Raw genomic sequence first — 115,343 nt, forward strand, 5'->3', positions numbered from 1 at the left:
CTCTACATCTAATATGCAAACTGATGTAGTTGTCAAAAAGGGAGATAAGGAAAGTCAGTTTATGACGTTCATAGAGCAAAAGATGGCAGTTCAATTAAGGTATAGATATCGATAAATATCACCGCTATCCAGAAGATCTGGATATATTTATTGATTTAGGGATTAATTGCTATCGTTTCCAAACCTCTTGGAGTAGGGTTAATCTTTTAGGAGATGGTAATTTTATGCCATTCAGTTATTATCAAAGTTCAACAATGTAGTTTATGTGTGCAAGCAGGTATGCTGTACCATGTAATTATCAAAAGAGGATGATTAGGCCTATAGATACAGTGCATTTTGCAACGACCAAAAAGAATTAAGACACGATTATTGGTCATTAAACCATATGTTTAATCAGGTGAATTATGAAAATCAGTTACTTATTAACTAAGTGCAGACTTAATTTATTATAAATTAGGAGATGAATATTATGTTATCAAATTCCAGTCAAACTATAGAAAAAGAACAAACTATCAGAGATTACTTTAACTCTTGGATTAAAAAAGATTTTTCTAATCTTGATAGTTGGTTTAGCCAAGATGTTTATTACCGTGAATGCTATGGTGCTACTTATGAAGGACTAGATGAGTTAAAAGCCTATATCAATTCAAAGTCTAAAGAGCAGACAGTTTTAAAATGGGATATTTATAAAATTGAACAAACTGATACTGGTAAATTTGTTGTTACTTGGTATTTTGATGCTTTAGAAAAAGAGGAATATTGTTTCGATGGAGTGTCACTAATAGAGTTTACTGGGAATAAGATAAAGAAAGTTGTGGAATATTCAACTAAACATGAAACCTTTCGTCCTTTTAAAGATAAACTCTAAATCAAAGTCATTCCCATTGAATGTGGCAAATAATAGATGAATACTTTTATTAAATAATAATTAAAAAGATGTATTTTATTAGTAAAAAAATATGGTATATACCATTTTAATCACTTGACTAATATCGATTAGAGAATATTGAACTATATTGGTGTAGACCAAAGTCATAAAACTTACAGCCACAATAATTTCCGCCTGTAAAATGGTAAACGTTTCCATTTGCTATGGTATAATGCAAGTGTAGTGAAATATTAGTAGGAGGAATTATTATGAATGCTATAATTAACTGGCTAAACAAGCATCTCGTTCCTGTTGCGGCTAAGATCGGATCTCTTCGGTGGCTTGTTGCACTGCGTGATGCCTTTATCTCCATTATGCCTATTATGCTGGCTGGTTCAGTAGCTAGTGTATTAAATGCCATCTTTAGGGATGTTCCCACTAACCTAGGATGGATGGGCGTTGTTAACTCAATGCAATGGCTCATTAGTATTAATGGACTGGTTTGGACAGGTTCAACAGCGATTCTAGGATTGCTGTTTGCCTTCACGTTTGGCTATCAAATGTGTATCCAATATAAAGTTGAACCAATCGCAGGTGGCCTGCTTACATTAGGTACCTTTATCATGAGCTTGCCTCAGAGTTTTTCAGCTGACTTGAAAAATGTTCTTACTAAGGGAGATATAAAAACATTAACTGATGCTCAAATGGCTGTTAATGGCAAGAATATTAGTGCTTGGGGATGGTTTAATTTTAGCAAGTACTTTGGTGCTTACGGCTTCTTTACCATTATGATTATGGGTGCCATTTCTGTTGCAATATATATTGCTTTAGTAAAGAAACATATTACTATTAAAATGCCTGACAGTGTTCCGCCAGCTGTCTCTAATGCCTTTACAGGTATTATTCCTGCGACTGCTGGTTTGCTCGTTGTTGGTATTATTGACTATCTATTCACTCTTAAAAACACAACAGTTATTGACTTAATTGCCAAAACAATTCAAGAGCCTCTAATGAAGATGGGTCAAGGATATGGCTCGTTGTTACTGATTGTATTCTTAGTCCAACTGTTTTGGTTCTTTGGTATCCATGGTACCAATGTATTGGCACCAGTTACAGAAAGTATTTGGACTACTGCACTGATTGCCAATACTAATGCACATAAGGTGCAAAAAGCATTACCGTATATGTGGACTAGAAGTGACTTTGACCTTTATGTTTGGATCGGTGGTGCAGGTTCAACTCTGTTACTCATTTTAGCTGTTCTTGCTTTTTCAAAGCGTGAAGATGAACGTGCTGTTGCTAAGATTTCTCTCGTACCTGGAATCTTCAACATTAATGAACCTATGATGTTTGGTATGCCAATTGTTTTGAATCCAATTTACATTATTCCATTTATTCTTGCTCCATTAGTTATGGTATCAATTGCATATGGTGCTCTAAGTCTTGGCTTGGTAAACCGAGTTGCCGTACAGACAACTTGGGCAATGCCGCCATTCCTTAATTCAATAATGGCAACGATTGACTGGCGTCCAGTTATTTTACAAATTGTTAATATGGTCGTAGGTTTCTTGATTTATGCACCATTTGTTATTGCTTCTAATAACATTGATCCTAAAAAAGTTAATAAAGTTTAAGGAGCAATAGTTTATGAAACAATTAGGTATTTCACTTTATCCCGAGCAAAGTACATTTGAACAGGATAAAAAATATATGGATTTAGCCCATCATTATGGCTATAGCAGAATATTTACATCACTTTTGCAATTAAAAAGTGCAAGTGGAGAAGATATACTTGCAAAGTTAAAGAAAGATGTAGCTTATGCTAATGAACTAGGCTTTAAAACGGTAGTAGATATTAACCCTGTTTTATTTAAAGAACTAAAAATTGATTACAATGATCTTGTTTTTTTCCATAACTTAGGTGTCTGGGGCTTGCGTCTAGATGAAGGCTTCAGTGGCATGGAAGAGGCTTCAATGACTCATAATCAATATGGATTAAAAATTGAACTTAATATGAGCAGGGGAACCAATTACCTAGATAGTATCATGGCTTATAATCCGGAGAATGATAATCTAATTGGTTGTCATAACTTTTATCCGCAAGAATATACGGGATTAAGTGAAAAAATTTTTAATGAATATTCACAAAAGTATCGTGATTATGGATTGCATACAGCTGCGTTTATTTCATCAAAAAATGCTAAATTTGGTCCGTGGCCTGTTCATGAAGGCTTACCTACACTTGAAAGTGATCGTAAGCGGGGCATTTTTAGTCAGGTTACTCACTTACGTTTGAGTAAAATGATTGATGACATTATTATTGGCAACGCTTTTGCCAGTGAAGATGAGTTAGCTGCTGCAGCAAATGCTTTTAACAGTTCATTTCCTACTTTAGAAATCGATTTTGAAGATGATATTTTACCAATTGAGCAAACGATTTGCTTAAAAGAGCCTCATTTGTATCGCGGTGATGCTTCTGCATTTCTGTTACGCGACACGCAGCCTCGTGTTGTTTATGCTAAGGAGGATATTCCAGCTCATAATAATGACAAATCATCTTTTGCAAGAGGAGATATAGTTGTTGTTAATGATAAATATCCGAGGTATAAAGGAGAGCTTCAAATTGTTTTAACACCATTTGTTAATGATGGCAGACGTAATCTTGTAGGACACTTACATCCCGATGACTTAGACTTGTTAAAATCTATTGAACCTTGGAGTACGTTTATATTGCAAAAAAGTTGATTACATTGACTTGATTATTAAAAATCGTGGACAATAGTTCACGATTTTTTTAGTTACTCATAATCTCCGTATATATAAAATAGTATAATAATGTCTGTAAGTGATTTCACATTTAAAGGGGGGGAAAAATGTATGTTAGGTTTTTCAATTTATCTCAACCGTGATTTAACGGCTGATGATTATAATTATTTACTTGCAATGCGGAATGCGGGATTAACAACTATTTTTACTTCACTGCATATTCCTGAAGATGATCCTAAAATAATAGTGAGAAGATTAACAGAATTGACTAAATGGTGTAAAAATTTAGAAACTGATATCATTGCTGATGTTTCTGAGAGTGGTATGGCAAGGTTAGGGCTTTCACTTGAAAATGAAGAACAGGTTGAAAGCTTAGGCCTGACTGGACTTAGAATAGACGATGGCGTGTCAGCAACTATTATTGCTAAACTATCGCAGAAAAGGCCTATTGCTCTGAACGCTAGTACTATAAATGAGGATGACATCACAGATTTACGAGAACACGGCGCTAACTTCGAAAACTTACAAGCTTGGCATAATTTTTATCCTCGTCCTGAAACCGGTCTGGATTCGAATTGGTTAAAAGAGAAAAATGATTGGTTACATCACATGAATCTTGAAACGATGGCATTTGTCGCTGGTGATGCTGATTTACGTGGTCCAATTCATGCTGGATTACCTACTTTGGAAAAGCAAAGAGGAGAGAATCCTTTAGCAGCAATGTTGGAATTAAAACATTTGGGTTGTGATCATGTTTTTATCGGTGATGCTTGTTTGTCAGCGCAAATGATTGACAGTTTTAAAAATTATACAAAAAAGAAGATTATAACCCTTCATGTTAAGGAAAAAATACCCAAGCTGTTTCAATATGAATGGCATAATAGACCAGACGTAGCGCGTGATGTTGTTAGGCTTAATGAAGGACGCAGCCGTCAGCTTTTTGATGTCGCACCTCAGGAAAATCCTAAATCTCGAACTAAAGGAACAATTACTTGTGACAATACGAAATATTTACGTTATCAAGGTGAATTGCAAATAGCTAAACGTGATCTGCCTTCCGATAGCAAAGTTAATATTTTGGGACATGTGGCTGCATATGATTTACCCCTTTTGGATCAAATAGAGTCGGGACAAAAAATTATTTTTGAACCTGTCACGAATAAATTGGAATAACTTTTTATATCATATAAATATAGAAATAATGACAAATCTATAATTGCTTATTTTAAAAATGGTATAATCCGATTAACTATGTATTTTAGCAAAATTACATCATAGATTGCAAATTGGTCTAATAAATAATATACTTATTTTGTCTTTAAAAAAGGAGGAAAAAATGAGTACAGATAAATATTCCGAAATAGGCCAAGAAATCTATGATCATATTGGTGGTATTGCAAACGTTAAATCTTTATACCATTGTATGACCAGAGTAAGAATTACGGTCAGGGATAAATCTAAAGTGGATTTAGCTGGTTTAAAACAAGTTAAAGACATTTTGGGAGTAGTTGATGGCGAAACGCTGGAAGTAGTTTTAGGTCCTGGTGTAAATGCTAAAGTTGCTCAAAGCATGGTTAATGCAGCTGGGGTAAATGAAAATGATTCTTTTCCAGATGTAACAGCTAAGGAAAGTTCTTATCAAAAAGACAAGAGCGAAGTTATGGAGAAAGCTGAAGAAGTTCACGTAGCCCATAAAGCCAGCTTAAAGCAAACTTGGTGGCGTATTGTCTTGCAACATATTTCGGCTATCTTTATACCTTTAATTCCAGCATTTGTTGGTGCCGGCTTAATTTCCGGTGTATCAGGTATTTTAAGAAATATGTTGACAGCCAAAATGCTGCCGGCAAGCTGGAACCTGGGCATCACCGTTTTAGGTGTGATTGCAAATGGATTATTTTTCTACTTAAATATTTATGTTGGTATTAATGCTGCTAAGGAATTTAATGCCACACCTGGACTTGGTGGGATCATCGGTGGAGTGGTGCTGTTGCCTGGTGTAGTGGCTCCTATGGTAATACCAAATATTTTTAATGGTCAGCCATTAGCTGCTGGACAGGGTGGTATTATTGGAGTTTTACTTGCAGTATGGCTTCTGTCATATGTTGAAAAATTCTTCCACAAATATATGGCTGATTCAGTTGATATTATTTTTACTCCATTTTTAACTTTATTAATAATGGGATTAATTACTATTTTTATCATTATGCCTTTTGCTGGTTGGGTTTCAAACCTACTCGTTGGCGGAATTAACTGGGTCTTAAAGGTTGGTGGACCTGTTGCCGGCTTTATTTTAGGTGCAGTGTTCCTACCAATGGTTATGTTTGGCCTGCATCAAATTTTAACGCCGATTCATGTGCAAATGATTCAAAAGATGGGTTATACGCCGCTTTTGCCTATTTTAGCAATGGCTGGTGCCGGACAAGTAGGTACTGCAATTGCTTTATGGGTTAAATGTCGTAAGAACAAAGAATTAACTAAACTAATTAAGGGGGCTTTGCCCGTCGGAATTTTAGGAGTGGGCGAACCACTAATTTACGGTGTTTCTCTTCCTTTAGGTCGTCCCTTCATTACTGCATGTTTAGGTGGTGGTATTGGTGGTGCCGTTTTAGGAGCCTTCGGCAATGTTGGCTCAATTGCTATTGGTACATCTGGTATTGCCTTAATTCCGTTAATTGCCCACAATAAAGCATTAAATTATTGTATTGGTCTATTAGCAGCTTATATTGGCGGTTTTATTCTAACTTATTTCTTTGGTGTACCTAAGAGCGCTGTAGTTGCTAAAAATGAGGATGGCTCTTTTGTTAACCCCGAGAATAATGAAACAAGTCACGAAAGTGTTGAAGTTGATTTAGCCAGTCCTGTGAATGGTGAATTGGAAGAATTATCTGCAGTAAAAGATGATGTTTTTGCTCGAAAAATGCTGGGAGACGGCTTTGCTGTGATACCTGATAATGACGGTAAAATTGTTGCTCCAGTTGATGGACGTATTTTAACAATTATGGATACGAAACACGCAGTTACAATGGAATCAGATCAAGGTCCATTGGAATTAGTCTTGCATTTTGGAATTGACACTGTTGAATTAAAGGGTGCTCCATTTGAAATAAAAGTAAACAGTGGACAGTATGTTAAACACGGCGACATTATTGCTCAAATGGATGTTCCTGCTATCAAAGCTGCGGGCAAGCCAACAGACGTGATGGTAATGATTAACAATATGGAAGATGTCACAAGTATTTCTCCTATTGCTACAGGAAAGGTTACTGCAAATCAGATTGTTGCAACTGTAAAAACGAATTAATTAACGGATAGAATATGGAAATTAAAAACTTAGAAACTGAAGCGCGAAATCCAGCAACAACACACATTGATACGATGTCTACATTGGATATGGTCAAAACGATCAATGCTGAAGATAAAAAAGTAGCTCTTGCTGTAGCTGGAGAGAGCGATCAAATTGCTAAAGCAATTGATCAGGCTTCCACAAGATATTCTGCTGGAGGACGCTTAATATATATTGGCGCTGGAACTAGTGGACGATTAGGCGTGCTTGATGCAGCTGAACTAGTTCCGACATACGGTATTAAGCCGGAAAGAGCAATTGGCTTGATTGCAGGTGGCAAAAAAGCTATGTTTGCTGCTGTAGAGGGTGCAGAAGATTCCATCACAGTGGGAGAAACTGACCTGAAAAATCTTAAATTAACGGCAAATGATATTGTTATTGGCTTAGCTGCCAGTGGCCGAACTCCTTATGTTATTGGTGGGTTAAAATATGCCGCTAAAGTCCAAGCTCTAACTATAGCCGTAGCTTGTGTGCCAAATTCAGTGATAGGTCAAATCGCTGAAATTGCAATTAATGCTGTGGTTGGTCCTGAAGTGATAACCGGCTCAACCCGTATGAAAGCCGGTACTGCTCAAAAAATGATTTTAAATATGATCTCAACCGGTGTAATGATAAGACAAGGCAAAGTTTATCAAAATGTGATGATTGATGTGCAACCAACCAATGATAAGCTAGTTGATCGTGCTTGCCGTATTATTAGTGAAACGGCAGAAATTCCGACTGCTAAAGCTCTAAGCTTTTTAAAAAAAGCAGACAATGATGTTGCTCTTGCAATAGTGATGGCTAAAACGGGTAAAAGTAAAATAGTAGCGAAACAATTGTTAGCTAAATATCATGGCATTGTAAGTGACGTTTTAAATAGTTTGAATTAAAAATTTTAGTTAAGTGTTCCTTAATAGCTAAAGCTATAATTATAAGGAACACTTTTTTAATTCCAGATAATATAGAAAAGAAAATTTCTATTATTAACTAACAATAAGGAGAGAAAGTTTTCAAATAAAAAGAACTAATTTCGCTTGAAAATTGGAAATTAGTTCTCAATAGAATTTAGTTTTTTAATTGAATAAGAAATTTGATTAAAGCTCTGTTGCTAACTGTTTTCTTCCTTTAATAAGCTTCTTTCGTAAATTTTCATGAATGGGTAATACATTAAGCCATCAATTACAATCAATAATATTACTAATATTGGAGCCCGCCAATCCATAGTTGATAAAAATGCTCCAATTGGCGCCGGCATTTGCCATGAAAATAGTGCAAATGTCTTCTTTACCAATCCAAATGACATTGAAAGGTAACTGAGGATAGCGTTAACCGTGGAAGTAAAAATAAAGGGAATGAAAAAGATTGGGTTTAGCATTAACGGAGTACCAAATATCATAGGCTCAGAAATTCCAAATAGTGCTGGAATTAAACCAACTCTACCCACTGTTTTTAGTTGCTTAGATTTCGAAAATGACATTATAATCGCTAAAGCTAATACTGAACCGCAGCCACCGATAATAACAAAGTAAACCCAAAAAGGAGTAGTGAAAATTCTTGGTAGTGCTTTGCCTGCTAACTTAGCGCTAGCATTGATAGAGAGATTACCATCACGAATTGGTCCCAGAATACCAGCGAGAGCAGCATCGTGAATACCGAAAAACCAAAAGAGCTGTACTAAAATAGTTAAAAAGATTGTTGCTGGCAAGCTGTCTGCAACCTTAAAACTTGGTGATAAGAAGCTGTAAATGGCTTTAACTGCTGTAGTATGGTTTGCTTGACAAATTATAAAAATAATTGCGTCTACTGCTAAAATAACTAGTGCTGGAACAAATGAAGCAAAACTTTCTGATAAAGCTGATGGCACTCCTTTAGGCATCTTAATACGACCAAAATCGTGCTTACGCATTGCGTGGTACGCTTCCGTTGTTAGAATAGCAATCAAAATGGCAATGATAATTCCACGGCCATCCCAATAACTAATGTCTGCAAAATTTCCAGTGAAGCCGAGTTTTTTAGGATCAAAAACTAACATAAAAAATCCTGCTAAAGAAAACATAATAGGCGATAGAGGATTTTCTTTATAATGCTGGCATAAAAAGTAGGTAATACCGACGCAAATAAAAACTGACATTGCGCTCATCGAAACGGAACTTAACCAAGAAAGAGTTAAAGCATTCTTTTGAGCAAAGTGAGCCCAAGCTATTAATAAGCCATTACTATGTTTGGTAACAGGTGGCGCAGCACCGATTATGACAAAAATTGAACCAAACAATGTGATTGGCAGAAGTGTCATAAAAGTGTCTCTAATTGCTGCAAGATGACGTTGATTGGCCATTTTATTAGCAAATGGTGTAATGTGTTTATCCATCCAAGAAGTAATTTTTGTAGTTTCCATGTTCAATCTCCTACTTTAGTATTCCCTACGTTCAATCAATTTACCATTTGAATTAATAATTTTTTTGTACCAAAAGTAGGAAGCTTTTGGCTTACGCTTTAATGTTGAAAAATCGACGGCCACTAAGCCATAACGTTTTTCGACCCCGTTCATCCATGAATACAGATCAAATGGGGACCAGGTAAAGTAACCTCTGACATCAGCTCCTTTGTCTTGTGCATTCATCAAAGCATTTATATGATCATTCATAAAGGAAATGCGGTAGTCATCCTTGACTTCACTTACATTAATATTTTCATGAAAGCCAACACCATTTTCTGTCACATAGATAGGCAAATGATATTTTTGGTATGCACGAATTAAGCCATCCTCTAACCCTTTGGGATATATTTCAGTATCCCATTCAGTGTATTCACTATTTGGATCCATTACCTGTTCAAACCAGTTTTTTATTCTCATTTGAGTTGAACCTTTTTTACCGGAATTGTTAAATACCATTTTCGTTTCGCCGGAAGTATATGGTTTTACTAATGTACGGGCGTAATAATTTAAACCTAAAAAATCAACTGTATTTTCCGCTATTGTTTTTAGAAGGTCAGGTTTCATGAAAGAAATATCATTAGTCTCACTAAGTTTAGCTATCAAATCAATGGGAAAACTACCTAGTGCAGCGGTATCTAAAACCCAGTTGTTAGCATAATTATCAGCATTCCGCATGGCGATTTTGGTTTCTATTGTATCGTCTATGCCATCAATTGGTGAATAACTATGAACAATGCCTATTTGTCCCTGAAAATTTCCCTGACGAAATTTTTGAATAGCTAATGCACTGGCATACATCACGTTAAAACCGCAAGTGATCGTGTGTTGTAGATCATGTTCAGCCGGCGGATAGTTGCCAATCAAATAGCCATTGACAGTAAACCATTTTGGTTCGTTAAAAGTTGTCCAGAGCTTAACTTTATCGCCAAAAGCTTTAAAACAAACTTCAGCGTAGTGGGCAAAAGCACGGCTGGTGTCGAGATTGAGCCAGCCACCAACCTCTTGCCAGTACTGTGGCAGATCCCAGTGATAAAGTGTCACAAAAGGCGTTATGCCATTTTTAAGGCAACAATTAATTAGTTTATTGTAAAACTCAATTCCTTTCGGATTAATATCCCCGGCACGATTTTTGATAATGCGGGGCCAAGACAAAGAAAAACGGTATGCACTTTGACCACCATCTTTCATCATTTTGATATCCTCTTCAAAATGATGATAATGATCGCTAGCTACATCACCGTTTTCTAAATTATTTTCATGTAAATAATGATCCCACATGGATTCAGCCTTATCATCAATATTCCAGGCACCCTCACACTGATAGGATGCTGTAGCGCCGCCCCAAAGGAAATTACTATTCATATTTGCCTCCCTTTCAAAAGTAAAACACAAAAAAATCTTTTTCTAGTGCATAGAAAAAGACCGGAAGAACGTAAAAGTTCTCTTCACCTTTTATCTATAGTACGCAATTTACGGTTAACGTGTAGAAACTGCCGACCTCATTTCGACATTATATAGATATTTGTTTATGTTTTGAATTTTAGCAAAGTAAAAGTTTTTCTTCAATGACTTTTTGATCAAGCAAAAGTATCCAAAATGGCTAAATAAGCAATAAAACAATATTCATATAGCTAAAACAACTGGTGAAAATATTTTTTGCAAGAGTAAAAACTGAATACGTGAAGTACTTAAACTTGACAGTCATTTTTTTAAATAGTATTAACTTTCATTTTGGTATTCACTGGAGTTTAGCTAAAAACTTATATAATTTACTTCATAAACTAAGATTCAGGGCTTGAATGTCGTTCGTTAAAGTTGAATAATAATATCAGAAGTAACTTTTTCAGACAACTTTTGGTAAAATAATAAGTTGTTAACAATTTTAATACGGAGGAAATTATGTCTTATAAAGACAATATGATGTTGTTTGCCCTCAATTCCAATGTTCCGCTGGCGGAAAAAATTGCACAGCGGGTGGGAGTGCCACTGAGTAAGTCCAGTGTGCAACGCTTTAGCGATGGTGAAATTCAAATTAACATTGATGAATCTGTTCGGGGTAAGGATGTATATTTGATTCAGTCAACCAGTGTACCGGTTAATGATAACCTAATGGAATTGTTGATCATGATTGACGCTGTGCGCCGTGCAAGTGCACAAACAATTAATATTGTGATTCCTTACTATGGTTATGCTCGGCAAGATCGTAAGACTAGACCACGTGAACCAATTACTGCTAAGTTAGTAGCTGACATGTTGCAAGAAGCTGGAGCAACCAGAGTCTTGTCACTGGATTTGCATGCACCACAAATTCAAGGATTTTTCGATATTCCTGTTGATAATTTAATGGGTGCACCATTACTTGCTGATTACTTTTTGAGAAACAAACTACAAGAAGATGCTGTTGTCGTTTCGCCTGATCATGGTGGAGTAACCCGTGCTCGCAAACTGGCTGAGTTTTTGAAGACACCTATTGCGATTGTAGATAAGCGTCGTCCTCGCGCAAATGTTTCTGAAGTAATGAATATCATTGGCAATGTCAAGGGTAAACGTGCAATCATTATTGATGACATGATTGATACAGCAGGCACTATTACACTAGCTGCTCAAGCTTTAATAGATGCTGGAGCTACTGAAGTTTATGCCAGTGCTACTCACGCAGTTTTATCAGGTCCAGCTATCCAAAGATTGAATGATTCTCCGATTAAAAATTTGGTATTGACAGATTCTATTAATCAGCCAGTAGAAAAGAAGTTGGAAAAAACTCTTCTGGTTTCAGTAGGTCCGCTTATTGGGGATGCAATCAAATGCATTCAAAAACATGAACCACTCAGTCCTTTATTTAACACTAGATACGAAAAAGATAAACATTAATAAATTATAAAATTTACTAAGATCTGCTTAACTTAAGCAGATCTTTTAGTTTGGCAGAATTACCACTTAGTCTGCTTTATTGACCCCTTAGTGAAATTCTATTGCATTTAAAATAAAATTAAAGTTTAATAAAAACATACAAAAGATGAAAGGATAAAAGAGCAATGAAACTTAAAAATCTTTTTAAAACCAATATTTTTCGGGGTATTTTCATTCTAATTATTTTCTTATGTTATGCCATTTGTGGAACATTGGCAACATACCTTTTTAAATATGCAATCAATGATTTAACAAAAGGCAACTGGGACAGATTTGTATTTTGGTTAGTCATTGATTTTATTGTATCAATCTTTACTGTTTTGACCTTACCATTAGGAACATTTTTGTTTAATAAGCAAGTTCAAGAATGCTTACATAATATTCGTTCCCAAATAATGCGGCGGTATTACAATTCTGGCGGTTATAAGGTATCAGAAATACAAAATGAGTTAGGCAATAATCTCAAGATTTTAACAGACGATTATGCTACGCCTTGGATTCAAATTTGGACCAACTTGTTAAGTCTTATCTTCGCAATTGGTACATTGATAACTCTTCACTGGTCATTAATTTTATTTGTTGCTGTAGCGGCAATTATTGTGTTGACTCTACCTAAAATTATGACAAAAAAGTTATCTAATTCCACAGCCGCAGCAGCCAAGAAAAACGCGCAGTTTTTAAATACAATTGAAAATTGGTTTTCTGGTTTAAGTGAATTGCGCAGATACAGTGCAAGCGGCCGACTAGATAGAGCACTTGGTCAAGATAGTCGGAAACTGGCAGAAGCCAATGTTTATAGAAAAAAAGTACAAGGAATCTCGATTAGTATTAACGGCTTAGGTAATGCTATTGGTCAAATTGGGTCAAGTTTATTCAGTGGACTACTATTTTTTAATCATATAATCACTTTGGGTGATTGGTTTATAACAGGTAGCTTTGCTTCGACCATTTTTAATGGTCTCTGGGAAGTTATTAACGCAATGACGCAAATGAGATCAACCAAAAAGTTACGTCAGGAAATTGCTGATTTAACAAAATCAATACCTGAAAAGAAGCCTGGAACGGTTGTTTATGGTGTTGAATGTCACAATTTGAAAGTGCAATATCAAAATGGAGAAAGTATATCTTATCCTGATTTTACTATTAATAAAGGCGATAAGGTCTTACTTTCAGGAGATTCAGGCACAGGTAAGTCAACTCTATTCAAAGTCCTGCTGGGACAACTTAAGCCCAAAACTGGTGAGGTCTACTTTACTGCTCAAGATGGGACTAAAATATCGCCTCAGCAAGCTCGACTAGGTTACATAGCACAAGATGCAACGCTCTTTCCTGATACTATTGCAAATAATATTACGATGTTTAACAGTAAATTGGTTAGCAAACTAAAAGAAGCTGTCCAAAAAGTTCAGTTGGTACCAGATTTAGCAAAGTTTCCAAATCAAATTAATACAACGGTTGATTTAGATCAAGGCAATTTATCAGGTGGACAAAGACAAAAAGTAGTTTTAGCCAGGGCTGAAATTCATGATGAACCATTTTTGTTACTTGATGAAGCAACTAGTGCAGTTGATAGTAAGTCTACCAGTGAAATTATTGGCAATTTGCTCGATACCGATAAAACACTTTTAATGATTGCACATAACTTCAGTCCGGAACTAAAAGACAAGTTTGATTATCAAATCAATTTAAAATCAAATAAAAAATCAGGTAATCAAAATGACAATTAAAGAATTTTATAGGATAAATCCTTTACGCTTTATTGTTTTACTTTTAATCAATATTGGTTTCTATTGTCTTTTAATAATTACTACTTTAATCAGCATGCTTTTAACAACGGCAATTCAGATGGGAAACTTTAAAAACTTTTTAATTGCTATTTTATATTCCTTTCTATGCGTAATATCAGATTATTTAATGCAAGGGCTGTCAAACTACCTTTTGTCGCGACAAGAAGAACAATATAACATTGCAATCAGAGCAAAAACTGTTAGTCATTTTTATGCAGATCAAAAAGACCATGCAGTAGCACAAGTTCAAAACCGGTTAACCAATGATATAGTTCAAAGTCAGCAAAATTATATTACTCCTTTTTTTAGCTTAATTGGAGGAGTAGTCATTATAGTTTCTACCATTATATTATTGGTTTCATTACATTGGAGTTTGCTTGTTACCATATCAATAATGGTACTAATCTCCTTAATTTTGCCAAAGCTGTTGGAGAAGCCCTTACAAAATTCAATGATTCAAGTTTCTAAGACCAACCAAAAATATCTAGATTGCCTGGAGAAATGGCTTAATGGACTTGCAGAAATACAACGCTATTTTAGTGGTGCAAAATTATTTAAAGTAACGAGTAAAGCTGCTAAAAATTTAGAAGATGCTAATGTTAAACAGAATGGTGTTATGCAACTACTAACCGTAATAAATGGTCTAGTATCGGCTATTTTCTCTTTGATTTTATTTTCATTAGTTGGTTATTTGTTTCAACAAAAACTAGTTGTGTTTGGTGCCATTACCGGAGTAGGCAACTGCCAATCATATTTGAGACAGGGAATTCAGTTTATAGTAACCTCTTATGGGAAAATGAAGGGGTCCGAAACTCTAAATAAAGAAATTGCTAAAACAGCGACACCAGTAGAAAAGGTGCAAACTACAAAAAAGGTAAGACCAGTTGCGATTAGCACTCACAATCTGAATTTACAATTTCCCAATGGTGAAAGGTTGCAGTTTCCTGATATTAATATTGAACAAGGTGAAAAAATATTGTTGACTGGAGATTCAGGAGCTGGCAAATCAACATTGTTTAAACTTATTTTAGAACAAATCAAGCCAAGTTCTGGACAAATCATATTTAAAGATAAAGATGGTTCAAGGATTAATCCAGATATGAGTAAAATTGGCTATATTCCGCAAGACCCTGTGCTTTTTCCGGTAACCATTGCTGATAACATGACTATGTTTTCCGATAAATTAAAAAGTGCACTGCCACAATTAGTTGAAAAAGTTCAACTTGCTGGCGATATTGCCAAGTTTGATGATGGTTTAGAACAAAAAATCGATTTAAACAAATTGAATATTTCTGGTGGTCAAAGACAAAAGATTGTTCTAGTACGAGCTTTAGTCCATCAAAGTGAAATTTTTTTGATTGATGAAGGAACCAGTGCTATTGACCAGCAAGCGACAATGCAAATTTTGCGGGAAATCACATCGAGTTCTGCTACAGTAATCTTTATTGCACACAGCTTTAATGATCAGATGAAAGAAATGTTTGACAGAGAAATTCACTTAACGAAAACATAAAGCAATAAAAAGGAGGTAAGATATTATGACAATTAAGGACTTTTATAAGCAAAACCCTTTACGCTTCATGATACTAATTTTGATTACCGTTTTAGAGTGGACTTTACCAATTGTAACTACACAATTAATTATGCTTTTAACCACAGCAATTCAGCAACAGAAATTCCAACAATTTTTAATTATAAATGTCATTTCATTTATGCCTTTCTTATTTCAATATTTAATACAAGGACTGCATGCGTTCTTTCTATCAAAACAACAAGAGGAATTTAATTTTCATATCAGAAAAAGATCTGTATCTCACTTTTATGCGGATCAAAAAGAGCATTCTGTTGCCCAGATTCAAAATCGATTAACAAATGACCTGAATCAGAGCCAAGAAAATTATTTTGCACCATTTTTTGATCTAATTGGTGGTGTTATTAATTTAGTATCTGTAATTGTTCTGCTTATTTCATTACACTGGAGTTTACTTCTCACAATTATTTTGATGGTGGCTATTTCATTATTGTTACCAAAATTATTAGAAAAGCCACTACAAAATTCAATGACCAAGATTTCAAAAAGTAATAATCAATATCTCGATTGCTTAGGAAAGTGGCTTAATGGCCTTGAAGAACTACAACGTTATTTTGCCGGAGGAAAACTATTTAAAGTAACTAATGATGCAGCTAAAGAGCTAGAAGATGCTTATGTCAAGCAAAATGGGATTACGCAATTACTAAGTATAATTAATGGATTGGTATCAGTTTCTTTTTCATTAATTTTATTCTTACTAACGGGTTATTTGTTCCAAGCTAAAATAGTAGCATTTGGTGCAATCACTGGAGTAGGCAATTGTAATCTCTACTTAAGGCAAAGTATTCAAATCATAGTTAGTCGTTATGGACAAATAAAGGCCTCCAAAACTTTAAATCAGGAGATTGCCCAAACGGCTGCGCCAGTTAAAAAAGAGCAAGCTGAAGAAGTAGCAACTCCAGCATCACTTAGTACCCATGATCTTAGTTTGCAATTTCCTAATGGTGAAAGCCTAATTTTTCCAGACATTAATATTAAGTCAGGTGAAAAAGTGCTTCTGACTGGTGATTCTGGAGCTGGAAAATCAACTTTGTTTAAACTCATTCTCGGACAAATCAAACCAACTTCAGGGCAGATTGTTTTTAAAGACAAGGATGGTGCTGTGGTTAACCCAGATATGAGTAAAATTGGCTATATTCCCCAAGATCCTGTGCTTTTTCCGGTGAGCGTTGCTGACAACATGACGATGTTTGTAGACAAATTAAAGAGCGCTTTACCGTCACTGGTTGAAAAAGTACAATTAGCAGGTGATATTGCCAAATTTGATGAAGGATTAAATCAAAAAATCGATTTGAACAAGTTAAATATCTCAGGAGGACAAAGACAAAAAATTGTTCTGGTGCGGGCTTTAGTTCATCAAAGTGAAATAATTTTGATTGATGAAGGAACTAGTGCAATCGATCAGCAAGCTACTATGCAAATCTTGCATGAAGTGACGTCTACTACTGCTACCGTTATTTTTATCGCTCACAGTTTTAATGAACAAATGAAACAGCTATTCGACAGAGAAATTCATTTGGTCAAAAAAGTTAAAGATTGAAAAGAATTATACTTTTAACTTAAATCATAACAAAAGTAGTAAAAGCAGCTGAATCAGCGATTCAGCTGTTTATTTATTTTTTGGTTTTCTCAAGTATCGCAAAGTACCATTTTTAACATAACGCTGAAATTTTTTATATAACGGATCAAAAATCTGGGGCTCATCACTATTTGACATCATGATTTTAGGGAAGAAAAAGCGTTCGTCGCCTTGCAATGTGCCATTCAATGAACGTACAAGAGGACTCAAATGTGATAATTCGATTAATTGCCCATCGTCTTGCATAATTTCAATTTGACTGTTAGCATTTTTACCAGTCGGTTTATAAGCATCATAAGGTTCATCAAAAGCTGAATTGGTATCGGTGTAATAATTTGGATCAAAACCAGCCTGTTTGATTAAATCCTTTAATTTTGGCAACAGATTTTTGGTTTCTGGATTGATACATACACTTGCTAGAGGTTTTCTGAAGAGATAGCGCCTTGTTAAATCGGATAGAATCGGGTCGCTGGCTTTTGTCCACATTGAAAAATTAGTTTCCATTACGCCATCATCTAGCTCCAAGTAATCATCAAGCGTCCAGTCATTAGCCAGAAATTTTGCTAAACTAGGAGTAACTGGCAAATTCCCTTGTTTATAAATGATTTTGGCTCTTTCAAGCAAATGCTGTAAAATAACTTCCATCGAACGACCGACTCTGTGGAAATAAACCTGTTGATACATTTGATAACGAGAAACAATATAATCTTCAACAGCATGCATTCCCGCCATTGTAAAGCAAATTCCCTCACTATATGGGCGAATTTCTTGCAAAATTCTAGATAAATCGAACTTTCCATAAGTAACTCCAGTGAAGTAAGCATCGCGTTGCAAGTAGTCCATTCTATCGGCATCTGCTTGACTAGAAATCATTTTGACTACTTGTGGGTTAGGGTAAGTTTTAGCAATAACGCTGGCTACAAGACCTGGAAAATTTGGTGAAACTGTCCGCAGGACTTGATTAATTTCTGTATTTGAGTCAGTGATAATCTTTTGACCAATTTTTTCGTGGTTTGTATCAAAAAGATGTTCGAAAGTATGTGAATACGGTCCATGTCCAATATCATGGAGAAGTGCAGCACATTCGACTAATAATCTGTTATTATCGTCCCATAGACCATCACCAGGCCTGTGTGATGGATATTTTTTTGCAAAAATATTGCAAATTCTGCGAGTTAATTCATAAACGCCCAGATTATGTTCAAAACGTGTGTGTGTTGCACCAGGGAAAACATATGCAATGGGACCAAGTTGCTTAATTCTGCGCATTCTTTGAAATTCCTGGGTTTTCAGGATATCAAGTATAACTTTGTCTTCAATGTGGATGTACTCGTGAACTGGATCTCTTAAAACTACTTCTTTTTTAAGTTTACTGTTATGAAAATTTGGCATATGAAACCTTCTAAGATAGCTGAATTAATTTGATATTACTTACTTAATTATAGCAAACTTAAGAGTTTTAGTTTAATATCATTGTTCTTTTGCTTTTTTTTATTAAAATTAAATAATAAGTTTTGCCAGTTTTGGTAAATGTGCTCATAATTATAATGGCATAAATAACAATAAAGAGATAGGTGATTAAATGAACTATATAGGCAAAAAACTAAAAAGTTTACGCCAAGAGTTAGGATTGACGCAAACAGAAATGGCAGCTGACGTCATTTCTGTTTCATTTTATTCTAAAGTAGAACGAGGCCTAAATGATATCGGGACAAATGACTTTCTAAAAATTTTGCAAAAACATGATGTTGATCCGAAAGATTTTTTCAATGACTATGAAAATAAAAAAGAAAGTAAGAAAAAGTTGATTATTCTGATAAACAAATTCATGAAAGTAGCTTACACAGAAAATAATTATGAAATGACAAAAATTATTAAAGATTTTGAAAAAATTAACCCACAAACTCCGTTTGTTAAATTTTCGATTATGCTTGCTAAGCTAATTGTCAAAACTCAGGATAAATCAGGTTTAAAAAAATTAACTAGTGACCAAAAAAATAGTATTAGAAATTTAATTTTTAAAGAAAGCTATAGTGATGAAGAATATTATAGAATTATACTTATTGCCAACTTAATGCAGGTATACAGCGTAGATGAAGCTACTTTTTTTGTTAAAAATATTATAAGACGTTATCAAAATATAAATAAACTAGATAAAAAAATTGAAGTTGCTTTAAGTGTTTTACTTATTAATTATGTAGATTGGTGCTTTAAGAAAAATAAATTTGATTTATGTAAAGAGCCTCTAAATTATATAAAACAGATGCCTAACAATATAGAACTGGCCTTTTCTAAAATTTTGGGACTTTATTTTGCAGAGTTAATTGGTGGAAATAAGGAAAAAGGTGAAAATATCAAAGAAGTTTTATATGAATCTGGCTATAAATCAATAGTCAAAAGAATGTAAAAAATATTTCAAATATGAAAACTTAAATACTTGCAGATGCATATGTTATAAAATAGATTTAAAAATAAATTAGTGAGAAATTTGAAGGGAGGGAAGATCATGAATCTTTTAAGAGGATTAATTATAATAATGCCGGATCCGTAACGGATAAAAATAAATAATTTTGAAAGCTAATTTTGCTACAGTTTGGGTGAGATTAGCTTTTTTGTGTACACTATTTTGTGAAATAAAATTAAGTACGATTAATAACTTTTCTTAATTATTTAGTTACCTTATTCACAATATCTGAATTTAGAATTATAATTAAGTTGTCTATATCAGAGGTTTTTATATGGAGGCTTAATAATGAATAATGAACACAGTTTTAAATGGGATGCTGTTTATGATGTAATAGTTTTAGGATTTGGTGGTGTTGGTGCTACAGCAGCCAGGTTTGCGGCAGACAGTGGTGCTAAAGTTTTATAGTTTTATTGGTAGATAGTGCGCCAGAAGGTCATGAGGGTGGTAATACACGCTATGCTGGTCAAATGGTAGGAGCTGGTACGGATTATGAAGCTTTAAAAAAGTACCATGAAAATTTGGCGGCACCTTTGAAGCCAGACAAAGAAACATTCAACAATTTAATTGAAGGAATGGCTAATATGAGTGAATATTTTGAAAAATATTTGGGTGTTAAACCAGTTAGCATGAAGAAATTGCTGGCTGGCACTCCTTCAACCAAATATGTGACCGAATATCCTGAATTGCCTTATGATGATTACTTAGTTCATAATGGCACAAGTGATGCTGCTTTGTGGAAACTTTTACGCCAAAAAGTACTAGATCGTTCAGAAAAAATTACTGTTTGGTACAGTAGTCCAGCTAAACATTTGATCCAAGATGGTGGCTCAAAAATTGTTTTAGGCGCTCAAATTGAACGAAATCATGTCTTACGCAACATTAAAGCAAATAACGGTGTAGTTTTAACTGTTGGTGGTTTTGAAAATAATAAGGAAATGATTCAGACATTTTTGCAGTCTTCTTATTTGTCACTGATTGGTTCTCTGTACAATAAGGGTGATGGCATTAAAATGCTGGAAGAAGTAAATGCTCAATTGTGGAATATGCGGTCTTTGAATCACTTGGTCAATTTCATGGCCTTTCACCAAGGGAAAAAGAAGGCATTCGTTCGACATATGCTTTAAATGTCTTTTGGTCAGAAATAGCAAAAGGTAGTGCAATCGTTGTTGGTGAAGATGGTAGTCGTTACTTCAATGAAGCAGAACTAAATGGACATGGTCATATTTATAATCATGGTGATTGGGTAGTGCCGTTGAATCAAAACCATCCTTATATGATTTTTGACCAGGAAAAATATGAAGAACTTCTAAATGAACCGGATAATGGTCTTAAAGTGCCTCATTTCTTGGATAATATTTTTAAGGCTGATTCAATTGCTAATTTAGCTTCTGCAATTGGTAAAGATCCAGAGGTTTTGTCTCAGACAATTTCAGAGTTCAATTTTATGGCGCAACAAGGAAAAGACTATGCTTATCACCGCGACCCTGCAACTTTGCGTGCATTTAGTCAAAATGGGCCATTTTATGCAATTGCTCTGAGACAAAATATGCTTAATACTCAGGGTGGCGGCCGCCGTGACGGTCATGCTCAAGTACTAGATCCTAATGGAACACCAATTCCACATTTATTTGAAGCAGGTGAATTAGGCTCTCCATTTGTTAATAAATATACTACCGGTGGAAATATTGCAGATTGTTTAATTTCCGGTAAAATTGCCGGCGAAAATGCCGCTGCTATAAAACAGGATATATCTAGAATCGGTACAACGGATCTAAATAGTGCACCAATTAATGATAATTTTGTTGCCTCAAGCGATGAAGGCGATCAAAAATTTAAAGTTGGCCCTAATCAATATTTAGGATACAGTAATCAAGGTATTGGAGATGGCGTGGTTGTCAGAACTACATTGAATAAAGCCGGTAAGATTGTGGATGTTGAAATCCTGAAGCAAACCGAAAGTGATGACTACGGCTCAAAAGCTGTTAAAGAATTATCTCAAAAAATGGTTGAGAAAAACACATACGATGTTGACGCCGTTTCTGGAGCGTCAGAAACCAGCAGAGCGATAAAAGAAGCTGTCAAAGATTCTTTAAATAAGGCAGAGAGAAAGTAATAGATTTTTCAAACGCACCTGTAAAATGCATTATTTGCAGGTGTGTTTGTTATATTAAAAGCTATAACTGTTTAAGATAATATACATTTTTGAAAGACGAAGTAGTTTCGTCTTTTTTGTTTGCTAAAAATCTCTCACTTTTGTTACCTCGCCAGCATTAAAATTTTTCAAACCCTCTTCAGTTTCTAAAACTAAATTTGCTTGTTGCGTTAAGTCTGTCACTTTTCCCTGTATTCTTTGTTTGCCTAAAGTCAGGACAACATCATGATTCATTAATGCAAGCTTCTTTTTGTATTCAGGCAAAAAATTGATTTGATCAAAATGAGGAATAAATTCTAATAAATTTTCTGTAATTTGAGCGATAAATTGACAAATTTGCTTTTCACTGGGCATTTTTGTTAGTAAGTTGCCAGCGGTCTTTAATTCATTATTCAAACGCTCTTGATAAAGATTACAGCCAATGCCAATAACAGCAACTTGGGGCTGTGGTAATTCAACCAAGATTCCAGCTATTTTTTTACTCTTAAAAAGCAGATCATTCACCCATTTGAATTGAGTATCTAGATGAAATACCTCTTTAATAGCTAAATGCAGCTGCCATGCAATACCTGTAGTTAATAATCCTTGATTCTGCCAGTTCAACTGCGGAACCTTAATTACTAGTGATAGATAAATGCCACCTTTTTGTGAAATAAAGTGCCGACTTTGTTTACCATAGCCAGATGTTTGCTCGTCACTTCCGTATAGCACGGGACCTGAATAACCCATAGCTGCTAATTTTTGTTTTGCATACAAGTTTGTGGAATTGATGCTTTCCCACCAATTGATTTTCAGTGGGAATTTTGTCAACAATATTTTGAGATTTGGCTCTCTTTTTAAACTATTCATTAATAATCTATCCTTATACCAAATTAAATTTGTAAAATACTTTGATATTCAAACTATTTATTTTAAGAGTTTTAAAAAAATACTTGCCTTGATAACGCAAATAAACTAATATTGCAAAAAGGAGTTTGACATTTAGTAAATAATACCATATCATACTCTAATAATTTATTTTGAATATAAAAGTATTTAAAGGAGATGCTGTTTGTTGATATAAAGCGAAATTATTTGAATTAAAAAGTTTAATTATGGCTTTATATATGTTAAAAAATATGTTTATCCTTATGGATTATATAGTTGAGTAAGAGGTGATGCTATTGGAGACAAGTTTAAAACGCATCAATAATCTTTTGTCCACAGTTTATTCAGATATTATGAAAGTTGAAGAACGCGAATTACGTAAAAGTGAATTTAAAGACATTTCACTAAGAGAGTTGCACGCAATCGATGCGATTACCATGTATGAACACAAGACCAGTTCCCAAGTAGCAAGTGAATTGATGGTAACAGCAGGTTCGCTGTCAACAATGGTTAATAACTTGGTTCGTAAGGGCTATGTTGTGCGAATAAACGGTGAAGATGACAGGAGGATAATTCGGCTGGGTTTAACTAGTCGTGGTCGCTTGATTTATCGGGCCCACGATTCATTTCACCGTCATATGGTAAAAAAGTTTATTGCAGGCTTTGATAATGGACAGGTGGCAATTATTGAACGTGCACTATTGAACCTGCGTGCTTTTCTTGAGTTTCCGGCAAGAATTGATAATAAAAGGAGCATTAACTGATGAGTTTAAGAATTAGTCAAACTGCTCATTATGTTCCCCCTAAGGTAGTTACCAATGATGACTTAGCGGAGATAATGACTACTTCAGATGAATGGATATCTTCAAGAACCGGAATCCAAGAACGTCATGTAGTTCAAGATGAACAGACTTCTGATTTGGCTTTAACTGTTGCTCAACTGCTGTTGCAAAGAGCTAATCTCAAACCTGAACAACTAGATTTTATTATTGTGGCAACTATGTCGCCTGATTATCTGACACCTTCAACTGCAGCAATTGTGCAGGGGAAACTGCACGCTGGCAAAGCATTAGCATTTGATATTAATGCAGCGTGTTCTGGGTTTATCTATGCTTTGGCAATTGCGGATAAATTGCTAGCTGGGTCATATCAACGAGGATTAGTTATCGGAGCAGAAGTTTTGTCCAAGTTGATAGATTGGCAAGAGCGCTCAACTGCTGTTCTCTTTGGGGATGGCAGTGGGGGAGTGCTAGTTGAAAAAAGTTCTCAAGCAGAAGGAATAATTGCTGAAGATTTGGCAGCTTTTGGGGAACAAAGAGCAAAATTGACTGCTGGATACCAACCCTTGTGCTCACCCTATAGTTCAGATAGCAACTCTGTACATAAGAAGTACTTCGAAATGGATGGTAGAGCTGTCTATAACTTTGCTACTCATGAAGTACCTAATTCCATTAGGCGAGTTTTAGTTAAAGCAAACTGGGAAAAGGAAGAAGTGCAGTGGTTTTTGCTCCATCAGGCAAATGGACGCATTATTTCCGCAATAGCAAAGCATCTAAATATTCCGGAAGAAAAATTTTTGGAAAATATTGCAAAATATGGCAATACTTCTGCTGCCAGTGTACCAATACTGTTGGATGAAGCAGTTAATTCTGGCATCATTAAACGCAATCAAAAATTAATATTAAGTGGCTTTGGTGGTGGCCTGACGGTTGCCAGTATTGCCTTAAGTTTTTAAAAACGATAAAGATAATTTATTAAGAAAGAGAAATCAAATGACTGAAGAAGAAATTTTTAACAAAGTAAAAGAAATTATTGTTGCACAAACTGGAGAAGACGAAAGTGCTGTCACAGCTCAATCCAATATAAAAAACGATTTAAATGCTGACAGTCTGGACGTGTTTGAAGTGATTAATGAATTAGAAGATGAATTTGATATCAAGATTGAAAGTGAAGAAGGTATTGAAACAGTTCAGGATTTAGTTGATTTTGTTAAAAAGCAACTAGCAGCGAAAGAAGGTTAACAAATGGAATTAAGTCCATTTATGAAAGAACTGGGCCTTAAATACCCAATTTTTCAAGGAGGTATGGCCTGGGTAGCAGATGGCAAGCTGGCAGCTGCTGTTTCAAATGCTGGTGGCTTAGGGATCATTGGGTCAGGCAATGCACCCGGAAATGTAGTGGCTGACGAGATTGAATCAGCTAAATCTCTAACAAAAAAGCCTTTTGGTGTAAATGTGATGCTGCTTTCACCTTATGCAGATGAAGTTGTCAAGGTTATTTTGGCAAATAAAGACAGTGTTGCAGTTGTGACTACTGGAGCGGGTAATCCGGCAAAATACATAGAAAAGTTAAAAGATGCTGGTATTAAAGTAATCCCAGTTGTTGGTTCTGTTGCTTTGGCCAGAATGATGGAACGTGTAGGTGTTGACGCTGTTGTGGCCGAAGGGATGGAATCAGGGGGTCATATCGGAAAATTAACAACGATGGCTCTTGTACCACAAGTTGTAGATGCAGTTAAAATTCCCGTAATTGCAGCTGGAGGAATAGGCGACGGCCGCGGTATGGCTGCTGCATTCATGTTGGGTGCTGAGGGCGTGCAAATGGGCACTCGTTTTTTAGTAGCAACTGAATCAAAGATACATCCCAATTATAAAAAAGCTGTTTTACGTGCCAAAGATGCCAGTACTTTAGTCACTGGTGAATATGCGGGCCATCCTTCACGGGTTTTAAAAAATAAGATGGCTAAAACATATATTGGACTTGAAAAAGAAGAGGCATTAAAGCCACATCCTGATTACGACAAGTTGGAAGAACTGGGAACTGGTAGTCTGCGAAGAGCAGTAATTGAAGGTGATGCGGAAACCGGTTCATTTATGGCCGGAGAAATTGCAGGTATGGTAAAAAAGGAACAACCTGCTGCTGAAATTCTGGCTGAGGTTTATAGTCAAGCAGACAAATTGCTGAATGGAGAAAGATAAGCAAATGATTTGTTTACTATTTAGTGGTCAAGGTGCTCAAAAAACTGGTATGACATATGATTTATATCAAACCGAACCGCACTACCGTAAAATCATTGCTAAAGCAAGTGATATATTGCATGTTGATTTAGCAGAATTGCTGTTTGATTCCGATAAAGCACATGAGCTGGCCGAAACGCGTTATTCCCAACCTGCTATTTTGACAATAAGTTATAGCTTGTACCAAATTCTTAGCGAAAATGCAGATTTTAAAAAATTAGGTATCGGACTCAGCCTGGGTGAATATAGCGGTCTTGCTTGTGCCAATTACTTAGAATTTGAATCAGCACTTCACCTGATAAAAAAGCGTGGTGAACTTATGCAACAAGCAAGCAGTCAAAATCCAGGAATTATGGTGGCTGTCATGAAGAGTTCTTTAGCAAATGTAGAACTAGCTATAAAAGATGCCCAAAAAATAGGTCTGATTGGGATAGCAAATGTTAATACTCCTAATCAAATTGTTGTTGGTGGTGAAAAAGATGCAGTTCAAAATTTGCGTGAACAACTTGAAAAAGATGGTGCGCGTGTAGTTCCACTAAAAGTAAGCGGTGCTTTTCACACACCATTAATGAAATCAGTTCAGGAGGACTTGAAAACTGAATTGAACAAAGTTGATTGGCATAATGGCACTTTTCCAATTTATAGCACTACGACCCAAAAAGAGTTTGCACCTGACAATCTTGTTCCGACTTTAACGAAGCAGCTGGTTTCTACTACCTATTTTGCAAAGACTTTGGCTCAGCATAGTCAAGATATAACTGCGGTTATTGAATTAGGACCAGGTAAAACTTTGCTTTCTTTTGCACGAAAAATTCTTAAAGGAGTTCCAACCTATCAAACAGATAGTGTGGCAAATATGCAAGAAACAATTTCTGCTTTAAAGGAGTTTAATTCATGAAGTTAAAAGATAGTGTTGTCTTGGTCACTGGCAGTTCACGCGGCATTGGCCTGGCAATTGCTCAAGCTTTTGCCAAACAGGGAGCAAAAATAGTTTTAAATGCCCGCCAACCAATTAGTTCAGAAGTGATAGGCCAGTTTGAAAAAGATCATGTTGAAGTAATGGATATTAGCGCAGATGTAACTAAAGAAGAAGATGTTAAAGAAATGATTGCCAAAATCATCAATCATTTTGAACATCTAGATGTTGTGGTCAATAATGCAGGTATTATCAAAGACGGACTGCTCAATCGCATGTCTAAAACAGACTTTCAAAGTGTAGTTAACACCAATTTGATTGGCACCTTTAATGTCATCAAACAGTCATTGAGACCGATGTATAAGCAGAGAAACGGCTGTTTTATTAACTTATCAAGTGTAGTTGGTTTGACAGGTAACATTGGTCAGGCTAATTATGCCGCTAGTAAAGCAGGAATTATTGGCTTAACTAAATCTGTTGCAAAAGAAGCAGCATTACGCAATTTGCGCTGTAATGCCATTGCCCCAGGGATGATTGACACACAAATGACCAGAAATCTCAGTGAAAAGATCCAGCAACAAATAGTTAAGGAAATTCCGCTGAAACGTTTAGGACAAATTGAAGAAATAGCACAAACTGCTGTTTTTTTAGCCCAAAATGACTATATTACTGGTCAGACAATAACGGTAGACGGCGGATTGACAATGCAGTAAGGAGTAAGTAATGACAAGAGTAGTAGTTACAGGTTTGGGTGCCTTAACACCTATTGGTAATGACGTTGCCAGTTTTGAAGCTGGACTCAATAGTCAAAAAGTTGGTTTTGAGCCAATTACTTATTTTGATGCTGATTCAAGTGGGGTCACTCTGGCTGGGCAACTGGACAATTTTGACCCATTGCTTTTTTTAACTAAAAAAGATACTAAACGCATGGATGCATTCACACTATACGCTATGTATTCAACGGCACAAGCCATGGAACAAGCAGGAATTGATGAAAAAAATACCAATAGTGAACGTTTTGGCGTAATTTGGGGCACAGGAATTGGCGGACTAACTACCATCCAGGAACAAGTCATTAAATGGCACGAAAAAGGCCTGGATCGGGTTTCGCCAATGTTTATTCCAACTTCAATTGCTAACATGGCAGCAGGCAATATTTCTATTCGCTATCATGCTCAAGGAATCAGTACCACAATTGTGACTGCCTGTGCTTCCAGTACAAATGCAATTGGTGAAGCTTTCAGACAGATAAAAGATGGCTATGCTGATGTCATGATTGCCGGTGGCTCAGAAGCTGCAATCAATGAAAGTGGAATAGCCGGTTTTGCTGCAATTTCAACATTGTCGACGTCAAGGGATCCTGAAAAAGCAAGTATTCCCTTTGATCAAAATCGTAACGGCTTTGTGATGGGAGAAGGTGCAGGCTCTCTTGTTTTAGAATCGCTAGAACATGCTCAAAGTCGTGGCGCACAAATTTTAGGTGAAATTGTTGGTTATGGGACTAGTTCAGATGCATACCATATCACGTCTCCTGATCCTAGTGGCAGCCAGGCTGCAAGAGCTATGGAACTGGCGCTTGGTGAAGCGCAGGTCACTCCTGAGCAAGTGGGCTATATCAATGCTCATGGGACAAGTACCAAAGCAAATGATTGGGCTGAGTCTAAAGCAATTAATCAGGTTTTTGGTCTAAATAGCAATGTGCTAGTTTCAAGTACTAAAAGCATGACGGGTCATTTACTAGGAGCAGCAGGAGCTGTTGAAGCCATTGCCACAATTTTGGCACTTAATTCAGAATTATTGCCGATAAATGTAGGAGTAACCCAGCAAGACCCCGAGTGCAAAGTTAATTTGGTCAATAAACAAAATTATAAGCAAAAAATAGATTATGCCATTAGCAATTCATTTGGCTTTGGCGGACATAATGCAGTGATTGCACTAAAAAGGTGGGATGATTAAATGACTTTTGAAGAAATTCAAAAATTAATCGCAGAAATTAATCAAAGTGATATAACCAAACTGGATTTAGACTTTAACGGTGGTCATATTAAGATTGATAAAAGTCAAGCTACACCAGTAGAAATTAGGGAAGAAAGGCCTGTAGGCCAATCGTCTGCTAAAACACTGCAGGAAACTAATCATCAAGAACTTAGCAATTTAGATACACCTAAGCAGAAAACTTTAAAAATTAAGGCACCACTTGTTGGCATAGTTTATTTACAAGCAAGTCCAGAAAAACCTCAATATAAAAAGCCGGGTGATCATGTAAATAAAGGTGATGTGGTTTGCGTTATTGAAGCAATGAAAATGATGACTGAAATTAAAAGCGACTTTACAGGAACTATCTATAAAATTTTAGTTACAAATGAACAAGTGGTTGAATATGATCAACCACTAATAACGGTTATTCCAGAGTGAAGGTAGCAAATATGAATGAACCAAAAAAGTTACACACTTTAGATAGTGTGCAGATTCAGGCTATTTTGCCTCACCGATTTCCAATGCTGTTAATTGATCAGGTATTGGATTATGAACCCGGAAAATATGCTGTTGCTCAAAAAAACACCACAATTAATGAAAGCTATTTTCAGGGACATTTTCCGGGTAATCCAGTAATGCCGGGTGTTTTGATAACTGAGGCTTTGGCGCAAACTGGTGCAGTTGCGTTGTTGACGATGCCAGACTTTAAAGGGAAAACTGTCTATTTTGGTGGCATCATGAATGCTCGTTTTAGAACAATGGTTAAGCCAGGAGATACTTTGAATTTAGAAGTTAAGTTGGATAAGCTGCGTGGAAATGCCGGGATTGGTGAGGCTAAAGCAACTGTTAAAGATAAAGTTGCATGTACTGCTCAGTTGATTTTTGCAATTCAGTAAAGTGTGACATTATGTTTAAAAAAATTTTGATAGCTAATCGTGGAGAAATAGCTATAAGGATAATTAGGGCCTTACGTGAAATGGGAATTAAGTCAGTTGCTGTTTATTCAACGGCCGATAAACATGCCCAACATGTTAAAGAAGCTGATGAGGCAATATGTATTGGTTCTCCCCAACCGGCCGATTCGTATTTAAATATGCAAAATATTGTCAGTGCGGCTGTGTTAACTGGAGCAGATGCAATTCATCCAGGATACGGTTTTTTATCGGAGAGTCCTGAATTTGCTCAAATGTGTGAAGAATGCCATTTAGTTTTTATTGGTCCCAAGTCAAAAACCATTTCTTTAATGGGAAATAAAGCTAATGCCCGGGAAATGATGCGCAAGAATAATATACCTGTTATTCCTGGAAGTGATGGGATTGTTAAAAATGCTGCGGCTGCAATAAAAATTGCAAATAAAGTGGGCTACCCCGTAATGCTCAAAGCCGTTGCCGGTGGTGGCGGAAAAGGAATAAGACGTGTGACTCAAGCTGCTGACTTAACTGAAGCATTTAACCAGGCACAAGAAGAAGCCAGAATCTCTTTTGGAGACGATAGAATGTATCTGGAAAAAATTATTTCCCCGGCAAAACACGTTGAAGTACAGATTATGGCTGACAAATCCGGACATGTGGTGGCACTTCCGGAAAGAGACTGTTCAATGCAACGCAATCAGCAAAAAGTGATTGAAGAAACGCCTTGTTCACAAATCAGTGCAAAAGAAAGAGACTATTTGCAACAGATAACTGTTAAAGCAATAAAGGCAATAAATTATGAAAATGTCGGTACTATCGAATTTTTAATGGATCCTGACCATCATTTCTATTTTATGGAGATGAATACCAGGATTCAGGTTGAACATTCAATTACTGAAGAAGTTGCTCATGTTGATCTTGTTAAAGAACAGGTTAATATTGCTGCGGGAAGAGATTTGAGCATATCTCAAGAAGATGTGCATGTCCATGGCGTTGCAATTGAAGCCCGCATTAATGCAGAGGATCCTAGTAAAAATTTTTGCCCCCAAGCTGGTAAGATCGCAAAAATGGTATTGCCTAGTGGACTAGGTATTAGGATTGAAAGTGGAGTTAACAGTGGTGATACCGTTTCACCATTTTACGATTCGATGATTGTCAAAATTATTGCACATGCAGCTAACAGGCAAATGGCAATTAAACGTTTGATTGATGCACTAACGGAATTTGAGATTAAAGGTTTAGTTACTAACCGCGATTTTTTGATTGCTTTGCTTAATGATGATAAATTTCAGACCGGTACATATTTAACAACGTATATAGATCAAGAATTTTTACCCGATTATCTTTGGCAACTAAGACATAATGAAAAGGAAGCGCAGGTTAATGGAAATTAGATTTGCAAGTCATCCCCACAGTGCATTAAAAAAGTATCAGGAAAATGTTCCTAAAGGCATTTTTAGAATTTGTCCTAAATGTGGCAATAAATTTTATTTTCATCGGGCTGGTAAATATCAGCTGTGCCCTAATTGTGGCTACGGTTTTCGAGTAACTGCCAGAGCACGTTTAAAGATGCTAACAAAGGACTTTACGGAATGGGATGCAGATTTAGCGACTACTGATCCACTCAATTTTCCTGATTATCAAGCCACAATTAAAAAAATGCAGTCCAAAACTAAACTTAAGGATGCGGTTTTAACCGGCCAAGCAAATATTGCCGGTTACGAAACTGCTTTAGGAATTATTGATCCAGTGTTTATAATGGGCAGTCTAGGAACAGCAACTGGTGAGCGAATAACACGCTTGTTTGAAAAAGCAACCACAAAGAAATTACCCGTTGTTTTGTTTACTGCCTCAGGTGGTGCCAGAATGCAAGAGGGAATTCATTCACTAATGCAAATGGCTAAAATCTCACAGGCAATTAATGACCATCGCGCAGCACATTTACTTTATGTCAGCGTAATTATGGATCCAACAACCGGTGGTGTCACTGCCAGTTTTGCTTCCCAGGCAGACATTATTCTAGCTGAGCCTAAAGCATTATTAGGTTTTGCAGGACGCAGAGTTATTGAACAGACTATTAATAAAAAACTGCCACCAGATTTTCAGACAGTTGAGAATGCTTACCAAAACGGCTTTATTGATAGTATTGTACCCCGAGATGAACAAGTAGCAAAACTAGGTCAGATACTTAAAATTTTTGCCGCAGAAAAATGGGAGGCTCAAGTTCATGGCGAATGATGAAATTTTAGCCATTATGGATGGAGCAAGAAGTGACTATAAAAGTAACATGCATCGTCTGGTAATTCAATTGTTTCCAGATTTTTTTGAAATGCACGGAGACCGCACAAGTAGTGATGATGCAGCAATAATCGCGGGTTTTGCAACTATAAATGATATGAGTATCTGTGTCATTGCAACTAATAAGGGACAAGAATTAAAAGAGCGCATGGCAACTAATTTTGGCAGTCCCTTACCCCAAGGTTATCGCAAAGCACTGCGGGTAATGAAAACAGCTGCCAAAATGAATATTCCAATTGTCACGCTTATCAATACGCCTGGTGCATATCCAGGAGCAGAAGCTGAAAAGAACGGCCAAGGGCAGATTATTGCTGCTAATATTAGTGAAATGCTGCAATTAAAAGTACCAATTCTGACTATTATTATTGGTGAAGCTGGGTCAGGTGGAGCCTTGGCACTTGCTTGCAGTGATGAAGTTTGGATGCTGGAACATAGTATGTATACAGTTTTGTCACCGGAAGGTTTTGCTTCAATTATGTGGAAGGATGCTAAACTTGCCTCAAAGGCTGCAGAAATAATGCACATTGAACCGGAATGGTTAAAGAAACAGGGCATAGTAGAACGGGTTTTGCCTGAACAAGTTCTGGAAAATCAAGCTCAAGGATTAAAAGAATTAATTGAGCAAAGGCTAAAAAAATTTCAAACTGAAAATTTGGCAGATTTATTAGATAAAAGACATGCCAGATACCGCAAGTTCTAAAAGAATTAATCCTAATTAATAAAAAATATATTGCTTTAAATGTTTAATTAGTTTTTAATTAAAATAGAATTTTAGCAGAGCTAGCCCGAAACGAGAAAAATTATGTTAGAGAAAAAACCATACTTATTATCACGCTTAGTTAGTGGCATGGGTAATTCGCTTTATGGCATGGTTTTTATTTGGTGGATCCAAATTCAAACTAAAAGTTCAACTGTGGTTGGCATTACTAATGCTATTTTCACAATAACTGCTGCTCTTTCTATTTTTTACGGTCCTTTTATTGACAGTCACTCTTTCAAGAAAACCAGCATCTATTCTATGGTGATTCAAGTAATCTTACTGTTTATGCTTACAGCTGTGATTATTTATTTTAGCCAAAGTTATATTTTAGCCATTATTATTGCTGGATTACTATCAATTTGTGATGAGTTTTTTAACCCGGCTGATCGCGCTATTTTAAAAGAATCTATTCTAGATGAAACAGAAATGACCAGTATTGTTTCCAAGATTAATATCGTGGATCAACTGGTAAATGTTGGTGGTACTGCACTTTCTGGGGCATTACTGGCTTTTATGGCAAGCGGAGACATTATTTTAGCTTGTGCCTGCTTGAGTTTACTAGGGCTGTTATTGTTAATTGCAGCTCTGAGAAAAATACCTGTTCATAATGCAGTTAAAGAAAAAGAAAGTCAGACTGAAGGCTTAACTAAATATTGGCAAAAAATTTTCAGCGGCTACAGTTACATTAAGAAAAACGTCTTTTTATTGCACTATCTTTGGTCTGGCTTGCTTTATTCGTTTGCACAACCTGCAATGATTTTAATTTTACCCCGTATAGCCGCAAAAGCGGGACAGCCGGCACTTTATAGCACTTTCTACATATGCATACTGGCGGGAATAATACTGGGAGCCTTAATAGCCGGCAAAATGAAAGCAAAAATTATAACAGTTGGCTGGGCTTGGACTATTAGCGCCATACCGCTTATTTTGATGTTGTTTTCTTTAAAAAACATGGTACTTTTTGGTATTTTGCTTTTTCTTTTTGGTCCTGCTACCAGTATTCATAACGTTCTTGCAGAATCTGTCATTCAGACTTCCACAGCAAATAATTATTTAGGGCGGGTTTTAACCACAATCAGAACTTTTGCCAATATTGGTGGACCCGTTTCGTCAGTTGTTTCTGGCATAATTCTTGATCATGTTGGTGAAAAATTTATTATTGTTCTTTGTGCGAGCTTAATTATAATAGGTGGTATAAATATTTTGCTGATAGTACCCAAAAAAACTATTTAAAGTAATTGTTGGCATTAAAAAATAATTTGTTTTATAATATTTTTTGCTAAAATTAAGAAGGACATTACGACATATTTGCTAATCTGGAAGGTTGGCTTTTTTATTTCAAAGAATCAAATATATGACTAAAGTAAAAATTGATTTTACTAGCAAAATAATCCAAGGTAAAGATAGTGAAACTTTCAAGAAAACAGCTGATGGCGAATTAGTTGAGTCTGCCGGCAATACCAGAGTTTCATATTTGGAAGATGGCAAAGTTCCCGTTAAGATATTAATTAGAGAAGGTAATGTGATTATTAGGCGGGGAACTGACAGAAATAACTACTCACAACTCCATTTTGTCGTTGGTGAGCGGGAAGATTGTCGCTATGTTGCTCAAGGTTATCAAATGGATCTCCAAAGTACAACTGAATTTATTAAATTTTTCCCTAAAAATAATGGTTCAAGCGAACTTCAGATTGAATATAACCTTTATAGTGGTCTATACTTAGTAGGTAATTATACCGTCACATTGATTTTTACTTGAACGCCTAGTAAAATAAGAAAGACTGTTTAAGAGAGAGGAATACATTGTGGGATTAAACGACTTTAAAGACAAAAATCGCAATGAATTATCAATGATTGAAGTTGCTCGCGCAATTTTAGAAGATAACAATAAAAGAATGGCTTTTGCTGATATTGTTAACGCAGTGCAAAAGTACTTAGGCGTGAGTGATGAAGAAATAAGGGACCGTTTGCCCCAATTCTATACTGACATGAATACCGATGGTGAATTCATTTCGATGGGTGAAAATGTGTGGGCTCTTCGTTCTTGGTTTCCATATGAATCAGTTGATGAAGAAGTTAATCACCCAGAAGATGAGGATGAAGAAGATACTCGGACGCACCATAAGAAAGTTAATGCCTTTTTAGCGAGTGCTACAGGTAGCGATGATATCATTGATTATGATAATGATGATCCAGAAGACGAAGACTTGGATGCCACTGCTGATGATGAGCCGGATGATTTTGACGATGACGATGAATATGTCAACACCGATGACGACGATGATGAAGACTTGCCAGATGGCATTGAAGGTCAGTTGTCTGAATTGAACGATGATGAAGATGATGATGATGATGAATAATTTTCTTGACTTTGTCTCATAAAATAGATAGTATTTTATTTGGGCACGTTATGTGCGTTTAAGCTCCCGTATGGGAGCTTTTTTATTTTTGATTATTCTTATTTTTTGCAAAGGAGTTTGAGCTAATGACAAAATATATCTTCGTTACTGGCGGTGTTGTTTCTTCACTTGGTAAAGGAATTACTGCCTCTAGCTTAGGTCGATTATTAAAAAACCGCGGTTTAAAGGTGACAATGCAAAAATTTGATCCATACATTAACATCGACCCCGGAACAATGAATCCTTATCAACATGGTGAAGTATTTGTCACTGATGATGGTACTGAAGCAGATCTTGACTTGGGTCACTACGAGAGAATTGTGGACGTACGCACAAGCAAATATTCCAATGTTACTACCGGTAAAATTTACAAAGAAGTGCTTGAAAAAGAACGGCGCGGGGACTATCATGGTGCAACTGTTCAAGTCATTCCCCACATCACAGATATGATTAAGCAAAAAATCATGCGTGCAGGTCTGACAACTGATTCTGATGTTGTCATTTCAGAAATTGGTGGTACTGTTGGTGATATCGAATCAACTCCTTTTATGGAAGCTATCAGACAGATGCGACGTGAAGTTGGTGAAGAAAATGTCATGTACATTCACTGTACTTTAGTACCTTACTTGCATGCAGCCCAAGAAATGAAAACAAAGCCGACACAACATTCAGTCGCTGAACTGCGTAGTATTGGAATTCAACCTAATATGTTGGTTTTGCGTGCAGAAATGCCAATTGATCAAGAGCACAAAGATAAAATTTCTAACTTTACTGATGTGCCGGTTGACCGCATTATTGAGTCAATTAATGCTCCTTCACTTTTTGATTTGCCTTTGGCTTTCCAAAAACAAGAAATGGATCAAAAAGTTTGTGATTTCTTGCATCTCAAGAGTCCTAAGGATAAAGCAGATATGTCCGAATGGCAAAGACTTGCCGAACGTGTTAAGAACTTGCAGCATACTACAAAAATTACTCTCGTTGGTAAATACGTTGAACTGGAAGATGCCTACATTTCCGTTACAGATGCCTTAAAACACGCTGGTTACGCCTACAATACAAACGTCGTGATTAATAAGGTACAGGCAGAAGATGTGACTGAAGATAATATTGCTGACTATATGAAAGGGTCAGATGGTTTAATCGTTCCGGGTGGCTTTGGTTCTCGTGGTTTTGAGGGTATGATTACTGCTATTAAATATGCTCGTGAAAATGATATTCCATTTTTAGGCGTTTGTCTGGGGATGCAGATGGCAACAGTCGAATTTGCTCGTGATGTATTGGGTTACAAGGATGCTAATACTACTGAAGCAGATCCTAAGACCAAGCACAACGTTATTGACATTATGGCTGATAAACGTGATGAAGAAAATATTGGCGGAACGTTGCGTTTGGGCCTTTATCCTGCAACTTTGAAGAAGGGGACAAAGACTGCTGCTGCTTATGACAATCAAGATGTTATCCAAGAGCGTCACCGTCATCGTTATGAATTTAATAATGAATATCGTGAAGCTTTTGAAAAAGCCGGTATGACATTTGCCGGTGTTTCACCAGATAATCATTTAGTTGAAATTATTGAATTGACTAAAAATAAATTCTTTATTGCTGCTCAATATCATCCCGAATTTTTGAGCAGGCCACAAAGACCTGAGGGACTTTATAAAGCATTTATTGGTGCTGCAAGTGGTCTTCCTGAAGAAAAGCTTTAATTGGCATATTTAGATAATACAAAAACTAGTTTTTTGGGCTGGGGAAGGCGAAGGTCTTCTCTTGTTTTTTCTGTTAAATTCCTATAACATTATTATGACTAAACGAAATAGAAAAGGATTTTTTCGCCAATGAAGCAAATGATAATTCATGGTGGAAAGCCCCTGCAGGGTGATGTCTGGATTGGTGGTGCCAAAAACTCGACTGTTGCATTGATTCCAGCATCAATTTTGTCGCGTACACCTGTAACTTTGGAAGGCGTTCCAAGGATTGCAGATGTTGACAACTTAATGGATCTGCTAAGTGAAATGAGTGTCGCAAGTGATTTTCAAAATACGACATTGCGTATCAATCCAGAACACATTAAGATGAGCCCATTGCCAAGTGGTAAAATCAAGAGTTTGCGCGCATCTTATTATTTTATGGGTGCTCTTCTTGGTCGTTTTGGTAAGGCTGTTGTGGGCTTCCCTGGTGGAGATGATATTGGTCCCCGCCCCATTGATCAGCATATTAAAGGATTTGAAGCCCTAGGTGCATGTGTAAAAAATGAGAATGATCAAATAAAAATTACTTCACCTGCAGATGGTCTGCATGGTGCTAAAATTCATTTGGCAATGCCTTCAGTAGGTGCCACAATGAATATAATTATGGCATCTGTAACTGCTAAAGGACAAACTATTATTGATAATGCTGCTAAAGAACCTGAAATAATTGATTTAGCTACATTTTTAAATAATATGGGTGCGGTTATCAGAGGTGCCGGAACTGATTCTATTAGGATTGAGGGTGTTGAGCGTCTTGAAGCTAAAACTCCCCATACTATTATTCCTGATCGAATTGAAGCAGGCACTTATATTTCTCTTGCTGGTTGTATTGGCAACGGTATCTGCATTCATAATATTATTGAAGAACATCTTGATTCTTACTTAGCTAAAGTAGAAGAAATGGGTGTGGTAATTGATGCAACAGAGGATTCGCTTTATGTTTATCCTGCTGGGGATTTAAAAATGACCCAAATTCGTACTTCTTCTTATCCCGGATTTGCGACAGATTTGCAACAGCCGGTAACACCGCTTTTGCTTTCTGCTAAGTCTGGTGAAGGTGTCATCATTGACCAAATTTACCCAAAAAGAATTGGACACATTAAACAATTACGCAAAATGGGCGCGGATATTAAGGTTGAAGACAATATTATTTTGGTTCATCCTACTGCTAAGCTTCATGGTACTACGGTTTCAGCTGGCGAAATTCGTGCAGGAGCCTGTTTAATGATAGCCGGTTTAATGGCCGATGGTACAACTGTTATCAACAATGCTGGCAATATTTTACGGGGCTATGATCGCGTCCAAGAAAAATTACGTCTGCTCGGAGCCAATGTGAAAATTCAGGATGTGCCGAGTAAATAATTTAATAGTAACTGAATAATAGTTGAGTGGGCTAATCATAATGATTAGCCTGTTTGTTTATATTTTTAAATTATAAAAAATACTTTATTGTTTTTTTTGTAATAAAAACGTAATATAATTACATCATTATTAATAATAGATGAAATAATGAGGTATAAAAATGAAAAAGGACTTTCATAAATTTTTTAAAACTATCATAGCTGCTGCTTTGCTAAGCGTTCCTGTCGGAGCAGTTTTTTCTGTCAACAATGTTGAAGCAAAAACTGTTACAAGCGCAGAAACGGTCTTTCACTATTCTCAAAAGACTTTGTCCAAAAAGTTTGCTCAGGCCGGTTATGTTTTTAAACTAACTGATGCCACAAAGGGAGCCTTATATAAGTCTACTGGTAAACCCTATAGTACCAAAGTCATTAAAAAGATCGTCAAGAACAATACACTTTTTAAAGTTAAAAAAGTTTGGTCAATTCATAATGGCATGTTTGTTGATTTAGTTTCAAAAGATGGTAAATATAAGGGTTCTACTACATATCTAACTGGTATATATAACAAAAATACAGAAGATGAAAAGCTGCAACCTTTGGTGCAAGCAGAGCTTGATGTTACGACGGCTAGAGATAATAATAAGCCAACTGCAGAACTATTAGCTAAAGCTGAAACGTTGGCCAATGAATTGACAGGATACGAAAAGAAAATCGCACTGACATCTATCAAAGAACTAAAAGAATTCGTTAAGTATGGGACTATGGGAGAAATACCAGTGCTATTAATTGGAAAGTATCCTGATTAATTAAAGGAATAGATCAAGTATAAGATTATGTGGTAATATTGCTACTACTGATTGAAAATTGTTCAAAAACTTAATATAGATAAGATAAATAATATAGATTAAGTAAAATATAAAGCCTGAAGTATGATTGCTTCGGGCTTTTTTAATAAGTAATTATTTTATATGGCTTGCAAGAAGGTGCACCTTTTATTTGAGAAAAAATTTTTTAGATTCTGATTGAGAGTTATAATAAAAAAGTAATTAAAATGAAAGGTCAATTAAGGAGATATAAATGATACTAGGATCAATTGAGGCCGGTGGTACAAAATTTGTATGTGCGGTCGGCAATGAGAATTATCAAATTAAGGATCAAACAACTTTTCCCACTACGACACCAGAGGAAACCTTACAAAAAACGGTAGATTACTTTAAGCAGTTTAAAGTTGATGCAATTGGAATTGCGTCTTTTGGACCAATTGAGGTGCGAAAAACGGCACCTAATTATGGCTTTATAACTGATACTCCTAAAAAGGGTTGGAGTAATACTGACTTTGTCGGATTTTTGACAAAAACAATTAAAGTGCCAATATTTTTTACTACTGATGTTAATGGTTCAGCTTGTGGCGAATACGTGATGTCACAGTTATCAAATGAAGATGTTGACTCTCTTGTTTACTACACAATCGGCACCGGAGTAGGTGGCGGAGCTATTATTAACGGTAAATTGGCAGGTTCTTTAGGTCATCCCGAAATGGGACACGTTAAAGTTAAGCGCCATCCAGATGATTTAGATTTTGCTGGTGTTTGTCCTTTTCACAAAGATTGCCTGGAAGGTTTAGTTTCAGGTCCCACCTTTGAAGCACGCCTAAATAAATCGGGTAAAGATGTGCCGCTTTCTGATCCTGTTTGGGATATTATGAGCTACTATGTAGCACAGGCTGCCTTGCAAGTTACTTTGATTTTACGTCCAGATAAAATCGTCTTTGGCGGTGGCGTTACCAGTGAAGAGTTTCTAGAAAAAGTGCGACGTGATTTTGCGAAATTACTAAACGATTATGTCCACGTACCTCCATTAGAGCAATATATTACTATGCCAGAAATTGTGAATAATGGTTCTGCTACTGTTGGTGACTTTGCTTTGGCAAAAAGATTATTAAGAGAATAACTCTAAAAAAGTTCTTAAACACAATATTGATATGATACCCAAATTTGTCCTAAATTTAGAGACTATATCATATGTTAAGAACTTTTTTGTTTTATGTGATTATCAATTCTAACAAACAGTACTTTCAAATTTTACTTTGTAGGCAGGATATCTTGATTCCTCGTATTCAAATGGAATACCTTTTTTGGTATAGCCTATGCTGGTAAACTTTAAAATTGGTTCACTTTTGTCTATCTTTAAATAAAGATAGTCTGGCGATTCCTCTCTAACGACTTCAATTGTACGTTTAGCTTTATTTAATTTAAGTCCATTGTCTTTTAAAGTTGTAAATAAAGATTTTTTACTAAAATCCTGATTTATTAAGTTGCCATCAAATTTAAGAGGTATATAGGACCTAGCAACGCACATTGGTGTTTCTTTTATATAACGTATTCTTGACAGAACAAAAATAGGATCGCCTTTTTCAAGATTTAGCTTTTTAGCAATATTTTCATCCGCATATTCTACCGATTGTTGTAAAACTTTCGAAGACGTTGGTTTTTGTTGGTGTTCGGCATCTTCAAAAAAGCCAATAAATGTGCTTAGCTCATGGTCTACATATTTATCTTGGCCAGATACAGTTTGATTAATTATATAGCCTCGACCGTAGTCTTTAGTTATCAGACCATCTTGTTCTAATGAAGTTAAGGCTTTTCTGATTGTTGGCCGGCTTACTTCGTATTTTTCTGATAAACTTCTTTCAGAAGGAATTAAACCGGTTTTGTCTGCCACTTTAATGTATTGATTGAAAATCTTTTCTTTTATTTGTTTATATATCATTAATAACCACACCCAATATGAGTATAAATTTTGGAACCTGATTCCAGCTTTGTAACTTGTAGAATTATATAACAAGCATAGCTATTGACAAAACAGTTAATCTAAATAAACTAACAAATTTCATTTAATTTTAGCAAAATTTCTTATATATTTAAGTGTATACTTCAATAGTAGTTCCTAGCAAGATAACTAGCTCTATCCTATTTTAATACTCTTTTTCAAAGGTAAACTAATATAGTAAATATTAATTCTATCATATATAAGACTCATTTAGTGATTTTCAGTTGAACAAAGAAAAAATGTGTAAAACAGCAAATAAGAGACCGTAAAATAGTTTGTGTAAGGATGAATAATTCCTTAAATTAATTTCTTAAAACATTAGAAAAAGGAGTTCCTTTCTCGTATGATTGGTTTGAACAAAAAAACACATACAGAAAGAAGAACTCCTTCATGAATGATTTTACCAAAAATATGGCACAAGCTCTATTCAATCAAGACAAAATAAACGATTTATTGCGCAAAGAACTCCAGCAAGCAGTTAATGACCTATTAGAGGCTGAACTGACTGCGTTTTTAGGCTATGATCCTTATGCCAGAGCTGGCTGGAATACAGGCAATTCACGCAATGGTGCTTACTTTCGCAAGGTTGATACGCAATTTGGCGAGATTGAAATTCAGGTGCCTAGGGACCGCAACGGCATGTTTCATCAGCACACGCTCCCTGACTACAAGCAGCACTCCGATGTCTTGGAAAGCATGATTATCAAGCTATATTCCAAAGGCGTAACCACCAGAGAAATAGCCGACTTGATTGAAAAGATGTATGGCAGTCATTACAGCCCAGCTCAGGTATCTAACATCTCCAAGCAGATGATTCCAAAAGTCGAGGCCTATCATCAGCGCAAACTCAGTGACAAGTTCTTCTGCGTTTATTTGGACGCTACCTACATTCCTTTGCGTCGCATAACCTTTGATCGTGAAGCAGTTTATATTGCCATTGGCATCAAGCCTAATGGCCACAAGGAAGTCATCGATTACCGCATTGCTCCCAGCGAAAACGTCGAGAATTGGACGGAAATGCTTCAAGATGTGAAGTCTCGCGGTCTAGAACAGGTTGAGCTCTTTCTTTCAGATGGCGTTGTGGGCATGAAGACAGTGCTGGAGCAGACTTATCCGAAAGCTCATTTTCAACGCTGTCTAGTTCATGTCATGCGCAATATTTGCGCTAAAGTACGCGTAGATGATCGCGAAACGATCATGAATGAATTCAAGCAAATTCATCAACAGCCAAATAAAAAAGCTGCGATCAAAGTCTTGCACGCCTTCTATGACAAGTGGAACAGAGCGTACAACCATGTCATCAGAAATCTCAAAGATATTGAACCTGATCTGCTGGTCTTTTACAGCTATCCTAAGCAGATCAGGGCTTCAATTTACTCTACCAATATGATCGAATCCTTTAACAACGTTATCAAGCGTAAAGCTAAGCCTAAAGCAGAGTTTCCAACTGAACAGTCGCTTGATACTTTTATTGGCATTCAGGCAATGAGCTACAACGAACGCTATTTCAATCGAATCCACAAAGGCTTTGGTCAGGTTCAGGATACCTTAGAATCCTACTTTGATTAAATAAAAGATTAAAAAATCAATCTACGAGAAAAATCTATTTACACAAAAAATTTGACAGTTTCGCAAATAATGCGTTTTGCACATTTTTTAATTAATAACAATTCTTTACTTTAGGATATTCAGATAAACTCCTGCAATAGCAAGGACGAAAATTCCTAATATTAACCAGATTACCTTAACCTTTTTCTTTAACAGGTAATACATTAAAAAGGTTAAGCCAAGAGGCAGTAGTCCGGGAAAGATATCATTAAGAATGCTTTGAACATTAATTGTGCCACCAGCAGTTTTAAAGATTGCAGAAATCTTAAAGTTAACTAATGAAGATGTCATAGAACCAATGGACATTAAACCAACAATGGAAGCGGCCAACGTAAATTTTTCAAGATAATTTCCTTCATAAGCTTTTTCCATTGCCTTGGCACCCATGCTATAACCTAACCTTATTCCACCATAGCGACCAATAAAATGTAAAGTAGTATAGATTAAAAAGTAGAGAATTGGTCCTAAAATATTACCTTGAGTAGCAAGAGAAAGACCAATTCCTGCAGCAATTACTCTAAATGTTCCCCAATATAAAGTATCTCCGATCCCTGCTACAGGGCCCATCAATGCCGCTTTTAAGGAAGAAATTGCCTCAACGTTAAAATCCGGGTCAACAGAGTTTTCTTCTTCCAAAGCTAATGACATTCCCATAATAAATGTAGCTATGTGGGGAGTCGTATTAAAAAGAGCTGTATTTCGTAATGCAGACTCGTAGAGCTTATCATCATTGCCGGCATAAATCTTTTTAAGAGCTGGCAAAATCGAAAAAGTATAGCCCATTCCCTGCATGTCTGTATAAGATTCTGATCCTTGCAATGCAAAAGAGCGCCAGAATACTCGATTTAAATCCTTTACTGTTAATTTCTTTTTAGCCATAAAAAATCACCTCTATTTACTGTTGATTATTCTTTGCTGCTTTATTTTTTTGAGTTATTAAAAGTGCAATGAGTAAAGCAAGTACTGAAACTCCAATTACCGGCATCTTTAAATATGAACTAAGAATGAAGCCAATAAAGAAGTATGGAGCAACCTTCTTATCCATCATCATTTGTATTAACATTGCAAATCCAACTGCTGGAAGCAGACCAGCCGCGACTGAAAAAGAAGTCATTATCTTTGTTGGTAATAAAGCTATTAAAGATTGAGCAGCTTTTGTTCCCAGTTGAAGTACTAAGAAAGTCAAGATTCCAGAAGGAAGTCTGAGAATTAATGGGAAAAAATGCCATCTTTGCATACTCTTAAAATTATGTCTTTTAATTGCGTCTCTGCCTTTTTTGATAGTGTAAGAGTTAAGTGTGAAGGCCAGCATGTTAAGTCCTTGAGCAACTATGGCAAATGGCATTGCTAACGTTACTGCAACATTAGTACTTGCACCACTTTGGATTGCTAGTGCCGTTGCGATAGCACTGGCTACTCCAACATCGGGAGGTAAGGCTGCACCAATAGTAACTATACCAATAAACATTGCTTCTAAAGCTGCACCAATGACAATGCCTTTTTGTAAATCGCCTAATATAAGACCGACAACAGGCCCAATAATAATAGGACGATTCATCATTGATGCCCCGAGATATCTTTCATCAAGTTGTGAAATATAAGCAACAAGAGCTATAAGTAAGTTCTTTAATATCATTTAAATTCATCCCTTTCAAAATAATTGGAATTAAATTAATAAAAATCTTTCTTGGAAGTTGGTGTGCCCTGAATGTAAATCTTAAAGCCATCTTTTTTTATTTCTTCTAATGCTAATTTTTCTTCTTGAGTTACATAAATAGATCCAGAAATTTTTTCTTTATTATCACCACTTTTTAGATTACCTAAGTTGATATCAAAATTTTCTTTTCCTTTTAGTTCTTTGACTATTTTGCTGGCATCGATCGGATTGCCAACTACTACCATAACTTTACTTTCTTTTACCTCTTGGTATGTTTTAGCAAAATCTTTAGGATCAATTATTTTAGCTTCGACCCCCGATGGTTTGGCCAAAAGCAAAGCCATTTTTTGTAATTGATCATTAGCTGCTGTCTTGTCTACTGCTATGATTATGTCAGCGTTAGCTGCCTTAGACCAAGCCATTGCAACTTGTCCGTGGATAAGACGGTCATCAATTCTGAATAGTGAAATCATGTTTTACTCCCTTCAATTTGTAATCGCTTACGCATTATATATTACCTTTGGTAAATAATAATGTCAACAAAATATTGACACATTGTAATATAAATGCTAATCTTTACTCGTAAAAGTTAACCAAAGGTAATTTTTAGGAGGAATAAAATGTTTAACTTTGATAAAAACAGATTTTTGAAGACTCAAACAGGGGCAGTGAACCAGAAGGATAATATCAATACTGTTATTGATGAATTGCTACCTGAAATTGATAATATCTTCTTCATCGGTTCAGGTGGTGTAGGAATTTTGTTTGACTCTACCATCGAATTTGCAAGGACTAGAAGTGCTTTCCCATTTCAGCGGGTCTTAGCAGCTGAATTCATTGCATCTCCCAATAAAACTTTTTCAAGCAAATCATTAGTTGTTATACCCTCATTATCGGGAACAACTAAAGAAACATTGGAACTAGTTGATTTTTGCAATAAGAAACATGTTAAAACTTTGGCACTTGTAGGCAGTCCAAACACACCACTTGAAAAAGAGGCAACCTACACTGTCTATAATGATGTTTTAGATGATACAAGTTCTGAAAGTTATTATTTACAGGGCCTGATGATAGTTCTGCGCGTAATGTTAAAAAAGGGTGAAATAACAACTGAAAAATATGATTCTTATTTCCAAGATTTTGCCAAATTGCCTGGAGAATTATTAAAAGTAAAACAACAGGCAGAACCTATGGCGAAAGAATTTGCTCAGAAATTTCAAGATACTCCGTACCATATTATTACAGGTGCAGGTGACTCATTTACTGAAGCATATTATTACGGTATGTGTATTTTAGAAGAAATGCAGTGGATAAAAACCAGACCCGTACAAGCTGCAGACTTTTTCCATGGAACATTAGAATTAGTTGAAAAGGGAGTTAGTGTCATTGTCTTTGAAGGAGAAGATTTTTCAAGACCAATTGTAGATCGTGTTCGTCATTTCTTACCTGAAGTTACAGATACCATTACTGTGATTGATACGAAAGACTATCAGATGGATATTTCAGATGAAACGAGAAAGATTATCTCTCCAATCGTATTAGCTACAATTTTGGAAAGAGTTAGTGCATATCTTTCAGATCAAAGAAAGCATCCTCTGACTGTTCGTAGGTATTACAAGAGAATCCCTTATTAATTTGATTAAAACCTCAGTTTTTAGTTAGTCAATTAATAAAGATCTAGTGAGGAGCCGATGGTAAAAATGAAAATTTTATGCATGAGTCATGGGACAATGGCACAAGGCGTTGTTCAGTCGGCCAAGATGATAGTTGGTGATGTAAAATTTCTCGATTACATCAATGCGTATGTAGATGGCAATGATGATATTGAAAAGAAGATTGTAGATTACTTAAATCAAAATCGTGGGCAAACTATTATCGTATGTACCGATATCTTTGGTGGCAGCGTTAATAATAATTGGATGAAGTATTTGAATAAAGAGGGCAATCTGTATTTAATTGCTGGTTTATCTTTGCCTTTAATTATTGAATTAGTTTTAAAAATAGAACAAAAGTCTCAAGATAATATCAATAAAATTATAAAAAGATCAATCAAAAGCGCAAAAGACAGCGTTAAATTTTGTAATGAACTTAATTTGGATATTAAACGGGATGAATTTTAAAAAAGGAAGTAGAAAACAATGATTATTGGAACAAGGGTAGACCATAGACTTGTTCACGGGCAAGTTGCATTTTCTTGGATTTCTGCTATTGGCGCTAATTGTATTTTGGTTGCGAACGATGCAGCTGCAAATAATGATATGCAAATGACTGCATTAAAATTAGCAGCACCCCAAGGTGTAAAAGTCGTAGTTAAAACTATTGCTGATTCTGTTAAGCAAATAAATTCAGGTGTTACTGATAAATACCGTCTTTTCATCGTTTTAAAAACGGTTAGTGATGCTTACCAATTGTTAAACGGTTGCCCACGAATAAAGGAACTTAATGTTGGTGGAACTAGTAAAACTACTGGTTCTGTCCAAATAACTTCTTCAGTCTTTTTAAATGATAAAGATATATCTGATCTCAAACAATTAGCACAAAAAAACATAGAAATATTTGCCCAAATGGTACCAACAGATAAAAAAATAGATTTGATTAAACGGTTATAAATACTAAAAAGGAGGTTTAAAAAATGAACACATTGACTCAATCAATCTTGCTGGCCTTAATTACAGCTCTTGCTCCAGCTGACTGGTTAACTGGAACTAGTAACTTATCTAGACCACTTGTTACTGGAGCACTAACTGGATTAGTACTGGGCGATTTAAAGACTGGGATCATAATGGGTGCAACTATTGAACTGGCATTCATGGGTGCAATTACTATTGGCGCTTCTAGGCCACCAGATGTTCCTGCTGGAGGAGTTTTGGGTACAGCCTTTGCAATATCAACAGGCAAAGGAGCTGGTTTTGCCATTACTTTGGCCTTTCCGGTTGCTGCACTGTATTTGATTATTGACAATTTATTAACGATTGTAATTTTACCTATATTCTTAAAGAAGGGCGATAAATATGCTGAACAAGGTGATAGTAGACATCTGAGCAGAATGAACATGTATGGTTTTATCACAGTCAAATGTATACCGAGAGCGATTTTTGTCGGGCTTGCTTTTTACTTAGGTGGCCCAGTAATGACAAAATTGCTCAATATGATCCCTGATTTTGTTCAAAATGGTATAAATGTTGCAGCTGGAATAATGCCAGCATTAGGTTTTGCTTTATTGTTGGAAATGATTTTAAAGAAAAATGTGGCGATTTACTTTGTACTTGGTTTTGCATTGTACAGTTATTTAAAAATACCAATTTTGGGAATTTCCATCTTTGCGTTCTGCCTAATGTACATTGTGCTGCATCTTGAAAATAAAATTGATGCTAATAAGTTAAATAATAATCCAGGAGGGGATGATGATAATGAGTTTTGATTCTGCTACAAAAGCCATTACTAGAAAAGATTTAAAAGGAATATTTTGGCGTTCTCTCACATTAGAAGCTTCTTGGAATTTTGAAAGACAACAAAATATGGGCTATAGCTATGCCATGAATAAGGTTCTAGACAAGTTATATCCAGAAAAAAAGCAACGAAGTGAGGCCCTTCAAAGGCATATGGCTTTTTTCAATTGCTCACCACCACTTTCTACGTTGGTAATGGGAATTACTACAGCAATGGAAGAAGAAAATGCCAAAAACCCGGATAATTTTGATCCGGAATCAATAAATAATGTTAAAGCTGCTTTGATGGGGCCTCTTTCAGGAATCGGAGATTCATTCTTTTGGGGCACTTTAAGAATTTTAGCCACTGGCTTAGGAACTTCTTTTGCATTAAAAGGTAGTATCTTAGGTCCAATATTATTTTTGTTAGTCTACAACGTCCCCGCACTTTTAGTACGCTGGATTGGTTTAATCAAAGGATATGACTTGGGAGCTTCAATGCTAAAGAGTGCCGAGTCCTCTGGTTTGCTTGAAAAATTTGCATATGGCGCATCAATTCTTGGTTTAATGGTTATTGGCGGAATGTCGGCAAGTATGGTAACAATCACCGTTGCAGGTAAGCTTGGTCAGGGAAATGATGCCCAAACATGGAACGCTATGATTAACGGTGTTTTACCGAATATGTTGCCTCTTGCGTGTGTGCTGTTTATTTATTGGTTATTAAAGAAAAAGGTATCAACAATTACTATATTGGTCGGAATTTTTGTATTCGGCATTTTAATGGCTTATTTAGGAATTTTAAAGGCATAGAAGAAAGGAAAACTGTAATGTTAAAGTTTGACGCTGAAAAGTTTGTAACTGAAGGAAAAAAAGCATATAGCTTACGGGCTGACATTGAGCAAATTGCTCTGAAAGTGCAAAAAGAAGGAATTAGTAATATATTTTTCACTGCCTCTGGTGGTTCAAATGCTGTGATGCAGCCATTTAACTATTGGATGGAAAGTAAGTCATCAATTCCCAGCTATTTGCTGACAGCTGCGGACTTTTTAGCTGTAGGAAGTAAGAAACTAAACAAAAATAGTATAGTTATTCTACTTTCTAAATCAGGTGATACTAAGGAAACTGTTGCTTTGGCTGAAAAGATGGAACAATTGGGTGTACGAACTATTTCAATTGTTAACAAAGATAATACGCCACTGGCAAAGCACTCAACATATGCCGCTAATACTTTTGGCTATCATCCTCAAGAATTAGCTTTTTATTTCTTGATTGGCAAAATTATGCAAGTAAATAATGAATTTAATGACTATGAACAATTTGCTGATGAACTTAAGTCATTACCAGAAGATATGAATGTTGTTGCCCAAGAGGTTGACAATAAAGCAAAAGAATTTGCAGAAAAATATCAAAATGCCAACTACCAAATATGGGTTGGCTCTGGCGACCTGTGGGGAACGACATATAGTTATTCAATGTGTGTATTAGAAGAATCGCAATGGCTTAGAACCAAATCAGTTAGTTCACCTGAATTTTTTCATGGTACATTTGAATTGGTTGATAAAGATGTTCCAGTGGTGCTGCTTGAATCAGAAGGAGCGACGAGGCCGCTAGACGAGCGAGTGGCTAACTTTGCTACTAAATATACAGACCAATTTACCAAGTTTGATATGAAAGAATTTACTTTACCCCATATTTCAGCGAAATTTAGACCAATAGTTGAACCTTCAGTAATGTGGGCCGCTTTACGCAGAGTGAGTTTACATTTGGAAGATATTAGAAATCATCCTCTAACTAAGCGTCGCTATTATCGAGTGGTAGATTATTAGATAGTGAGCTGCTTAAGATGTCAAAGAAATACGTTGTTGGTTTAGGCGATAATGTAGTAGATTACTATCAAAACCAAAATGTAAAATATCCTGGGGGCAATGCAGTTAACTTTTCTGTTTTTGCACCAAAGCAACTTGTTGATTCATACTATGTTGGTAGTCTGGCAAAAGATGATGATGGTGAATTAATCTTAAATAGTTTAAAAGATGAAAACGTAAATACATCATTTTGCAATCGAATTAATGCCCAAACCGAAAAGACTTTTGTAAACATTGTGGATGGGGATCGTCAATTTATTGACAGTATAAGAGGTACCAGGCTATTGCCTTCACTAGATGAACCTGGTTTATTAAAAATGTTGGATTCGGCACTTGTAGTTTATAGTGCTTGCCATGCAAATTCTGAAAATGTTATTGCTAAACTTCACCAAAGAGGAATTATAATTGCCTATGATTTTTCCGAAATGGCCAAATATCATACTGCTGAATATTTAGATCAAGTAGCTAGAAATGTTGATATTGCGCAATTTTCTTTATCGGAAGCAAAAGCTGATGATATGGAAAGAATATTAAAGCAATGCATTAAACTTAATACAGCTTTGGTCTTATTTACAAATGGCGGTAAGCCTCCCTTGCTATTTGACTGTAATCACAGGAAAAAGTATGTTGGTCAAGTCCAGTATGATCCTACGCCCATTGATACTATGGGTGCAGGAGATACATTTTTTGCCAACTTAGTTGTCTATTTGCTCACTAAAACTAAAAAATTAAAAAACCTCTCAGATGAAGATATAAATGAGAGTCTAACTAAAGCTGCTTTAGCTGCTACTAAAACGATTAGACAAAAGGGATCATTTGGGCATGGTACTAAAATAACTAAATAAATCTGTAAATTTTGTTCTGTTATATTTTTAATGAAGTAAACATCAACTAATTAAAAAAATATTGTTATTAGATAACCCTCTAGATTAAATCTGTTCAATCTAGAGGGTTTTTATTGCTTAAAATTAAATAGTTATTAACAAAACATTGTAAAAATATTTAAAATATGTATAATATGTTTTAAAAGGTATTATTCATAGACAGGAGGATATTGTTTTGATTGTAGCAATGCATATGGATGATCGGCTTGTTCATGGCCAGGTTGTCATGACTTGGATTCCAAGAGTACAAGCAAATGTAGTTTTAGTAGCGAATGACGCGGTTTTTAACGATAAAATTCGTCGGAGTACTATGAAATTGGCTGTGCCAACGAGTACCAAAATCGGTTTTAGAACAATTGATGGCGCTATTGAATTTTTAAATAATCCGCAAAATAGTTCTTATCGTGTGATGGTTTTAACTAATAATCCGTTCGATGCTGAAAAAATTTGTGAGCATGTGAATGGGGTTGAAAAGATTACTATTGGTGGAATAAGAAAAAATGCACCAATGATCCGCGACAATTTGAATTTAACGTTAGAGGATATCGATTCATTTAAGAGAATTATGGCTAAGGGAATAAAGGTCGGTATGCAACCTACGCCTAACCATAAATTTGAAGATTTGTCAGATACTTTTAAAAGTATTACTGATAAACATTAGTTATGTTTGAAAAGAAAGAGGGAAGACTATGATTCAGTCATTCTTGGTTGCGTTAATTGCAGGAATTGGACATATTGATGAAAGACTTTTCGGTATGACCATGATGGAAAGACCACTTGTAATTTGTACGCTGGTGGGGCTAGTTTATGGAGATGTTAAAACAGGGTTAATTTTGGGAGCTCAAATTGAACTTCTTTCAATGGGTGTTGTAGGAATTGGAGCCAATGCCGCACCACCTGATGTTATTTTGGGTGGTGCACTTAGTACTGCACTAGTATTGCAATCGCATACTGAGCCTAAACTTGCACTTGCTTTGGTAATGCCAATTGCTGCTTTCGCAATGGCAACAAAATACATCACCTATGTGCCTTTAAATCAAATTTTAAGTCAAAAGTCATTAGAAGCTGCTGGCAGAGGCGATACTAAAACGATGGAAAGAAATCAATGGCTGGGATTATTTAACTATTTTATTTTCCCATTCTTGATCGCTTTGGTAGCTATGCTTTTAGGTGCACCAGTATTTAAATCTCTGGTGAAATTTATTCCAGATTGGCTTACCGGTGGTTTTGCCTTAGCAGCAGGTATTTTACCAGCATTAGGTTTTGCATTGCTTATGCAACTGACATTTACCAAAAAATTTGCTCCATACCTATTTTTGGGTTTCATCTTGGTAGCATTCTTTAAGCTTACTAACATTGGAGTCGCAATGGTTGGTGCGGTAATTGCAGCATTAATATTATTATCTAACAACAGTGGAGTCGAAGGGAAGACAGAAGACAATGAAATCTAAAGAAGAAATGTTTAAAGGGAAAAAGTTAACTAGAAAAGACTTAATGTCAGTTTTTTGGCGCGCGTTCTTGTTACCAGCTTGTTATAGTATGGACCGAATGCAGGCACCTGGATTCGCATATTCAATTATTCCTGTGCTAAAAAAGCTCTATCCTGATAAAAAGGATTTGAGTAAAGCTTTGACCCGAGAATCCGAAGTGTACAATACCACTTATGCTATGTCACCTTTTATACTGGGAATTACTGCTTCAATGGAGGAAGAGGCAGCTACTAATTCCAACTTTTTCATCTCAACTATTAACAATATTAAAGTTGCCTTGATGGGGCCAATGGCAGGAATTGGAGACACATTTTTCTGGGGAACATTTAGAGTTATTGCTGCCGGTGTCGGTACTACTTTAGCTTTAAAAGGAAATATCCTGGGACCAATATTATTTTTGATTTTATACAATATTCCTCATTTTTTGACCAGGTATTATGGATTGTTTCTTGGTTATGATCTGGGAACTAAAGCAATTGATTCTCTATCTAGTGGTAGTGGTTTCCAAAAAGCAACTAATGCTGCTTCTGTCATGGGATTGACTGTAATTGGCGGCATGATAGCTTCAATGGTCAATATCAAGTTTGCTTATGTCTTTAAATCAGGTAAAACGGTTTTGAATCTACAAAGTATTGTTGATCAAATATGTCCAGATTTGTTGCCGTTAGCAGTTACATTCTTCATATACTGGTTACTACAAAAGAAGCACGTTAAAACTTCTTGGATTATGATCGGCTGCTTCGCCTTTGGAATAATTTTTAAATATTTCGGGATTTTTAAGTAAAACTCGCTATTAAACAGAGAAAGGGATAATTAATAATGAAAACTTGGTCAATGATTGATTATATTGATGAAACAGAAGATACTCTTAAAAAAATGATTGCCAATAGAGAGCAATTGTATAACAATTTTGCACAAACTTTTGCAGATAATACGAATAAATACCACAATATTTATTTGGTTGGCTCAGGTACATCTTTCAATTCTTGCATTACAGCTCAGCCTTTTATGGAAAAAATCTTGAAAAAGCACATAATTCCAGTTAATTCATATAATTTTGCTCATTATGAACAGTTGGCAACGAGTGCTGATCTAGTCATAGCTATTACCCAAGAGGGAGAAAGCACTAACACAATTGCAGCTTTAAAGAGAGCAAACAGTCTAAATTGTGATAATTTTGTGATTACTGAAGATCGGGATAATTCTTGTTCACAAGTAGCGCAAAACAAAATTGTTTTGGCCTGCGGCTTTGAGCACGTTGGCCCTAAAACAAAAGGTTATAGTGCATCTATTCTTACCTTTTATTTAATTGCACTAGAAGCGGCTAAAAGGACGGGCCAATTGACCGCTAAAGAATATGACGAATATATTGATCGTCTGGAAAAAACGGTCAATAACTTAAATGAAATCATCAAAGAAAGTAAGAATTGGTTTAAAGAGAACTCAGCTGATTTGAAAAAGTGTCATCACGCGTACATATTGGGCTATGGTAATAATAAAGGCACCATCATGGAAGGTGCATTAAAATCTCTGGAAACCGTTAGAGATTATTTCCAACCTTTTGAAGTAGAAGAATTTTTACACGGTCCTATTGCTTCAATGCATAAAGAAACATATACTATTATTGTTGCACCAGTAAATTATGGCTATGAAAGAGCTAATAAGCTTTTCAAAGCCTTGAATGAACAAACTGATCATGCATATTCTATTGGTTCACAAGAAGGAATATCCTCTAACCACGTATTAAAAGGATCATTTTTAAATGATGCAGATTTCTGCCCGTTAGAATATTGTATACCGTTGCAATTATTTGCTTATCTACTTTATACTGGTCAGGGTAAGGACCTTAATGTCAGGAATTATCCGAATACAAAAGATGTTTTAATAACTAAAGCAAATAGCGTTAAGTAATTTTAAATGAAGTGAAGTTGGTTTTCAAAAGAATGAAAGCAAAAAATACTTTGTATTATCAAGTAATGCTAAAACTAAAGCAAAAAATACAGGATGGTGAGTATCCAGTCGATTCTAAGCTTCCTACCGAAGGTGAATTACAAGATGAATTTGGAGTTAGTCGCGTAACTTTAAGAAAAGCAATTAATCAATTGGCAACAGAAGGACTAATCGAAAAGATTCAAGGTAATGGCAGCTATGTTAGGAAACCTGGAAAAGTAAAAAAGCTTCTGCGGCTTAATTCTGTAGAAGGTTTTTCATACACGGCTAAAAAGAACGGCTTTTTACCTTCATCCAAGATAATCAATTTTGCCCAAATTATTCCGTCACGCAGAATTCAAAATATTTTTCGCTTAAATTCGTCAACTTGTTTAAACATTAAAAGGGTTCTGTTTCTTGATGAACAACCAGTAATTGTTGATGATAGTTATATTTTGGCTCCATTCTATGAATTTCTGCAAAAGAGTGACATTGAAATATCTTTATATGAAGCATTAAAAAAGAATCCACTTATTAAAAAATTAAGTCCTCAAGAAACATTAGTCAGTGCTACTGAAGCTGATAAAGAATTATCTGATTTGTTGGCTAAGCCTTTTGGCTGTTCATTATTGAATATTGACAATGTACTTAAAAATCAGGATGGCAAGATGGTTCAGTGTAGCGAAGAATTTGTGGATCCTGATGTTTATCAAATAAGAATTAGGTAACAACAGATTCTATTAAAATTTGTACTTTTTGCTAAATAGGCAATATAAAAGGCTCAACTACGTTAGTTAACGTATTGAGCCTTTTTAAGTCTTCTTTAAAGATTGATTATTAAATTAGTCTAACAAGTCAAACTTAAGTGTTGCCAGGTTATGGCCTTCATTGACCATGTTACCCAGCAGTTCAATAGTGTTGTTGTAAACTTGATCAGCCATCTTTTGGTTAGCCTCAGTTAATAAATCTTCAGCTTCTTTACCTGAAAGACCAGCTGCTTTTTTATCAGTTTCATGTTGAATGAAGTGACATTGGGCCAATGATTTTTGCTCAAAGTCATTTTCTAGTTCACCGTAGACCTTAAAGTTAGTGTCACCTAATTGTGCTGTTAATTTGTTCAACCAGAAAATTTTATTCAAATCGAACTTTGGACCAGTCTGGAAACTGGCTGGAGTATCATTAACGTTGGTATAGAATGGGACAAAGCTGTTAAAGGTATTTGGACCAAAGCAAAGCCATTGCACACCAGCGATTTCTTCAGGAACATCATTTCTAACTTGCAAAATATGGGTTTCAAAGTTCCGGTTTAATGCAATTGGACGGTAGGTTTTCTTTTGCTCAGGGGTACCCTGATCACCATATGGATCAAATGGGGTATCTTGATAGTGTGAACTTTCAACAAAACATATATCTTCAATACTAATCTTGCGGTTTGCGTGGCAAATGAATGGTTGGTCTTGATCACTTGGCTTACCACCGAATTCTGGATCGAAGTAATTGTGAACAAACCAAGCACGAGGGTTGTTGTAGTGTGCGTCTTTGATAGTTGAACTACCAAAAATGTGACGCATGTTGTAACCTTCACGGTCAGGATTTAAGTGGTATTCCTTGATCAAATCTTCTAAGGCATCGTCCGCCAAGAAACCATCTTTACCAAAGTGAAATTCATCGATATTCAAACGGTTAGGAGCAACAACGTAGGCGTCATCAGGAATACGGCGTGCAATCCAGTGGTGACCACCAATAGTTTCCAAGTACCAAACTTCATCGTGGTCGGCAAAAGCCATACCGTTCATTTCGTAAGTACCGTATTTTTCCAGCAAATAACCAATCCGCTTAACGCCATCAAGAGCACTGTGGATATAAGGCAATGTTAGAGTAACAAAGTCTTCTTCACCAAGTCCACCCTCAGTAACCAGTGGATCGATGCCTTGAATACGTGCATTTGTAGTAATAGTTTCAGTAGCAGTCATTGCCACGTTTTCTGAGTTAATTCCGGCTGCACCCCAGATGCCGCTTTCGCCAGAGACATCAGGTGCACTGGTATAACGCAAAGGCTTTTCTGCTAAATCTTCATCATCAATCTTTTGGTGACTAATGACACTTTCATAATGCTTGGGTTGTTTTTCAGGGGTAATAAGTTCAAACCCTTCAGGAATTATTTCACGGCCACCGTCTTCACTTCTGGCAATCATTGCTGAGCCATCAATGGTGGCATTTTTACCGACAAGAATAGTCGTACATTCTGCTTTTTTCATTTAATCTTTCCTTTCAAAATTACTTAACCTATATTGTATTAAAAAAGGCGGGCTGTTTGCAAAAAAATAAGTAAACTTAAACCTAAATTATTATTACTTTTTCGAATTAACGATTTTAACTAAATTCTAATTTATGATTGACGAAAAATGTAAAAGTTGTTTTACTAAAAATGTCAAATAAGTTTGACAGGAGAGTGAACTAGTGAAAAATAGAATTGCTCAATTGCGTAAAAAGCAGAGGTACTCACAGGCTCAGTTAGCCGCAGCTGCTCATGTTACTCGGCAAACAATCAACGCCATTGAAAATGATAAGTATGACCCATCTTTAGGACACGCTTTTCACTTGGCGCAGATATTAAGGGTAACGGTTGATGAATTGTTCTTATATGAAGATTAAAATGATTAATATCAAGAAGAACATTGTTTATTGTGCATTTTCATACTGCTGCCTTGATTGGCAAGAAAACCGGTAAACTATTTTTTGCTAAGTTGCTTGGGCATTGCCCGCATTGGTGAAATGAGAGAACTAGACTAATGACTATAGAAAAAATTATACAAGAAAAACTGCAAGCTGATTTAACAAAGATCACGCACGAGTCACAAAACAGCACCTTTGTTGGTGATAGTGCAAAGTTTAAACAAAAAATTTTTGTCAAAGTCTTTGCACAAAAAGGAAAATTTTTAACCGAAAAAGCTGTGAACGAGCAACTAAACACTCGTGTATTAGACACTTTTGTTATCAAACAGACTCAACAATTTGTTTTGGTCATGAAAGATTTGGCGCCAATTGATATTAAAGAAGAAATCACTCCTGATATGGCATTTGACATGGGAACACAGTTAGCTCGTTTTCACCGAAACGTAAAACCTTTTTCTGGCATATATCTTAATAATCAATTGTTTGAGAAAGCAAAATCGGATAGCAATAGCTTGCAGAATGAAGAAATTAAAAGCAGATTGCTTCAAGTGTTAGCTTTATTTACAGCGCAAAAAGCGGATATTGAAAAAGACTTGATAGCACATGCAACTACAGTTTTACATGGGGATGTAGGCTTACGTAATTATAAAATTGTTGCTGGGCATCTTCGTTTAATTGATTTTGAACGCGCTCGCATGGGGGTCAATTATCAGGACTTCATTAAACTCTTTTACCAAGATTTCAGGTTAAATCAAAAATTAATTGCTTCCTTTATAAATGGATATAGGAAATGTGGTGAAGAAGTAGTAGTTACTCCTTTGACGCAATCCTTTCTCATTTTTATTACAGCAATTGGGATTATGAAATATACTGAAAAAATTGAGGACAAACCTTTTAAGGAAATTGGTGAACAAATGCTGGCAACTTGTTTTTCATTTTTAGGCGTCAGAAAGAAAAATAGCGACAATGCTAGCATGACTGCTTTGATATTTACAAATTAAAAAAGTATCTTCTTAACAGGAAGATACTTTTTTGGTGCAAACAAAATTGTCTCAAGGGTAAAAACAATTTTATTTACATGATATTTGCAGTTTGAGTTTTTTGTTTTGCCTTTCTATCACCTCCTTTAAGTAAGAAATTCAGAATAGTAGCTGACAAGCTGGTAATTACGATCCCATTACTTAGAAATAATTGGACAGTAGCCGGCAGGTTTTTGAAAAATTGAGGATAAATAGTAACGCCGAGTCCAAGTCCAATTGAGATGGCAATAATTAAGACATTATTATTGTCACTGAGATCAACTTTAGCTAAAGTCTTAATGCCCTGAACAGCAATCATCGTAAACATGACCAGCATGGCACCGCCTAAAACTGGGGTAGGAATGATTGTTACCATTGCGCCAATTTTAGGCAACAAACCCATAGCCATGAGTAATCCGCCGGCCCAGTAAATCGGACGCTTGGTTTTAATACCAGATAATTGCAGAAGACCGACATTTTGCGAAAAAGTAGTGTAAGGAAAAGCATTGAATAAACCACCAAAAATCTGTGCGATCCCTTCTGCGCGGTAACCCTTCTTCAAGTCTTCTTCGGTGACGTCATGGTGTAAGAGGTCACCGATAGCGAAGAATACGCCGGTTGATTCGACCATTGAGACTAAAGCAATGATGATCATTGTCAGACTGGAAGACCATTCGAATTTCGGCACTCCGAAGTAGAACAGTTGGGGTAAGTGGAACCAGGATGCTTCCATGACGGGAGTGAATGAAACTACGCCCATACAGGCTGCAATTACTGTCCCAGCAACTAAGCCGATTAAAACTGAAATTGATCTGATGAATCCTTTAGTCCAAATTTCTAAAGCCAAGATGATAAACATCGTGCAAAAGGCTAAGAACAGGTTTTGATCACTGCCAAAACTTTTAGCAGCAGAATTGCCACCACCCATATTTTGAATTGCCACTGGAACAAGTGTTAAACCGATAGTGGTGATTAAAGTCCCTGTTACGACGGGAGGAAAGAATTTTTTAATTTTAGCAAAAACGCCTGAGATTAAAACTACAAAAATGCCGGCAACAATGATGGCACCATACATGTCGTTGATTGAAAATTTCTGACCAATCATTTGCAATGGGGCAACTGCTTGAATGGCGCAGCCCAAAATGACTGGAAAACCAATGCCGAAGTACTTATTGCGCATTAATTGCAAAAGTGTCGCAAGGCCGCACATGAAAATGTCAATTGAAACTAGATAGGTCATTTGTGCAGGAGAAAATTTTAGTGCATTACCAATTAGAAGTGGTACAGCGACTGCCCCGGAATACATTGCTAATAAGTGCTGTAAACCTAAAACCGCTGCTTTTTGCTGGCTAACTTCTTTTTCTGCCATTAGTTTTCTCCCACAAAATGTACTTGATTGTTAGCTAAACTAGCGATTTCTGCCAATGCTTCAAGGCGATAGCCGTGTTCTTTAAGCCAGTCGCTACCGCCTTGAAATGTTTTAGCAACTACGATACCGACACCGGCAATCTGAGCACCAGCTTGGTTAGCAATATTAATCATGCCTTTAACAGCTTCTCCATTTGCTAGAAAATCATCGATAATTAGCAGGCAATCATCTTGATCCAAAAATTTTTGTTCAACACAAATCTGGTTGGTGACTTTTTTAGTATAAGAATAAACATCTGCCCAATATACCGCGTCATTTAGTGTTGCAGGTTTTTTCTTGCGGGCAAACACCAGAGGCACATGCAATTCGTAGGCTGTCATTACTCCGGGAGCGATTCCAGAAGCTTCACAAGTCAAAACTTTTGTGATACCACTGTCTTTAAATAAATGGCTAAATTCTTCTCCGACTTTCTTCATTAGTTCGGGATCTACCTGATGATTTAAAAACGAGTTGATTTTTAAAACGTTACCGGGTAAAACTTCTCCGTCACTACGAATCCGGTCTTCTAATAATTTCACTTTTTCCTCCTTCATCACAAAAAGGGCTTTTTCTACCAAAACTATGGTAAAAAAAGCCCTTTAAAGCAGCAAATAGCCACATAAAATGCCAAATTATCCATAGTTCAGAATTTACGGTTCTGAGTAGAAACTGCCGACCTCATTACGGCAATATATAGATATTTATTTTCCTGTTGCAAGCATTGTAACAGAGTCGCATAATATGTGCAAGACCAATTTTAAAAGTGAATCTCGAATTATTTATATGATTACTTTTAAAAATATTCGTGAACTAATAGTGCTACGCTAAAAAATTGTTGACCAGTGACCTATTTCTTAGTAAAGTTGATATTGTATTAAATAAGGTTAGTAAAGGAGCTTGGATGTCGTTGAAAAAGAATATTAGTGATTTTGATGAGATTATTGTGCTCGATTTTGGCAGTCAATATAATCAATTAATTACACGGCGGTTGCGGGATTTTGGTATTTATTCTGAACTTTTGCCCCATGATATTAGTATGGACCAAATAAGGCAGATTAACCCCAAGGGCATTATTTTTTCAGGTGGGCCCAACAGTATTTATGACCAAAACGCTTTGAAAGTAGATCCTGCAATTTTTAAATTGGGCATCCCTATCTTAGGCATTTGTTACGGGATGCAACTGATGACTTCTTATTTAAATGGCAAGGTTGAAAAAGCGGATAATTCTGAATACGGTCGTGCCGACATCGAAGTTGAAGATACTAACTCCGTTTTATTTGCTGGTCTGCCCAAAGATGAATACGTGTGGATGAGTCACGGTGATTTGGTCACTGGTGCTCCTGCAGGTTTTGAAACAGTCGCTTCAAGTAAAAATTGCCCGATTGCCGCTATTGCTAACGATCAAGCCAAAATGTATGGTATTCAATTCCACGCGGAAGTGCGCAATACGCAGTATGGACTTGATATTTTGCGCAATTTTGCCTTTAAAGTATGTGGTGCTACGGCTGACTGGTCAATGACCGATTTTATTGACTTGCAAATTGCTGAGATTAGAAAAACGGTTGGTGACAAAAAGGTCATTCTGGGATTATCTGGTGGGGTGGATTCCAGCGTCACCGCGACTCTTTTACACAAAGCAATTGGCAATCAGCTGACAGCTATTTTTGTGGATCACGGCATGTTGCGCAAAAACGAAGGCGATGAAGTAATGGCTGCTTTGAACCGTGATTTAGGCGTTAACATTATTCGGGTAAATGCCCAAGAGCGTTTTTTAACTAAACTCAAAGGTGTCACCGATCCGGAGCAAAAGCGGAAAATCATTGGTAAAGAGTTTATTGAGGTGTTTGCGGACGAAGCAAAGAAAATTAAGGATGTGGACTTTTTAGCCCAAGGTACTTTGTACACCGATGTAATAGAGAGTGGAACTAACACAGCACAGACAATTAAGTCGCACCATAATGTTGGTGGATTACCTAAGGACTTACACTTTAAACTAATTGAACCTTTGCGCAAGTTATTTAAGGACGAAGTGCGTGAACTGGGTGAAAAATTAGGCATTCCGCATGATTTGGTTTGGCGTCAGCCTTTCCCAGGACCTGGTCTTGGCATTCGCGTTATTGGCGAAGTAACCGAGGATAAACTTAAACTGGTGCGTGACAGTGACGCAATTTTGCGGGATGAAATTAAAAAAGCCGGTTTACAGGAAAAAGTTTGGCAATACTTCACCGTTTTACCTGGTATCAAATCCGTGGGCGTAATGGGTGATGGTCGCACTTACGACTATACTATTGGTATTCGTGCAGTTACATCAATTGATGGAATGACCGCTGACTTTGCCCGCTTGCCGTGGGATGTTTTGCAAAAAATTTCAACGCGTATTGTTGATGAAGTGCCAAACATCAACCGTGTAGTCTATGATGTCACCAGTAAGCCACCGTCAACGATTGAGTGGGAATAAGCTGACAATGTTAGTTGATGAGGAAATCCTGATTTAACAGCATTTAACAAAGGCAAGACTTAGACAAAATTATAAAAAATGGTTTGGTTGTCTGCCAAAAGTCTGCCAAACTATTAAGGCTCTTAGTATGAACTAAGAGCTTTTTTTATGTTTTAAGAATGGGGTAGAATTAGTGGTGAATAAACTTATCTATTTTTGAATTAACAATTGATGAAAGTTGGGTAGATATAGAATGGTCGATATTAGAACTTTAGCATTACCAATTAGAGTAACTGAAAATAAGTATGTAAAGAGTACCTTAGAAGATTCTGTTCATTTTGGGAGCCTAGAAGGTTATAAGAATATAGAAAGTCAAGGTATCGGTGATGAAGATGAGGGGAAAATAGTTGGACTTTTAAAAAAGGGGGAAAGTAAAATAACCATAAGGAGTCCAGAAAGTGATAAAGAGATTACTTTAACTGATAAAGACTTTATGCAAGATCCCCAAATGGAATATAGATTGAAAGATGGAGTGGAAAAAAGAATAGGAGTAGCAAGTTTTGGACTCTTAACTTTCAGAGATTTCAAATTAGATAGATCTTTTAATAATCGAAAATATTTCAAATTAAGAAAAGATACTTTGGATGATATAAAACGGCTTATTGAAGATAAAGAAAAACTCACTGGTAACAAATGTAATTTAATTATTTTTTCTAACCCCGATTTCTTCTCATCTATAAAGGAATCTGGATATGAAGCAGATATTGTTCAATATTATGATCCATATAACTTGTCTCAATTTTTAAAATTGAAAAATGGTAACAAAGCATATTGCTATCTTAAAAAGGATTATTTTAAATATCAAAGGGAATATAGAATTATAAAGATTACAAAAAACAAATTTCCTCAAGAAGGCGAAAATGTAAAAATAAAAGGAATAAGTAAGAGAGCATCATTTTTTTCTTTAGATCAGCTAAAGACTTTACAGTTAATTGCCGATTTTAATTAGTAAGATTATCACTGTGATATAAAAATTTAAGGATATAAATTATGGTAACTATACAAAACTTAAAGCAAAGCATTAATCGTAATGTTGAAGCGATTATGCCCCAAGATGATCAAAAAGAGGCTTTTAAGAATGCCTTAGAAAGTTACTTAAACAAGATTAAAGCAAATGAGCATGAATCAGAAGAATTTCAAAAGGGTGTTTTTAAAGACTTTCTAGAAGAAATTATCCCTGATAAGCAAATTAACACTAAAGGAAAGATTGATTTGGCTATCTATAATGGTAAATCAACTGATAGTAATGTAGGCGTAATTGTCGAATACAAGAAGTTAGATAATACAGCAGAAATGATGAGCTTGGATAATCTGAATGCTAAAGGCTTTAGAGAATTAGTAGCTTATTATTTGCGTGAACGTGTAATTAAAAAAACATCAAAGTTGAAAAAGGTATTGTAACTAATGGCTATCAGTTTTTTGTTATTGATTCCAATGAATTAGAAAAGTATTTTTATAAGAATAAAAAGTTAGTAGACAATTATCAAGCTCAAAGACAGATTTCTTATTTGATGAAGTCATTGCTCCAGAAATTGATAAAGCTTTGAATAAGAAAATAAAAATTAGTTATTTTGACTTAAAAAATTCAATAAAAAAGGGAACAACAGAATTTAAGAAACAAGATATAACACGTTTGTATCGTTTCTTTAGCGTTGAGAATTTGTTAAATGAAATGGTATTTGCAGATTCTAACAGTCTTAATAAAAATTTCTATAATGAGTTACTTTATATAATGGGGCTTCATGAAGAAAAGAAAGGTGGAAACAAAGTTATTGCTCGTTTCAAAGAAGGTAAAAGACAAGATGTATCCTACGTTGAAAATGCTATTGAGCAATTAGATATAAAAAATGTCTCTGAAGATAAGCAATTTGATCTAGCAGTTCAATTAGTTGTTGTTTGGATTAAAAAAATTTTATTTTTGAAACTTTTGGAATCTTCATTGGTTTCTTTCAATCGTAGTGAAAGTTATAAGTTCTTAAACTATAAAAAACTACATACGTTTGATGATGTTAATGATCTTTTCTTTATGGTAATGGCTAAGAGTATTGATGAAAGAAAAGATCGTATCAAGCAAAAGCTCCCTAACGTTCCATATATGAATAGTTCATTGTTTGAACAAATCGAACTTGAGATGTCCAGAGAAGGTTTTCCAATTAGTGAATTAATAGAAGGAAAAATAGAAGTTTACTCAAAGACAAAGTTAAGGGATACTAATGGTAAAAAGTTAACTGGGAAAATTGAAATTTTAGATTATTTATTTAGATTTTTAAGTGCATATGATTTTACTTCTGCTGTTGATGCTAAGAATAAGGAGAGTCAAGATCAGTTAATTAATGCATCAGTATTGGGATTGATTTTTGAAAAAATTAATGTTTATAAAGATGGCTCATTCTTTACACCAGGTAAAATCACAATGTATATGGCTAAAAGAACTGTAAGACAGGCTGTTTTAACTAAAGTAAATGAAGCTCTCGGTACAAATGTACAAGATATTGTTCAGTTGGGGGATGCTTACAAGAGATATTTCTTTCTCTATTGATAAACGTAAGAAGGTTAGTGATGCTATCGATTCTATTAAAGTATTAGAACCTGCGGTCGGTTCTGGTCACTTCTTGGTATTAGTATTAAATGAATTAATAGCAATTAAGGCATCGCTTAGAGTTTTACTTGATACAGATGGTAAATTACTTAATGATATTAGCTGTACTGTTGCCAACGATGAACTAATTATTCAAGATATTTATGGTAATAATTATTCTTATGATACTAACCAACCAACTTCTTTCAGAATTCAGAAAGCATTGTTTGAACAAAAGAAAACTATTATTGAAAATTGTTTATATGGTGTTGATCTAAATCCTAACTCTGTAAATATTTGTCGTTTACGTTTATGGATTGAATTGTTAAAGAACGCATACTATTCGGAGAATGAGTATGACAAAGGATCTTAACGACTTTACCAAATATTGATATCAATATCAAAGTAGGTGATAGCCTTGTTCATCGTTTCTCTTTAGATGATAAATTTAATTTACGTAACATTCTTATTCTTTTACAGAGTGAGATGTAGGGTGTCTGAAGCAGGGGCATTAAGATGGTCTGACGTTGGTTTAAATAATGGCAAGGTAAGATTTATCAATAACCTCCAGTATAAGAATAAGATGGAATATGAGCTAGTGTCATATTTGAAAAATGATTCAAGCCGGCGAACTTTGACTCTTGATGATGAACTTGTTAAAGTTCTGAAAAATTAGAAAGAAGAGCAGCTTAAGTATGTGTTCATGATTTTGTCTTGTCTTACGACAATTGTCCATTGAACAAATCAACCTTAAGTAAATGGCTTAAACGCTATTCAGAGCTTGCTGATGTTCCTAGAATTGACGGTAGAGGATTGAGGCATTCTAACGCCTCGTATTTAATTGCTGAACTAGGTGCGGATGTTTTAACGGTTAGTCACCGTCTAGGGCATAAAATGCCTATGACGACACTGAAATACTATGCGCATATGTTTAGTAACAATGACATTGAGTTAGCCTCTAAGATGGAAGGAAGCATGGATATTTCTCCTGCAGAAAGATCGAATGTTTCGTTTAATGGTAACCAACATTTGAATGGAAACAAAATAGACGGTCTGCCAAAAGTCAGCCAGAAGAAGAAAAAAGCTAGTTAATTAGTTGATGTAAAAGTAACGTCTCTTATTCTAAGGGAATAAGATGGTAAATTAGCTCTGTTAGCTACTAGCTTTCAGAGCTTTTTATTTTCATTCGCAATTTTTATGAGCGAGCATGTTTAATATTTTTATTTTATAAAAATGAGTTAGAAATAGTTTCTTTAGTTGTTTAAAACAAAGTTAATATCATAAAATAATATTAAAGATTGCATTAATGTAAATTTTTGATGAAAATAACAGTATAAATGCGTATTAATAAGGGAGGTGTTTTTAATGGTAACTAGATTAGACATAAATCCACGTGTTTTGGCTTATTATATTGACAATTCCGGTGTTTCTAAAGATTATTTACAAATGAAAGTTCAGAATATTGATGCTTTTTTAGATGGCAGTAAAACCCCTACTTTTAATCAACTTTCAAAAATTGCTAAACTTATTGATGTTCCGACTGGTTTGCTGCTTCTTTCAGATCCAGTTGAGGCTGATAAGAATACACTTAAATTTAGAACGATTAATTCAAATCGGATTGAAAAGATTAGTAATGAACTTAGAGATACGATTGTTGAAATGCAAACAAAACAGGATTTTCTGCGAAATGAAATTGATTATGAGCTCGATTTTATCGGAAAATATTCAATTAAAAATGATTACCAGCAAGTTGTAGATGATATTCGTAATTATCTCGCTATTCCAGTTAACTATCAGAAAAATGTGGGAAAGAATGCGTTGAAATATTTTAGAGATAAAATGAATAAAATAGGCATCTTTATCTTCTTTAATGGCTCAGTGAAAAGCAATACGCATAGAAGCTTGTCGCTAGATGAGTTCAGAGGTTTTGTCTTAAGTGACAAAAAAGCCCCCATTATTTTCGTTAATTCTAAAGATAGTGAGGCAGGTCGGTTATTTACACTTGTTCATGAATTAGTTCATCTTTTTCTTGATCAGGAAGAAATATTTAGTCTAGTTGACACAGGATCATACAAGTTTGATCGCACAGAAGCCTTTGTTAATAAAGTAGCAGCAGAAGTACTGCTACCAGATGAAGAAATTAGAAAGCTAAATAACTATGATATTGAATTTTTAGCTCACAAATTTCCCGTTAGTAAATTTGTCATTGTACGTAAACTATATGATATGAAGATTTTGACGAAAAAAGAGTATGATGAAAAAGTTTCACAGTTAGAAAAAGAATTTGCGAAAATCCCGGTAGATAAAAAAACTAGGGGTGGAAACTATGATAATAATATCAGATTTCGTTTTGATCAGACTTTTGTACATTATATTGAAAATGCAATAAAACAAAATAAGATTACTTATACGGATGCTTTTAATATTGCTGGTGTTAGTTATAAGTCGTTTAAGATTCTGACGGGGGGCAGAATTTAATGGAAAAATATTTGCTGGATACTAATATCTATATAAATTTTTATGAACGGTATTATCGGGTAAAGTATTTTCCTAGTTTTTGGGCTAAGCTACCTGCCATTTTAAATAAATATGTTGTCATTCCCGAAATTGTGGTCGATGAAAACTACCAAGCCCCTAAATTTAGAAAATGGTTGGATAAAAATTATTTAAAAGAAATAATAAACCATAAAAATTATGCAATACAATGGGCCAAAGTACTACAATATATTGGCGACTGTGAATATTATAAAGATGAAGCATTATCAGCTGACAGAGGATGGGCACATGAAAAAATTGCAGATCCTTGGCTTATTGCTATTGCAAAAGAAGAAAATTTAACCATTGTAACAAGTGAAATTCGGAATCCTAATTTGCACAATCCAAATGGTAATAAGGCCGCAAAAATACCTGATGTGTGCGATGACTTAGATGTTGATTGCATTGACATGAATGATTTCTTTGAGAAAATCAATTTGTGCATTTGAATTTTTAGATTGAGATAGTTATTTACTAAACTAAAAATAGCAAGAGTTGAAAAACAATCAGAACATAATAAGTTGAGAACAAATTGGTGCTAAACTGATTTGTAAAAATTAAGTTTGTTCTGATTGTTTTTATATATAAATCTTTGAAAAAAGGAGCAGCAAATACATGAATAAAAATACATTATTTCAACATGGGACCATGCAAATGCTGGTTGAAGGCCTATTGGAAGGCACTTTACCGCTATCAGAATTGTTAAAACACGGCAATATTGGTATTGGAACGGGTGATGGCGTTGATGGTGAATTAGTAATATTGAATGGTGTCGGTTACAAAATAGATGTTAGTGGTCCGGCTGTGAAACTGCCAGATGACTTTAAAGTGACTTATGCTGACGTTAGTTTTGCGGATTATCACAAATTCAAAAGCTATCAAAATGTCGAATTGACAGAAATGCTAAAAGATGTTTTAACAAAAAATAACGCTCAAAATCAATTTTTCGCAGTATTGACTAAAGGTGTTTTCCAAAAAATTCGTACAAGGTCTTCTAAAAAATCACGTAAGCCATATCCATCTCTGGGAGAAATAGCTGAAAATCAAGTGGAGTTTGAAGCTGAAAATATTTCAGGCACAATGATTACTTATTACACACCAACTGTTTTTCAAGGTGTCGGAGTTTCAGGATTTCACAATCATTTTTTGGCAGACGATTTAAGCTTTGGCGGTCACATTTTGGCAGCAACGATGAAAGATGTAGTAGTCAGCGTTCAGCCAGTAGAAAACTTTGAACTGCATTTGCCGATAGATAATCAAGAATTTTTAAATGCCAATTTAAGTGACACCAGCAAGTTGGACAATATTATTTCGAAGTCGGAATAAATAATTTTAATAGTTTTCAAACTTAAAAAATTCCAATTTGTTCGATTAAATATTAATTATTATGTAGAGTACTTTTACCCTTTGTTATTTAAATAACTTATATAAAAGTTACGATGGTCCTCTAACTTTCGGGATACGTTTTATAATATACAATATTTTTGAGCCCTATATAGTATAAATTGTGTATACAAGATTATAATTAAAATATAGAAAGTGAGTGATTATATGAAAATTAGTAAGAAAAGAATTAATAATGTAAAAAACTACTTGAGTGATTTAAAAGAGAATCAAGATTTTTATATTGGTATTTATTCTAATTCTAAAATAAAAGAAAAATTAAAAAAAGATTTTGAATGTCTAGATTCGAAAGCTCATATATATATGCCTATTCCCATTTTAGGTATCAATTCTGAAAGAAATGTTATGGGAGAACTCATTCCTGATAAAACTAAACCTAAAATAATCGATTATAAGGCCAGGACATACAGGTTAAAAGATTGGCAAGGCAACTGGCATGAAGGAATTGCTGAAGATGAATATCGTAGGTACCCTAGAAAATATATTGAACCCAAAAATTTTAGCTTTAAGTTGATTACGAAAGAGAAAACAGATCTATTGATTATTAATAAAAACTTTCGCAATAACGAAAAAGAATATAATGATATAAAATTCTGCATAAATTTGTTTTTGGAACTTTTTTCTGAAGTGGAAACTTTTAAGCTAGAAAATAATATGATCAAATTAAATCCAATAATATCAACAGTTAATTGGACTATAATACCTAAAGGCGAAAAGGTGTTTGAAGCGAGAAAGGACAAAAAATATTATCACAAAATTTCTCCAAGTTCGATAAAGCTTATGAATGAAAGATTTGACTTTATTGAGCAATTCAATCCTGATAGGGAATTTCAAGGAAAAGCAGGATATACGGGTTATATAGTATTTTGTTTCGATCAAAAAAATATATATTTACTTGATTCTATTTTATATGGCAATGCAACATATGTATTTTCAGATAATTGGGAGAACGTTTCAAAACTTACTAAGAAAGAGATCATCTCTAACCATTTTCAAAAATCAAGGATTGTCCATAATAAAAATTGGAAGCAATATATTACTAAGGAATTAAAGAACGACCTTTATAATTTGCAAAAATAGATTATATTTTGACTGCTAATTTGACACGCTTGCTCATTCATTTTATTATTAGATAAATTTAATAAAATTGATTTAGCATAAAATGAAAGACGCAAGGACATGACATTAAAGGGACTGATTAGCTCTAATAAACAACGAGCAATTTTTATTATTTTACTTTATTTTATTTTCGCTGTCACCGGCTCACTTGACCAATATTTTTTTCAATTTGCAGTTAATGGATTAAGCGTCGGCAATTTGCCAGTTTACATTCGCTGGCAATTAATTGAATTTATCCCGGTAGTTTGTGGTGTATTTATTCTACCTTTAGCGACTTACCTTTTTAACACTCAGATTCAGGAATATCTTGATCAATTAAGAGGGCAAATGGTAGACCATTTTTATACTGAAAACGATGCGACAGTGGCGCAAATGCAGAATTATCTGTAAAGCAATCTCGATAATTTGACCAGCGATTTTGCTCTGCCGTGGGTTAATGTTCTTAGCAATTTATTCATTATCTTGCTTTCTGCTGGCGTCCTTTTTAGCTTAAATTGGTCTTTTGTTTTACTAACTGCAATTTTTGTTCTAATAGATTTAAGCTTGCCCAAAATAATGGCGCGCATGACTTCAGAGGCAAGTAGGAAAGTGATGAAAAATACTAGCACTTTTTTAACTGGTATCGGTGAATGGATCAATGGCTTAAATGAACTGCGGCGGTATCATGCTTGGACGATCTTAAATAAAGAAATGAGCAGCTACGCTGAGAAGTTGGAAAAGTCTAAAGTCAATCAAACCAATAAAAACTGTGCTTCCAATACAATTAATGGAATTGGTAATACTTTAGGACAAATGTCGATTGCCTTTTTAGCGGGTATCCTGTTTTTAACTGGGCAAATAAAAATTGGGGCGGCATTAGCTTCGACTTCTTTTGCTTTTGGTATCTTTTCAGCTGTATCCTCTATTACAAGTGCTGCCGTCAAGATTAAATCCACTAAAAATATCAATCAAACTACGGCTAGCCTGATTTCTAACACTAAATCAAGACAAAAAGGTTCATCTACTCAAATTGCCCAAATTGAAATTAAAAATTTGGCGCTTAAATATCCTAATGGTCCAATAATTAAATACCCTGATTTTGTGATCAATAAGGGTGAAAAAGTTTTGCTTGCAGGCGATAGCGGAACTGGCAAGTCAACACTGCTTCAAGCTCTTTTAGGTAAGATCAAGCCTTATCAAGGGCGAATTATTTTTAAAAATAATACAGGGCAGATTTTTCAACCAAATTTAAACCGGATTAGTTACATTGCTCAAGATCCGCAATTGTTTCCAGGAACAATTGCGGAAAATATCGTGATGTTTCACCAGCAGTTGTTGGATCAAGTACCTAATTTAATTAATAAAGTGCAATTGCAGAGCGACATTGCGAGATTTCCCCAAGGAACTGATACCCAAGTTGATTTGGATAAAAATAATTTATCCGGTGGTCAAAGGCAAAAGATTATCCTTGCCAGATCAGAAGTTTTCGCTGACGAAATTATTTTGCTGGACGAAGCGACAAGTGCCATTGATAGTAAAGCAACTAAGCAAATTATTGCTGAACTTGTTCACACTAATAAGACTGTGATCATGATTGTTCATAATCTTAATTCTGAAGTTAAAAATATGTTTGATAAAACGATTCGGTTAGCAAGCCAGAAGGAGAACCACAATGACTTTTAAAAACTTCTTTCATACCAATCGAATTCGTTTCATATTTATGGTGCTTTTTAGCTTCTTGCAACCCTTTGTTTTAATCGGGGCATCTTACTTAAATATGTGGGAATTTACCGCCTTGCGCCAACATGACGGTCAAGCGTGGCTGTTAATCATTGCTTTTACTACGTTAGCTTATCTCTCATCGTATGCTTTTGACTGGGGCTCTGAATATTTACTGACACGACAAGTTCAAGAATTTAATCACACCTTAAGAAGCAAAATGGTAAGTCACATCTACTATGACCGTAAAGATTATCAAACTTCGCAAGTTAAAAATTGTCTGACCAATGATCTTAATACGGTTAACAATCAGTCCTTTAACTTAATTCCGGTCATTTGCAATTTTCTGGGCTATGTTATTTTCTCTGTAATTGCCCTGCTAACGATGCACTGGAGTTTGTTGCTGCTCATCTTAATTTCGGTAGCAGTTTCCATTGTTTTACCTAAAATAATTGAAAAGCCGTTGCAAAGAGCTACGGAGAAAGTATCTCATCAAAATAGGCAGTATTTGGATCTGATTGAAAAATGGCTAATCGGTATTGCTGAACTAGAGCGGTATCTTGCTGGCGATAAATTAACTAGCGTAATGCATAAAGGTGCACGCGACTTAGAAAAAGCCAACCTCAAGCAGACACAGGAACAACAAGTTCTGTCCATTATTACCAATGGTGTTGCGCAAGTTATGATCCTGATATTGTTCGTCTGGACGGGTATTTTAATTAAAAGCGGACTAGTCACGTTTGGTGCGATTGCGGTTATCGGTAATTTTAGCCACTATATTTCGCTGGCAATCGAATACTTGCCATTCTATTTCGGCTTAATTAAGGGCAGTAAAACTTTAAGAAATAAAGTTACTGCAGCGACTTTACCAGTAAAAACCGATGAACAAAACTTAGCAACACCTTATGCTTTTAGTACAAAAGATTTGGCAGTTAGTTTTCCTAATGGTGAAACTTTAAAGTTCCCTGATATCACTGTTAAGTATGGCGAAAAAATTTTGCTATCAGGTGACAGCGGAACAGGCAAATCAACTTTATTTAAACTACTTTTAGGGATTTTGCAACCGAGTTCGGGAAAAATAGCGTTTAAGGATCAAGAGGGAAAAGTGATTAAACCTGATTTAGCTAAAATTGGCTATATTGCCCAAGATCCTGTTTTATTTCCCAGCACAATAAAAAACAATATTACAATGTTCAATTCCAAGTTAAATCAACTAGCTGAATCAGCTGCAGTTGCCGTTGGATTAAAACCAGATTTGACGCAATTTGTTCAGGGTATAGAAACCAAAGTAAATTTGCAAAAACTGAATGTTTCAGGCGGTCAAAGACAAAAAATAATTTTAGCGCGTACGCAGATACATGACAGCAAAATTCTGTTAATAGATGAAGGCACAAGTGCAATTGATCAGGAAGGAACCAGAGCAATCCTGCAAGAACTTCTTAAATTGCCGGGCACTGTCATTTTCATCGCGCACAATTTCGATGAAAAACTGCAGCAAGTATTTGACCGCGAGATTCATTTAAGTAAATAGTGATAGTTAAAAGGCGTTAATCAAATTTTTGATTAACGCCTTTTATTTTCATGTCTTATTTTTAGCTTTTTGTGTTTCTTCTATGTTCACTTATTATATATTGTGCTTCAAATTTGGTTTTTATTAGTATGATTAATTTAAATTAAAAAGGTTGGTGTTAATTATGCTAATAGAAACTCAGGAATTAACTAAAAAATTTGGTAAAAAAATTGCAGTGAATAAAGCAAATATTCAAATTAAAGAGGGACAGCTTGTTGCTTATTTAGGAACAAATGGTGCGGGTAAATCTACCACGATTAATATGCTAACCGGATTATTAAAGCCTACTTCAGGTGTCATTTCATATGCGGCAGATTTGAAAATAGGCTTAGTTTTTCAGAATAGCATTTTAGATAATGTTTTAACAGTCAAGGATAACCTTTATTTAAGGGCACAGATGTATCGTAAATTTTCTAATGAGTGGCTTGAACACCTAATTGATTTGATCGGCATCAAAGAATTTTTAAATCAAAAATTTAGCACTTTATCAGGTGGTCAAAAAAGAAAGGTAGACATAGCTCGAGCATTGATTTGTAATCCGGATTTGCTTTTTTTAGATGAACCAACTACAGGACTTGATATCCAAACAAGAAATGCTATTTGGAAATTATTGACTAAACTGCAGCAGCAACAAAACCTTACTATTTTTTTGACAACTCATTATTTAGAGGAGGCAGAAAATGCTGACCAAATGTATATTTTGGAAAATGGTAAAATTCTTGCCAGTGGCTCTGCAGCTGAAATTAAGACCGAATTTGCCCCTAATAAATTGATTCTTACTGTTAAGGAAACCAAAATTTTACAGATTAAACAAAAAGTTATTCGACTCAGTCAAGATCAAGTTGCGATTGACATATTATCCCCTCAAGAAGCAATTGAAATTTTAAAAAACAATCAAGAAAATATTATCGATTTTTCATATCGCAAAGGAACAATCAATGATGCCTTCCTTCAGATTACCGGAAAGGAGATACATTAAATGTTTGCCTTATTTCGTAGAAATTTGAAAATTTATTTCTCTAACATTCCTGCTGTATTCATGTCATGCCTGGGTGCACTGATTTCTTTCTTTATCTATATTGGCTTTTTGCAAAATAATTTAAGAAGTAATTGGCAGCAATTGCCTCATGTGACTAAGATATTAGATTTATGGATGATAGCGGGTATAGTTGCGGTTTCTGGTATTACTACGGCTTTTCAAGCCTTAGGTCAACAAGTAAGTGACCGCGAAAGTCGAGCTGACGCTGATTTTGAATTAACAGGCATATCACGCTTTGCAGAAAATTTTGCTTACATTTTATCAGGAACAACAGTCAGCTTTTTTATGCAAATCATCACCTTTATCGTAATGGCAATATACTTTTCATTAGTTGATCATATTACGATTCCTCAATCAGCTTATTTACCCGGACTTTTGTATATCTTGGTAGGCGCGATTGCAGCTACATTATTAGATGAAATAATCGTGCTTTTCATGCATTCGAGTACTACTTTTAGCAGACTTTCCGCTGTTTTAGGAGCTGCCGCTGGTTTTGCTGTAGCGACCTATTTGCCATATGGTATATTGGTCTCACAAGCACAAAGTTTGGTAAAATTAGTACCAAGTAGTTATGAAGCAGCTGCTTTAAGATATTTTTTACTTAAGCAGACACTAGCCACTTTTCCTGCTAATGTAAAAAGGCATTTAACAAATTATTTAGGAATACAATTTAAGATGAATAATTGGCGGCTAAATAACTTGCTCGTTTTACTATTAATGATTGCAATACTAATTTTAGTAATTGGTTTGCTTTCTTTTATCACTGATAGGAGGAGCAATAAGTAAAGTGAAAATAGAATTTAAAACGGATTCTGATTTAAATGAACAGGAAATCGAAGTTGAAATTAAAGCAGCTCAAAAAAGTGAAGCAGTTAATGATTTAGTTAATTATTTGCACAAATTTGGTGAAAAAAGATATGATCTTTTACCAGTCAAAGTGGAAGACAGAATAGTAACCATTAAACGAACAGAAATTATCAAAGTAGAGATCCAGACAACAGATATTACCTTTTATACTACTAAAAACATGATAAAAACAACTGGTAGATTATATCAGGTACTAGAAAAACTGGGTGATGGGTTTATCCAGGTTTCAAAACATGGCATTATCAATATTAATTTTCTGGAATCGATAGAAGTAGGTTTTGCAGGAAATATGATCGCACTTTTAAAAAATAATCTAAAAGCTGATGTTTCCAGATTGTATTTGCCAGCATTAAAAAGAGAGTTGGGTCTTTAAAATGAGAAAATTAAGTAATTTCATTAACTATTTCTTTACCGGTGTGGGCTTTGGTGCAGCTACTTATTTGATAATATTAACTTTTGCTTTTCCTGATGTTCCTACTCGTTTAGGTGTTATTTCCGTTTTTATTATTTCTGGATTAATAGGAATTTTATCAATGATTTTTGCAATGGATGTGCCGCCAGCTATTGCCTTTAGCGTTCATATCATAGGAACATTTTTATTGGTGTTGTTAATGTCTTGGATAAATAAGTGGCCGATTAATTTTTGGCTGATTGGCGTATTTATATTAGCTTATATTGTTATTTGGCTGATCGTTATTTTGTCACAGGTGCAGACTGTAAAAGAAATAAATTCTAGTATTAAAAAAAGAAATGCGAAAAAATAAATAATTTTGGAATATATAAAAGCCCTGGAATAGAAAATACTCCAAGGCTATATTTTTTATTCTATAAAAGTCTTTAATATAGATTTTTATACTTTAATTAAGTTTGATTTCTCTTTTGCACATAAACATAAACTGGCCAGCCGCTAAGAGTCAATAAAATACCTGTAAGTGACAAAAGTGGCTGGGTTAGCGTAGTGGTAACAACAATAAATAAAGCACCACAGATCCCAAGAATAGGTGGAAGAGGATACCAAGGTGTTTTGTACGGTCGTAAAAGATCTGGTTGCCTTTTGCGTAGGATAAGGACACCTAAAAATAATAAAATCGAAAAAATCCAGGAAACATAAACCAGCATGTTGGTCAAGGAATCAAATGTACCAGAAAAAATCATAATGGTAGCAATGACGCATTCAAAAATCATGCTATTGGTAGGCACAATAGTTTTGGAATTTAATTTGCTGAAAAAGCTTGCAGCTGGCAATTTCTTTTCTTTGCCTAAAACGTAAGGCATTCTGGATCCTAAAAGAAGGTGGCCATTAATGGCACCAAACACTGAAACTAAAATTCCTGTAGCAACCAAAGTACCACCCACGCTGCCGAATAATTTTTTGGCGGTAAGTAGAGCAGTTGTCTGGTTACCTACAACTTTTGACCAAGGAATGACTCTAACATAACTCCAGTTAAGAAGAGTGTAAATAATCGTTACTCCTAAAAGTCCCCAAATAATAGCTTTGGCTAAAGTTTTTGCGGGATTTTTTATTTCACTGGCTAAATTACCGATACTTAACCAGCCATCATAAGCAAAAAGCACAGCTAAAAGAGCCTGTCCGAAGGCCATTGCTCCTGAAGCAGATGTAATTTTAGGCGCTGGGGCACCTGCTAATTGATTAGGCCCACTATAAAACAAAGCAAAGATTATAATTGCAGCAATCGGCAAGAGCTTAATAACTAAAGTTATTTTTTGTACCTGACCACTCAATTTTGACCCTATCCAATTGATTAAAAGTATCGCCAGCATCACGATTAGAGCAATCACTGTAGTGGATAAATCTTTGAAATGTGGTATTTCTTTTAGTTGGGTCGCAAATACGATTGAAAGTGCGGCGATATTTGCCGGATAATAGACAATTATTAATGACCAGCCAAACAGAAAGGCAACTTTAGGACCGTATATTTCTTCCAGATATCTGACAGGTCCACCATCTTTGGGATATATTGATGCCAATTCAGCTATGCTTAATCCTGCCATTAGAGTAATTAAGCCGGCAAAGGGCCACACTATGATACTTAGCCAGGCATTATGAGTTAAAGCCGAAATGTTAGCAATTTTGAAAAAAGCCCCGCCACCAATCATGGTGCCCATGACAGTTGCTAAAGCAGCGAAAAAGTTAAGTTGTCTCTTCATATTTTTACCTTACTTAAATTGAATGATAAAAATAATTATATGCTTTGGTAGACAAAATTAAAAGATGATGATTTGAAAATTAAAAAAATCTTTTCTGAAAGCGTTACGCAATATTTGCTATTTTGTATTTACATACCTTTTTTGATCGGGTAAAATAAACATGACTATCGGATAGTTATTACTAATGATTATTAAGTAAGCTAAACCTGTTTGTCACACAATTTAAATCATCAATTTGGTTCTTGTGTGCAAGCAGGTTTTTATTTTTTATTGAAGGGAGGAGAATTGAGTGTTTATTAAGCGTGGGATTAACAATAACGTCTCTTTTGTAGTCGACGACAAAGGAAAAGAATTAATTGTTACAGGACGAGGTATAGCTTTCGGAAAACATGTTGGCGATGAAGTTGATGAAAGCAAAATAGAATATTATTTTCCAGTATTGCCTCAAGAGATCTCTTCAGCTATGGCGAAGTTGTTGGTTAATATACCAATTGAATATTATGCAATAGCTAATGACATAGTTGACAAGGCAAAATCAAAGTTAAAACAGGAGTTGAATCAAAGCCTGATAGTAGCTTTAACTGATCATATTTACAGAGCAGTTGAACAGGCTAAAAAAGGAATTAAAATTTCGAATCCTTTAATTTTAGATATAAAAAGAATTTACCCTCAAGAATTTGAAGTTGGTATTTTTGGTATCAAATTAATTCGTAATATGACTGGTTGCAATTTGGCTGAAGATGAAGCAGCCACAATTGCTTTACATGTAGTGAACAGTGAGTTGGAAAATAAGGGAGATTTTAACGGTTATCGTGTAGTTGAGATAGTTCATTGGGTTACAAATTATGTTTTTGATTATTTTAAGATTGATTTTGCTGAAAAAGCAGATCCACTGTATTATCAGCGCTTTGATACTCATGTTCGCTTTTTTGCCCAACGAATTTTAGATAATGATTATAAAGAAAATGACGTTAATTCTTCTCTGTTAGTTGTTTTGTCTGATAAACAATATCAAAGGGAAAAAGATTGTGTGAACAGTCTCAGCGATGATTTTGCTCAAAAATTTGGCATCACCATTTATCAGGAAGAATGCGCCTATTTAGTACTTCATATTCACAATATGTTGAAAAACATAATCTCAAAGGAGAAATAAAAATGGGAAAATATACCTCATTGAGTAAATTTATAGTAAAAAATATTGGTGGAAAGGACAATGTGGTCTCTTTAATTCATTGTTTTACCCGCTTACGCTTCGTTTTAAAAGATGAAAGCAAGGCGAATACAGAAGCTCTTAAAGGAAACGAAGAAATAGTTGACGTGATCGAGGCTAACGGACAATATCAAATAGTGATTGGCATGCACGTAGAGTCAGTTTTTGATGAGATTAATAGTCTCTACCATTTTAATGGAGGAGAAAATGTAGCAGACGAAGAGGCTCTGAAGGAAGATACGAAGTTAATTAATAAAAAACAATCATTATGGGATAAAGCAGTTGACCTTTTATCTGGTATCTTTGTGCCGATCCTGGGAGTTTTATGTGCAAGCGGTATGGTAAAGGGACTGCTGGCAATTTTGACTACAGCGGGTGTCTTAAAGAATACAGATGGTACATATATTATTTTATATGCTATTGGAGATGCATTATTTTATTTCTTCCCAGTATTTTTAGCGGTTACTGCTGGTAAAAAATTTCATGTTGATCAAATGACATCGCTTGTTATTGGTACGGCAATTATTTATCCTACTTTGATACAAGCAATGTCAGGAAAAGCTGCAGCAACAGTCTTGTCGGGTACGATTTTTCAAACTAAGGCATATTTAACATTTTTACATATACCTGTTTTGTTAAATAACTATACTTCAACTGTCATTCCTATTATCCTAGCTGTTTGGGCAGCTTCTTATGTTCAACGTTTTGCGAAAAAAATCAGTCCGGCATCCGTTGCAAATTTTCTTGTACCTTTAATAACAATATTGGTAATTGTGCCACTGACTTTATTAATAGTTGGTCCAGTATCAATTTGGCTGTCTGATATTATTGCTTGGGTTGTACAAGAACTATATAAACTTAGTCCAATTTTGCTAGGTGCCTTTATTGGAGGAACTTGGCAAATATTGGTTATCTTTGGTGTGCATAACGCTATTATGCCAATAGTGCTTAACAATTTAGCAACACAAAAATTTGATGTTATTTTTGCCGCCAATATAGCCTGTCCTTTTACTCAGCTTGCAGCACTTTGTGCACTGGCTTTGATCCTTAAAGATACTAAGCAGAAGCGCAATACTATTGCTTCAATTTTCCCAGCAATTTTTGGTATTACTGAGCCGGCAATTTACGGTGTTACTTTGCCACTGAAAAAGCCATTTTTCATTAGTTGTATTTCTTCAGCTATTGGTGGCATTTTAGCAATGCTAATGGGAGTTAAATTTTACCAAATGGGCGGACAAGGAATTTTTGCTTTCCCTTGCTATCTTTCTCCTAATGCTACTAATTTTTCCGGTATTATTAGCGCAGTGATAGTAGTATTAATTTCCATGGCAATTTCATTTTGCTTAACCCTCATTTTTTGCAAACCAAAAAAAGCAAACAAATAATATTTAAGAAAAGGAGCATTGCAAATGACCGAAATAAATTTAAAGGGCAATCCATTTTACTTGAAAGATGAACAGATTGATAATATTAAATTGATCATGTCTAAGATGACAGTCAGAGAAAAAGTAGGCCAATTATTTTGCTTATTAGGCAATTATTCAACCGAACAAGAAATTAAAGAAGTTATTGAAAACTATCGGCCTGGTGGCATGATGTTTCGTCCGCAAAAGAGTTCCAGCATTCAGGCTTTGCAACGTTATATTCAGGAAGTTTCCCCAATACCGCTACTGCTTGGAGCCAATCTTGAATCTGGTGGGGACGGTATAGGCACTGATGGGACATTTTACGGCAGGCAAATTGAAGTAGCGGCTTCTAATGATAAAAAGAACGCATACCGCTTAGGATTAATTTCTGCTCGTGAAGGCGGCGCTGTGGGATGTAATTGGTCATTTGCTCCAGTAGTAGATTTTAATAAAAATTTTGCTAACCCGATCATAAATGTTAGAACATACGGTGATAATCCTAATACTGTCATATCAATGGCCCAGGAATATATGAAAGCATGCCAAAGTTCAGGTATGGCAGTCGCAATTAAGCATTTCCCAGGAGACGGTGTTGATGACCGTGACCAGCATCTTCTGACATCAGTTAACTCACTAAGCGTTTCTGATTGGGACAAAACCTATGGCAAGATCTACCAGGCTATGATTGATAATGGAGCACTAACTTTAATGGCCGGTCACATTTATCAACCTGCTTATACCAGATACTTTAATCCAGACGTGAAAGATGAAGATATTTATCCGGGTTCTCTATCATATGAATTGCTTCATGATTTGTTAAGAGAAAAGCTGGGATTCAATGGCTTGATTTCAAGTGATGCTACTAATATGGCAGGTTTTAGTTCACAAGGAAAAAGAGCAGAGCTGTTGCCTCGTGCAATTAATGCTGGTTGCGACATGCTTTTATTTACCAGAGATTTGGATGAAGATTTTAATTTTGTACTGGATGCAGTGAACGAGGGCGTAATATCAACAGACAGATTAAATGATGCTGTTACTAGAGTATTAGCTACTAAAGAATCATTGCAACTATTTTTAAAGCAAAGAAATAAGACTTTGGTTCCTGAAAAAGAGGCTTTAAAAGTTTTAAAATGTCCAGAACATGTTAAATGGGCTAAAGAATTAGCTGATGAATCAATAACTTTAGTTAAAGACAAGCAGGATGTTCTACCTTTAACATTGCAGAAAAACAAAAAAATTCTTGTTTTCGTTATAGGTGATGTTGTTAGTGCCAGTGGCAAACCGCCTGTTTCAAGTATTTTTATATCAAGACTGAAAGATGAAGGGTTTAATGTAACTGTATTTGATCCTGAAAATGAAGATTTAAAGGATTTAATGGTTAATGGGTCCGTCAAAGAGCTAAAAGCCAGGTTTGATACTGTAATATATTTTGCTAATGTTAAGACAGCCAGCAATCAAACAACTGTCAGGTTAAATTGGCTTAAGCCAATGGGTTATAACGTTCCGTGGTTTGTACATGAAATCCCTACTATTTTTATTTCAATCGCTAATCCATATCATTTGCAGGATGTTCCAATGGTAAAAACTTATATCAATGCTTATACAGCAAATGAATATGTTCCAGCAATTTTAGTAGATAAATTAATAGGCAAATCTCCATTTAAAGGTAAGAGTCCAGTTAATGCATTTTGCACATATTGGGATACACATATATAGAAAGGAAAATATGCTTAATTTTTTCAAGAGAAATGAAACTATTTATTCCCCATGTTCAGGTCTTTTTAAAACAATTGATGAAGTTAATGATGAATTGTTTGCTTCTAAAAAAATGGGTGATGGTTTTGCGGTAGTACCTGCAGATACGGAGATTTATTCTCCAATTACGGGGGTGATAACCATGCTGGCTCCAAGCAAACATGCTATTGGCATTGAAAGTAAAAATGGAACAGAAATAATGATTCACATGGGTATTGACACCGTTGAGCTTAACGGAACCCCTTTTAACATTAAAATAAAGAAGGGTGATAAGGTCAAAAGGGGACAGTTACTTGCCAATTTCGATTATAAGCAGGCAAAAGATGCAGGCAAGGAAACCGATGTAATTGTGATCATTTTAAATAATAAGAATATTGATTTGGATCAAACTAGTATGAGTCAGGTTAATTCACAAACAGAGATTGGATCTTTACCTAAATAAATATTTTAGGGGATATACATAAATAAAATTAATAACACATTTGAGGGTAATTTCAAATGTGTTATTATTTTTGGTAGAAATAAATTATTTGAAAATTATGCTAATTAAGAGGTTTTAGAGTATAAATGAATAAAGTTACAGTTATTGGCAGTATTAATTTAGATACTAATTTGCGCGTAAAACAGATGCCTAGACCAGGTGAAACTGTACATGCTTCCGGACATTATTCAGCTGCAGGTGGCAAAGGTGCAAATCAGGCGGTTGCAGCGGCAAGGTCAGGATGTGAAGTTAGCTTTATTGGTGGTGTAGGTGACGATGCACCAGGAAAAGAGATGCTGGGCTTACTTAAGAGTGAAGGCATTAATACCCAAGGTATTATCACAGCTAAAAAAGAATCAACTGGACAAGCGTTTATCACAGTAGATGATAGCGGTCAGAATTCAATTACTATATATGCAGGTGCAAATTATGCTTTTGGCTCAGCTGAAGTTGAGCAGAATCAGGATTTGATAAAAAATTCTGACTTCCTTATTGCACAATTCGAGACTCCACTTGCTGCAACAATTAAAGGTTTCGAAATTGCTCATGAGGCAGGGGTAAAAACAATTTTAAACCCAGCTCCAGGAATGGCTAAAATCCCTGCTGATTTGTTAAAACTTACTGATATCATTACCCCAAACGAAACAGAAGCTGAAACCATCACTGGAATTAAGGTGACTGATGAAAAAACTGCTCAAATGGCTGCTGTCAAATTACATAATCAGGGCGTAAAAATAGTTATTATTACAATCGGTACTAAAGGAGCATTTTACGACTATCAAAATGAAAGTGAACTGGTTCCGGCTTTTAAAGTCAATGCTGTTGATACTACAGCTGCCGGAGATACTTTTATTGGTGCAATGACATGTTTATTGCGGCCAGATTTTTCTAACTTAAGAGACGCAGTTCTTTTTGCTAATAAAGCCTCATCAATTACTGTGCAAAAATATGGTGCTCAACCTTCAATTCCTTATGCAAAAGATATCAAACTTGGTAACTAATGTCTGATTTTGAATTTTAGTTTCAGAAATTAAGAATGCTTTATTTAATGTTTTTAGAGTATTTTTTGCTGTCCTATCTTAGTATAATGATGATGTATTCAAAAAGTTTGTTGAAATATTTTAACAGGTTTAAAAAGAAAGGCACTTATTATGACAACAAAAATAGGTATTATTGGTGATGGTCACGTTGGTTGTACTGTTGCCCATGAATTAATTATTTCAGATTTAGTGGATGATTTGGTAATGATCGATGTTAATGAGGGCAAGGTAAACGCTGATGCCATTGATTTTGAAGATGCAATGGCCAACCTGCCATATCATACCAACATCATTGTTAATGATTACGAAGCGCTGAAAGATGCTGACATTGTGATTAGTACTTTAGGAAAAATATCATTAGAAACCAAAGGTGATCGTTTCCAAGAACTTGAATATAATAAAAAACAGTTAAGCCCAATTACTGAATCTATAAAAAATAGTGGCTTCAACGGTATTCTGATTGTTATTTCTAACCCAGTAGATGCAATAACCAGTCTATACCAGCAACTAACTGGTTTGCCAAAAGAACATGTTTTGGGTACTGGTACTTTACTTGATACAGCAAGAATGAAAAAAGTTGTTGCTAAAAAGTTTAAAGTTGATCCTCGTTCTGTGAGTGGTTTTGCATTAGGTGAACATGGTGATACTCAGTTTACAGCCTGGTCAACAGTAAAAGTATTTGAACAGCCATTAACTGAACTGGCTAAAAATGAATCGTGGGAACCTGAAGATCTGGAAGATGAAATCAGATTTGGTGGTCAAAATGTATTTATGGGCAAGCATTATACTAATTATGGTGTTTCGGCGGCTGCGGTTAGAATTGTGCGAGCTGTTTTAACAGATTCACGGACAGAATTACCTGTTTCAAGTTATCAAGAAAAATATGGGACTTACATGTCCTATCCCGCAATTGTTGGGCGTGAAGGTATTGTCCACAAAATTGATTTGCATTTAACTCCTAATGAGGAAAACTTGTTACAGAAGTCTGCTGAGGCAATTAAAGAAAAATCACAGGCATAAGAAGATAAAATAAATAGACCAAACGCGCTAAACAAGCGCGTTTTTTATTAGCCAAAAAATAGAAAATGAAAGTAATATTAAGCAAAGTCATTGACAAAAAGTAAGTAAAAGCATAGCATAAGAAACACTGATAGTTGTTTTAGAAAGAAGTGCACTTAATGAGACAGATGCAAAGAATTGAAAACAAATGTATTTCATTAGATCATTTGCAAAATAATTGTTTCTGTTAGTATTCGCGCCCCATTTTAAAACAATAAGTATTTAGGACCTGCGAATAAAGTAACCGCAGGCCTTTTGTTTTGTTAGAACTACTGTGACAAATAAGCAGACTTACGAGTCCATTTAAGTACTGCAGGGGGAGGTTAAAAATGAGCTGGCAAATTATTAATCAAAGTTTGCCTATATTTGCAAAAGCTTTTCAGCTGACTATCTGGTTATCTGCTGTTGGAATAATTCTTTCTATTGTAGTGGGAGTTTTCTGCAGTTTAATCCAATATTTTAAAGTACCAATTTTGAGTCAACTAATAACAGCTTATGTAGAGTTAGCAAGAAATACACCTTTATTAATTCAATTGTTTTTTCTGTACTATGCTTTTCCAGTTATTGGGCTAAAAATGTCAGCTCAAACATGCGGAATTATTGGTTTGGTATTTCTTGGTGGAGCATATATGGCTGAAGGCTTTACAGGTGGTTTTGCCGGGGTCAGTTCAACTCAGATTGATGATGGTAAAGCTTTAGGGATGAACAATCTGCAATTAGCTCGTTATGTTGTCTTTCCGCAAGGCTTTGCGCTAAGTATGCCTGCCTTAACAGCAAACATTATATTCCTGATTAAAGAGACTTCTATTTTTTCAGTAATTGCTATTCCTGAATTAACCAATACAGCTCTGGACCTAATTGGGATGTATTACCGGACAAATGAGTATTTGCTAATTTTGGTGATTTCCTACGCAATTATTTTAATTCCAATTATTTTACTTTTAAATTATTTAGAAAGGAAGGTACGCTATGGCACATTCGGCGATTAATGTTTTCTTTGCAGGCAATAACTTTAGCAGAATTTTGCAAGGCTTGTGGACTTCCGTTTGGATTGCAGGTGTTAGTCTGGTTATTGGTCTTGTTTTAGGTACATTACTTGGTGTATTGCGCACTTTACCCAATAAAATAATTCGGTTTATTTTGCGGCTATATCTGGAATTCTTCAGGATAGTTCCCACGATCGTACTATTATTTTTGTTCTACTATATTTTACCGCGCAGTTTTCATATCAATTGGCCTGCCAGTTGGATGGCAGTTTTAGCCTTTGCCCTATGGGTTGCTGCTGAGTTTAGTGATATAGTTCGTGGAGCGATAGAATCAGTTCCTATTGCCCAAAAAGAATCAGGCTTAGCTTTGGGCTTGAGCAAAGTGCAACTTTTTCGCTATGTTTTATTGCCCCAAGCCGTGCAACTTGAGTTACCAGCAACTATTAATCTGGCTACAAGAGTTATTAAAACTACCTCTTTATTAATGATGATCAGTATTATGGATGTCATCGCGATTGGACAACAGATTATTGAAGCTAATAACCAAAAATATCCGACAGCTGTTTTTTGGATTTACGGTCTGATTTTCTTTTTATATTTCATAATAGATTATCCATTATCAGTATGGTCTAAACGGCTAGCAGCAAAGCAGGACAGGTGAGATAAATGACAAAAGAAGTTTTACGAGTTGAACATCTAAACAAGTTTTATGGTGATTGGCAAGCTTTACATGATATTAGTTTTACGCTTCATCAAGGTGAAGTGCTGACATTATTAGGTCCTTCCGGTTCTGGTAAAAGTACTTTAATTAGATGCTTAAACGGCTTGGAAGATTTTAAAAGTGGCTCACTTTACTTTAAAGGACAAAAGATTGAGACTGATGCTAAAAATTGGCAGGCCTTACGTCAAAAAATCGGCATGGTTTTTCAAAGTTATGATTTGTTTCCTAACTTTACGGTTCTCGAAAATGTTTTGCTGGCACCAGTAAAAGTACAAAAAAGATCTGAAGAAGAAGTCAAAAAAGAGGCTCTGCAGCTGTTAAAACGAGTAGGATTGGAAAAATACGTTGATTCTTATCCTCGTGAATTGTCTGGTGGACAAAAACAAAGAATTGCTATCGTCAGAGCATTGGCAATGCACCCCGAAGTAATGCTTTTTGATGAGGTTACCGCTTCTCTTGATCCAGAAATGGTTCGGGGAGTTTTACAAATTATGACTGATTTATCCCGTGTTGATCATATGACAATGATTATCGTAACCCACGAAATGAACTTTGCACGCCAAATAGCAGATCAGGTTTTATTTCTAGAAGAAGGAAAAATTTTGGAAAATACATCTGGTAAAGAATTTTTTGAACATCCCCAAACAGATCGTGCTCGAGATTTCTTGACTAGTATGGACTTTTAAGGAGTAAATAATGAAGAAAAATAAAAGCAGAAATATTATTATTGGTGTTTTAGTAGTTTTAATTATTGCAGTTGCCGCATTTTTTGGTATCAAGTCATCAAAAAATAATAGCAGTAATGCCAATGAAAGCAGCGTGACTACGATTAAAAAGCGGGGAGTTTTACGAGTTGCCGTATTTGGTGATTTGCCTCCTTATGGTTGGGTTGATGATCATGGCAACCGTGTTGGTTATGATGTCCGTCTTGCACGTCAAATGGCTAAGGATTTGGGTGTTAAAGTGAAATTTACCCAGGTTAATGCGAATAATCGCGTAGATACTCTAAATTCAAATAAAGCTGATATTGTTTTAGCTAACTTTACACAAACACCTGAGCGTAAACAAGTTGTTGACTTTGCTAAGCCATACATGAAGGTATCAGTTGGAGTTATTTCTCCTAAGAATGCACCAATTACAAGCGCTTCTCAGCTAAAGGGTAAAAACTTGATTGTCAACAAGGGCACAACAGCAGAAAATTACTTTACCAAAAAGGGCGGTGTAGACTTGTTGAAATTTGACTCTAAAACGCAGCAATTCAACGCTTTTAAAAACAAACGTGCTGCTGCTTTAGCAGATGATAATTCATATCTTTATGCTTGGGTAAAGAAGAATCCTAATTACACTGTTGGAATTAAAAACATCGGACCTAATCAATTCATTTCTCCTGCGGTCAAAAAGGGTAATAAGTCTCTTTTAAATTGGACGAATAAAGAAATTACTAAATTAGCAAATAAAAAATTCTTTACTGATGATTATAACAAGGAACTCAAACCATACTTTGGCAAAGAAGTTAAGCCGAGCGACATTGTTTTAAATTGATGCAGCTGCTATAATAAATAAGTCTTGAATTTTATTATCAAAAATGATAAGGTATTAAACGTTAATCGATTAATCTATGACTTGAAATAGGAGTCATGGCAAAGGAGTAATAATTATGAAACAAGATATTCATCCAGATTACCAACAAGTAGTCTTTATGGATTCAGCAACTGGTGCTAAATTTGTTGCTGGTTCAACATTAAAGCCAAAGGAAACAGTGGATTATGAAGGTAAAACTTACCCACTAGTTCGTGTTGAAATCACTTCAGATTCTCACCCATTTTACACTGGCAAGCAAAAGTTTGCTCAGGCCGATGGTCGAATCGAAAAGTTCAACAAGAAGTATGGCATGAACAACAAGTAATATCTTCAATCTGGTGGAAGGCAGTCCCATTGGGGCTGCTTTTTTATGTAAAGCATAATTGTTATACTACCTAAATAAGGAGTATAATTATTACTTTAGCAAAAAAACTCTTTTCGGCTAGGAGATAAAAAGATGAAAATGCAACTGGCAGAAATAGCCAAAGCAATAAATTCAAAGTGTGAAGGCAATGATCAGACCGTTATTACTTCTGTTGCCTTCGATTCTAGAAAAATCGCTGCTGGCGGCTTATTTGTACCGCTAAAAGGCGATAGAGACGGTCATGATTTTATCAATAGTGCAATTAGCAACGGAGCGAGTGCTACATTGTGGCAAAAGGATCATCCTAATAAACCTGATAGTATTGCAGTTTTAGAAGTTGATGATCCGTTAACTAGCATGCAGGAACTGGCACAGTACTATTTAAATAAAGTTAACCCTACTGTTGTGGGTATTACCGGATCAAATGGCAAAACCACTACTAAAGATATGACGGCAGCTGTTTTAGCAAAGAGATTTAATGTTCATAAAACTGATGCCAACTTCAATAATGAAATTGGCGTACCCATGACTATTTTAGACATGAAGCCAAATACAGAAATCTTGGTTTTAGAAATGGGTATGGATCATGCGGGACAATTGCATAAACTAAGTGAATTGACCCATCCTGACGTTACAGTTATCACCATGATTGGCGAAGCACACATTGAATTTTTAGGTTCGCGTGCAGGAATTGCCGATGCTAAAATGGAAATTACCGATTTTTTACGTGAAGATGGCGAACTAATATATAATGGTGATGAACCTCTTCTGCGTGAAAGAGCTGATAAAATAACACAGGCAAAAGTTACCTTTGGTTTTGCAAAAAATGATACAGTTTATGCAACGGGCTATCGCAGCTACAAACATCATGCTACATTTACGATTAATAACTCTGATCATAAATTTACTATACCTATGATTGGTAAACACAATGTTTCTAATGCACTTTCTGCTCTTTGTGTCGGCAGGCACTTTGGTGAAAGTGATGAAGAAATAGCTACTGCTTTGGAAAAATTTACTCCGACGGCTGACAGAATGGAATGGGAAAAAGGTGACGTTGGAGAAGACATCATGAGCGATGTTTATAACTCTAATCCTACTGCCGTCCGTGCTGTGATAACTAGTTTTGGTCAGATTCAGGTACCTGCAGGTAGTCGGCGAATCGCTGTTCTGGGTGATATGTTAGAATTAGGAAACAGGTCGGCTGCACTTCATGCTGGTCTGGCAGATTGTCTCGACCCCCAGGTAATTAATGAAGTTTATTTATTTGGTACAGAGATGAAAAATTTAGCAGCTGTACTTAAAGAGAGTTATAAACCGGAAAACTTGCATTATTATACCCAAGATCAAATGCAACATATGATTACTGACTTGAAAAATGATATAAAGCCGAACGATATTGTGGTTTTGAAGGGTTCGCATGGGATGCACCTGGAAAAAGTAGTAGAACGGCTTAGATAAGGAGAATTTTGTGAAATTTTCAGAATTAGGATTAAAAGATGAGCTGTTAAAGGCAATTAAGCGTTCAGGTTTTGAGGAAGCTACGCCAATTCAGGAACAAACTATTCCTTTAGCTTTAGCTGGCAAAGATGTAATTGGACAGGCTCAAACAGGTACAGGTAAAACCGCAGCTTTTGCTTTACCTATCTTGCAAAATTTAGATAAGCACAATAAAGTAATTCAGGCACTAATTATTGAACCGACTCGTGAACTAGCTATTCAAACACAAGAAGAGCTTTTCAGACTTGGTCGTGACGAGAATGCGCGAGTTCAGGTTGTCTATGGTGGTGCCGATATTGGTCGTCAAATTCGTTCTCTTAAAAATCATGTACCAGCAATTTTGGTAGGTACACCGGGACGTTTACTTGATCATTTAAAACGTAAAACGATTGATTTGGAAAATGTTAATACCATTGTTTTAGATGAAGCTGATGAAATGTTAGACATGGGTTTCATCCAAGACATTGAAAGTATTTTGAGTTACGTTAAAAACCGTAAACAGACCTTATTATTTAGTGCCACAATGCCAAAACCAATTTTGAACATTAGTGAAAAATTCATGAACAATCCTGAAATTGTGCGCATTAAGACTAAAGAATTGACTGCTGACTTAATTGACCAGTATTTTGTGCGTGCTAAGGATTCAGAAAAATTTGACATCATGTGCCGCTTGATTGATGTTGAAAGTCCTGATTTGGCAGTGGTTTTTGTCAGAACCAAACGGCGCGTTGACGAGGTTACCAGGGGCTTACAGGCACGCGGTTATAATGCCGCAGGGATTCATGGCGATTTATCACAGGCACGTAGAATTACTGTGTTAAAAAGGTTCCGTGCCGGAAAATTGGATATTTTAGTGGCGACTGATGTAGCTGCACGTGGTCTGGATATTTCCGGTGTAACACATGTATACAATTACGATATACCACAAGATCCAGATTCTTATGTTCACCGTATTGGTCGTACAGGCCGTGCTGGTCAAAATGGCAGTTCCATAACTTTTGTTACGCCAAATGAAATTGGCTATATGAGGACAATTGAGCAGTTAACTAAGAAAAAGATGACGCCATTACGTCCGCCATCTGATGATCAGGCTTTGCGTGGTCAACTTAAGGTTGCTAAGTCTAAGATTGAAGATCTAATGAAAGAGGATTTAACAAAATATACTGATGACGCAAATGAATTGTTGGAAAATTATTCAGCTGTCGATTTGGTGTCCGCCTTTTTGAAGAACTTGTCTAAGGACTCTTCGAATGTAGAGGTTAAAATTAGCTCTGAAAAACCTCTTCCTTATAAAGGTAGTGGTCGCGGTGGTCGTGGCCGTTATAGTCGCGGTAAAAACAGTCGTGGTGGCTATCGCGGCGACCGCAGTCGCGGGCGTGGCAATTACCGTGGAGGGCATTCACGCCGTTCTGGTAATGGCAAAAACTTCGTTATTAAAAATAAAAAAGGTTAACGTTTTTACTAAAAAAGAGTTGTGGCAATTTACAACTCTTTTTTAGTATTATATTTTTGATATTAAGAGGAAAACAAAATGATCGTTGGAGTCGGTATTGATGCTGTTGAAGTTGAACGTGTAGAAGAAATTATTGCTAAAGGAGATAATTTTGCTCGTAAAGTATTAACTCCTAAGGAGTTTGAGCAGTACCAAAAACTCTCAGGCAGACGTAAAACCGAATATTTGGGAGGTCGCTTTTCTATCAAGGAATCCTTTGTCAAAGCTATTGGAACAGGATTTGGCAAAGGTATAGGCTTGCAAGATATAGAAACATTGTGGGATGAATTAGGGCACCCCATAACAACATCGACTAAGTTTAACGGCAAGATTTTCCCCAGTATTACTCATGATAGACATGAAATAGTTACATTAATTGTTTTGGAGAAATAAAATGGTTCCTGGAATTCATAGACCTGCAGCGGTATATGTTGATTTAGCTGCAATCAGACAGAATATTAAAGAAGAAATTAAACATTTAAGACCTGAACAAAAGTTGTTTGCTGTAGTTAAAGCAAATGCCTATGGTCATGGGGCAGTACGAATAGCTCGAGAAGCAGTCAAAGTCGGCGCCAGCGGGTTTTGCGTTGCTATTTTAGATGAAGCCATAGAACTAAGACAAGCTGGGATAGTCCAGCCAATTTTAGTTTTGGGGGTGACTCCTGAAAAGTACGCTTCGCTAGCAGCTGTCAATGGTATTTCTTTGGCAGTTCCTGATTTAAAATGGCTGCAAGAAGCTGAACCAGAACTAAGTCAGAACCATCTACAATTAAAAATACATCTGGCGGTCGATTCTGGCATGGGACGCATTGGCTTTAGCGAGGATGAAGAATTTATTGCCGCAAACGATTTTTTATTGAATAATCCAAATTTTAACGTTGAAGGGATGTTCACACATTTTGCTTCTGCAGACAGCAGCGATGATTCATACTTTCAGAGTCAAGTTGACCGATTTGATCATTTTAAAAGTTTGTTGAAATTAAAGCCAAGATGGATTCACGTTGATAACACTGCAGCCAGTGTGTTTGATAAGAAAGTTCACAGTGATTTGGTGCGTTTTGGCATTGGTATTTATGGCTTAAATCCTTCATCAAATCCGACAAGTCCTGATTTAGAGACCGTAATCAAATTAAAACCGGCACTGTCCTTTGTTAGTGAGCTGGTGCAGGTTCATACCATTCATAAGGGACAGGGAGTGGGTTATGGATCTACATACATTGCTGATAAGGATCAAATTATTGGTACAGTACCAGTTGGATATGCTGATGGCTTTATTCGTAAATTTCAGGGCTTCAAAATTAAGGTGGGTTCTGAGTATTGTCCCATAGTTGGTCGAGTGTGCATGGATCAATTGATGGTGCAATTGCCTTATGAAATGCCTGTGGGAACAAAAGTTGTTTTGATTTCAAATGATCCAGATGCACCAAACAGTATCAAAAAAGCAGCAGATTATGTTGACACTATTCATTATGAAGTTGCCTGTTTACTAGATGATCGCTTGCCGCGAAAATACTATAATTAGTAATAGGCAAGCAAAAAAGCACATCAAGCTGATGTGCTTTTTATAATGATGATATTTAATTGTTATCTTCTTGATTAATATAAACACCAGGATTTTCATCACTCATCAGTGTCATTCCGGCTTGAAGATCCTCAATTTCAGCAACAACATAACTTTTACGTTCAAGACGCCTAACAATTTCTTTTAGAGTGTCTTCAGTAAGTCCTGCCGGTAATGTAAATAAGATACGTCTCACAGCATTGTTTGTTTCACCGGCTGTAGATGCGTCAAGACTCATTACACCAGCTATAGCACAAAACTTACTGATAATTTTAGTCATCTTTGCCAGATTTCCTTGTGAGTCATCAGTTAAAACAGTAAGTACGTAGGATCCTGTTTTTATATTCCAAGCCTCTGATAACATACCAAGTAATTTCGAGTGAGTTAGAATGCCATAAAATTTATTTTCTTCATCTAAAACCGAAATGTAAGGTAAATCCTTAATTGTGAAGAAAACTTTAAAAAATGGTGAATTAACTTTGATAGTTTTGGTTGCATTTTTTAATAAATACGTAACTGGCAGGCTCATGTCCTTACCTTGAGATTTATGGCGGTAAATGTGCATTTTATAAATATTACCGCGGAAAATAGTGCCGGTATCATCTAAAATCGGTACACATCTAAACCCAGAATCCTCCAGAACTTTTAATGCTTCTTCAAGCGTAGCGTGTTCGTTAACTGTAGTTAAATAATCTTTTTTTCTAACTAAAGATTTGATAAGCATGAAACTGCCTCCGTTGTAAAAATAATCTAAACGATTATATCATAAAAAGATAGTGTATTAAATAAAAATGAAAGGAAAATAACTATTCAGATAGATTTTAGCACTTGCAGTACAATTTAAAAAGCTAAATTGGCTAATGAAATCAAAGTGTAATAGTCTTTGAAAAAATTAAATCCGTTGATTGTGCTATCATTATTACGATAAAAAATAAGGGGAAATTAAATGAAAATTATAGCAGGACTCGGCAATCCAGGTAAAAAATATGATGGAACAAAACATAATACCGGTTTTATGGCCTTAGACCATTATTTACAAGAAAATAAGTTAAGCCTTGAAAGAGAAAAGTTTGAAGGAAAGTATACCAAGCAAAAGATCGCTGGCACTGATGTTATCTTGCTGGAACCACAAACTTTTATGAATGATTCAGGAAGATCTGTTGCGCAATTTGCCCACTTTTTTAAAGTGGATCCACAGGATATTTTGATTATTCATGACGATATGGACATGCCTTTGGGGAAAATCCGCATACGTGCAAATGGCAAATCCGGAGGTCATAATGGTATTAAAAGTATTATACGTGATCTGGGCACTAACGACTTTAACAGGTTGAAAATTGGTATTAGACATCCAGATAATGTTACAGAAGCCAGCGTCGTTTCATGGGTTTTATCACAATTTAATACTGAGCAAAAAAAGTTGATGGATGAAGCTTTTATGAAAGCAAGTGAAGTTATAACTGACTTTATTGCTGGAAAAAGCTCCCAGTATTTAATGAACAAATATAATTAAAGATGCGTTTAACAAATATTATAGAAAAAGATTATGATCTGATAAATTTTATTTCTAATGTTAGCAAAGTAAAAAATTCTTTAATCACCGGAGCAAATGCCGGTGCTTTTGACTTGCTTTTATGCCAAATAGTAAAGACTTTGAATGAGCCGTTAATTTTGCTTGAGGAAAACGAAAATAAGGCGCAAAAAATATACAGTGAATTAGATGCTATTATGCCTGAAGAGAGCATACAAATTTTTCCGGTTGACGCATCAATTGCAACTCAAACTGCTGTCACTTCACCTGACGAATTAAGCAGCCGCATTCAAGCACTTAATTTTTTACTAAGTCAAAAACCGGGCATTATCGTTGCCACACCTCAGGCATTGCAATACAAGTTGTCTGCTCCGGAAAAATATAAGGAAGCAAGACGCAAATTCGTTTCAGAGAATGAATATGACCTGGCTGAACTTACTAGCTGGCTTGTGCAAGTAGGATTTCACCGCGAAAATCTGGTGGTTAAACCAGGAGAGTTTGCGTTACGAGGAGATATTTTAGACATATATCCTCTTGATAGAGAAAACCCTGTTAGAATTGAATTTTTTGGTGATGAAATTGATACCATTAAGGAATTTGATTTAACTAGTCAACGTAGTCAAAAGCAAATTGACCAATTAGTTGTAACTGCCGCCCAAGATCGAGTTTTTTCAGCTAATAATTTCAAACAAGCAGCACAAAAGATAAGAAAAGCTATAGCAGATTCTCCTGCACCTGAAAAAAATGTTAATAATCATTTTTCAGAATCCCTAGATGATTTGGAAAATGGGTCTTTACCGCAAAATTACGCTTTTTTGGCAGATTTTTTAATAGCTGAACCTAAAAATCTATTAGATTACTTGTCAGATTCAGGAATAGTAATGCTGGATGACTGGCCTTTAATTGAGCAGTCTGTTAAGTCTGTCGATGAACAAAACGCAGGTTTCATTGACGATGAATTGAAAACAGGAGCAATGATTCCGGGACAAGAATTGCGCAGTGACTTTCATAAAAATTGGTCACAAGACAAACATAATCATATTTATTTTTCGTTATTTCAGCGCAGTATCGGCCGTATAAAACTAGGACAGTTATTTGATTGGCAGACTAGAGAACCTCAGCAATTTTTCAGCCAAATGCCTTTGATCAAGTCGGAAATAGAGTCATATCAGAAAAAAAATCAGACAGTAATTTTACAAGCCGATAACAGCAAAAGAGCCAAACAAATTAGTCAAACAATGGCTGAGTTTGGCATGGATGTCCCCATCGTACAGTCAAATAATTTAGTGGAAAATCAAACTCAAATTAAGGTTGGCGGTTTTGCCAGCGGCTTTAGTTTGCCTAATAATAATCTGGTTTATTTAACTGAGCGAGAACTTTTTAATAAGGTAACTCACCATAGTCGACGAATCAAAACTATGGAGAATGCTCAAAGATTAAGGAGTTACACTGAACTAAAGCCAGGAGATTATGTTGTTCATGTTAATCACGGAATTGGACGTTTTGAGGGAATAAAGACCTTAGAAAATAATGGTGTAAAAAGAGATTATATTACCATTACTTACCAGCACGGTGATCAGTTATTTGTTCCAGCAGATCAACTAAAACTGGTGCAAAAATACGTTTCTTCAGAGGGCAAGAGACCACACGTCAATAAACTTGGCGGTAGTGAGTGGGCTAAGACAAAAAGCAGGGTCCAATCTAAAGTTGAAGATATAGCCGATGACTTAATTGATTTGTATGCAAAAAGAGAATCAGAAAAGGGATTTGCTTTTTCAAAAGACGATGACCTGCAGCGACAATTCGAAAATGCTTTTCCTTATGTTGAAACGCCTGATCAGTTGCGCTCAATTAAAGAAATTAAGCACGATATGGAGCAGGAAAAACCGATGGATCGTTTGCTTGTGGGGGATGTAGGCTTTGGAAAAACAGAAGTTGCTTTAAGAGCAGCATTTAAGGCAATAGAAGATAACAAGCAAGTGGCGTTTTTAGTACCTACAACAATCTTGGCGCAACAGCATTATGAAACGATTCAGGACAGGTTTAAAAATTTTCCTGTCAATTATGCTGTTCTCTCTCGCTTTCAAACACCTGCTGAAGCTAAAAAGATAACAGAAGGATTGAAACAAGGCAAAATTGACTTAGTGGTGGGTACGCACCGATTGCTTTCAAAGGATGTAAAATTTAAAGACTTAGGGTTGCTCATTGTTGATGAAGAACAAAGATTTGGCGTGAAGCATAAAGAAAGGCTAAAAGAACTGAAAGCAAATATTGATGTTTTAACCTTGACTGCAACACCAATTCCACGGACTTTGCACATGTCAATGATTGGCGTGAGAGACTTGTCAGTCATGGAAACTCCACCATCCAATCGTTATCCTATTCAAACCTACGTGATGGAACAAATACCGAGTGTAATTAAGGAAGCTTGTATGAGAGAAATTGCGCGCGGTGGTCAAGTTTTTTACCTGCATAACCATATCGGTGACATCGATGACGTAGTAACAGAATTAGAGAATCTAATGCCAAGTGCTAGAATTGTTAGTGTCCATGGCCGTATGAGCAAAAATCAAATGGAAGATATTTTGTATCGGTTTTTAAACAGAGAATTTGATATTTTAGTTACTACAACAATCATCGAAACTGGTATTGATATGCCTAATGTCAATACTATGTTGATTGAAAATGCAGATCACTATGGTTTAAGTCAGCTTTATCAATTGCGTGGCAGAATCGGACGCAGTGCTCGTTTAGCATATGCTTATTTTTTATACCAGCCTAACAAAGTATTAACAGAAGTCGGTGAAAAAAGATTGGATGCTATTCGCGATTTTACTGAACTGGGTTCCGGTTTCAAAATTGCTATGCGAGATTTATCAATCCGTGGAGCTGGCAATATGTTAGGTGCACAGCAGCATGGCTTTATTGACAGCGTAGGTTACGATTTGTACTCTCAGATGCTGTCTGATGCAATTAAAAACCGTAAAAGTAAAAAGAAAGTTAAAAAAAGTAATGCTGAAATCAATTTAGGACTCGAAGCATATATTCCTGATGACTACATTAGCGACCAGGAGGAAAAAATAGAGTTTTATAAAAAGATCAAAACGGCTGGTACTGATGATATCGAACAAATTCAAGATGAATTAATTGATCGTTTTGGCAATTATCCTGAGCCAGTTGAAAATCTGCTAGCTGTTTCACAACTAAAAGCTGAAGCAGATTTGGCTCAAGCACGCAACATTACTAAAGTTAATGATCATGAGGTAAAAGTTGAGTTTGCTAAAGAGGCGTCTAGTGAATTGCAAGGTCCAAATATTTTCAAAGCCCTAGAACATGTATCATATAAGGTTAAAATCAGTCTCTCTCCAGTTAAGAGACTAGTTGTATTGCTGGAATTACCCGAAAACATAAATCACCGGCAACTATTTGCTAATTTAGTAACATTTATGTCAGCAGTCAGTGATATCATACAAAAATAAGGAGAAAGAAATGAGAATTGATAAATTTTTAAAAGTTTCAAGATTAGTTAAAAGGCGTCCAATAGCTAAAGAAATGGCAGATCAAGGTCGAATCAAGGTAAATGACCATGTAGTAAAATCCAGCTACGATGTTAAAATTGGAGATATTATTGAAGTTGGATATGGCTCGAAAGAAGTCAAAGCAAAAGTCTGCGCTATTAAAGAAACTACGAAAAAAGCCGAAGCAAGTGAACTATACGAATTGATAAATTAGTTTTATCTTTAATGACATTTATAAGTGGTCTTGTTATAATTAAAATAATATTTGTTTTGGTAATAGAGGTCAAAATTATGAACGGTCCACGGATATATAATTCACTTAGTCCAGAAGAGCAGGTTGCTCGTCTGAAACGTAAACAGGAAAAAAGAGAAAAAGAAGTACATCGTGTTAGGCGAAATCGTATTATCGCAGTTTTTGTAGCTATTTTCGCATTTTTAGGAGTACAAATTGGAGTTAGTCATGCTCAAACTGAGCATATTAATAGTCAAGTACAAACTTCTAAAAAGGCTCTTAAAAAAATAAACAATCAAAAGCAGGTTTTGATAACAAAAAGAAACGATTTGAAAGATACTGATTACGTGGCTAAACTAGTGCGGTTCAAGTTTTTGTATTCTAAACCAAACGAAACAATTTACAATTTACCTGAAGGAAAAAATAATAATTAATGAAATACCAAGTTGGACAGAGAGTGACAGGAACTATTAATAACATTAATGACTTAGGCATTTTTGTTACGCTTTCTCATCATAAGACGGGGTTAGTTCACCATAGTGATTTTGGCAATAATTGGCTGCGTGAAAAGAATAATTATCATATTGGTGAACAGATACGACTAGTAATTATTCATAACTATAAAGGTAAAATTGGACTCTCTAAAATGAGAGTTAATGATCCCGATTTAATTGATCATACTAATTCTTTTTCAGACACTAAAAAAGCTGATTTTACCAGAGTATTGTCTACAACAGTATCTGATGCTAAAAAAGAAATCAAAAAATTAGAAAAAGATTTGATTAGTTATGCAAATTGATAACTTTTTTAAAGAAAATCATTTGCCATTAACCGGTAAAACCCTTGTTGTTGCAGTTAGCGGAGGACCAGATTCTTTAGCCCTGCTTGATCTGCTTTATCAAATAAAGAAACGATATCATTTTAAGTTGATATCAGCCCATTTAGACCACCAGCTCAGACCTGATTCTTTGGAAGAGGAAAAAGTGATCTCTGCGTACTGCGTGAATAAAGGCATTCAGTCAGTTAACGGAATTTGGCCTCAAAATTTACATCCTGCTACTGGGATAGAAGCTGCTGCCAGAAAGTACCGCTATAATTTTTTGGTAAAAGTGATGCAGCAACATCAGGGCGATTACTTATTAACAGCACATCATATGGATGATTTGCTTGAGAATATTTTGCTCAAGTTTATACGCTCTGGTAATCCTAACGAAATGAATAGTTTAAGGGCAGTTGGCAAAGTTCAAGGCATGACTTTATTAAGGCCACTTTTAAGTGAGAAAAAAGAGGACTTATTGTTATACGACCAGAAACGACAAATATCTTACGTGATTGACAAGACTAACAACGAAGATGACACTCTGCGAAATAAGTTGCGGCACCATGTAATTCCTTTGCTCAAAAAAGAAAACAAGCAAGTAGGTCAAAATGCTCTTAGGTTTAGCGAACAAGTCAGTTTGCTAACTACAATAGCAAATAAAAGTTTTGCTCAATTGCAGCAACCGGAACCATTTTTAGGTATAGCTTACCGTTTGCATATAAGCACATTAGAAGGTTTGACCAGTGATGAGAAATGTGCTTTTTGGCAGAACTTTATTTGGCATAAATGGCATGAGCGCGTTAATAAGAATTTAGCCAATTTCACTTTAGTTGTGTATCAAGGCTTTTTTTATCTTTTTAATGAATTACCTTCTTTACCAATATTCCAAAAAGTCGATGTGGGTCAAAAGTTTTCTTTTAATAATCGTAAATTTTTGATTTCACTAAAGCCAGAAAAGTCCCAAAAATTAATTGGCCAATTTGTTGCAGAAAATCAAAAACAAATTAGGGTAGGTCCAATCAAACCTGGGGCGAAATTGTTACTGAAAAATGGCAATCATACAAAAAGTAAGAAGAAATTTGCTCAAAGTAGTATTCCAAATATATTGCGCCCCTATTGCTTAACTATTTATGTTGGTGATAAAGTCGTTTTTATTGAAAAAACGTATTCTAATCAGTTGGTCAGTTCAAATGATACGAATTACTTTTTGTACGAAGACATTTAATAAGAAATTTTAAATTATTAGAGCACAATCTAAATTTGTGATAAACTTTTATTCGTATATCTCTAGAAACTTTGTGGAGGTTTTTTATGAAAAATAACCGGAATCGGCTGTTTTCAAATGGTCTTTTCTATATAGTTGTTTTCCTCTTGCTATTAGGAGGAATCAACTGGGCACTTGGTGGATCAGATAATTCTGGTAGCAGTGAAAATATTAGCTACTCCGAATTTGTCAGTGATTTGCGCAAAGGAAAAGTTAAGAATTTTAACGTTCAGCCTGCAAATGGTGTTTATACTGTTTCAGGCAGTTATAAGGAAACACAGGAAAGTAAAAGCCAGTCAAAAAACAGTTTTGACTTTTTTAACGGCAATTCAGGATCAAAAGTCTCGCGTTTTTCAACTACAATGTTGCAAAACGATTCGAGCGTTTCTAATGTGCAAGAATTAGCTCAGAAGAGCGGCACTAAGATGACGACTCAAGGGGAGTCACAGTCTGGAAACTGGATTTCTACAATTGTGATGCTTGTACCGACTATTCTCTTCATCGTTATGCTTTGGATGATGGTTAGCCAAAGTGGCGGTGGCCGAGGTGGCAACGGTGGAATTATGAACTTTGGTCGCTCTCACGTTAAACCTGAGGATCCCAAAAAAAATAAAGTTCGTTTTTCCGATGTTGCTGGTGAAGAAGAAGAGAAGCAGGAATTAGTAGAAGTGGTTGAATTCTTAAAGAATCCAGCTAAATTTACCAAACTTGGTGCTAAAATTCCGTCTGGTGTTTTACTTGAGGGTCCTCCGGGTACTGGTAAAACGTTGCTTGCTCGTGCCGTAGCGGGAGAAGCAAATGTACCTTTCTTCTCAATTTCAGGTTCTGACTTTGTTGAAATGTTTGTTGGTGTTGGTGCTAGTCGTGTACGTGACCTATTTACTAATGCCAAGAAAAATGCTCCAAGTATTATTTTCATTGACGAAATTGATGCCATTGGTCGTAGACGTGGTGGCAACGCTAGTGGCGGTGGCAATGATGAACGTGAGCAAACTTTAAACCAGTTGTTAGTTGAGATGGACGGTTTTGAAGGTAATGAAGGCGTAATTGTTATTGCGGCTACTAACCGTTCCGATGTCTTGGATCCAGCCCTGCTCCGGCCTGGCAGATTCGACAGAAAAATCTTGGTTGGAACTCCTGATGTTCGCGGTCGTGAAGCTATTTTACGTGTTCATGCCAAGAATATGCCGTTGGCTGATGATGTTGACTTAAAGGAAATTGCTCGCCAGACGCCAGGTTTTGTCGGTGCAGACTTGGCTAACTTACTTAACGAAGCTGCCCTTCTTGCGGCAAGACGCAATGGTACAAATATTACTGCTGCAGATTTGGATGAAGCAGAAGATCGTGTTATTGCCGGTCCTGCTAAGAGAAATAGCTTGATTTCTCAAAAAGAAAGACGTCGAGTTGCTTTCCATGAAGCAGGTCACTCTATTTGCGGGTTAGTTTTAAGTGATTCAAGAACAGTTCGTAAAGTAACTATTGTGCCTCATGGCAGGACAGGTGGTTATAACTTGATGTTGCCTAAAGATGATCAATTCCTGTTAACCAAGAAACAGTTAATGGAACAAATCGTTGGCTTAATGGGTGGACGTGCTGGTGAAGAAGTAGTAGTTGGTGATCAATCAACTGGTGCTTCCAACGACTTCGAGCAAGCAACACAAATTGCTCACAGTATGGTAGTTAATTACGGAATGACAGACTCATTAGGTATGGTAGAACTGGAAAAAGAAGGCGAAACCAATCCGTACGGCTTTAAACCTTATAGTGAGGCAACTTCTGCTAAAATTGATGAAGCAGTTAAGAAGTTACTTGACGAAGCTCACGCTAAAGCAGTTGAGATTGTGAAAAATAATCGCGAAAAACATCGCATTATTGCTGAAGCTCTGCTTAAGTATGAAACTCTAGATGAAAAGCAGATTATGTCTCTTTACACAACTGGAAAGATGCCAGAAAAAACTGAGCAGGAATATCCTAGCGAATCGAAGGCTTCAACTTATGAAGAGGCTAAAGCTGCTGCTGAAAAGAAAGAAAATCATTCTCAGAAAAAGAATATCGTAAATTCTGAAAAAGCACAGGAAGAAAGAGATAACTCTTTAGAATCACCTGCACAAAAGAACGAAGAAGCAGAGGAAAGTAATCCTGAGAATCCGGAAAAGAATGAATTTCCAAAAGAATCAGAGCTAGATAAAGAAGAAAAAGAGCATGAGTTAAATTCTTCAGAATCTAAAAATGAAGATTCTACCGGAAAGCAAAATTCTAATGATACTGATCAGTCACCTAGTGAAAATGATCATCCTCAAGAGTAATATTTAATAGGGCCTACAATTAGGCTCTATTTTTTTAGGAGAATAAAATGAATGATTATTTAATCAAAGCAATTGATAAATCGAAAAACTTACGTCTGTTAACAATAACTGCAAAAGGTTTGGTTCAAGAGGCACAAACTCGTCATGATACTTGGTCAGCTTCTTCTGCCGTTCTTGGACGTAGTTTACTTGCAGGGGTTTTACTAGCTGGCGCGGAACTTACCGATAAGGAAGAACTGACTATCAGACTATTAGGTAATGGACCTGTAGGTTCTACGATTGTGACGGCTAAATCAGATTTAACTGTTAAGGGTTATGTTAAAAATCCTCACATTGCATTACCACCAAAAAAGAATGGTCATATTGATGTTAAAAAAGCAGTTGGCGAAGGTTGGCTTGAAGTTACTAAAGACTTGGGCTTAAAGGAGCCATATACGGGTCAAGTACCTATTGTTTCTGGTGAAATTGCTGAAGATATTGCCTATTATTTAACAAAATCAGAACAAATACCTTCAGCTGTTGGTTTATCTGTATTTGTCAATCCTAATAATACTATTGGAGAAGCAAGTGGATTCATGCTTCAAGCATTGCCTGGTGCTTCAGACCAATTAATTACGAAAACAATTGATAGAATCAACAATTTACCTGCACTTTCTACAGCCTTTCTGGATGGCCTGACTCCTGAAAAATTAGCAACCATGATTTTAGGCGATGACTGTAAGATTTTAGAAAAAGATGAAGTTGCTTTCAAGTGTGATTGTTCTAAAGAAAAGTATGGTAAGATTTTAGGAACAATGAAAAAAAGTCAAATAGAAGCCATGATAAAAGAAGATCACGGAGCAGAACTAACTTGTAGTTTTTGTGGCAATAAGTACCATTATTCTGAAGAAGAATTAAAAAATATTTTGACTAAAATTAATTAATAAGTTATCGTCATATTAGTGATAAGTATGTTTTGGTTTATTTTAGTTAGAATTTTGAAGGGAAAGAAAATTGGTTGGGAAATATCTACGACAGGTAATTAATAGAATTAGAATACCAAAAATAGCACTTTTTTGCGTGTTTCTTTTTCTTGCCTATGCCGTGTATTTTGCACAACCGTATTTGATTACTGAATTATTTCAGGCCCATTTAAGCACAAATTGTCAAATATTATTAGTACTCGCCCTGGCTGTCTCTTTGATGATGATGCCGTTAATAAATAGTTGTAATAATTCATTTATTCAGGCTGTAAGAAAGTTTTCTAAACAAATTTTATGGGAGTCAGTTGTTAATAAGCCTTTTAGCTACTTTTCTGATAAACCAGTGGGAAAGGTTCAAAGCTACATTAAAGATGTTTCATTTGCATGTCGAGAGTTGGAGCAATCCGGACTAGGAGTTGTAGTGCAAATGTCTGTTATGCTTATTATGTACACAATAATGTTAAGTATACAAAATATCTTTGTGGGTTTTTTATATTTATTTTTCTTTGTTAGTTATATGTTGATTTCGGTGTGGATGGCGCGAAAAAATAGGGATAATGTTGCGGCATCATTAAAAAGTGCTTCAAAAGTCAATGAATATATCATTGATTATTACAGTAACATAGAAACGATTTTAGCAACTAATTCTAAAGACTTTGAAGAACAGAATATGGATAAAATCTTGAATGATGAACAAAACACTTTTATCAAAGTTCAAAAAATTACTAACGAAGCTTCTCTGTTCCAGCAATTTTTAATTGTGATTTTGGCATGCATTATTACGGTTTTAGGGCAATTTTTAATTGGCACTAAAGAAAATCAGGCACTCTCTTTGATCCTGATTCTGTTATATTCTATTGTTAATTTGTCTGGTTTTGGCACCCAGTATTTAGCGATTGAAGAATTTCTCAACAGAATTCGTTCTGGTCTGTCGGAACTGGAATACGGGAAAAATGCGGCTAAAAATTTGTCAGCTTTTAAGTTTGATCAAAATGCAAAAACAATTGCTTTTAAGCAAATCAGCTATTCCTATAAAAATAAGCAAGACGTTTTCCAAAATTTGGATTTAGAATTTAAAAAAGGTAAAATGACTGCATTAGCAGGACCAAATGGAACTGGTAAAAGTACGCTGCTTAAACTTTTAACTGGTTTCTATCAACCACAATCCGGACAAATTATTTTGCCTTTTGCCAAGCAGCCGAAATTATTATATTTACCTCAGAGTGCTCAATTATTTAATCGCTCAATTATGGCTAACATTTGTTATCCAAATAATAAAGTTGCAATTGAAGAAGTCTTCAAATTGATTGAAGAAATCAATTTAAAAACATTGATTCATACTGAAAAAGACTTAACAGCTAAGACACCTGGAGATTTTAAAAATAAAATTTCTGGTGGCGAAAAGCAAAAAATTTTATTTTTAAGGGCAATTGTATCAAACCCACAAATAATACTGCTAGATGAATTTACCAGTAATTTAGATGAAAATACAATCACTATTGTTTACCGAATGATAAAAAAATATTTACCGAATGCTACAATAATTAGTGTTGTACACCGTTTTGCAGAATTGAAATATTATGATGAAGTTGTTAATCTTAAAAAAGACTAACTTAAGTTTCAACCAAATAGCATTATAGTTCACAGGTTTTTTAAGATTAAAGATGCGGTCAGCACCAATTTTGCTATAATGAAAGAGATGAATGAAAAGAAAAGGAGAAAATTAAATGCTGAATGTGTATATTGTTCGTCACGGCCAAACAGATACTAATAAAACTTTTGGTATTAACGGGTCAGGAACAAATCTACCACTGAATGAAAAAGGTAAAAAACAGGCAGAAAATTTAAGAGATAGTTTTGATATTAATAAAATTGATTGTGTGTATAGTAGTCCTTTAAAAAGAGCCCGTGAAACTGCAGAAATTCTAAACCAGGGAAAGCATGAAATTATTGTTGACGACCGTTTAACCGAAATGAACTACGGCAACTGGGATGGTCAAGATGTACAAGATATAATTGAAAAATATCCTCAAGTATTTGATGAATTAGGCTATTTTAAAGAAAATTATAGTGATTATTGTACAGGAGAAACATACCAACATTTAGCAAATAGATTAATGGATTTCTGGCATGACTTAATCAATAATCACAAAGACGAGTCAGTTTTATTGGTCTTTCACGGAACAGCTTCTCGTTCATTGGTTCAGAATGTTTTAGGCATCCCCAAAATAACTTTGGTTGGTGAAATACAAAATGCTGGTGTAATTAACATTTCAGTTGATGAAGCTAGCAAAAAACCGTTTTTGCGTTATTATAATAGAGTTGCACCTGGAAAATTTTTTATCGAAAAGTAATTAAAGATTTATATAGATATCAAGGGTTAACTTTTTATTACGAAAAGTACCATGAATTTTGCTTATAGAATCCTTTTTGTTAAGATATTATGGTGTTTTGAAAGGGTGATTTAGTGGATAATAGTTGGAAAATTCGTGATATAACTATTCCCAATCGTGTTGTGGTTGCTCCAATGGCTGGAGTTTCAAATTCTGCTTTTAGAATGATTTGTAAGGAATTTGGGGCTGGGTTAGTTGTTTGTGAAATGATCTCGGATCATGGCATCATTTATCGTAATAAGAAAACTATGTCAATGATGAAAGTCGATCCGCGAGAACATCCTATGAGTATTCAAATATTCGGTGGGACTGAGGATACATTACTTGAAGCAGCACAATATATTGACCAGCATACTGCTGCAGATATTATTGATATTAACATGGGATGTCCGGTTCCCAAGGTTACTAAAACAGATGCAGGTTCTAAATGGCTCCTTGATTCTAATAAAATTTACCAAATGGTGCATAAAGTTGTACAAAATGTGCAAAAGCCAGTTTCTGTGAAAATGCGCATTGGCTGGGATCGCAAGCATATTTTTGCAGTTGAAAATGCTTTAGCTGCTCAAGAAGCAGGTGCCAGCATGATCGCAATGCACGGCAGAACCCGTAAGCAAATGTACATGGGAGAAGCTGATTGGGAAACGTTGCATGATGTAGCTCAAGTGCTAGATATTCCTTTTGTTGCTAATGGCGATGTTGCAACACCAGAACTGGCAAAGAAGGCGCTTGATGAAATCGGATCAACTGCAGTTATGGTTGGTCGTGCGGCATTAGGAAATCCTTGGATTATTAAGAACATGGTGCACTATTTGGAGACTGGAGAGAAACTTGCACCACAAACAGTGCGTGAACGTGTAGCAACTGCCAAGCACCAGCTTAACGGATTGGTTAAATTAAAGGGGGAAAAAATTGCTGTACCTGAATTTCGTCAACAAGCTGCCTATTATTTAAAGGGAGTTCCCCGCTCTGCACGTACTCGTGCTAAAATAAATGAGGTTTGGACAGCACAAGAAGTTTATGATTTGCTTGATAATTTTGTTGCAGACTATGAAAAAAGACAAAAGCAAAAGGCTGCCAGAAGTGAAGTTAAATAATAATGGAGGAAATATAATTGGCTAAAAATGAAATGAATGACCAATTAATTGTTCGACGCCAAAAATTAGATGAATTAAGAGAGAACGGCATCGAACCTTTTGGAATGAGAAAGTTTGATCGACAAGATTTAGCTCGGTCATTGAATAAAAAATACGCTCAAGATGACAAAGATGAACTGAATGAAGAATTGCCTAAGACTAAAATAGCAGGTAGAATGCTGGCTAAAAGAGGTAAGGGCAAAGTTGGATTCGCTGATTTATATGATCGCACAGGTAAAGTACAGATTTATGTTCGTAAAGATATTGTTGGCGAAGATAACTACAAGATTTTCAAGAAGTCAGATATCGGTGATTTCTTAGGTATTGACGGTGAAGTTATGAAAACTGACACGGGCGAATTGACAATCCGTGCTACTCATGTCACCTTTTTATCAAAGGCTTTGCGTCCTTTGCCTGAAAAATATCACGGCTTGAAAGATGTTGAACAAATTTATCGCCAACGCTATCTCGATTTAATTACCAACCGTGAAAGTTACGAGCGTTTTGTAAATCGAACTAAAATTATCCAAGCTATCCGTGATTATTTAAACAGCAAGGACTTTTTGGAAGTTGAAACGCCTGTTTTGCATAATATTCCAGGTGGAGCAGAAGCTCGTCCATTCATTACTCATCATAATGCTTTAGATATTAACCTTTATATGAGAATTGCCCTTGAACTGCCATTGAAACGTTTGATCGTTGGTGACATGGAAAGAGTTTATGAAATCGGCCGTGTATTTAGAAATGAAGGTATTGATACTCACCATAACCCTGAATTCACCGAACTTGAGACTTACTGTGCCTATTGGGATTTTCACGATGTCATGGATGAAGCCGAAGGCATTATTCGTGCAGCTGCCAAAGTCGTATCAGAAGATGGTAAAGTTACTTATCAGGGTACAAACATTGATTTGGGCAAACCTTTCCGACGCGTTCATATGGTAGATATGATTAAAGAGAAGACTGGTGTTGATTTTTGGCAAAAGATGAGCGTTGAAGAAGCAACCAAAATTGCTGAAGACCACGATATTAAGGTTGAAAACTTCTGGAAAGTGGGTCATATCATCAATGCTTTCTTTGAGAAGTATTGTGAAGAAACAATTGTTGACCCAACATTTGTATATGGTCATCCAGTTGAAATTTCACCATTGGCTAAGAAAAATGTCGATGATCCACGCTTCACTGATCGTTTTGAAATCTACATCATGGGCGAAGAATATGGTAATGCCTTTTCTGAATTAAATGATCCAGATGACCAGCGTGAACGTTTTGAAGCGCAAATGGCAGAACGTGAAGCCGGAAACGATGAAGCTGATATGATTGATGAAGATTATTTGCGTGCTATGGAGTACGGCATGCCGCCAACAGGTGGATTGGGTATCGGAATTGATAGATTGGTGATGCTTTTGACAGATGCACCTGCTATTAGGGACGTGTTACTTTTCCCAACTATGCGTCCTGAGAAGGTTGAAGATATTGACCGTGAAGTTAAAGAAGATCTGAAGAAAAAAAGTAATTAAAAATAAGACCATTAATTTGGTCTTATTTTTTGTTTAAATTGAAAATCCCATGTATTTGTTATAGTCAATGATTTTTTCAAGCAACTTATCTTGAATAAGCTTATTACCAGAAAAATAAAAATACCAGTTTTGCAGTAACTTAAACCAAGAAATTATTCGAAACCAACTAATACGCTCGTCTTGATCAAGTTGACCATAGATTCGCTTGTTAAAGCAACTCACAAAAGAATTAAAATCACTAGCTGGTATTTTGCCAAAATAAACACCTTGAAAAAAGGCAAAAGCTAATCGTTGCTCCTCATCATCTATAAAGGGTCCTTGCATATTTTGAAAGATTGTTTCAATTATGGCAAAAATATCAGCAGTATTATTTGCCATAAAATCTGGATGACTAAAAGTGGAACCTAGAAAGTCGCTACCATGAGCAATGCTATGAGCCTAGCCCTTATCTTTAACATATCCGCGAAAGTCTTTTTCTGCCTTCAAATACTCCAATTAAAAATAGTATTTCGTTCAGTTGTATCTAAAATAGAATATTTTTTATCGTCCTCTAAAATTAGAGAACCCAGTAATGCACTGAATGTTCTGAGAAAAACTAAATCATTTTCTGGCTGTTCGATACCCTTAAACAGACTTTTTGAATTGATAAAACTGGTAACAATCTTTGCTTTCTGTTCTGATATAAGTGAACTTTCAAGAAAACCACGAGCAAAAAGCGTATAAACAACATCATCACGAAGATGTGGGTCAAGATTTCCGATATTTTGCAACATATAGTCGATTTGACTATCTTTAAAAGTGATTTTTCCAGAATCTAAATTAACCAGTTTTTCCAGTCCTTTTTGCAATTTTGTAGCCTCTTTTCTACACTAATGATTCTAAAATTTAATATTGTGTATAACTGAATAGTATCACTTATCGGAAATTATGTTTTAGAAATTCTCACAAGGTTAGTTTTCCTGTTAGGATGCTCATTTCAGCGATTTTTTTAATAAAAAAGGTTGCAAATTTAGATTGGTTTGCTATAATAATATCTGTCTTGCGGAAGTAGTTCAGTGGTAGAACATCACCTTGCCATGGTGGGGGTCGCGGGTTCGAATCCCGTCTTCCGCTCTCAAGAAAAAGACTCACCACTTTTGGTGAGTTTTTTTAATAAACGGGAAATAGCTCAGCTTGGTAGAGCGCTACGTTCGGGACGTAGAGGTCGCAGGTTCGAATCCTGTTTTCCCGATAAAGAAGATTTTGCCTTTATATCAGATAGCTTATACGCTGGTATAAAGGCATTTTTGTTTTTTCAAGTTTTCTGAAACTAGCTCAAAATGAACTGAAAAACTTCATATTAGACTTCATATTTTAAGCAGACGTGCAAGTGAGCTAATCTTAGATATTTAACTAAAATAGAATGGTTTCATAGTAAAAGGCGTTGATACATCGGTAATTTCAAGGAATAACAAGTAAATTGAAAGTTGTTCAGAAAATCAAAAAAGAGTTTTAATTGGAGTGTATATACTTGATAAACTCAATCGTAATATAGTGGAGAATATTGGTTATAAACAATTATGCTATTACGATTTAAAGCACACAGCGATTGATGAGTTTATTGGCAATTTTACTAGAGCTCAAAAAAGGATGAATCTTAACCCTTCATTTAGGTTACTAAAAAAAAGCCGCAATACTATTCTGTGTACTACAGCTTTTTTATTTAAGCCTTTACTTTAGACTAAATTTGCTTTAAGGAAAAACGTTTTGGTTTTTTAAGGTTTTCATTTTCAACAGAACATTCCCTCAATAGCTGTAACGGGTTTTTGCTGCAATACTACTCCTAATTGAACTCATCTCAAAACTTTTGTTGTTTTACATTCAGTTTATGTTTCATATCATTTCATTATCTATAGTTTTTTGTGCATAAAAATAGCCGAGTTATTAACTCGACTATATTATTTAAGTTTTACTCAACCTTTTTAAAACTCGTATTAAAGGTTTATTATTCTGAATCTGATTATTTCTATATTCATGTATAAGTTGTTCTTCTTGTTTACTTCTAGGCCTAGATGATTTTCTGATTTGTTCTTCAGAAGGAGAAATTAATCTAAATTTATTTTCCATGATGTTATCCTCCTACCTTCCTAATTCTACAAATTACCACAATTAAATTCAACTGTCTATTATTTTAAACTGTGGAACGTAAGTTATAAGGTAATTAAGCATATCAAAATCTACTATAACATGGTCCTTAATAAATAATTTGACGTTTTCTTCCGAATATTCATCATTAGCAATTTTAAGAGAAACGTTATAGAGCTGTTTTTCTAAGTCCGTTTTTGGCCCTAAATTAAAGATCAAAAAATTATTTTGCAAAAAGTCTACAGTTGCTAATAAAGCTGTTCTTTTGTTCCCATTGCTAAATGCCTGGTATCTGGCGATTGTATACCATAGACTAGCAGCTTTAGTGATTATTGTTGGTAGACGATTTTCTCCGAAAACAATTGAATTCTCAACTCTGTATAATAAGTTTTCAATTATGCCAGGCTCTTTTAAATAATAGTCACCGCTATATGATTCTTCATTAAAAATTTCTTGAGATTTAAAGTTTAGTTCACAAGTTCGTTTTACTGTTAAATAACTTATCGGCTGAGCTATAGCCAGTAACTTCTTTAAACCATTTAAAGTTGGAATTGCCATAATTGATGTACCATCTTCATTTGGCACTATCTTATTCCTATTGCTTTCGGTAGGTATTGGTTTCCACTTTTCTTTGGTAAGCAGTCCTTCACCAATTATTTCAGCAAATTCATTTAATTGCATTGTATTATCTTTTGCGTTGGGATCAAAAGGAAAAATTACAAGTCCATCATATTCTTGGTTTTTATAGTGAAATCTTTGCATACTGTTTCTCATATAAAAATTATATTATGTTCAAATTTTATCATTATCTTTAGGAAGCGTATTGGCATTATAACTTCTTCTGTTTAGTTCTCGAGTATAAATTCTTGTCACTAACCATTTAGAATCAACTCAAAGCAATAATATAAAAAAACAGCTATAAAAGCTAGTTTAATGAAATAAATATATTGAATTTTATTGAGTGAAAACAATACATTTATTTTTAGATTAGGGCAACATTTGTTAGCATAACCAGCTGTAATTAATTATTTTATAGTTTTTTAACTTAATGGTTAGTATTCTTCAATGTATGAAATATCTTATACGTTAGGAAAGGCTAAAATCGACTTCATATGTCGAAATTATTGCTATAATCGTTGGTATAAAGGTATTTTAAGAACTGAGTACAATATCTGTTTTCCCGATAATATGCAGTTACAATCTCATACTGATAATTTACTTTTTGCTAGTATGAAAATTTTTAGTTTGTGGAGGCTATAACAGACAACTTGTATACTTACATAAATATTATGTTGAAAAAATTATTTCTAATTTAAATAATAAAGGAGGATTGGGTCGCACGATGTGTCTGTCTTTGATATAATGATTTCAAAGTTTTTTGACAGTGAAGACTGTTTCAAACAGAATATTTTACAAATTGTCAAAAAGGTTTATAGTGTATACACGTCATTTTTAAAGGTGGTGCAATGATGAAAAAATCTTATACAACCAGTGCAAATCAAGTATTAGAAATTGCACGTGAACAAGCACAGAATTTTCATCATCGTTTAATTGGTACTGAACACGTACTACTTGCGATGGTAATTGAATCTGATGGTGAAGCCGGCAAGAATCTGCGGGCTTGGGGTGCAACACCGAAAGCGATTCGTGAAGAAATTGAACGTTATACAGGCTATGGTTCAGCTGGCAAAACCAGTTATATGCAAATGTCACCGCGCCTTAGCATGGTTTTGGCATACGCCGGCACTTTGGCAGAACGTGAAGGTTCCTCTAAAATTAGAACCTGCCACATTCTATTAGGTATGGTGCTCAATGAACAAATATTGGCGTCTGTAATACTGCGCAATTTAAATATTGATCTTGATGGTCTGCGTAATGACATTTTACACAGTTTAGGCGAAGACGAACAAGACATGGATGAAGGCGATCAATCTGATGACAATAATTGGTCCAGTTTTAACGGCTCTGAAGAAAGCACTAGTAGAAATTCAAGTACACCAACTCTTGATCAGGTTTCGGTCAATTTAAACAAGAGGGCTGAAAATGCTGAAATAGATCCAGTTATTGGCCGTGATCGTGAGGTAGCTCGAGTAATTGAAATTTTATCTCGGCGAAATAAAAATAATCCAGTTTTAATTGGGGAACCAGGAGTTGGCAAAACCGCTGTTGCTGAAGCAATAGCGACTGCAATTGTTGCTAAAAAAGTTCCACACGATTTATTAAAAAAGCAAGTGGTATCACTTGATTTAGGTGGTCTTGTTGCCGGCACTAAATACCGTGGTGAATTTGAAGATCGAATGAAAAAAATCATTAAAGAAATCACTGCAAATGGCAACATCATTCTTTTTGTAGATGAAATGCATACTTTGATTGGAGCAGGTGGAGCTGAAGGATCAATTGATGCGGCTAATATTCTAAAGCCATCTTTAGCTAGAGGCGATATTCAAATGATTGGTGCCACAACTTTTGATGAATATCAAAAATACGTTGAAAAGGATCAAGCATTAGCACGTCGTTTTCAAATTGTACGTTTAAATGAACCTTCTCGCACTGAAACGCTGGCTATTTTAAACGGTCTGAAGCCAAAGTATGAGAAATTTCATCACGTAAAAATATCACAATCTGCATTAGAAAATGCTGTTGATCTTTCAAGCCGCTACATTTCTGATCGTTACTTACCGGATAAAGCAATTGATCTAATTGATGAGGCTAGTGCTGCCGTTAAAATCAAGTCAGGAAAAGGCTCGAATAACCAATTGCTGCAAATTAATGACCAAATTGAAAAGGTTATTAGTGAAAAGAATCGTGCTGCCGTTAATCAGAACTTTGCAAAGGCTGCACAACTCCAGGAAAGACAAAATAGCTTACAAAGAAGGCAGGACAAACTATCGGCCAAATTCGATTTGGCAACTAATAAGAATGCCATAGTGCAACCAGAAGATGTTGCGAAAGTTGTTTCGAATTGGACAGGTGTTCCAGTTACCCAGATGAATCGTGATGAAACCAAGCACTTAGCCAACCTAGAAAAAGACTTGCATAAGAGGATTATTGGTCAGGAAAAAGCTGTTTCTGCTGTCAGTCGGGCAGTTCGCCGTAGTCGCAGCGGCATTAAAGATGAAAATCGACCAATTGGTTCCTTCTTGTTTTTAGGACCGACAGGTGTTGGTAAAACTGAATTGGCAAAAGCAATTGCCGCAGCCATATTTGGTTCTGAAAACAATTTAATTAGAATCGATATGTCAGAATATATGGATCAAATTGCTAACAGCAAGCTAATTGGTTCTGCTCCGGGATATGTAGGTTATGATGAAGGCGGTCAGTTGACTGAGCAAGTTCGTCGTCATCCATATTCTGTAATACTATTTGATGAAGTAGAAAAGGCGCATCCAGATGTATTTAATTTGCTGTTACAAGTTTTGGAAGATGGTTTTTTAACTGATTCCAAAGGACGTAAAATAGACTTTAAAAATACTATTATTATTATGACTTCTAATCTAGGATCCCGTTCACTATTTGAAACTAAGGCTGTAGGATTTAATGCTGATAATACTAGTCAAGTAAAATTACGTCAGGATCGCGTACGCGAAGCACTAAAGCAATTCTTTAGACCTGAGTTTTTGAATAGAATAGACGAAACAGTCATTTTTGATGAACTCAATCAAAAACAGTTACGTCAAATTGTTACTCTATTAACTCGTAAACTAATAGATCGCTTGCATAAACAGGGAGTTCAATTAAGAATTTCTCGTGCAGCACTCGATAAAATTGCAAAAGATGGTTATAATCCTGAAATGGGTGCAAGACCGCTGAGACGTGCAATTCAAAAGGATATTGAGGATGAAATTGCCACAATGTTAATCAAGGGTGATCTTAATAGTGGCGATATTCTTAAAATTGGTTGTAGTCATAATCATTTAAAATTTGATATTGATAAAGAAAATAACTTAGTAGGAGCGAAGTAAATTAATTGACACACTTGTAATAGTTTGTTATAGTAGTGCGTGATTAAAAGGCTGATTTTCAGGATTTTGCTGATCTATTGTCCAGCAAAATAATAATGGACAAAAACGACATTTGTTGTTTTTGTCTTTTTTATGCATAAAATTCCGGCTTTTTGAATTTGTAATCAAAATGTAATATTAGCTTTCTCTGACAGAAAGGGTGTTTTCTCCTTGTTAAACGGACACGTAGTGAATTTTGGCAAACATCGGACAAGACGTAGCTTTTCCCGCATTAAAGAAGTGCTGGATCTGCCTAATTTGACAGATGTTCAAACCGAATCATACCAATGGTTTTTGGATGAAGGTATTAAAGACGTTTTTGACGATATTATGCCAATTAGTGACTTTTCAGGTAAGCTTTCCCTGGAATATTTGGGCTATAAACTGCAAAAGCCAAAATATACTGTTGACGAAGCACGTGACCATGATGCAACTTATGCTGCTCCGATGCACGTGACTTTAAAATTAACTAATCAAAAAACCGGTGAAATCAAAACTCAGGATGTTTTCTTCGGTGATTTACCTTTAATGACTGAATCCGGTTCATTTATTATTAATGGTGCTGAAAGAGTTATCGTTTCTCAGTTGGTTAGATCTCCAAGCGTCTATTATTCTGGTGATTATGATAAAAATGGCCGTCAAATCTTTGGTACTACCGTAATTCCTAACCGTGGCGCCTGGCTTGAATATGAAACTGATGCTAAAAATGTATCTTATGTTCGCGTTGACCGTACTCGTAAATTGCCTCTGACAGTTTTAGTCAGGGCTCTTGGAATTGGCTCAGATGATGAAATTTTAGATGTTTTTGGCCAAAGTGATACTTTACAATTTACTTTGGATAAGGATGTCCATAAAAACCCCGCTGATTCTCGTGTAGCTGAAGCGTTAAAGGATATTTATGAACGTCTTCGTCCTGGTGAACCAAAAACAACTGATTCTTCAAGATCACTTCTTTATGCACGTTTCTTTGATCCACGTCGTTACGATTTAGCACCTGTTGGTCGCTACAAAGTTAATAAAAAGTTATCTTTAAAGAGTCGCTTATATGGTCAAACTTTGGCTGAAACGCTAGCAGATCCGGATACTGGTGAAATTATTGCGAAAAAAGGTACTGTTGTGACTCATGAAGTAATGGACACACTTGAAAAGTATCTTGACCGTGATGACTTTAAAATGGTTACTTACCAGCCATCTCAAGAAGGCGTGTTACCTGATCCAATTAACGTACAAGAAATAAAAGTTTACTCTAAAGTAAATCCAGAACGTGTTGTCAAATTGATTTCTAATGGTCATATTGATAAGAAAGTTAAATATCTGACACCGGCTGACGTTTTGGCATCAATTAATTATTTCTTCCTATTACAAGATGAAATTGGTACAACCGATGATATTGATCACCTTGGTAACCGTCGTATTCGTCGTGTAGGCGAATTATTGCAGAATCAATTTAGAATTGGTTTGGCTCGTATGGAACGTGTTGTAAGAGAAAGAATGTCAATTCAGGATCCTTCAACCGTTACACCACAACAATTGATTAATATTAGGCCGATTGTTGCCAGCATCAAAGAATTCTTTGGTTCATCACAATTGTCACAATTTATGGACCAGCATAACCCGTTAGGAGAATTAACGCATAAGCGTCGTATGTCAGCTTTAGGGCCTGGTGGTTTAACTCGTGATCGTGCAGGATACGAAGTGCGTGATGTTCACTATACCCAATATGGTCGTTTATGTCCTATTGAAACTCCTGAAGGTCCAAACATTGGTTTGATTAACTCACTGGCTACATATGCAGTGATTAACAAATACGGTTTTATTGAGACACCATACCGTCGTGTTTCCTGGAAGACACACAAAGTTACTAACAAGATTGATTATCTTACAGCTGATGTTGAAGATAACTATATTATTGCTGGTGCTAATACTCCACTTAATCCAGACGGTTCATTTAAAGATGATCTTGTTTTAGCACGTCATAAAGAAGATAACGTCGAAG

The 115,343-nt window shown here is 35.5% G+C and carries 112 protein-coding genes, 2 tRNA genes and 2 riboswitches (1 of these 116 only partly in view); of the genes, 97 read left to right on the top strand and 17 right to left on the bottom strand.

All coding sequences use genetic code 11. The annotated features are described in order from the left end of the window. The first annotated feature begins 107 nt into the window (after positions 1-107). The 7 genes from H3T43_RS04355 (at position 108) to murQ (ending at position 7,849) form a co-directional block, all read left to right on the top strand. Complete coding sequence (locus tag H3T43_RS04355) at positions 108-260, top strand: family 1 glycosylhydrolase (protein WP_370520788.1); 153 nt, start codon at positions 108-110, stop codon at positions 258-260. Positions 261-469: 209 nt separating this feature from the next. Then, on the top strand, positions 470-868 hold the full coding sequence (locus tag H3T43_RS04360) for a nuclear transport factor 2 family protein (protein ID WP_198212898.1): 399 nt from the start codon (positions 470-472) through the stop codon (positions 866-868). Between the two features lie 269 nt (positions 869-1,137). Then, positions 1,138-2,502 (top strand): PTS sugar transporter subunit IIC, encoded by a 1,365-nt coding sequence (locus H3T43_RS04365; RefSeq protein WP_198212900.1) that lies wholly within the window; start codon positions 1,138-1,140, stop codon positions 2,500-2,502. A 13-nt stretch (positions 2,503-2,515) separates the two neighbouring features. Beyond that, a complete protein-coding gene (locus tag H3T43_RS04370) occupies positions 2,516-3,613 on the top strand; it encodes a DUF871 domain-containing protein (protein ID WP_198212902.1) in 1,098 nt (365 codons plus the stop codon). 132 nt (positions 3,614-3,745) lie between these two features. Next, entirely contained in the window at positions 3,746-4,807 is a 1,062-nt protein-coding gene (locus H3T43_RS04375; protein ID WP_198212904.1) for a DUF871 domain-containing protein, read from the top strand. 163 nt (positions 4,808-4,970) lie between these two features. After that, positions 4,971-6,935, top strand: a complete 1,965-nt coding sequence (locus H3T43_RS04380; protein ID WP_198212906.1) for a glucose PTS transporter subunit IIA — start codon at positions 4,971-4,973, stop codon at positions 6,933-6,935. Between the two features lie 14 nt (positions 6,936-6,949). After that, complete coding sequence (gene murQ / locus H3T43_RS04385) at positions 6,950-7,849, top strand: N-acetylmuramic acid 6-phosphate etherase (RefSeq protein WP_198212908.1); 900 nt, start codon at positions 6,950-6,952, stop codon at positions 7,847-7,849. Positions 7,850-8,067: 218 nt separating this feature from the next. Here the strand turns inward: murQ and H3T43_RS04390 are convergent, their stop codons facing one another. Together H3T43_RS04390 and H3T43_RS04395 are read right to left on the bottom strand one after the other, a co-directional pair. After that, positions 8,068-9,354: a PTS sugar transporter subunit IIC gene (locus H3T43_RS04390; RefSeq protein ID WP_034977971.1), complete on the bottom strand. Its 1,287-nt coding sequence runs from the start codon at positions 9,352-9,354 to the stop codon at positions 8,068-8,070. Between the two features lie 15 nt (positions 9,355-9,369). Further along, a complete protein-coding gene (locus H3T43_RS04395) occupies positions 9,370-10,758 on the bottom strand; it encodes a glycoside hydrolase family 1 protein (protein ID WP_198212910.1) in 1,389 nt (462 codons plus the stop codon). A 77-nt stretch (positions 10,759-10,835) separates the two neighbouring features. Continuing rightward, a riboswitch (purine riboswitch) is annotated at positions 10,836-10,934 on the bottom strand. 361 nt (positions 10,935-11,295) lie between these two features. Between H3T43_RS04395 and H3T43_RS04400 the strand changes: the two genes are divergently transcribed. The 4 genes from H3T43_RS04400 to H3T43_RS04415 all read left to right on the top strand — a co-directional run bounded on the left by H3T43_RS04400 (position 11,296) and on the right by H3T43_RS04415 (position 17,224). Continuing rightward, positions 11,296-12,267 carry a ribose-phosphate diphosphokinase gene (locus H3T43_RS04400; RefSeq protein ID WP_198212912.1) on the top strand — a complete coding sequence of 324 codons (972 nt, stop codon included), beginning with the start codon at positions 11,296-11,298 and terminating at the stop codon, positions 12,265-12,267. Positions 12,268-12,431: 164 nt separating this feature from the next. Continuing rightward, entirely contained in the window at positions 12,432-14,033 is a 1,602-nt protein-coding gene (locus H3T43_RS04405) for an ABC transporter ATP-binding protein (RefSeq protein WP_198212914.1), read from the top strand. Continuing rightward, a complete protein-coding gene (locus tag H3T43_RS04410) occupies positions 14,023-15,606 on the top strand; it encodes an ABC transporter ATP-binding protein (protein WP_198212916.1) in 1,584 nt (527 codons plus the stop codon). Before H3T43_RS04405 ends, H3T43_RS04410 begins: the two co-directional genes overlap by 11 nt. A gap of 25 nt (positions 15,607-15,631) precedes the next feature. Then, positions 15,632-17,224, top strand: coding sequence for an ABC transporter ATP-binding protein (locus H3T43_RS04415; protein WP_198212918.1), 1,593 nt, complete (start codon positions 15,632-15,634; stop codon positions 17,222-17,224). 69 nt (positions 17,225-17,293) lie between these two features. Here the strand turns inward: H3T43_RS04415 and H3T43_RS04420 are convergent, their stop codons facing one another. Beyond that, positions 17,294-18,655 carry an HD domain-containing protein gene (locus H3T43_RS04420; RefSeq protein ID WP_198212920.1) on the bottom strand — a complete coding sequence of 454 codons (1,362 nt, stop codon included), beginning with the start codon at positions 18,653-18,655 and terminating at the stop codon, positions 17,294-17,296. 190 nt (positions 18,656-18,845) lie between these two features. Between H3T43_RS04420 and H3T43_RS04425 the strand changes: the two genes are divergently transcribed. From H3T43_RS04425 to H3T43_RS09600, 3 genes are all read left to right on the top strand, one after another. Next, the gene (locus H3T43_RS04425; protein WP_187153929.1) at positions 18,846-19,670 is read left to right on the top strand and encodes a helix-turn-helix domain-containing protein; all 825 of its coding nucleotides are present in this window, start codon (positions 18,846-18,848) and stop codon (positions 19,668-19,670) included. A 470-nt stretch (positions 19,671-20,140) separates the two neighbouring features. Then, a complete protein-coding gene (locus tag H3T43_RS09595; protein ID WP_370520783.1) occupies positions 20,141-20,854 on the top strand; it encodes an FAD-binding protein in 714 nt (237 codons plus the stop codon). Continuing rightward, complete coding sequence (locus H3T43_RS09600) at positions 20,767-21,843, top strand: FMN-binding protein (RefSeq protein WP_370520784.1); 1,077 nt, start codon at positions 20,767-20,769, stop codon at positions 21,841-21,843. The genes H3T43_RS09595 and H3T43_RS09600 overlap by 88 nt, the downstream gene beginning before the upstream one ends. A gap of 123 nt (positions 21,844-21,966) precedes the next feature. Here H3T43_RS09600 and H3T43_RS04435 read toward each other — a convergent pair whose 3' ends face one another. Next, on the bottom strand, positions 21,967-22,731 hold the full coding sequence (locus H3T43_RS04435; protein ID WP_198212923.1) for a biotin--[acetyl-CoA-carboxylase] ligase: 765 nt from the start codon (positions 22,729-22,731) through the stop codon (positions 21,967-21,969). 308 nt (positions 22,732-23,039) lie between these two features. On the opposite strand from H3T43_RS04435, the gene H3T43_RS04440 reads away from it, so the two are divergent. The 19 genes from H3T43_RS04440 (at position 23,040) to scrK (ending at position 40,068) form a co-directional block, all read left to right on the top strand. After that, positions 23,040-23,513 (top strand): MarR family winged helix-turn-helix transcriptional regulator, encoded by a 474-nt coding sequence (locus H3T43_RS04440; RefSeq protein ID WP_198212925.1) that lies wholly within the window; start codon positions 23,040-23,042, stop codon positions 23,511-23,513. Further along, positions 23,513-24,484 carry a beta-ketoacyl-ACP synthase III gene (locus H3T43_RS04445; protein ID WP_370520785.1) on the top strand — a complete coding sequence of 324 codons (972 nt, stop codon included), beginning with the start codon at positions 23,513-23,515 and terminating at the stop codon, positions 24,482-24,484. The genes H3T43_RS04440 and H3T43_RS04445 overlap by 1 nt, the downstream gene beginning before the upstream one ends. 37 nt (positions 24,485-24,521) lie before the next feature. Then, entirely contained in the window at positions 24,522-24,770 is a 249-nt protein-coding gene (locus H3T43_RS04450) for an acyl carrier protein (RefSeq protein ID WP_034977944.1), read from the top strand. 3 nt (positions 24,771-24,773) lie between these two features. Then, positions 24,774-25,727 carry an enoyl-[acyl-carrier-protein] reductase FabK gene (gene fabK / locus H3T43_RS04455; RefSeq protein WP_198212927.1) on the top strand — a complete coding sequence of 318 codons (954 nt, stop codon included), beginning with the start codon at positions 24,774-24,776 and terminating at the stop codon, positions 25,725-25,727. Then, positions 25,714-26,664 carry an ACP S-malonyltransferase gene (locus H3T43_RS04460; protein ID WP_198212929.1) on the top strand — a complete coding sequence of 317 codons (951 nt, stop codon included), beginning with the start codon at positions 25,714-25,716 and terminating at the stop codon, positions 26,662-26,664. Before fabK ends, H3T43_RS04460 begins: the two co-directional genes overlap by 14 nt. Beyond that, complete coding sequence (gene fabG, locus H3T43_RS04465) at positions 26,661-27,395, top strand: 3-oxoacyl-[acyl-carrier-protein] reductase (protein ID WP_198212931.1); 735 nt, start codon at positions 26,661-26,663, stop codon at positions 27,393-27,395. The genes H3T43_RS04460 and fabG overlap by 4 nt, the downstream gene beginning before the upstream one ends. Before the next feature lie 10 nt (positions 27,396-27,405). Continuing rightward, positions 27,406-28,638: a beta-ketoacyl-ACP synthase II gene (fabF, locus tag H3T43_RS04470; RefSeq protein WP_198212934.1), complete on the top strand. Its 1,233-nt coding sequence runs from the start codon at positions 27,406-27,408 to the stop codon at positions 28,636-28,638. Further along, a complete protein-coding gene (gene accB / locus H3T43_RS04475; protein WP_198212936.1) occupies positions 28,639-29,097 on the top strand; it encodes an acetyl-CoA carboxylase biotin carboxyl carrier protein in 459 nt (152 codons plus the stop codon). Positions 29,098-29,108: 11 nt separating this feature from the next. Continuing rightward, positions 29,109-29,555, top strand: coding sequence for a 3-hydroxyacyl-ACP dehydratase FabZ (fabZ, locus tag H3T43_RS04480; RefSeq protein ID WP_198212938.1), 447 nt, complete (start codon positions 29,109-29,111; stop codon positions 29,553-29,555). A gap of 11 nt (positions 29,556-29,566) precedes the next feature. After that, the gene (locus H3T43_RS04485; protein WP_198212940.1) at positions 29,567-30,964 is read left to right on the top strand and encodes an acetyl/propionyl/methylcrotonyl-CoA carboxylase subunit alpha; all 1,398 of its coding nucleotides are present in this window, start codon (positions 29,567-29,569) and stop codon (positions 30,962-30,964) included. After that, positions 30,954-31,808, top strand: coding sequence for an acetyl-CoA carboxylase carboxyltransferase subunit beta (locus H3T43_RS04490; RefSeq protein WP_198212942.1), 855 nt, complete (start codon positions 30,954-30,956; stop codon positions 31,806-31,808). The genes H3T43_RS04485 and H3T43_RS04490 overlap by 11 nt, the downstream gene beginning before the upstream one ends. Beyond that, positions 31,798-32,568: a carboxyltransferase subunit alpha gene (accA, locus tag H3T43_RS04495; protein WP_198212945.1), complete on the top strand. Its 771-nt coding sequence runs from the start codon at positions 31,798-31,800 to the stop codon at positions 32,566-32,568. Before H3T43_RS04490 ends, accA begins: the two co-directional genes overlap by 11 nt. Before the next feature lie 102 nt (positions 32,569-32,670). Beyond that, positions 32,671-33,861, top strand: a complete 1,191-nt coding sequence (locus H3T43_RS04500) for an MFS transporter (RefSeq protein WP_198212947.1) — start codon at positions 32,671-32,673, stop codon at positions 33,859-33,861. A gap of 121 nt (positions 33,862-33,982) precedes the next feature. Beyond that, positions 33,983-34,387 (top strand): DUF1934 domain-containing protein, encoded by a 405-nt coding sequence (locus H3T43_RS04505; protein ID WP_198212949.1) that lies wholly within the window; start codon positions 33,983-33,985, stop codon positions 34,385-34,387. A gap of 46 nt (positions 34,388-34,433) precedes the next feature. Next, the gene (gene rpoE / locus H3T43_RS04510; RefSeq protein ID WP_198212951.1) at positions 34,434-34,988 is read left to right on the top strand and encodes a DNA-directed RNA polymerase subunit delta; all 555 of its coding nucleotides are present in this window, start codon (positions 34,434-34,436) and stop codon (positions 34,986-34,988) included. A 125-nt stretch (positions 34,989-35,113) separates the two neighbouring features. After that, the gene (locus H3T43_RS04515) at positions 35,114-36,733 is read left to right on the top strand and encodes a CTP synthase (RefSeq protein WP_198212954.1); all 1,620 of its coding nucleotides are present in this window, start codon (positions 35,114-35,116) and stop codon (positions 36,731-36,733) included. A 129-nt stretch (positions 36,734-36,862) separates the two neighbouring features. Beyond that, positions 36,863-38,137, top strand: a complete 1,275-nt coding sequence (locus tag H3T43_RS04520; protein ID WP_198212956.1) for a UDP-N-acetylglucosamine 1-carboxyvinyltransferase — start codon at positions 36,863-36,865, stop codon at positions 38,135-38,137. A 160-nt stretch (positions 38,138-38,297) separates the two neighbouring features. Next, complete coding sequence (locus H3T43_RS04525) at positions 38,298-38,924, top strand: hypothetical protein (protein ID WP_198212958.1); 627 nt, start codon at positions 38,298-38,300, stop codon at positions 38,922-38,924. A gap of 271 nt (positions 38,925-39,195) precedes the next feature. Then, on the top strand, positions 39,196-40,068 hold the full coding sequence (gene scrK, locus H3T43_RS04530; protein WP_198212960.1) for a fructokinase ScrK: 873 nt from the start codon (positions 39,196-39,198) through the stop codon (positions 40,066-40,068). Between the two features lie 108 nt (positions 40,069-40,176). Here scrK and H3T43_RS04535 read toward each other — a convergent pair whose 3' ends face one another. Continuing rightward, positions 40,177-40,887 (bottom strand): GntR family transcriptional regulator, encoded by a 711-nt coding sequence (locus H3T43_RS04535; RefSeq protein ID WP_198212962.1) that lies wholly within the window; start codon positions 40,885-40,887, stop codon positions 40,177-40,179. 450 nt (positions 40,888-41,337) lie between these two features. On the opposite strand from H3T43_RS04535, the gene H3T43_RS04540 reads away from it, so the two are divergent. Then, complete coding sequence (locus H3T43_RS04540; RefSeq protein ID WP_198189192.1) at positions 41,338-42,516, top strand: IS256 family transposase; 1,179 nt, start codon at positions 41,338-41,340, stop codon at positions 42,514-42,516. 105 nt (positions 42,517-42,621) lie between these two features. Here H3T43_RS04540 and H3T43_RS04545 read toward each other — a convergent pair whose 3' ends face one another. From H3T43_RS04545 to H3T43_RS04555, 3 genes are read right to left on the bottom strand one after another with little or no spacing between them, the layout of a single operon-like run. Further along, positions 42,622-43,434, bottom strand: coding sequence for a PTS system mannose/fructose/sorbose family transporter subunit IID (locus H3T43_RS04545; protein WP_045928508.1), 813 nt, complete (start codon positions 43,432-43,434; stop codon positions 42,622-42,624). A gap of 16 nt (positions 43,435-43,450) precedes the next feature. After that, positions 43,451-44,191: a PTS sugar transporter subunit IIC gene (locus tag H3T43_RS04550; RefSeq protein WP_198179999.1), complete on the bottom strand. Its 741-nt coding sequence runs from the start codon at positions 44,189-44,191 to the stop codon at positions 43,451-43,453. 35 nt (positions 44,192-44,226) lie between these two features. After that, positions 44,227-44,685, bottom strand: coding sequence for a PTS sugar transporter subunit IIB (locus H3T43_RS04555; protein WP_198180001.1), 459 nt, complete (start codon positions 44,683-44,685; stop codon positions 44,227-44,229). 147 nt (positions 44,686-44,832) lie between these two features. Between H3T43_RS04555 and H3T43_RS04560 the strand changes: the two genes are divergently transcribed. From H3T43_RS04560 to H3T43_RS04615, 12 genes are all read left to right on the top strand, one after another. Beyond that, positions 44,833-45,846: an SIS domain-containing protein gene (locus tag H3T43_RS04560; protein WP_198212964.1), complete on the top strand. Its 1,014-nt coding sequence runs from the start codon at positions 44,833-44,835 to the stop codon at positions 45,844-45,846. 57 nt (positions 45,847-45,903) lie between these two features. Then, a complete protein-coding gene (locus tag H3T43_RS04565) occupies positions 45,904-46,332 on the top strand; it encodes a PTS sugar transporter subunit IIA (RefSeq protein ID WP_045928505.1) in 429 nt (142 codons plus the stop codon). 18 nt (positions 46,333-46,350) lie between these two features. Further along, the gene (locus tag H3T43_RS04570) at positions 46,351-46,821 is read left to right on the top strand and encodes a PTS sugar transporter subunit IIB (protein ID WP_198212966.1); all 471 of its coding nucleotides are present in this window, start codon (positions 46,351-46,353) and stop codon (positions 46,819-46,821) included. A 23-nt stretch (positions 46,822-46,844) separates the two neighbouring features. Continuing rightward, complete coding sequence (locus H3T43_RS04575; RefSeq protein ID WP_198212968.1) at positions 46,845-47,633, top strand: PTS sugar transporter subunit IIC; 789 nt, start codon at positions 46,845-46,847, stop codon at positions 47,631-47,633. After that, a complete protein-coding gene (locus H3T43_RS04580; RefSeq protein WP_198212970.1) occupies positions 47,623-48,450 on the top strand; it encodes a PTS system mannose/fructose/sorbose family transporter subunit IID in 828 nt (275 codons plus the stop codon). The genes H3T43_RS04575 and H3T43_RS04580 overlap by 11 nt, the downstream gene beginning before the upstream one ends. Positions 48,451-48,467: 17 nt before the next feature. Beyond that, positions 48,468-49,466, top strand: coding sequence for an SIS domain-containing protein (locus H3T43_RS04585; RefSeq protein WP_198212972.1), 999 nt, complete (start codon positions 48,468-48,470; stop codon positions 49,464-49,466). A gap of 17 nt (positions 49,467-49,483) precedes the next feature. Continuing rightward, the gene (locus tag H3T43_RS04590; RefSeq protein WP_198212974.1) at positions 49,484-50,350 is read left to right on the top strand and encodes a PfkB family carbohydrate kinase; all 867 of its coding nucleotides are present in this window, start codon (positions 49,484-49,486) and stop codon (positions 50,348-50,350) included. Between the two features lie 214 nt (positions 50,351-50,564). Further along, positions 50,565-51,050, top strand: coding sequence for a PTS sugar transporter subunit IIB (locus H3T43_RS04595; protein WP_198212976.1), 486 nt, complete (start codon positions 50,565-50,567; stop codon positions 51,048-51,050). Positions 51,051-51,078: 28 nt separating this feature from the next. Continuing rightward, the gene (locus H3T43_RS04600; protein ID WP_198212978.1) at positions 51,079-51,840 is read left to right on the top strand and encodes a PTS sugar transporter subunit IIC; all 762 of its coding nucleotides are present in this window, start codon (positions 51,079-51,081) and stop codon (positions 51,838-51,840) included. Then, complete coding sequence (locus H3T43_RS04605; RefSeq protein WP_081945388.1) at positions 51,830-52,663, top strand: PTS system mannose/fructose/sorbose family transporter subunit IID; 834 nt, start codon at positions 51,830-51,832, stop codon at positions 52,661-52,663. The genes H3T43_RS04600 and H3T43_RS04605 overlap by 11 nt, the downstream gene beginning before the upstream one ends. Positions 52,664-52,698: 35 nt before the next feature. Continuing rightward, on the top strand, positions 52,699-53,790 hold the full coding sequence (locus tag H3T43_RS04610) for an SIS domain-containing protein (RefSeq protein ID WP_198212980.1): 1,092 nt from the start codon (positions 52,699-52,701) through the stop codon (positions 53,788-53,790). A gap of 32 nt (positions 53,791-53,822) precedes the next feature. Further along, positions 53,823-54,536, top strand: a complete 714-nt coding sequence (locus tag H3T43_RS04615) for a GntR family transcriptional regulator (protein ID WP_198212981.1) — start codon at positions 53,823-53,825, stop codon at positions 54,534-54,536. Between the two features lie 114 nt (positions 54,537-54,650). Here the strand turns inward: H3T43_RS04615 and H3T43_RS04620 are convergent, their stop codons facing one another. Then, positions 54,651-56,066 carry a C69 family dipeptidase gene (locus H3T43_RS04620; RefSeq protein WP_198212982.1) on the bottom strand — a complete coding sequence of 472 codons (1,416 nt, stop codon included), beginning with the start codon at positions 56,064-56,066 and terminating at the stop codon, positions 54,651-54,653. A gap of 202 nt (positions 56,067-56,268) precedes the next feature. Here H3T43_RS04620 and H3T43_RS04625 point away from each other — a divergent pair, with 202 nt between their 5' ends. Then, positions 56,269-56,463 (top strand): helix-turn-helix transcriptional regulator, encoded by a 195-nt coding sequence (locus tag H3T43_RS04625; RefSeq protein ID WP_198212983.1) that lies wholly within the window; start codon positions 56,269-56,271, stop codon positions 56,461-56,463. Between the two features lie 137 nt (positions 56,464-56,600). Beyond that, positions 56,601-57,485, top strand: coding sequence for a phosphotransferase (locus tag H3T43_RS04630; RefSeq protein WP_198212984.1), 885 nt, complete (start codon positions 56,601-56,603; stop codon positions 57,483-57,485). Positions 57,486-57,558: 73 nt separating this feature from the next. Here the strand turns inward: H3T43_RS04630 and H3T43_RS04635 are convergent, their stop codons facing one another. After that, positions 57,559-58,872 carry a nucleobase:cation symporter-2 family protein gene (locus tag H3T43_RS04635; RefSeq protein WP_198212985.1) on the bottom strand — a complete coding sequence of 438 codons (1,314 nt, stop codon included), beginning with the start codon at positions 58,870-58,872 and terminating at the stop codon, positions 57,559-57,561. Next, positions 58,872-59,450, bottom strand: coding sequence for a xanthine phosphoribosyltransferase (locus tag H3T43_RS04640; protein WP_198212986.1), 579 nt, complete (start codon positions 59,448-59,450; stop codon positions 58,872-58,874). The genes H3T43_RS04635 and H3T43_RS04640 overlap by 1 nt, the downstream gene beginning before the upstream one ends. 80 nt (positions 59,451-59,530) lie before the next feature. After that, positions 59,531-59,628: riboswitch (purine riboswitch) on the bottom strand. A gap of 184 nt (positions 59,629-59,812) precedes the next feature. Between H3T43_RS04640 and guaA the strand changes: the two genes are divergently transcribed. The 18 genes from guaA to H3T43_RS04715 all read left to right on the top strand — a co-directional run bounded on the left by guaA (position 59,813) and on the right by H3T43_RS04715 (position 74,982). Further along, on the top strand, positions 59,813-61,369 hold the full coding sequence (guaA, locus tag H3T43_RS04645) for a glutamine-hydrolyzing GMP synthase (protein WP_198212987.1): 1,557 nt from the start codon (positions 59,813-59,815) through the stop codon (positions 61,367-61,369). A gap of 232 nt (positions 61,370-61,601) precedes the next feature. Then, positions 61,602-62,357 carry a hypothetical protein gene (locus H3T43_RS04650; RefSeq protein ID WP_187160489.1) on the top strand — a complete coding sequence of 252 codons (756 nt, stop codon included), beginning with the start codon at positions 61,602-61,604 and terminating at the stop codon, positions 62,355-62,357. Between the two features lie 41 nt (positions 62,358-62,398). Continuing rightward, positions 62,399-62,809 (top strand): hypothetical protein, encoded by a 411-nt coding sequence (locus H3T43_RS09390; RefSeq protein WP_232350267.1) that lies wholly within the window; start codon positions 62,399-62,401, stop codon positions 62,807-62,809. Between the two features lie 142 nt (positions 62,810-62,951). Beyond that, entirely contained in the window at positions 62,952-63,947 is a 996-nt protein-coding gene (locus H3T43_RS09395) for a hypothetical protein (RefSeq protein ID WP_232350268.1), read from the top strand. Continuing rightward, positions 63,916-64,359, top strand: coding sequence for a DNA methyltransferase (locus H3T43_RS09400; protein ID WP_232350269.1), 444 nt, complete (start codon positions 63,916-63,918; stop codon positions 64,357-64,359). Before H3T43_RS09395 ends, H3T43_RS09400 begins: the two co-directional genes overlap by 32 nt. Positions 64,360-64,479: 120 nt before the next feature. Then, a complete protein-coding gene (locus H3T43_RS09405; RefSeq protein WP_232350270.1) occupies positions 64,480-64,662 on the top strand; it encodes a hypothetical protein in 183 nt (60 codons plus the stop codon). Between the two features lie 59 nt (positions 64,663-64,721). After that, positions 64,722-65,078, top strand: coding sequence for a tyrosine-type recombinase/integrase (locus tag H3T43_RS09410; RefSeq protein ID WP_232350271.1), 357 nt, complete (start codon positions 64,722-64,724; stop codon positions 65,076-65,078). A gap of 273 nt (positions 65,079-65,351) precedes the next feature. Then, entirely contained in the window at positions 65,352-66,464 is a 1,113-nt protein-coding gene (locus tag H3T43_RS04665; protein ID WP_198212989.1) for an ImmA/IrrE family metallo-endopeptidase, read from the top strand. After that, on the top strand, positions 66,464-66,970 hold the full coding sequence (locus H3T43_RS04670) for a DUF4411 family protein (protein WP_122026396.1): 507 nt from the start codon (positions 66,464-66,466) through the stop codon (positions 66,968-66,970). The genes H3T43_RS04665 and H3T43_RS04670 overlap by 1 nt, the downstream gene beginning before the upstream one ends. Positions 66,971-67,136: 166 nt before the next feature. Then, the gene (budA, locus tag H3T43_RS04675; RefSeq protein WP_187160491.1) at positions 67,137-67,847 is read left to right on the top strand and encodes an acetolactate decarboxylase; all 711 of its coding nucleotides are present in this window, start codon (positions 67,137-67,139) and stop codon (positions 67,845-67,847) included. A 225-nt stretch (positions 67,848-68,072) separates the two neighbouring features. After that, positions 68,073-69,005: a hypothetical protein gene (locus H3T43_RS04680; RefSeq protein WP_187160492.1), complete on the top strand. Its 933-nt coding sequence runs from the start codon at positions 68,073-68,075 to the stop codon at positions 69,003-69,005. Positions 69,006-69,104: 99 nt separating this feature from the next. Beyond that, positions 69,105-69,434, top strand: a complete 330-nt coding sequence (locus tag H3T43_RS04685; RefSeq protein ID WP_198212991.1) for a hypothetical protein — start codon at positions 69,105-69,107, stop codon at positions 69,432-69,434. Positions 69,435-69,449: 15 nt separating this feature from the next. Beyond that, a complete protein-coding gene (locus H3T43_RS04690; protein WP_198212993.1) occupies positions 69,450-70,706 on the top strand; it encodes an ABC transporter ATP-binding protein in 1,257 nt (418 codons plus the stop codon). Further along, on the top strand, positions 70,696-72,273 hold the full coding sequence (locus H3T43_RS04695) for an ABC transporter ATP-binding protein (protein ID WP_198212995.1): 1,578 nt from the start codon (positions 70,696-70,698) through the stop codon (positions 72,271-72,273). Before H3T43_RS04690 ends, H3T43_RS04695 begins: the two co-directional genes overlap by 11 nt. A gap of 163 nt (positions 72,274-72,436) precedes the next feature. Continuing rightward, a complete protein-coding gene (locus tag H3T43_RS04700; protein WP_198212997.1) occupies positions 72,437-73,291 on the top strand; it encodes an ABC transporter ATP-binding protein in 855 nt (284 codons plus the stop codon). Next, positions 73,292-74,137 carry an ABC transporter permease gene (locus H3T43_RS04705; RefSeq protein WP_198212998.1) on the top strand — a complete coding sequence of 282 codons (846 nt, stop codon included), beginning with the start codon at positions 73,292-73,294 and terminating at the stop codon, positions 74,135-74,137. A gap of 1 nt (position 74,138) precedes the next feature. Then, complete coding sequence (locus H3T43_RS04710; RefSeq protein WP_034981503.1) at positions 74,139-74,591, top strand: LytTR family DNA-binding domain-containing protein; 453 nt, start codon at positions 74,139-74,141, stop codon at positions 74,589-74,591. Between the two features lies 1 nt (position 74,592). Then, the gene (locus tag H3T43_RS04715; protein ID WP_034981501.1) at positions 74,593-74,982 is read left to right on the top strand and encodes a DUF3021 family protein; all 390 of its coding nucleotides are present in this window, start codon (positions 74,593-74,595) and stop codon (positions 74,980-74,982) included. 97 nt (positions 74,983-75,079) lie between these two features. Here the strand turns inward: H3T43_RS04715 and H3T43_RS04720 are convergent, their stop codons facing one another. Next, on the bottom strand, positions 75,080-76,387 hold the full coding sequence (locus tag H3T43_RS04720; protein WP_198212999.1) for an APC family permease: 1,308 nt from the start codon (positions 76,385-76,387) through the stop codon (positions 75,080-75,082). A 289-nt stretch (positions 76,388-76,676) separates the two neighbouring features. On the opposite strand from H3T43_RS04720, the gene H3T43_RS09540 reads away from it, so the two are divergent. From H3T43_RS09540 to alr, 15 genes are all read left to right on the top strand, one after another. Beyond that, positions 76,677-77,540 carry a PRD domain-containing protein gene (locus H3T43_RS09540; RefSeq protein WP_198213000.1) on the top strand — a complete coding sequence of 288 codons (864 nt, stop codon included), beginning with the start codon at positions 76,677-76,679 and terminating at the stop codon, positions 77,538-77,540. 2 nt (positions 77,541-77,542) lie between these two features. Further along, positions 77,543-78,982: a PTS transporter subunit EIIC gene (locus H3T43_RS04730; RefSeq protein ID WP_198213001.1), complete on the top strand. Its 1,440-nt coding sequence runs from the start codon at positions 77,543-77,545 to the stop codon at positions 78,980-78,982. A gap of 24 nt (positions 78,983-79,006) precedes the next feature. Continuing rightward, on the top strand, positions 79,007-80,719 hold the full coding sequence (locus H3T43_RS04735; protein ID WP_198213002.1) for a glycoside hydrolase family 3 protein: 1,713 nt from the start codon (positions 79,007-79,009) through the stop codon (positions 80,717-80,719). A 10-nt stretch (positions 80,720-80,729) separates the two neighbouring features. After that, positions 80,730-81,200, top strand: coding sequence for a PTS glucose transporter subunit IIA (locus H3T43_RS04740; RefSeq protein ID WP_198213003.1), 471 nt, complete (start codon positions 80,730-80,732; stop codon positions 81,198-81,200). Positions 81,201-81,325: 125 nt separating this feature from the next. Further along, complete coding sequence (gene rbsK, locus H3T43_RS04745) at positions 81,326-82,240, top strand: ribokinase (RefSeq protein WP_198213005.1); 915 nt, start codon at positions 81,326-81,328, stop codon at positions 82,238-82,240. Between the two features lie 150 nt (positions 82,241-82,390). Beyond that, entirely contained in the window at positions 82,391-83,299 is a 909-nt protein-coding gene (locus H3T43_RS04750; RefSeq protein WP_198213007.1) for an L-lactate dehydrogenase, read from the top strand. Between the two features lie 368 nt (positions 83,300-83,667). Continuing rightward, complete coding sequence (locus tag H3T43_RS04755) at positions 83,668-84,327, top strand: amino acid ABC transporter permease (protein ID WP_198213009.1); 660 nt, start codon at positions 83,668-83,670, stop codon at positions 84,325-84,327. Continuing rightward, on the top strand, positions 84,308-84,985 hold the full coding sequence (locus H3T43_RS04760; RefSeq protein ID WP_034981451.1) for an amino acid ABC transporter permease: 678 nt from the start codon (positions 84,308-84,310) through the stop codon (positions 84,983-84,985). The genes H3T43_RS04755 and H3T43_RS04760 overlap by 20 nt, the downstream gene beginning before the upstream one ends. A 5-nt stretch (positions 84,986-84,990) precedes the next feature. After that, on the top strand, positions 84,991-85,731 hold the full coding sequence (locus tag H3T43_RS04765) for an amino acid ABC transporter ATP-binding protein (protein WP_198213012.1): 741 nt from the start codon (positions 84,991-84,993) through the stop codon (positions 85,729-85,731). A 10-nt stretch (positions 85,732-85,741) separates the two neighbouring features. After that, complete coding sequence (locus H3T43_RS04770) at positions 85,742-86,587, top strand: transporter substrate-binding domain-containing protein (protein ID WP_034981447.1); 846 nt, start codon at positions 85,742-85,744, stop codon at positions 86,585-86,587. 115 nt (positions 86,588-86,702) lie between these two features. Continuing rightward, positions 86,703-86,951 (top strand): type B 50S ribosomal protein L31, encoded by a 249-nt coding sequence (locus tag H3T43_RS04775; RefSeq protein WP_034981446.1) that lies wholly within the window; start codon positions 86,703-86,705, stop codon positions 86,949-86,951. A gap of 132 nt (positions 86,952-87,083) precedes the next feature. After that, a complete protein-coding gene (murF, locus tag H3T43_RS04780) occupies positions 87,084-88,451 on the top strand; it encodes a UDP-N-acetylmuramoyl-tripeptide--D-alanyl-D-alanine ligase (protein WP_198213014.1) in 1,368 nt (455 codons plus the stop codon). Between the two features lie 10 nt (positions 88,452-88,461). Continuing rightward, a complete protein-coding gene (locus H3T43_RS04785; protein ID WP_034981443.1) occupies positions 88,462-89,943 on the top strand; it encodes a DEAD/DEAH box helicase in 1,482 nt (493 codons plus the stop codon). Between the two features lie 78 nt (positions 89,944-90,021). After that, positions 90,022-90,375, top strand: a complete 354-nt coding sequence (acpS, locus tag H3T43_RS04790) for a holo-ACP synthase (protein WP_198213016.1) — start codon at positions 90,022-90,024, stop codon at positions 90,373-90,375. 1 nt (position 90,376) lies between these two features. Continuing rightward, entirely contained in the window at positions 90,377-91,504 is a 1,128-nt protein-coding gene (gene alr, locus H3T43_RS04795) for an alanine racemase (RefSeq protein ID WP_198213018.1), read from the top strand. A 55-nt stretch (positions 91,505-91,559) separates the two neighbouring features. Here alr and cbpA read toward each other — a convergent pair whose 3' ends face one another. Further along, on the bottom strand, positions 91,560-92,267 hold the full coding sequence (gene cbpA / locus H3T43_RS04800) for a cyclic di-AMP binding protein CbpA (protein WP_198213020.1): 708 nt from the start codon (positions 92,265-92,267) through the stop codon (positions 91,560-91,562). 222 nt (positions 92,268-92,489) lie between these two features. Between cbpA and pth the strand changes: the two genes are divergently transcribed. The 12 genes from pth to lysS all read left to right on the top strand — a co-directional run bounded on the left by pth (position 92,490) and on the right by lysS (position 107,222). Next, positions 92,490-93,056 (top strand): aminoacyl-tRNA hydrolase, encoded by a 567-nt coding sequence (gene pth, locus H3T43_RS04805; RefSeq protein ID WP_034981436.1) that lies wholly within the window; start codon positions 92,490-92,492, stop codon positions 93,054-93,056. Positions 93,057-93,058: 2 nt separating this feature from the next. Beyond that, positions 93,059-96,553, top strand: coding sequence for a transcription-repair coupling factor (gene mfd / locus H3T43_RS04810; protein WP_198213022.1), 3,495 nt, complete (start codon positions 93,059-93,061; stop codon positions 96,551-96,553). A 10-nt stretch (positions 96,554-96,563) separates the two neighbouring features. Next, positions 96,564-96,806 carry an RNA-binding S4 domain-containing protein gene (locus tag H3T43_RS04815; RefSeq protein WP_034981430.1) on the top strand — a complete coding sequence of 81 codons (243 nt, stop codon included), beginning with the start codon at positions 96,564-96,566 and terminating at the stop codon, positions 96,804-96,806. Positions 96,807-96,880: 74 nt separating this feature from the next. Further along, the gene (locus H3T43_RS04820) at positions 96,881-97,258 is read left to right on the top strand and encodes a septum formation initiator family protein (RefSeq protein ID WP_198213202.1); all 378 of its coding nucleotides are present in this window, start codon (positions 96,881-96,883) and stop codon (positions 97,256-97,258) included. After that, positions 97,258-97,623: a S1 RNA-binding domain-containing protein gene (locus H3T43_RS04825; RefSeq protein WP_109586607.1), complete on the top strand. Its 366-nt coding sequence runs from the start codon at positions 97,258-97,260 to the stop codon at positions 97,621-97,623. The genes H3T43_RS04820 and H3T43_RS04825 overlap by 1 nt, the downstream gene beginning before the upstream one ends. Then, a complete protein-coding gene (tilS, locus tag H3T43_RS04830; RefSeq protein WP_198213024.1) occupies positions 97,613-98,869 on the top strand; it encodes a tRNA lysidine(34) synthetase TilS in 1,257 nt (418 codons plus the stop codon). The genes H3T43_RS04825 and tilS overlap by 11 nt, the downstream gene beginning before the upstream one ends. An 86-nt stretch (positions 98,870-98,955) precedes the next feature. Beyond that, positions 98,956-101,214 carry an ATP-dependent zinc metalloprotease FtsH gene (gene ftsH, locus H3T43_RS04835; protein ID WP_187153877.1) on the top strand — a complete coding sequence of 753 codons (2,259 nt, stop codon included), beginning with the start codon at positions 98,956-98,958 and terminating at the stop codon, positions 101,212-101,214. Between the two features lie 47 nt (positions 101,215-101,261). Continuing rightward, entirely contained in the window at positions 101,262-102,137 is an 876-nt protein-coding gene (gene hslO, locus H3T43_RS04840; RefSeq protein ID WP_198213026.1) for an Hsp33 family molecular chaperone HslO, read from the top strand. Between the two features lie 70 nt (positions 102,138-102,207). After that, positions 102,208-103,788: an ABC transporter ATP-binding protein gene (locus tag H3T43_RS04845; RefSeq protein WP_198213028.1), complete on the top strand. Its 1,581-nt coding sequence runs from the start codon at positions 102,208-102,210 to the stop codon at positions 103,786-103,788. A gap of 115 nt (positions 103,789-103,903) precedes the next feature. Next, positions 103,904-104,530 carry a histidine phosphatase family protein gene (locus H3T43_RS04850; protein WP_198213030.1) on the top strand — a complete coding sequence of 209 codons (627 nt, stop codon included), beginning with the start codon at positions 103,904-103,906 and terminating at the stop codon, positions 104,528-104,530. A 113-nt stretch (positions 104,531-104,643) separates the two neighbouring features. Continuing rightward, complete coding sequence (dusB, locus tag H3T43_RS04855; RefSeq protein WP_198213032.1) at positions 104,644-105,663, top strand: tRNA dihydrouridine synthase DusB; 1,020 nt, start codon at positions 104,644-104,646, stop codon at positions 105,661-105,663. A 17-nt stretch (positions 105,664-105,680) separates the two neighbouring features. Then, entirely contained in the window at positions 105,681-107,222 is a 1,542-nt protein-coding gene (gene lysS / locus H3T43_RS04860) for a lysine--tRNA ligase (protein ID WP_198213034.1), read from the top strand. 33 nt (positions 107,223-107,255) lie between these two features. Here the strand turns inward: lysS and H3T43_RS09545 are convergent, their stop codons facing one another. Together H3T43_RS09545 and H3T43_RS09550 are read right to left on the bottom strand one after the other, a co-directional pair. After that, a complete protein-coding gene (locus tag H3T43_RS09545; RefSeq protein ID WP_198213204.1) occupies positions 107,256-107,651 on the bottom strand; it encodes a DUF2785 domain-containing protein in 396 nt (131 codons plus the stop codon). Positions 107,652-107,704: 53 nt separating this feature from the next. Next, positions 107,705-108,070 (bottom strand): DUF2785 domain-containing protein, encoded by a 366-nt coding sequence (locus H3T43_RS09550; protein WP_198213036.1) that lies wholly within the window; start codon positions 108,068-108,070, stop codon positions 107,705-107,707. A 193-nt stretch (positions 108,071-108,263) separates the two neighbouring features. Between H3T43_RS09550 and H3T43_RS04875 the strand changes: the two genes are divergently transcribed. Both H3T43_RS04875 and H3T43_RS04880 read left to right on the top strand, forming a co-directional pair. Then, a tRNA-Gly gene (locus H3T43_RS04875) sits at positions 108,264-108,335 on the top strand. Positions 108,336-108,379: 44 nt separating this feature from the next. Next, a tRNA-Pro gene (locus H3T43_RS04880) sits at positions 108,380-108,453 on the top strand. Between the two features lie 710 nt (positions 108,454-109,163). On the opposite strand, the gene H3T43_RS04885 is transcribed toward H3T43_RS04880, so the two are convergent. Further along, complete coding sequence (locus H3T43_RS04885; protein ID WP_156962767.1) at positions 109,164-109,328, bottom strand: hypothetical protein; 165 nt, start codon at positions 109,326-109,328, stop codon at positions 109,164-109,166. A gap of 48 nt (positions 109,329-109,376) precedes the next feature. Further along, positions 109,377-110,108, bottom strand: a complete 732-nt coding sequence (locus tag H3T43_RS04890; RefSeq protein ID WP_198213038.1) for a type II toxin-antitoxin system death-on-curing family toxin — start codon at positions 110,106-110,108, stop codon at positions 109,377-109,379. A 707-nt stretch (positions 110,109-110,815) separates the two neighbouring features. On the opposite strand from H3T43_RS04890, the gene H3T43_RS04895 reads away from it, so the two are divergent. Next, a complete protein-coding gene (locus H3T43_RS04895) occupies positions 110,816-113,308 on the top strand; it encodes an ATP-dependent Clp protease ATP-binding subunit (protein ID WP_198213040.1) in 2,493 nt (830 codons plus the stop codon). A gap of 210 nt (positions 113,309-113,518) precedes the next feature. Further along, positions 113,519-115,343, top strand: the 5' portion of a protein-coding gene (gene rpoB, locus H3T43_RS04900) for a DNA-directed RNA polymerase subunit beta (protein ID WP_034980491.1). It continues 1,814 nt past the right edge of the window; only the first 1,825 of its 3,639 coding nucleotides appear in the window; the start codon lies at positions 113,519-113,521; its stop codon lies beyond the right edge, outside the window.

The organism is Lactobacillus sp. M0396 (genome assembly GCF_016101625.1).
GTDB classification, from domain to species: Bacteria; Bacillota; Bacilli; order Lactobacillales; family Lactobacillaceae; genus Lactobacillus; species Lactobacillus huangpiensis.

Coding starts and splice junctions, on each gene's coding strand:
- H3T43_RS04360 (WP_198212898.1), top strand. CDS start 470: ATGTTATCAAATTCCAGTCAAACTATAGAAAAAGAACAAACTATCAGA.
- H3T43_RS04365 (WP_198212900.1), top strand. CDS start 1,138: ATGAATGCTATAATTAACTGGCTAAACAAGCATCTCGTTCCTGTTGCG.
- H3T43_RS04370 (WP_198212902.1), top strand. CDS start 2,516: ATGAAACAATTAGGTATTTCACTTTATCCCGAGCAAAGTACATTTGAA.
- H3T43_RS04375 (WP_198212904.1), top strand. CDS start 3,746: ATGTTAGGTTTTTCAATTTATCTCAACCGTGATTTAACGGCTGATGAT.
- H3T43_RS04380 (WP_198212906.1), top strand. CDS start 4,971: ATGAGTACAGATAAATATTCCGAAATAGGCCAAGAAATCTATGATCAT.
- murQ (WP_198212908.1), top strand. CDS start 6,950: ATGGAAATTAAAAACTTAGAAACTGAAGCGCGAAATCCAGCAACAACA.
- H3T43_RS04390 (WP_034977971.1), bottom strand. CDS start 9,354: ATGGAAACTACAAAAATTACTTCTTGGATGGATAAACACATTACACCA.
- H3T43_RS04395 (WP_198212910.1), bottom strand. CDS start 10,758: ATGAATAGTAATTTCCTTTGGGGCGGCGCTACAGCATCCTATCAGTGT.
- H3T43_RS04400 (WP_198212912.1), top strand. CDS start 11,296: ATGTCTTATAAAGACAATATGATGTTGTTTGCCCTCAATTCCAATGTT.
- H3T43_RS04405 (WP_198212914.1), top strand. CDS start 12,432: ATGAAACTTAAAAATCTTTTTAAAACCAATATTTTTCGGGGTATTTTC.
- H3T43_RS04410 (WP_198212916.1), top strand. CDS start 14,023: ATGACAATTAAAGAATTTTATAGGATAAATCCTTTACGCTTTATTGTT.
- H3T43_RS04415 (WP_198212918.1), top strand. CDS start 15,632: ATGACAATTAAGGACTTTTATAAGCAAAACCCTTTACGCTTCATGATA.
- H3T43_RS04420 (WP_198212920.1), bottom strand. CDS start 18,655: ATGCCAAATTTTCATAACAGTAAACTTAAAAAAGAAGTAGTTTTAAGA.
- H3T43_RS04425 (WP_187153929.1), top strand. CDS start 18,846: ATGAACTATATAGGCAAAAAACTAAAAAGTTTACGCCAAGAGTTAGGA.
- H3T43_RS04435 (WP_198212923.1), bottom strand. CDS start 22,731: ATGAATAGTTTAAAAAGAGAGCCAAATCTCAAAATATTGTTGACAAAA.
- H3T43_RS04440 (WP_198212925.1), top strand. CDS start 23,040: ATGCTATTGGAGACAAGTTTAAAACGCATCAATAATCTTTTGTCCACA.
- H3T43_RS04445 (WP_370520785.1), top strand. CDS start 23,513: ATGAGTTTAAGAATTAGTCAAACTGCTCATTATGTTCCCCCTAAGGTA.
- H3T43_RS04450 (WP_034977944.1), top strand. CDS start 24,522: ATGACTGAAGAAGAAATTTTTAACAAAGTAAAAGAAATTATTGTTGCA.
- fabK (WP_198212927.1), top strand. CDS start 24,774: ATGGAATTAAGTCCATTTATGAAAGAACTGGGCCTTAAATACCCAATT.
- H3T43_RS04460 (WP_198212929.1), top strand. CDS start 25,714: ATGGAGAAAGATAAGCAAATGATTTGTTTACTATTTAGTGGTCAAGGT.
- fabG (WP_198212931.1), top strand. CDS start 26,661: ATGAAGTTAAAAGATAGTGTTGTCTTGGTCACTGGCAGTTCACGCGGC.
- fabF (WP_198212934.1), top strand. CDS start 27,406: ATGACAAGAGTAGTAGTTACAGGTTTGGGTGCCTTAACACCTATTGGT.
- accB (WP_198212936.1), top strand. CDS start 28,639: ATGACTTTTGAAGAAATTCAAAAATTAATCGCAGAAATTAATCAAAGT.
- fabZ (WP_198212938.1), top strand. CDS start 29,109: ATGAATGAACCAAAAAAGTTACACACTTTAGATAGTGTGCAGATTCAG.
- H3T43_RS04485 (WP_198212940.1), top strand. CDS start 29,567: ATGTTTAAAAAAATTTTGATAGCTAATCGTGGAGAAATAGCTATAAGG.
- H3T43_RS04490 (WP_198212942.1), top strand. CDS start 30,954: ATGGAAATTAGATTTGCAAGTCATCCCCACAGTGCATTAAAAAAGTAT.
- accA (WP_198212945.1), top strand. CDS start 31,798: ATGGCGAATGATGAAATTTTAGCCATTATGGATGGAGCAAGAAGTGAC.
- H3T43_RS04500 (WP_198212947.1), top strand. CDS start 32,671: ATGTTAGAGAAAAAACCATACTTATTATCACGCTTAGTTAGTGGCATG.
- H3T43_RS04505 (WP_198212949.1), top strand. CDS start 33,983: ATGACTAAAGTAAAAATTGATTTTACTAGCAAAATAATCCAAGGTAAA.
- H3T43_RS04515 (WP_198212954.1), top strand. CDS start 35,114: ATGACAAAATATATCTTCGTTACTGGCGGTGTTGTTTCTTCACTTGGT.
- H3T43_RS04520 (WP_198212956.1), top strand. CDS start 36,863: ATGAAGCAAATGATAATTCATGGTGGAAAGCCCCTGCAGGGTGATGTC.
- H3T43_RS04525 (WP_198212958.1), top strand. CDS start 38,298: ATGAAAAAGGACTTTCATAAATTTTTTAAAACTATCATAGCTGCTGCT.
- scrK (WP_198212960.1), top strand. CDS start 39,196: ATGATACTAGGATCAATTGAGGCCGGTGGTACAAAATTTGTATGTGCG.
- H3T43_RS04535 (WP_198212962.1), bottom strand. CDS start 40,887: ATGATATATAAACAAATAAAAGAAAAGATTTTCAATCAATACATTAAA.
- H3T43_RS04540 (WP_198189192.1), top strand. CDS start 41,338: ATGAATGATTTTACCAAAAATATGGCACAAGCTCTATTCAATCAAGAC.
- H3T43_RS04545 (WP_045928508.1), bottom strand. CDS start 43,434: ATGGCTAAAAAGAAATTAACAGTAAAGGATTTAAATCGAGTATTCTGG.
- H3T43_RS04550 (WP_198179999.1), bottom strand. CDS start 44,191: ATGATATTAAAGAACTTACTTATAGCTCTTGTTGCTTATATTTCACAA.
- H3T43_RS04555 (WP_198180001.1), bottom strand. CDS start 44,685: ATGATTTCACTATTCAGAATTGATGACCGTCTTATCCACGGACAAGTT.
- H3T43_RS04560 (WP_198212964.1), top strand. CDS start 44,833: ATGTTTAACTTTGATAAAAACAGATTTTTGAAGACTCAAACAGGGGCA.
- H3T43_RS04565 (WP_045928505.1), top strand. CDS start 45,904: ATGGTAAAAATGAAAATTTTATGCATGAGTCATGGGACAATGGCACAA.
- H3T43_RS04570 (WP_198212966.1), top strand. CDS start 46,351: ATGATTATTGGAACAAGGGTAGACCATAGACTTGTTCACGGGCAAGTT.
- H3T43_RS04575 (WP_198212968.1), top strand. CDS start 46,845: ATGAACACATTGACTCAATCAATCTTGCTGGCCTTAATTACAGCTCTT.
- H3T43_RS04580 (WP_198212970.1), top strand. CDS start 47,623: ATGAGTTTTGATTCTGCTACAAAAGCCATTACTAGAAAAGATTTAAAA.
- H3T43_RS04585 (WP_198212972.1), top strand. CDS start 48,468: ATGTTAAAGTTTGACGCTGAAAAGTTTGTAACTGAAGGAAAAAAAGCA.
- H3T43_RS04590 (WP_198212974.1), top strand. CDS start 49,484: ATGTCAAAGAAATACGTTGTTGGTTTAGGCGATAATGTAGTAGATTAC.
- H3T43_RS04600 (WP_198212978.1), top strand. CDS start 51,079: ATGATTCAGTCATTCTTGGTTGCGTTAATTGCAGGAATTGGACATATT.
- H3T43_RS04605 (WP_081945388.1), top strand. CDS start 51,830: ATGAAATCTAAAGAAGAAATGTTTAAAGGGAAAAAGTTAACTAGAAAA.
- H3T43_RS04610 (WP_198212980.1), top strand. CDS start 52,699: ATGAAAACTTGGTCAATGATTGATTATATTGATGAAACAGAAGATACT.
- H3T43_RS04615 (WP_198212981.1), top strand. CDS start 53,823: ATGAAAGCAAAAAATACTTTGTATTATCAAGTAATGCTAAAACTAAAG.
- H3T43_RS04620 (WP_198212982.1), bottom strand. CDS start 56,066: ATGAAAAAAGCAGAATGTACGACTATTCTTGTCGGTAAAAATGCCACC.
- H3T43_RS04630 (WP_198212984.1), top strand. CDS start 56,601: ATGACTATAGAAAAAATTATACAAGAAAAACTGCAAGCTGATTTAACA.
- H3T43_RS04635 (WP_198212985.1), bottom strand. CDS start 58,872: ATGGCAGAAAAAGAAGTTAGCCAGCAAAAAGCAGCGGTTTTAGGTTTA.
- guaA (WP_198212987.1), top strand. CDS start 59,813: ATGTCGTTGAAAAAGAATATTAGTGATTTTGATGAGATTATTGTGCTC.
- H3T43_RS04650 (WP_187160489.1), top strand. CDS start 61,602: ATGGTCGATATTAGAACTTTAGCATTACCAATTAGAGTAACTGAAAAT.
- H3T43_RS09390 (WP_232350267.1), top strand. CDS start 62,399: ATGGTAACTATACAAAACTTAAAGCAAAGCATTAATCGTAATGTTGAA.
- H3T43_RS09400 (WP_232350269.1), top strand. CDS start 63,916: ATGCTTACAAGAGATATTTCTTTCTCTATTGATAAACGTAAGAAGGTT.
- H3T43_RS04665 (WP_198212989.1), top strand. CDS start 65,352: ATGGTAACTAGATTAGACATAAATCCACGTGTTTTGGCTTATTATATT.
- H3T43_RS04670 (WP_122026396.1), top strand. CDS start 66,464: ATGGAAAAATATTTGCTGGATACTAATATCTATATAAATTTTTATGAA.
- budA (WP_187160491.1), top strand. CDS start 67,137: ATGAATAAAAATACATTATTTCAACATGGGACCATGCAAATGCTGGTT.
- H3T43_RS04680 (WP_187160492.1), top strand. CDS start 68,073: ATGAAAATTAGTAAGAAAAGAATTAATAATGTAAAAAACTACTTGAGT.
- H3T43_RS04685 (WP_198212991.1), top strand. CDS start 69,105: ATGACATTAAAGGGACTGATTAGCTCTAATAAACAACGAGCAATTTTT.
- H3T43_RS04695 (WP_198212995.1), top strand. CDS start 70,696: ATGACTTTTAAAAACTTCTTTCATACCAATCGAATTCGTTTCATATTT.
- H3T43_RS04700 (WP_198212997.1), top strand. CDS start 72,437: ATGCTAATAGAAACTCAGGAATTAACTAAAAAATTTGGTAAAAAAATT.
- H3T43_RS04705 (WP_198212998.1), top strand. CDS start 73,292: ATGTTTGCCTTATTTCGTAGAAATTTGAAAATTTATTTCTCTAACATT.
- H3T43_RS04715 (WP_034981501.1), top strand. CDS start 74,593: ATGAGAAAATTAAGTAATTTCATTAACTATTTCTTTACCGGTGTGGGC.
- H3T43_RS04720 (WP_198212999.1), bottom strand. CDS start 76,387: ATGAAGAGACAACTTAACTTTTTCGCTGCTTTAGCAACTGTCATGGGC.
- H3T43_RS04730 (WP_198213001.1), top strand. CDS start 77,543: ATGGGAAAATATACCTCATTGAGTAAATTTATAGTAAAAAATATTGGT.
- H3T43_RS04735 (WP_198213002.1), top strand. CDS start 79,007: ATGACCGAAATAAATTTAAAGGGCAATCCATTTTACTTGAAAGATGAA.
- H3T43_RS04740 (WP_198213003.1), top strand. CDS start 80,730: ATGCTTAATTTTTTCAAGAGAAATGAAACTATTTATTCCCCATGTTCA.
- rbsK (WP_198213005.1), top strand. CDS start 81,326: ATGAATAAAGTTACAGTTATTGGCAGTATTAATTTAGATACTAATTTG.
- H3T43_RS04750 (WP_198213007.1), top strand. CDS start 82,391: ATGACAACAAAAATAGGTATTATTGGTGATGGTCACGTTGGTTGTACT.
- H3T43_RS04755 (WP_198213009.1), top strand. CDS start 83,668: ATGAGCTGGCAAATTATTAATCAAAGTTTGCCTATATTTGCAAAAGCT.
- H3T43_RS04760 (WP_034981451.1), top strand. CDS start 84,308: ATGGCACATTCGGCGATTAATGTTTTCTTTGCAGGCAATAACTTTAGC.
- H3T43_RS04765 (WP_198213012.1), top strand. CDS start 84,991: ATGACAAAAGAAGTTTTACGAGTTGAACATCTAAACAAGTTTTATGGT.
- H3T43_RS04770 (WP_034981447.1), top strand. CDS start 85,742: ATGAAGAAAAATAAAAGCAGAAATATTATTATTGGTGTTTTAGTAGTT.
- H3T43_RS04775 (WP_034981446.1), top strand. CDS start 86,703: ATGAAACAAGATATTCATCCAGATTACCAACAAGTAGTCTTTATGGAT.
- murF (WP_198213014.1), top strand. CDS start 87,084: ATGAAAATGCAACTGGCAGAAATAGCCAAAGCAATAAATTCAAAGTGT.
- acpS (WP_198213016.1), top strand. CDS start 90,022: ATGATCGTTGGAGTCGGTATTGATGCTGTTGAAGTTGAACGTGTAGAA.
- alr (WP_198213018.1), top strand. CDS start 90,377: ATGGTTCCTGGAATTCATAGACCTGCAGCGGTATATGTTGATTTAGCT.
- cbpA (WP_198213020.1), bottom strand. CDS start 92,267: ATGCTTATCAAATCTTTAGTTAGAAAAAAAGATTATTTAACTACAGTT.
- pth (WP_034981436.1), top strand. CDS start 92,490: ATGAAAATTATAGCAGGACTCGGCAATCCAGGTAAAAAATATGATGGA.
- mfd (WP_198213022.1), top strand. CDS start 93,059: ATGCGTTTAACAAATATTATAGAAAAAGATTATGATCTGATAAATTTT.
- H3T43_RS04815 (WP_034981430.1), top strand. CDS start 96,564: ATGAGAATTGATAAATTTTTAAAAGTTTCAAGATTAGTTAAAAGGCGT.
- H3T43_RS04825 (WP_109586607.1), top strand. CDS start 97,258: ATGAAATACCAAGTTGGACAGAGAGTGACAGGAACTATTAATAACATT.
- tilS (WP_198213024.1), top strand. CDS start 97,613: ATGCAAATTGATAACTTTTTTAAAGAAAATCATTTGCCATTAACCGGT.
- ftsH (WP_187153877.1), top strand. CDS start 98,956: ATGAAAAATAACCGGAATCGGCTGTTTTCAAATGGTCTTTTCTATATA.
- hslO (WP_198213026.1), top strand. CDS start 101,262: ATGAATGATTATTTAATCAAAGCAATTGATAAATCGAAAAACTTACGT.
- H3T43_RS04850 (WP_198213030.1), top strand. CDS start 103,904: ATGCTGAATGTGTATATTGTTCGTCACGGCCAAACAGATACTAATAAA.
- H3T43_RS04885 (WP_156962767.1), bottom strand. CDS start 109,328: ATGGAAAATAAATTTAGATTAATTTCTCCTTCTGAAGAACAAATCAGA.
- H3T43_RS04890 (WP_198213038.1), bottom strand. CDS start 110,108: ATGCAAAGATTTCACTATAAAAACCAAGAATATGATGGACTTGTAATT.
- H3T43_RS04895 (WP_198213040.1), top strand. CDS start 110,816: ATGAAAAAATCTTATACAACCAGTGCAAATCAAGTATTAGAAATTGCA.